Source organism: Sphingomonas sp. GW821-FHT10C01 (assembly GCF_059415525.1).
Genome location: NZ_JBWKNK010000001.1, coordinates 165,593 through 277,069, shown reverse-complemented (window position 1 = coordinate 277,069; position 111,477 = coordinate 165,593). Strand labels below are relative to the sequence as shown.

Annotated in this window: 115 protein-coding genes and 1 tRNA gene (2 of these 116 only partly in view); 53 read left to right on the top strand and 63 right to left on the bottom strand. The window is 66.0% G+C overall.

Annotated features, from left to right (window positions below):
- The 5 genes from AC07M1_RS01455 to AC07M1_RS01435 form a co-directional block, all read right to left on the bottom strand.
- Positions 1-2,771 carry the 5' portion of an amidohydrolase family protein gene (locus AC07M1_RS01455; RefSeq protein WP_495160792.1) on the bottom strand. It extends 427 nt beyond the left edge of the window, so 2,771 of the gene's 3,198 nt are visible here — the first part of the coding sequence; its start codon is at positions 2,769-2,771; its stop codon lies off the left edge, out of view.
- A 79-nt stretch (positions 2,772-2,850) separates the two neighbouring features.
- A complete protein-coding gene (gene metW, locus AC07M1_RS01450; protein WP_495160791.1) occupies positions 2,851-3,441 on the bottom strand; it encodes a methionine biosynthesis protein MetW in 591 nt (196 codons plus the stop codon).
- On the bottom strand, positions 3,438-3,872 hold the full coding sequence (locus AC07M1_RS01445) for a GNAT family N-acetyltransferase (RefSeq protein WP_495160790.1): 435 nt from the start codon (positions 3,870-3,872) through the stop codon (positions 3,438-3,440). Before AC07M1_RS01445 ends, metW begins: the two co-directional genes overlap by 4 nt.
- The gene (gene metX / locus AC07M1_RS01440; RefSeq protein WP_495160789.1) at positions 3,869-4,984 is read right to left on the bottom strand and encodes a homoserine O-acetyltransferase MetX; all 1,116 of its coding nucleotides are present in this window, start codon (positions 4,982-4,984) and stop codon (positions 3,869-3,871) included. Before metX ends, AC07M1_RS01445 begins: the two co-directional genes overlap by 4 nt.
- Positions 4,985-5,016: 32 nt before the next feature.
- On the bottom strand, positions 5,017-6,576 hold the full coding sequence (locus AC07M1_RS01435; RefSeq protein WP_495160788.1) for a flavin monoamine oxidase family protein: 1,560 nt from the start codon (positions 6,574-6,576) through the stop codon (positions 5,017-5,019).
- Between the two features lie 87 nt (positions 6,577-6,663).
- Here AC07M1_RS01435 and hisC point away from each other — a divergent pair, with 87 nt between their 5' ends.
- Together hisC and AC07M1_RS01425 are read left to right on the top strand one after the other, a co-directional pair.
- Positions 6,664-7,794 carry a histidinol-phosphate transaminase gene (hisC, locus tag AC07M1_RS01430; protein WP_495160787.1) on the top strand — a complete coding sequence of 377 codons (1,131 nt, stop codon included), beginning with the start codon at positions 6,664-6,666 and terminating at the stop codon, positions 7,792-7,794.
- Positions 7,791-8,540 (top strand): prephenate dehydrogenase/arogenate dehydrogenase family protein, encoded by a 750-nt coding sequence (locus tag AC07M1_RS01425; RefSeq protein WP_495160786.1) that lies wholly within the window; start codon positions 7,791-7,793, stop codon positions 8,538-8,540. Before hisC ends, AC07M1_RS01425 begins: the two co-directional genes overlap by 4 nt.
- A gap of 21 nt (positions 8,541-8,561) precedes the next feature.
- On the opposite strand, the gene AC07M1_RS01420 is transcribed toward AC07M1_RS01425, so the two are convergent.
- Genes AC07M1_RS01420 through ftsE form a run of 5 tightly spaced genes read right to left on the bottom strand, consistent with a single transcriptional unit; the run spans position 8,562 to position 11,899 of the window.
- Positions 8,562-9,047: an anthrone oxygenase family protein gene (locus AC07M1_RS01420; RefSeq protein WP_495160785.1), complete on the bottom strand. Its 486-nt coding sequence runs from the start codon at positions 9,045-9,047 to the stop codon at positions 8,562-8,564.
- 30 nt (positions 9,048-9,077) lie between these two features.
- Entirely contained in the window at positions 9,078-9,764 is a 687-nt protein-coding gene (locus AC07M1_RS01415; protein ID WP_495160784.1) for a lysophospholipid acyltransferase family protein, read from the bottom strand.
- A complete protein-coding gene (locus tag AC07M1_RS01410) occupies positions 9,757-10,299 on the bottom strand; it encodes a YdcF family protein (protein ID WP_495162791.1) in 543 nt (180 codons plus the stop codon). Before AC07M1_RS01410 ends, AC07M1_RS01415 begins: the two co-directional genes overlap by 8 nt.
- Positions 10,300-10,304: 5 nt before the next feature.
- Positions 10,305-11,195 (bottom strand): cell division protein FtsX, encoded by an 891-nt coding sequence (locus tag AC07M1_RS01405; RefSeq protein WP_495160783.1) that lies wholly within the window; start codon positions 11,193-11,195, stop codon positions 10,305-10,307.
- Positions 11,192-11,899 (bottom strand): cell division ATP-binding protein FtsE, encoded by a 708-nt coding sequence (gene ftsE / locus AC07M1_RS01400; RefSeq protein ID WP_495160782.1) that lies wholly within the window; start codon positions 11,897-11,899, stop codon positions 11,192-11,194. The genes AC07M1_RS01405 and ftsE overlap by 4 nt, the downstream gene beginning before the upstream one ends.
- Positions 11,900-12,080: 181 nt before the next feature.
- On the opposite strand from ftsE, the gene AC07M1_RS01395 reads away from it, so the two are divergent.
- Positions 12,081-12,776, top strand: coding sequence for an MJ0042-type zinc finger domain-containing protein (locus AC07M1_RS01395; RefSeq protein ID WP_495160781.1), 696 nt, complete (start codon positions 12,081-12,083; stop codon positions 12,774-12,776).
- Here the strand turns inward: AC07M1_RS01395 and AC07M1_RS01390 are convergent.
- Entirely contained in the window at positions 12,748-14,106 is a 1,359-nt protein-coding gene (locus tag AC07M1_RS01390) for an MATE family efflux transporter (RefSeq protein ID WP_495160780.1), read from the bottom strand. The genes AC07M1_RS01395 and AC07M1_RS01390 overlap by 29 nt on opposite strands.
- Positions 14,107-14,336: 230 nt before the next feature.
- On the opposite strand from AC07M1_RS01390, the gene AC07M1_RS01385 reads away from it, so the two are divergent.
- Both AC07M1_RS01385 and AC07M1_RS01380 read left to right on the top strand, forming a co-directional pair.
- Positions 14,337-14,423: transfer RNA gene (locus AC07M1_RS01385), tRNA-Leu, on the top strand.
- A gap of 158 nt (positions 14,424-14,581) precedes the next feature.
- A complete protein-coding gene (locus tag AC07M1_RS01380; RefSeq protein ID WP_495160779.1) occupies positions 14,582-16,105 on the top strand; it encodes a tryptophan halogenase family protein in 1,524 nt (507 codons plus the stop codon).
- A 52-nt stretch (positions 16,106-16,157) separates the two neighbouring features.
- On the opposite strand, the gene ssb is transcribed toward AC07M1_RS01380, so the two are convergent.
- Positions 16,158-16,736 carry a single-stranded DNA-binding protein gene (ssb, locus tag AC07M1_RS01375; protein ID WP_495160778.1) on the bottom strand — a complete coding sequence of 193 codons (579 nt, stop codon included), beginning with the start codon at positions 16,734-16,736 and terminating at the stop codon, positions 16,158-16,160.
- Between the two features lie 39 nt (positions 16,737-16,775).
- Here ssb and AC07M1_RS01370 point away from each other — a divergent pair, with 39 nt between their 5' ends.
- A complete protein-coding gene (locus AC07M1_RS01370; RefSeq protein ID WP_495160777.1) occupies positions 16,776-16,949 on the top strand; it encodes a DUF4169 family protein in 174 nt (57 codons plus the stop codon).
- A 143-nt stretch (positions 16,950-17,092) separates the two neighbouring features.
- On the opposite strand, the gene feoB is transcribed toward AC07M1_RS01370, so the two are convergent.
- Together feoB and AC07M1_RS01360 are read right to left on the bottom strand one after the other, a co-directional pair.
- Positions 17,093-18,937, bottom strand: coding sequence for a ferrous iron transporter B (gene feoB, locus AC07M1_RS01365; RefSeq protein ID WP_495160776.1), 1,845 nt, complete (start codon positions 18,935-18,937; stop codon positions 17,093-17,095).
- On the bottom strand, positions 18,934-19,176 hold the full coding sequence (locus AC07M1_RS01360; RefSeq protein ID WP_495160775.1) for a FeoA family protein: 243 nt from the start codon (positions 19,174-19,176) through the stop codon (positions 18,934-18,936). The genes feoB and AC07M1_RS01360 overlap by 4 nt, the downstream gene beginning before the upstream one ends.
- Positions 19,177-19,288: 112 nt before the next feature.
- Between AC07M1_RS01360 and AC07M1_RS01355 the strand changes: the two genes are divergently transcribed.
- Positions 19,289-20,866 carry a lysine--tRNA ligase gene (locus AC07M1_RS01355; RefSeq protein WP_495160774.1) on the top strand — a complete coding sequence of 526 codons (1,578 nt, stop codon included), beginning with the start codon at positions 19,289-19,291 and terminating at the stop codon, positions 20,864-20,866.
- Positions 20,867-20,869: 3 nt separating this feature from the next.
- Here AC07M1_RS01355 and AC07M1_RS01350 read toward each other — a convergent pair whose 3' ends face one another.
- A complete protein-coding gene (locus tag AC07M1_RS01350; protein WP_495160773.1) occupies positions 20,870-22,345 on the bottom strand; it encodes a DUF389 domain-containing protein in 1,476 nt (491 codons plus the stop codon).
- Between the two features lie 73 nt (positions 22,346-22,418).
- Between AC07M1_RS01350 and nhaA the strand changes: the two genes are divergently transcribed.
- From nhaA to AC07M1_RS01335, 3 genes are all read left to right on the top strand, one after another.
- Positions 22,419-23,675 carry a Na+/H+ antiporter NhaA gene (gene nhaA, locus AC07M1_RS01345; RefSeq protein WP_495160772.1) on the top strand — a complete coding sequence of 419 codons (1,257 nt, stop codon included), beginning with the start codon at positions 22,419-22,421 and terminating at the stop codon, positions 23,673-23,675.
- An 8-nt stretch (positions 23,676-23,683) separates the two neighbouring features.
- On the top strand, positions 23,684-24,940 hold the full coding sequence (locus AC07M1_RS01340; protein ID WP_495160771.1) for a sigma factor: 1,257 nt from the start codon (positions 23,684-23,686) through the stop codon (positions 24,938-24,940).
- Positions 24,941-25,163: 223 nt separating this feature from the next.
- Positions 25,164-25,562 carry a DUF2147 domain-containing protein gene (locus tag AC07M1_RS01335; protein WP_495160770.1) on the top strand — a complete coding sequence of 133 codons (399 nt, stop codon included), beginning with the start codon at positions 25,164-25,166 and terminating at the stop codon, positions 25,560-25,562.
- Positions 25,563-25,592: 30 nt separating this feature from the next.
- Here AC07M1_RS01335 and AC07M1_RS01330 read toward each other — a convergent pair whose 3' ends face one another.
- Together AC07M1_RS01330 and AC07M1_RS01325 are read right to left on the bottom strand one after the other, a co-directional pair.
- Positions 25,593-26,522 carry an electron transfer flavoprotein subunit alpha/FixB family protein gene (locus tag AC07M1_RS01330; protein WP_495160769.1) on the bottom strand — a complete coding sequence of 310 codons (930 nt, stop codon included), beginning with the start codon at positions 26,520-26,522 and terminating at the stop codon, positions 25,593-25,595.
- Positions 26,519-27,268: an electron transfer flavoprotein subunit beta/FixA family protein gene (locus AC07M1_RS01325; RefSeq protein WP_495160768.1), complete on the bottom strand. Its 750-nt coding sequence runs from the start codon at positions 27,266-27,268 to the stop codon at positions 26,519-26,521. The genes AC07M1_RS01330 and AC07M1_RS01325 overlap by 4 nt, the downstream gene beginning before the upstream one ends.
- Before the next feature lie 351 nt (positions 27,269-27,619).
- Here AC07M1_RS01325 and AC07M1_RS01320 point away from each other — a divergent pair, with 351 nt between their 5' ends.
- Entirely contained in the window at positions 27,620-28,117 is a 498-nt protein-coding gene (locus AC07M1_RS01320) for a hypothetical protein (RefSeq protein WP_495160767.1), read from the top strand.
- Positions 28,118-28,539: 422 nt separating this feature from the next.
- Here AC07M1_RS01320 and sucC read toward each other — a convergent pair whose 3' ends face one another.
- Positions 28,540-29,739: an ADP-forming succinate--CoA ligase subunit beta gene (gene sucC / locus AC07M1_RS01315; protein WP_495160766.1), complete on the bottom strand. Its 1,200-nt coding sequence runs from the start codon at positions 29,737-29,739 to the stop codon at positions 28,540-28,542.
- A gap of 153 nt (positions 29,740-29,892) precedes the next feature.
- Entirely contained in the window at positions 29,893-30,198 is a 306-nt protein-coding gene (locus tag AC07M1_RS01310; protein WP_495160765.1) for a hypothetical protein, read from the bottom strand.
- A gap of 23 nt (positions 30,199-30,221) precedes the next feature.
- On the opposite strand from AC07M1_RS01310, the gene AC07M1_RS01305 reads away from it, so the two are divergent.
- Both AC07M1_RS01305 and AC07M1_RS01300 read left to right on the top strand, forming a co-directional pair.
- Complete coding sequence (locus AC07M1_RS01305) at positions 30,222-30,725, top strand: sterol desaturase family protein (RefSeq protein WP_495160764.1); 504 nt, start codon at positions 30,222-30,224, stop codon at positions 30,723-30,725.
- Entirely contained in the window at positions 30,722-31,468 is a 747-nt protein-coding gene (locus AC07M1_RS01300) for a sulfite exporter TauE/SafE family protein (protein WP_495162790.1), read from the top strand. The genes AC07M1_RS01305 and AC07M1_RS01300 overlap by 4 nt, the downstream gene beginning before the upstream one ends.
- 193 nt (positions 31,469-31,661) lie before the next feature.
- Here the strand turns inward: AC07M1_RS01300 and AC07M1_RS01295 are convergent, their stop codons facing one another.
- Complete coding sequence (locus AC07M1_RS01295; protein ID WP_495160763.1) at positions 31,662-32,597, bottom strand: ribose-phosphate pyrophosphokinase; 936 nt, start codon at positions 32,595-32,597, stop codon at positions 31,662-31,664.
- A 229-nt stretch (positions 32,598-32,826) separates the two neighbouring features.
- Between AC07M1_RS01295 and AC07M1_RS01290 the strand changes: the two genes are divergently transcribed.
- From AC07M1_RS01290 to AC07M1_RS01270, 5 genes are read left to right on the top strand one after another with little or no spacing between them, the layout of a single operon-like run.
- A complete protein-coding gene (locus tag AC07M1_RS01290; protein ID WP_495160762.1) occupies positions 32,827-34,116 on the top strand; it encodes a 3-methyl-2-oxobutanoate dehydrogenase (2-methylpropanoyl-transferring) subunit alpha in 1,290 nt (429 codons plus the stop codon).
- Positions 34,117-34,169: 53 nt separating this feature from the next.
- Positions 34,170-35,174 carry an alpha-ketoacid dehydrogenase subunit beta gene (locus AC07M1_RS01285; protein ID WP_495162789.1) on the top strand — a complete coding sequence of 335 codons (1,005 nt, stop codon included), beginning with the start codon at positions 34,170-34,172 and terminating at the stop codon, positions 35,172-35,174.
- 5 nt (positions 35,175-35,179) lie between these two features.
- Positions 35,180-36,445 carry a dihydrolipoamide acetyltransferase family protein gene (locus AC07M1_RS01280; protein ID WP_495160761.1) on the top strand — a complete coding sequence of 422 codons (1,266 nt, stop codon included), beginning with the start codon at positions 35,180-35,182 and terminating at the stop codon, positions 36,443-36,445.
- A complete protein-coding gene (locus AC07M1_RS01275) occupies positions 36,445-37,029 on the top strand; it encodes an MAPEG family protein (protein WP_495160760.1) in 585 nt (194 codons plus the stop codon). The genes AC07M1_RS01280 and AC07M1_RS01275 overlap by 1 nt, the downstream gene beginning before the upstream one ends.
- 31 nt (positions 37,030-37,060) lie before the next feature.
- Positions 37,061-37,924, top strand: coding sequence for an alpha/beta fold hydrolase (locus tag AC07M1_RS01270; protein WP_495160759.1), 864 nt, complete (start codon positions 37,061-37,063; stop codon positions 37,922-37,924).
- On the opposite strand, the gene AC07M1_RS01265 is transcribed toward AC07M1_RS01270, so the two are convergent.
- Both AC07M1_RS01265 and AC07M1_RS01260 read right to left on the bottom strand, forming a co-directional pair.
- Complete coding sequence (locus AC07M1_RS01265; protein WP_495160758.1) at positions 37,921-38,862, bottom strand: hypothetical protein; 942 nt, start codon at positions 38,860-38,862, stop codon at positions 37,921-37,923. The two genes, AC07M1_RS01270 and AC07M1_RS01265, sit on opposite strands and share 4 nt — an antisense overlap.
- 56 nt (positions 38,863-38,918) lie before the next feature.
- Positions 38,919-39,812, bottom strand: a complete 894-nt coding sequence (locus AC07M1_RS01260; RefSeq protein WP_495160757.1) for a prephenate dehydratase — start codon at positions 39,810-39,812, stop codon at positions 38,919-38,921.
- A 113-nt stretch (positions 39,813-39,925) separates the two neighbouring features.
- On the opposite strand from AC07M1_RS01260, the gene AC07M1_RS01255 reads away from it, so the two are divergent.
- A complete protein-coding gene (locus AC07M1_RS01255) occupies positions 39,926-40,582 on the top strand; it encodes a c-type cytochrome (RefSeq protein ID WP_495160756.1) in 657 nt (218 codons plus the stop codon).
- Positions 40,583-40,624: 42 nt separating this feature from the next.
- On the opposite strand, the gene AC07M1_RS01250 is transcribed toward AC07M1_RS01255, so the two are convergent.
- The 3 genes from AC07M1_RS01250 to AC07M1_RS01240 are packed head-to-tail and all read right to left on the bottom strand — an operon-like array spanning position 40,625 to position 43,193.
- On the bottom strand, positions 40,625-41,494 hold the full coding sequence (locus AC07M1_RS01250) for an LOG family protein (protein ID WP_495160755.1): 870 nt from the start codon (positions 41,492-41,494) through the stop codon (positions 40,625-40,627).
- Between the two features lie 22 nt (positions 41,495-41,516).
- Positions 41,517-42,200 (bottom strand): extensin family protein, encoded by a 684-nt coding sequence (locus AC07M1_RS01245; protein WP_495160754.1) that lies wholly within the window; start codon positions 42,198-42,200, stop codon positions 41,517-41,519.
- A 15-nt stretch (positions 42,201-42,215) separates the two neighbouring features.
- A complete protein-coding gene (locus AC07M1_RS01240) occupies positions 42,216-43,193 on the bottom strand; it encodes a sterol desaturase family protein (protein ID WP_495160753.1) in 978 nt (325 codons plus the stop codon).
- Positions 43,194-43,352: 159 nt separating this feature from the next.
- On the opposite strand from AC07M1_RS01240, the gene AC07M1_RS01235 reads away from it, so the two are divergent.
- From AC07M1_RS01235 to AC07M1_RS01225, 3 genes are all read left to right on the top strand, one after another.
- On the top strand, positions 43,353-44,510 hold the full coding sequence (locus tag AC07M1_RS01235) for a phosphoserine transaminase (RefSeq protein WP_495160752.1): 1,158 nt from the start codon (positions 43,353-43,355) through the stop codon (positions 44,508-44,510).
- 128 nt (positions 44,511-44,638) lie between these two features.
- The gene (gene serA / locus AC07M1_RS01230; RefSeq protein WP_495160751.1) at positions 44,639-46,216 is read left to right on the top strand and encodes a phosphoglycerate dehydrogenase; all 1,578 of its coding nucleotides are present in this window, start codon (positions 44,639-44,641) and stop codon (positions 46,214-46,216) included.
- 107 nt (positions 46,217-46,323) lie between these two features.
- Entirely contained in the window at positions 46,324-47,430 is a 1,107-nt protein-coding gene (locus tag AC07M1_RS01225) for an ATP phosphoribosyltransferase regulatory subunit (protein ID WP_495160750.1), read from the top strand.
- On the opposite strand, the gene AC07M1_RS01220 is transcribed toward AC07M1_RS01225, so the two are convergent.
- On the bottom strand, positions 47,427-47,714 hold the full coding sequence (locus AC07M1_RS01220) for a GNAT family N-acetyltransferase (protein ID WP_495160749.1): 288 nt from the start codon (positions 47,712-47,714) through the stop codon (positions 47,427-47,429). The two genes, AC07M1_RS01225 and AC07M1_RS01220, sit on opposite strands and share 4 nt — an antisense overlap.
- Positions 47,715-47,794: 80 nt before the next feature.
- Between AC07M1_RS01220 and recQ the strand changes: the two genes are divergently transcribed.
- Genes recQ through AC07M1_RS01195 form a run of 5 tightly spaced genes read left to right on the top strand, consistent with a single transcriptional unit; the run spans position 47,795 to position 52,936 of the window.
- Positions 47,795-49,564: a DNA helicase RecQ gene (gene recQ / locus AC07M1_RS01215; RefSeq protein WP_495160748.1), complete on the top strand. Its 1,770-nt coding sequence runs from the start codon at positions 47,795-47,797 to the stop codon at positions 49,562-49,564.
- A gap of 11 nt (positions 49,565-49,575) precedes the next feature.
- Positions 49,576-50,010, top strand: coding sequence for a protein tyrosine phosphatase family protein (locus AC07M1_RS01210; protein WP_495160747.1), 435 nt, complete (start codon positions 49,576-49,578; stop codon positions 50,008-50,010).
- Complete coding sequence (locus AC07M1_RS01205) at positions 50,007-50,405, top strand: hypothetical protein (protein ID WP_495160746.1); 399 nt, start codon at positions 50,007-50,009, stop codon at positions 50,403-50,405. Before AC07M1_RS01210 ends, AC07M1_RS01205 begins: the two co-directional genes overlap by 4 nt.
- Positions 50,406-50,462: 57 nt before the next feature.
- On the top strand, positions 50,463-51,425 hold the full coding sequence (locus AC07M1_RS01200; RefSeq protein ID WP_495160745.1) for a sterol desaturase family protein: 963 nt from the start codon (positions 50,463-50,465) through the stop codon (positions 51,423-51,425).
- Positions 51,359-52,936: a GMC family oxidoreductase gene (locus AC07M1_RS01195; RefSeq protein ID WP_495160744.1), complete on the top strand. Its 1,578-nt coding sequence runs from the start codon at positions 51,359-51,361 to the stop codon at positions 52,934-52,936. Before AC07M1_RS01200 ends, AC07M1_RS01195 begins: the two co-directional genes overlap by 67 nt.
- A gap of 86 nt (positions 52,937-53,022) precedes the next feature.
- Here the strand turns inward: AC07M1_RS01195 and AC07M1_RS01190 are convergent, their stop codons facing one another.
- From AC07M1_RS01190 to AC07M1_RS01165, 6 genes are all read right to left on the bottom strand, one after another.
- Positions 53,023-54,351 carry an ammonium transporter gene (locus AC07M1_RS01190; protein ID WP_495160743.1) on the bottom strand — a complete coding sequence of 443 codons (1,329 nt, stop codon included), beginning with the start codon at positions 54,349-54,351 and terminating at the stop codon, positions 53,023-53,025.
- 14 nt (positions 54,352-54,365) lie between these two features.
- Positions 54,366-54,704 carry a P-II family nitrogen regulator gene (locus tag AC07M1_RS01185; protein WP_495160742.1) on the bottom strand — a complete coding sequence of 113 codons (339 nt, stop codon included), beginning with the start codon at positions 54,702-54,704 and terminating at the stop codon, positions 54,366-54,368.
- 144 nt (positions 54,705-54,848) lie between these two features.
- Positions 54,849-55,052, bottom strand: a complete 204-nt coding sequence (locus AC07M1_RS01180; protein ID WP_495160741.1) for a putative signal transducing protein — start codon at positions 55,050-55,052, stop codon at positions 54,849-54,851.
- Positions 55,052-55,888 (bottom strand): arylamine N-acetyltransferase family protein, encoded by an 837-nt coding sequence (locus tag AC07M1_RS01175; protein ID WP_495160740.1) that lies wholly within the window; start codon positions 55,886-55,888, stop codon positions 55,052-55,054. The genes AC07M1_RS01180 and AC07M1_RS01175 overlap by 1 nt, the downstream gene beginning before the upstream one ends.
- The gene (gene tldD / locus AC07M1_RS01170; RefSeq protein WP_495160739.1) at positions 55,885-57,306 is read right to left on the bottom strand and encodes a metalloprotease TldD; all 1,422 of its coding nucleotides are present in this window, start codon (positions 57,304-57,306) and stop codon (positions 55,885-55,887) included. The genes AC07M1_RS01175 and tldD overlap by 4 nt, the downstream gene beginning before the upstream one ends.
- Positions 57,307-57,324: 18 nt before the next feature.
- Positions 57,325-57,555 carry a zinc-finger domain-containing protein gene (locus tag AC07M1_RS01165; protein ID WP_495160738.1) on the bottom strand — a complete coding sequence of 77 codons (231 nt, stop codon included), beginning with the start codon at positions 57,553-57,555 and terminating at the stop codon, positions 57,325-57,327.
- A gap of 80 nt (positions 57,556-57,635) precedes the next feature.
- Here AC07M1_RS01165 and AC07M1_RS01160 point away from each other — a divergent pair, with 80 nt between their 5' ends.
- Positions 57,636-58,559 carry an ABC transporter ATP-binding protein gene (locus AC07M1_RS01160; protein WP_495160737.1) on the top strand — a complete coding sequence of 308 codons (924 nt, stop codon included), beginning with the start codon at positions 57,636-57,638 and terminating at the stop codon, positions 58,557-58,559.
- A 6-nt stretch (positions 58,560-58,565) separates the two neighbouring features.
- On the opposite strand, the gene AC07M1_RS01155 is transcribed toward AC07M1_RS01160, so the two are convergent.
- A complete protein-coding gene (locus tag AC07M1_RS01155) occupies positions 58,566-59,477 on the bottom strand; it encodes a CE1 family esterase (RefSeq protein ID WP_495160736.1) in 912 nt (303 codons plus the stop codon).
- Between the two features lie 105 nt (positions 59,478-59,582).
- On the opposite strand from AC07M1_RS01155, the gene nadB reads away from it, so the two are divergent.
- A complete protein-coding gene (nadB, locus tag AC07M1_RS01150; RefSeq protein ID WP_495160735.1) occupies positions 59,583-61,181 on the top strand; it encodes an L-aspartate oxidase in 1,599 nt (532 codons plus the stop codon).
- Positions 61,182-61,217: 36 nt separating this feature from the next.
- Here nadB and AC07M1_RS01145 read toward each other — a convergent pair whose 3' ends face one another.
- Entirely contained in the window at positions 61,218-61,958 is a 741-nt protein-coding gene (locus AC07M1_RS01145) for a 2OG-Fe(II) oxygenase (RefSeq protein WP_495160734.1), read from the bottom strand.
- 265 nt (positions 61,959-62,223) lie between these two features.
- Here AC07M1_RS01145 and AC07M1_RS01140 point away from each other — a divergent pair, with 265 nt between their 5' ends.
- The 6 genes from AC07M1_RS01140 (at position 62,224) to AC07M1_RS01115 (ending at position 69,874) form a co-directional block, all read left to right on the top strand.
- Entirely contained in the window at positions 62,224-63,285 is a 1,062-nt protein-coding gene (locus tag AC07M1_RS01140) for a serine hydrolase (protein ID WP_495160733.1), read from the top strand.
- 70 nt (positions 63,286-63,355) lie between these two features.
- Positions 63,356-64,057 (top strand): 2OG-Fe(II) oxygenase, encoded by a 702-nt coding sequence (locus AC07M1_RS01135; RefSeq protein ID WP_495160732.1) that lies wholly within the window; start codon positions 63,356-63,358, stop codon positions 64,055-64,057.
- 73 nt (positions 64,058-64,130) lie between these two features.
- Positions 64,131-64,748: a hypothetical protein gene (locus AC07M1_RS01130; protein WP_495160731.1), complete on the top strand. Its 618-nt coding sequence runs from the start codon at positions 64,131-64,133 to the stop codon at positions 64,746-64,748.
- A 71-nt stretch (positions 64,749-64,819) separates the two neighbouring features.
- A complete protein-coding gene (locus AC07M1_RS01125; RefSeq protein ID WP_495160730.1) occupies positions 64,820-65,434 on the top strand; it encodes a hypothetical protein in 615 nt (204 codons plus the stop codon).
- 53 nt (positions 65,435-65,487) lie between these two features.
- Complete coding sequence (gene polA / locus AC07M1_RS01120) at positions 65,488-68,268, top strand: DNA polymerase I (RefSeq protein WP_495160729.1); 2,781 nt, start codon at positions 65,488-65,490, stop codon at positions 68,266-68,268.
- A 97-nt stretch (positions 68,269-68,365) separates the two neighbouring features.
- Complete coding sequence (locus tag AC07M1_RS01115; protein ID WP_495160728.1) at positions 68,366-69,874, top strand: lipopolysaccharide biosynthesis protein; 1,509 nt, start codon at positions 68,366-68,368, stop codon at positions 69,872-69,874.
- 81 nt (positions 69,875-69,955) lie between these two features.
- On the opposite strand, the gene purH is transcribed toward AC07M1_RS01115, so the two are convergent.
- The 5 genes from purH to htpX form a co-directional block, all read right to left on the bottom strand.
- On the bottom strand, positions 69,956-71,527 hold the full coding sequence (purH, locus tag AC07M1_RS01110) for a bifunctional phosphoribosylaminoimidazolecarboxamide formyltransferase/IMP cyclohydrolase (RefSeq protein ID WP_495160727.1): 1,572 nt from the start codon (positions 71,525-71,527) through the stop codon (positions 69,956-69,958).
- A 63-nt stretch (positions 71,528-71,590) separates the two neighbouring features.
- Positions 71,591-73,333 carry a heparinase II/III family protein gene (locus AC07M1_RS01105; protein WP_495162788.1) on the bottom strand — a complete coding sequence of 581 codons (1,743 nt, stop codon included), beginning with the start codon at positions 73,331-73,333 and terminating at the stop codon, positions 71,591-71,593.
- Between the two features lie 2 nt (positions 73,334-73,335).
- Positions 73,336-73,995, bottom strand: coding sequence for a ribulose-phosphate 3-epimerase (rpe, locus tag AC07M1_RS01100; protein WP_495160726.1), 660 nt, complete (start codon positions 73,993-73,995; stop codon positions 73,336-73,338).
- Between the two features lie 17 nt (positions 73,996-74,012).
- Positions 74,013-75,293: an RsmB/NOP family class I SAM-dependent RNA methyltransferase gene (locus tag AC07M1_RS01095; RefSeq protein ID WP_495160725.1), complete on the bottom strand. Its 1,281-nt coding sequence runs from the start codon at positions 75,291-75,293 to the stop codon at positions 74,013-74,015.
- A gap of 66 nt (positions 75,294-75,359) precedes the next feature.
- Positions 75,360-76,325 (bottom strand): zinc metalloprotease HtpX, encoded by a 966-nt coding sequence (gene htpX, locus AC07M1_RS01090; RefSeq protein ID WP_495160724.1) that lies wholly within the window; start codon positions 76,323-76,325, stop codon positions 75,360-75,362.
- 67 nt (positions 76,326-76,392) lie between these two features.
- On the opposite strand from htpX, the gene AC07M1_RS01085 reads away from it, so the two are divergent.
- Positions 76,393-76,554, top strand: a complete 162-nt coding sequence (locus AC07M1_RS01085; protein WP_495162787.1) for a DUF1674 domain-containing protein — start codon at positions 76,393-76,395, stop codon at positions 76,552-76,554.
- A gap of 13 nt (positions 76,555-76,567) precedes the next feature.
- Here the strand turns inward: AC07M1_RS01085 and AC07M1_RS01080 are convergent, their stop codons facing one another.
- The 9 genes from AC07M1_RS01080 to AC07M1_RS01040 all read right to left on the bottom strand — a co-directional run bounded on the left by AC07M1_RS01080 (position 76,568) and on the right by AC07M1_RS01040 (position 82,537).
- Entirely contained in the window at positions 76,568-77,368 is an 801-nt protein-coding gene (locus tag AC07M1_RS01080) for a hypothetical protein (protein WP_495160723.1), read from the bottom strand.
- A gap of 72 nt (positions 77,369-77,440) precedes the next feature.
- Positions 77,441-77,971 carry a DUF1697 domain-containing protein gene (locus AC07M1_RS01075; protein ID WP_495160722.1) on the bottom strand — a complete coding sequence of 177 codons (531 nt, stop codon included), beginning with the start codon at positions 77,969-77,971 and terminating at the stop codon, positions 77,441-77,443.
- The gene (locus tag AC07M1_RS01070) at positions 77,968-78,945 is read right to left on the bottom strand and encodes an NAD(P)H-dependent glycerol-3-phosphate dehydrogenase (protein WP_495160721.1); all 978 of its coding nucleotides are present in this window, start codon (positions 78,943-78,945) and stop codon (positions 77,968-77,970) included. Before AC07M1_RS01070 ends, AC07M1_RS01075 begins: the two co-directional genes overlap by 4 nt.
- Entirely contained in the window at positions 78,942-79,967 is a 1,026-nt protein-coding gene (gene tsaD, locus AC07M1_RS01065) for a tRNA (adenosine(37)-N6)-threonylcarbamoyltransferase complex transferase subunit TsaD (RefSeq protein WP_495160720.1), read from the bottom strand. The genes AC07M1_RS01070 and tsaD overlap by 4 nt, the downstream gene beginning before the upstream one ends.
- Before the next feature lie 42 nt (positions 79,968-80,009).
- Positions 80,010-80,438 (bottom strand): GFA family protein, encoded by a 429-nt coding sequence (locus AC07M1_RS01060; protein WP_495160719.1) that lies wholly within the window; start codon positions 80,436-80,438, stop codon positions 80,010-80,012.
- Positions 80,439-80,496: 58 nt separating this feature from the next.
- Entirely contained in the window at positions 80,497-81,042 is a 546-nt protein-coding gene (locus tag AC07M1_RS01055) for an SRPBCC family protein (RefSeq protein ID WP_495160718.1), read from the bottom strand.
- 5 nt (positions 81,043-81,047) lie between these two features.
- Positions 81,048-81,482 carry an SRPBCC family protein gene (locus AC07M1_RS01050; protein WP_495160717.1) on the bottom strand — a complete coding sequence of 145 codons (435 nt, stop codon included), beginning with the start codon at positions 81,480-81,482 and terminating at the stop codon, positions 81,048-81,050.
- Positions 81,483-81,821: an ArsR/SmtB family transcription factor gene (locus tag AC07M1_RS01045; protein ID WP_495160716.1), complete on the bottom strand. Its 339-nt coding sequence runs from the start codon at positions 81,819-81,821 to the stop codon at positions 81,483-81,485.
- 44 nt (positions 81,822-81,865) lie between these two features.
- A complete protein-coding gene (locus tag AC07M1_RS01040; protein ID WP_495160715.1) occupies positions 81,866-82,537 on the bottom strand; it encodes an MBL fold metallo-hydrolase in 672 nt (223 codons plus the stop codon).
- Positions 82,538-82,616: 79 nt separating this feature from the next.
- Here AC07M1_RS01040 and pabB point away from each other — a divergent pair, with 79 nt between their 5' ends.
- From pabB to msrA, 3 genes are all read left to right on the top strand, one after another.
- Entirely contained in the window at positions 82,617-84,380 is a 1,764-nt protein-coding gene (pabB, locus tag AC07M1_RS01035; RefSeq protein ID WP_495160714.1) for an aminodeoxychorismate synthase component I, read from the top strand.
- A 33-nt stretch (positions 84,381-84,413) separates the two neighbouring features.
- Positions 84,414-85,613 (top strand): pyridoxal phosphate-dependent aminotransferase, encoded by a 1,200-nt coding sequence (locus AC07M1_RS01030; protein WP_495160713.1) that lies wholly within the window; start codon positions 84,414-84,416, stop codon positions 85,611-85,613.
- A gap of 268 nt (positions 85,614-85,881) precedes the next feature.
- Positions 85,882-86,556, top strand: coding sequence for a peptide-methionine (S)-S-oxide reductase MsrA (msrA, locus tag AC07M1_RS01025; protein ID WP_495160712.1), 675 nt, complete (start codon positions 85,882-85,884; stop codon positions 86,554-86,556).
- Here the strand turns inward: msrA and AC07M1_RS01020 are convergent.
- Both AC07M1_RS01020 and mgtE read right to left on the bottom strand, forming a co-directional pair.
- Complete coding sequence (locus AC07M1_RS01020) at positions 86,553-86,951, bottom strand: DUF1489 family protein (protein ID WP_495160711.1); 399 nt, start codon at positions 86,949-86,951, stop codon at positions 86,553-86,555. The genes msrA and AC07M1_RS01020 overlap by 4 nt on opposite strands.
- A 44-nt stretch (positions 86,952-86,995) precedes the next feature.
- The gene (mgtE, locus tag AC07M1_RS01015) at positions 86,996-88,393 is read right to left on the bottom strand and encodes a magnesium transporter (RefSeq protein ID WP_495160710.1); all 1,398 of its coding nucleotides are present in this window, start codon (positions 88,391-88,393) and stop codon (positions 86,996-86,998) included.
- A 180-nt stretch (positions 88,394-88,573) separates the two neighbouring features.
- Between mgtE and AC07M1_RS01010 the strand changes: the two genes are divergently transcribed.
- The 5 genes from AC07M1_RS01010 to AC07M1_RS00990 all read left to right on the top strand — a co-directional run bounded on the left by AC07M1_RS01010 (position 88,574) and on the right by AC07M1_RS00990 (position 92,306).
- Positions 88,574-89,032, top strand: coding sequence for a peptidylprolyl isomerase (locus AC07M1_RS01010; protein WP_495160709.1), 459 nt, complete (start codon positions 88,574-88,576; stop codon positions 89,030-89,032).
- A gap of 101 nt (positions 89,033-89,133) precedes the next feature.
- Entirely contained in the window at positions 89,134-89,751 is a 618-nt protein-coding gene (locus tag AC07M1_RS01005) for a LolA family protein (RefSeq protein WP_495160708.1), read from the top strand.
- A gap of 271 nt (positions 89,752-90,022) precedes the next feature.
- Positions 90,023-90,808 (top strand): exodeoxyribonuclease III, encoded by a 786-nt coding sequence (locus AC07M1_RS01000; protein WP_495160707.1) that lies wholly within the window; start codon positions 90,023-90,025, stop codon positions 90,806-90,808.
- A gap of 2 nt (positions 90,809-90,810) precedes the next feature.
- Positions 90,811-91,875 carry a GTP cyclohydrolase II gene (gene ribA, locus AC07M1_RS00995; protein WP_495160706.1) on the top strand — a complete coding sequence of 355 codons (1,065 nt, stop codon included), beginning with the start codon at positions 90,811-90,813 and terminating at the stop codon, positions 91,873-91,875.
- A complete protein-coding gene (locus AC07M1_RS00990) occupies positions 91,875-92,306 on the top strand; it encodes a hypothetical protein (RefSeq protein ID WP_495160705.1) in 432 nt (143 codons plus the stop codon). Before ribA ends, AC07M1_RS00990 begins: the two co-directional genes overlap by 1 nt.
- On the opposite strand, the gene AC07M1_RS00985 is transcribed toward AC07M1_RS00990, so the two are convergent.
- Positions 92,303-92,977, bottom strand: a complete 675-nt coding sequence (locus AC07M1_RS00985) for an HAD family hydrolase (RefSeq protein ID WP_495160704.1) — start codon at positions 92,975-92,977, stop codon at positions 92,303-92,305. The two genes, AC07M1_RS00990 and AC07M1_RS00985, sit on opposite strands and share 4 nt — an antisense overlap.
- Complete coding sequence (locus AC07M1_RS00980; RefSeq protein ID WP_495160703.1) at positions 92,974-93,642, bottom strand: YggS family pyridoxal phosphate-dependent enzyme; 669 nt, start codon at positions 93,640-93,642, stop codon at positions 92,974-92,976. Before AC07M1_RS00980 ends, AC07M1_RS00985 begins: the two co-directional genes overlap by 4 nt.
- Before the next feature lie 22 nt (positions 93,643-93,664).
- Between AC07M1_RS00980 and AC07M1_RS00975 the strand changes: the two genes are divergently transcribed.
- On the top strand, positions 93,665-94,219 hold the full coding sequence (locus tag AC07M1_RS00975) for a thiamine phosphate synthase (RefSeq protein WP_495160702.1): 555 nt from the start codon (positions 93,665-93,667) through the stop codon (positions 94,217-94,219).
- Here AC07M1_RS00975 and AC07M1_RS00970 read toward each other — a convergent pair.
- Positions 94,192-94,914: a hypothetical protein gene (locus AC07M1_RS00970; RefSeq protein WP_495160701.1), complete on the bottom strand. Its 723-nt coding sequence runs from the start codon at positions 94,912-94,914 to the stop codon at positions 94,192-94,194. The two genes, AC07M1_RS00975 and AC07M1_RS00970, sit on opposite strands and share 28 nt — an antisense overlap.
- 196 nt (positions 94,915-95,110) lie before the next feature.
- Here AC07M1_RS00970 and AC07M1_RS00965 point away from each other — a divergent pair, with 196 nt between their 5' ends.
- The 5 genes from AC07M1_RS00965 (at position 95,111) to AC07M1_RS00945 (ending at position 100,172) form a co-directional block, all read left to right on the top strand.
- A complete protein-coding gene (locus tag AC07M1_RS00965) occupies positions 95,111-95,560 on the top strand; it encodes a DUF3576 domain-containing protein (RefSeq protein ID WP_495160700.1) in 450 nt (149 codons plus the stop codon).
- 43 nt (positions 95,561-95,603) lie between these two features.
- A complete protein-coding gene (gene leuS / locus AC07M1_RS00960) occupies positions 95,604-98,108 on the top strand; it encodes a leucine--tRNA ligase (protein ID WP_495160699.1) in 2,505 nt (834 codons plus the stop codon).
- Positions 98,105-98,608 (top strand): LPS assembly lipoprotein LptE, encoded by a 504-nt coding sequence (gene lptE, locus AC07M1_RS00955; protein ID WP_495160698.1) that lies wholly within the window; start codon positions 98,105-98,107, stop codon positions 98,606-98,608. Before leuS ends, lptE begins: the two co-directional genes overlap by 4 nt.
- Entirely contained in the window at positions 98,605-99,627 is a 1,023-nt protein-coding gene (gene holA / locus AC07M1_RS00950; protein WP_495160697.1) for a DNA polymerase III subunit delta, read from the top strand. Before lptE ends, holA begins: the two co-directional genes overlap by 4 nt.
- Before the next feature lie 152 nt (positions 99,628-99,779).
- Positions 99,780-100,172, top strand: coding sequence for a DUF3224 domain-containing protein (locus tag AC07M1_RS00945; RefSeq protein WP_495160696.1), 393 nt, complete (start codon positions 99,780-99,782; stop codon positions 100,170-100,172).
- A 45-nt stretch (positions 100,173-100,217) separates the two neighbouring features.
- On the opposite strand, the gene AC07M1_RS00940 is transcribed toward AC07M1_RS00945, so the two are convergent.
- The 6 genes from AC07M1_RS00940 to AC07M1_RS00915 are packed head-to-tail and all read right to left on the bottom strand — an operon-like array spanning position 100,218 to position 105,948.
- Positions 100,218-101,144 (bottom strand): ParB/RepB/Spo0J family partition protein, encoded by a 927-nt coding sequence (locus AC07M1_RS00940; protein ID WP_495160695.1) that lies wholly within the window; start codon positions 101,142-101,144, stop codon positions 100,218-100,220.
- The gene (locus AC07M1_RS00935; protein WP_495160694.1) at positions 101,141-101,920 is read right to left on the bottom strand and encodes a ParA family protein; all 780 of its coding nucleotides are present in this window, start codon (positions 101,918-101,920) and stop codon (positions 101,141-101,143) included. The genes AC07M1_RS00940 and AC07M1_RS00935 overlap by 4 nt, the downstream gene beginning before the upstream one ends.
- Complete coding sequence (gene rsmG, locus AC07M1_RS00930) at positions 101,917-102,525, bottom strand: 16S rRNA (guanine(527)-N(7))-methyltransferase RsmG (protein WP_495160693.1); 609 nt, start codon at positions 102,523-102,525, stop codon at positions 101,917-101,919. Before rsmG ends, AC07M1_RS00935 begins: the two co-directional genes overlap by 4 nt.
- A complete protein-coding gene (gene mnmG, locus AC07M1_RS00925) occupies positions 102,522-104,357 on the bottom strand; it encodes a tRNA uridine-5-carboxymethylaminomethyl(34) synthesis enzyme MnmG (RefSeq protein WP_495160692.1) in 1,836 nt (611 codons plus the stop codon). Before mnmG ends, rsmG begins: the two co-directional genes overlap by 4 nt.
- 56 nt (positions 104,358-104,413) lie before the next feature.
- On the bottom strand, positions 104,414-105,703 hold the full coding sequence (gene mnmE / locus AC07M1_RS00920; RefSeq protein ID WP_495160691.1) for a tRNA uridine-5-carboxymethylaminomethyl(34) synthesis GTPase MnmE: 1,290 nt from the start codon (positions 105,701-105,703) through the stop codon (positions 104,414-104,416).
- Entirely contained in the window at positions 105,700-105,948 is a 249-nt protein-coding gene (locus AC07M1_RS00915) for a DUF6489 family protein (protein ID WP_495160690.1), read from the bottom strand. The genes mnmE and AC07M1_RS00915 overlap by 4 nt, the downstream gene beginning before the upstream one ends.
- 14 nt (positions 105,949-105,962) lie before the next feature.
- Between AC07M1_RS00915 and AC07M1_RS00910 the strand changes: the two genes are divergently transcribed.
- A complete protein-coding gene (locus AC07M1_RS00910) occupies positions 105,963-106,463 on the top strand; it encodes a methylated-DNA--[protein]-cysteine S-methyltransferase (protein WP_495160689.1) in 501 nt (166 codons plus the stop codon).
- Between the two features lie 12 nt (positions 106,464-106,475).
- Entirely contained in the window at positions 106,476-107,168 is a 693-nt protein-coding gene (locus AC07M1_RS00905) for a dienelactone hydrolase family protein (RefSeq protein WP_495160688.1), read from the top strand.
- Between the two features lie 57 nt (positions 107,169-107,225).
- Here the strand turns inward: AC07M1_RS00905 and AC07M1_RS00900 are convergent, their stop codons facing one another.
- From AC07M1_RS00900 to hemE, 4 genes are all read right to left on the bottom strand, one after another.
- Positions 107,226-107,903, bottom strand: coding sequence for a YjbE family putative metal transport protein (locus AC07M1_RS00900; protein WP_495160687.1), 678 nt, complete (start codon positions 107,901-107,903; stop codon positions 107,226-107,228).
- A gap of 24 nt (positions 107,904-107,927) precedes the next feature.
- A complete protein-coding gene (rho, locus tag AC07M1_RS00895; RefSeq protein ID WP_495160686.1) occupies positions 107,928-109,184 on the bottom strand; it encodes a transcription termination factor Rho in 1,257 nt (418 codons plus the stop codon).
- Between the two features lie 148 nt (positions 109,185-109,332).
- Positions 109,333-109,788 carry a CopD family protein gene (locus AC07M1_RS00890; protein ID WP_495160685.1) on the bottom strand — a complete coding sequence of 152 codons (456 nt, stop codon included), beginning with the start codon at positions 109,786-109,788 and terminating at the stop codon, positions 109,333-109,335.
- The gene (gene hemE / locus AC07M1_RS00885) at positions 109,785-110,840 is read right to left on the bottom strand and encodes a uroporphyrinogen decarboxylase (protein ID WP_495160684.1); all 1,056 of its coding nucleotides are present in this window, start codon (positions 110,838-110,840) and stop codon (positions 109,785-109,787) included. Before hemE ends, AC07M1_RS00890 begins: the two co-directional genes overlap by 4 nt.
- Before the next feature lie 294 nt (positions 110,841-111,134).
- Between hemE and AC07M1_RS00880 the strand changes: the two genes are divergently transcribed.
- Positions 111,135-111,477 carry the 5' end (the start) of a pyruvate, water dikinase regulatory protein gene (locus AC07M1_RS00880; RefSeq protein WP_495162786.1) on the top strand. Its footprint extends 488 nt past the window's final position, so only the first 343 of its 831 coding nucleotides appear in the window; its start codon is at positions 111,135-111,137; its stop codon lies off the right edge, out of view.

The following is a 111,477-nucleotide window of genomic DNA, read 5'->3' as shown; positions in this document are numbered from 1 at the left end:
AGTCGCGCGGGCGGGGTGTGGACCAGCAGCGGATTCTTCCACACATCGGTCGCCTGACGCCAATAGGGATCGCCGGCGAGACCGCCATAGCTGACCACCAGGGTTGGCGTATAGTTGGTGTCCGACTGGCCGAACATCTGCAGCACATCCTTGTAGAAGATGTCCGCGGGAATGTTGTGCTCCAGCGTCGAATTGCCGTCGGCGATCAGGTTCATGTCCATGCCGAACAGCGAACCGCCCTCGGCCACGACCTGCATATTCTCGGCACGCGCCGCCGCGACGACCATCTGGCGCTGCTCACGGCGCGGCTGGTTGTAGTTCTTCACCGAATGGCCGCCCTGCGCCTTCAGACGGCGGACATGGGCCAGCGCGTCCTCATAGCTGTCGATCTGCGCATAGACATCGGCATTCTTGGCGCCATAGACGATCTCGCCGGTCGAGAAGATGCGTGGGCCCAGGATACGGCCCGCGCGCTGCATCTGCTGCGCGGCGAAGACCAGGCTCGCCTGGCTCGACGGATCGTGAATCGTCGTGGTGCCGAGCGCGAGGTTCTGGATCAACGACCAGTTCTGCTGCGGCACCAGATCGTCGGTGCCATAGGGGCCGTGCGCGTGCGCATCGACCAGACCCGGGATGATCGTCTTGCCGGTGACATCGATCGTCTTGGTGCCCGCCGGGAGCTGAATCGCGGCAGTAGGCGCGACCTGGACGATGCGGTCGCCCTCGATCACGATCGTCGCATTGTCGATGATCCCGCCGTCAGCGCCCGCCATGGTGACGACCCGTGCGCCAGTGAGCGCGACGCGGCCCGAAGGCTTCGCCGCCCTGACCTCCATCGCGAGCGAGGTGGTGCGCGGGGTTACGTTCGGCTTGGTGCCCGGCGCGGTGGCGAAGAAGCTGGCGCGATCGGCGGTGTAGAGCGTCGGCCCCATGCTCCAGTGAAGGCGCGATCCATCACCCGACCATTGGATGTAATCGGCACCATCGGTGCTGACGCGCACGACGGGGAGCGCATCGGCCTTGGGGCCGACCGAGACTTCCTGGCCGCCCGGCATCAGCGGCATCGCGAACACCTGATAATTCTGGCGGAAAGCGATGCTCTTGCCGTCGGGGGCGACGATATAGTCGTTGGCGAGCTCGCCGCTGGCATGGACGCGCTTGCCCTCGCCATTGAGGTCGGTCGAGACCAGCTCAAGCTTGTTTTCGCCCGGGCTGGTCATGAAGATGCGGTCACTCGACGCGCCGAACTGCGGCCGCGACATGCCGCGCGCGACCAGCTCGGGCGCGCCGCCCACCGCCGCGACGCGATAGACACCGGGATCGTTCGACCAGCCGGGTGCGGTGAGATTACCGCCGGCCGCCTTCTCGAACACGATCGTCCGGCCGTCCGGCGAGAAGTGCGGGCGCGAATAGAGGCCGGGCTGGGTCGTCACGTCCTTCGCCGCGCCGCCACCGGCCGCAACGGTGCGGATACGGCCAAGCTTCGCATCGCTCCATTCGACGAACACGATCGAACGGCCGTCGCGCGACCAGCTGGGATAGAGTTCGACACCGGCATCGTCGGCAAGGCTGGTCAGCCGTTTCGGCGCACCGCCGGAGACCGGGCGAGTCCAGAGCTTGCCCATGCTTTCGAACACGACATTGCCGCCATCCGGCGAGACCGATGCGAAGCGGGTCATCTTCGTCGCGAAGCTGGCGGGCGCGACTTCGATCTGCGGGTGCGAGGCGGTGGCGACGGTACGGCTATCGGCGACCCGGAACGGGATCACCGCGGCATTGGTGCCATCTGCGTCGACGCGTCGAATCTTCCCATGTGCCCAGAAGACGATCGACTTGCTGTCGGGCGTCCAGTCCATGTTGGGATAGACGCCGGTGACAGCCCAGGTTTCCTGAACGTCCTGGTCGAGCGCATCATAGATCTTGCGCTCCTCCCCCGAGGCCAGGTCGCGGACATAGAGCTTCGACTTGGTCGCCTCGCGCCGGACAAAGGCGATCTTCTTGCCATCAGGCGAGGGCGTCGGGCGCACCGAACCGCCAAGGCCGGAAATGGCGGTGGTCGTCTCACCGCTCTCCAGATCATAGCGCTCGATGTTGAACAGGTTGGTGTTCGAATCCTGCGCATATTCGAAGATCGGGCCGGGGGTGATGTTGCGCGTGAAGAACACCGATTTGCCATCCGCGGCATAGACTGGCTCGCCCAGTTCCTTCTGCACCCGCTCATTGGCACGCTTGACCAGCTTGACGCCGCTGCCGCCCGAGACGTGGTAGAGCCACACTTCGCCCGTGCCGAGCGAGCGGCCGGTGGTGAAGTGCTTCTTGGCAACGATATACTGGCCGTCGGGCGACCAGCTTGGCTGATTCAGAAGGCGGAAATCCTCCTTGGTCAGCTGGCGCTTGTCGCTGCCGTCGGCGTTCATGATCCAGATATTGTCGCCGCCGCCGCGATCGGAGGTGAAGGCGATGCGGCGGCCATCGGGCGAGAAGCGCGGATGCACTTCCCAGGCAAGCCCCTCGGCAATCCGCGTCGGCGTGCCGCCCGCGATCGGCATGGTGTAGATGTCACCGAGCAGGGTGAAGGCGATCGTCTTGCCATCGGGCGAGACGTCGACGTCGATCCAGGTTCCCTCGTCCGTGTCGATCGCGGCCTGCTTGAGCGTCGCGCCCTGCGGCGCATTAACGTCCCATTTGGGCTTCTCCGCCGGCTTGTCCTGCGCCTGGGCCTGACCGAGGACGAAGAGCGCGGCGAGGACGCCGGCGACCGAATGACGCATCCGAAAACTCCCTGAAACCTGTTCTGGGCGGGAGTGGTAACGGGCGAAACCGCCCGCGTCATCTGCGCTTGGTCGAAAACTAGCGGCGCAGGAGAAACACCGCATGCTCGGCGCGGAAATTGGCGGCGGCGGCGCTGGTGCGCTTGTCGCCCGAGAGGAACCAGGCCTGCTCAACCGTAATTCCGCGTTCGCGAACATAGGCGCGGAAATCGTCGACGGTGACGTGGTGGATGTTGGGCGTCTCGTACCAGGCGACCGGCAGCAGCCGCGTCACCGGCATCCGTCCGCCCCACAGCAGCGACACGCGCACGCGCCAGTGTGCGAAATTGGGGAAGGATACGAAGGCACGCTCGCCGATACGCAGTAGATGATCGAGCACGTGATGTGGGTGCATCGTCGTCTGCAGCGTCTGGCTGAGGATCGCATAGTCGAAGCTGGCGTCGGGATAATCCGCGAGATCGCGGTCGGCATCGCCCTGAATCACCGAAAGCCCGCGCGACACCGCGGTCGCGACGTTGACCGGATCGATCTCAAGCCCGCGCGCGTCGCACTGGCGATCATCGCGCAACGCCGCCATCAACGCACCGTCGCCGCATCCGACATCGAGCACCCGGCTGTCGGGCGCGACATTGGCGGCGATAATCGCCAGATCGGGGCGAAGCGCGGTCACGCCGCACCCCGCCGGTACACATCGGGATCGTGGCGCTGCATGAAGAGCTCCGGCTGGGCGATCGGCTGCCATCCAAGCGCGGCGTACACGCCATGCGCATCGCTGGTCGCGAGCATCCAGCGGCGGAGGTTTTGGAGGTCGGGATGATCGTGAAGCGCAGTGACAAGCGCCTTGGCCAGCCCCTTGCCGCCATGCTCGGGCAGCACGAAGACGTCGGCGAGATAGGCGAAGGTCGCCCGGTCCGTCACGACGCGCGCGAAACCGACCTGCGCGCCGTCGCGATAGGCGCCGACACAAAGCGAATTGGCGATCGCCCGCGCCAGCGTTTCGCGCGGCATCTCGCGTGCCCAATAGCTCTGAGCGATGAAGCCGTGGATCACGTCGAGCTGGAGCCGCGCCGGATCGAGGCTGATGTCATAGCCCGGCGTCATCGCCCGGCCCTCAGGAAGCCGTCGACGACGCGATTCAATTCCGGCGCCTCGAGCAGGAACGCGTCGTGGCCGAACGGCGAGGACAGCTCGACGAAGCTGACCGGCGCGCCGGCGGCGTTGAGGGCATGGACGATCGCGCGCGAATCGCGCGTCGGATAGAGCCAGTCGGTATCGAAGCTGACCAGGCAGAAGCGCGCCTTGGTCTCACGAAAGGCATTGGCGAGCAGGCCGCCATGCTCCTCCGCCAGATCGAAATAGTCCATCGCGCGGGTGATGTAGAGATAGGCGTTGGCGTCGAACCGGTCGACGAACGACAGCCCCTGATGGCGCAGATAGCTTTCGATCTGGAAGTCGGCGTCGAAGCCGAACGACTTCGCCTCTCGCGCCTGAAGCCGCCGCCCGAACTTTTCGGTGAGGCCTGCCTCGGACAGATAGGTGATGTGCGCCGCCATCCGCGCGACGGCGAGGCCCGCCGCGGGCGGTTCGCCGTCATAATAGGCGCCGCCATTCCAACGCGGATCGGCCATCACCGCCTGACGACCGACCTCATGGAAGGCGATATTCTGCGCCGAGTGGCGCGCGGTCGACGCGATCACCACGGCCGCATCGACACGATCGGGGAAGGTGGCGGGCCAGCTCAACGCCTGCATCCCGCCCATCGATCCGCCGACCACGGCCTTCAACCGACCGACCCCGAGATGGTCGAGCAGCATCGCCTGCGCGCGGACCATGTCGCGGATGGTAATGACCGGGAAATCCATGCCCCAGGGCTTGCCCGTCGCGGGGTTGACCGTGGCGGGTCCCGAGCTGCCCATGCAGCTGCCCAGCACATTGGCGCAGACGATGAAGTGGCGATCGGGATCGACCGGCTTGCCCGGCCCGACCATGCGCGTCCACCAGCCGGGCTTGCCCGTGACCGGATGCGGCGAGGCGACATGCTGGTCGCCGGTCAGCGCATGGCAGAGCAGAATCGCATTGCCGCCATCGGGCGCGAGCGTGCCATAGGTCTCATACGCGATCTCGACAGGCGACAGCAGCACGCCACCGTCGAGCCGGAGCGGCCCGGGCAGGGTGATGTGGCGCGAAAGGCCGAAACGCTGGTCGTCGGACATGCGCGTCTGACTAGGGACGCGGACGCTTCCGTTCAAGCGGTCCGACGACGTCCGCGTGCGGCAATCACCGCCTGCGCCGCAAGCCGACCGGTCTGTGCGCCGCCATTCATGAAGCCGACCCAGGCGTCCGAGACATGCTCACCCGCGAAGATGATCCGTCCCGCGACCGCGCGCTGTCGTTCGGCGGGTAGGTCGGACTCGACCCAGAAGAGCGGGCCGAAGCGGGTCAGCTGGCCCGGCGCGCTGTTGGTATAGGCACCGAGCGTCAGGGCCTCGCGGCACCAGTTGGTACGGCGGACCACGCCGCCCGCCACCGCCCGCACAATGCCGGGGATGGCCGGCTCGGTCCGCTGCGCGAAGGCGGCGGCAAGCGCTTCAGGTGCGGCAGCGGCGTTCGCGACCTGATCGCCGCCAAGGAACCAGTTCCACACCGGCTTGCCACCCTCAATCCCCTGAAGCGTCCCGTCCCAGCCGAGCGCATAGGGCGAGGCGGTGTCCCACAGCTCGCCGCCGGTGCCGAGCACATCGGCCCAGGGGGTTTCCGCGGCGGTGACCTGCACCTTCTCGTTCCGGCCAAGATCCGCCTCTGCCACGAACGCGCGCCAGCGCGTCGGAAGCGGCACGGCGAAGTCGATCTGGCGTAGGATCGGAGCGGGCACCGCGACGATCACGGTATCGGCCATGGCATGGCTGCCGTCGACGAACTCGAGCCGGATGCCGCTGCCGGTCTCCCGGATCGCCTGCAAGCGCCGCCCGGTTTCGATCCGGTCGCGATGCGCGTCGGTGATCGCGCCGGCGAGTCGGCCCGATCCGCCGGCGATGACATAGCGCTCGTCGCTGCCCGCCAGGATCTCGACATGCTCACCCTTGACCGTGGGCAGGTTGAAGATGAGCTGGAGCGCCGACGCGTCGTCCGGTTCCGACCCATATTCGGTGCGGATGCTCGATTCGATCAGCGCGCGGACGCGGGGGTCGCGGATCAGCGCGGCATGACGATCGAGATACTGCGCAACCGAAAGCCGGTCGATGGCGGCGGCGGCCGCCGGACTGGCATCCACCGCCTCCGAATCACGCGCGATCCGCGCGGCGAGCGGGGCGAGACGCCGGGCAAGCTCGGCCTGCGACGCGACCGCACCGTCCGCGAGGATCACCGACCGGTGTGGGCCGGATTTGCGGTCGACCAGCGACACCGCGAACTCCTTCGCCAGCGCGTGCATGTCGGCATGGTCGGTGTTGACGAGTTGCCCGCCCGCCTCGAACAATTGCCCGTCCGCGGTGCGCTGGGTGTACATGCGCCCGCCGAGACGATTGCGCGCCTCGTACAGCCGCGCATCGATGCCCGCCTTCGTCAGATGATGCAGCGCCGAAAGCCCCGCGATTCCGCCGCCGATAATCGCCACCCGGCCCGATGCCGGAAGCGCCAGCGCAGGCGCGGGAAGCCCCACCGCCACGCCGCTCGCCGCCATGCCCTGAAGCAGCGCGCGGCGGCCGATTCCGCCATGGCCGGCGCGCGGTGCGGCCTTGCCCCGCGCCGCCAGATCCCGCCGCCGTGCCAGCTGCAATGCCCGCCACAGCGTATCGCTTCCCCGCATCCGTCTTCCCCCGTTCGAAGCGGGGCTTAGCACAGAGCAATTTCGCAAACCTTGCCATTCTTACTCGCATCGGCCATCGCGCGCGCCATGAACGCAACCGTCAGCAAGCCGCAGCCCAAGCCCTGGATCATGGACATCGCCCCCTATGTACCGGGCAAGTCCAAGACCGACGACGGCCGCAAGGCGATCAAGCTCTCGTCCAACGAGAACCCGCTGGGGACTTCGCAGAAGGCGCGCGCCGCGTTCGCGACAGCCGCGAGCAGCCTGGAGCGCTATCCGGACGCCAGCGCGGTCGAGCTGCGCGAGGCGCTGGCGGAGCTGCACGGACTCGAGGCCGAGCGGATCATCTATGGCAACGGGTCGGACGAGGTGCTTCACCTCGCCGCCGGCGCGTTCGCCGGGCCGGGCGACGAGATCATCTACGTCAATTACGGCTTCACCGTCTATCCGATCGCGACCAAGCGGGTCGGCGCGACCCCGGTGGTCGCGGCCGACGCCGACTACGCCACCGATGTCGACGCGATTCTCGCCAGCGTGACCGACAAGACGCGGATCGTGTTCGTCGCCAATCCCAACAACCCGACCGGCACCTATGCCAGCCGCGAGGAGATCGCGCGGCTGCACGCGGGCCTGCGGCCCGACATCCTGCTGGTGCTCGACCACGCTTATGCCGAGTATATCGAGGGCGAGATCGACGATGGCGGGATGGAGCTGGCGAAGACCCAGCCCAATGTGCTGGTCACGCGCACCTTCTCCAAACTCTATGGCCTGGCCGCGGAACGGATCGGCTGGGGCTATGGCTCTGCCGAGGTGATCGAGGCGATGCATCGCATCCGCCTGCCCTTCAGCATCACCATCGCGGGCACCGCGGCGGCGATCGCGGCGCTGCACGACGATGAATTCGTCGAGCGCACGCGCAGCCACAATGCCCAGTGGCGCCGCTGGTTCGCCGACGAAATCGCCAAGCTCGGCAATGCCGGTCTTCGCGCCGTGCCGAGCCAGGCGAATTTCGTGCTGGTGCTGTTCGAAGGCGCGCTGACCGCCGAGGCGGCGTACAAGGGACTGATGGACGAAGGCTATATCGTCCGCTGGCTACCTGGACAGGGTCTGCCCCACGGCCTGCGCATCACCATCGGCACCGAGGACGAGACGCGCGCGGTCGCGGCGATCCTGAACAGACTGGTGGCGGAGACGCAGCAGCCCGCAACCGCGGGATGAAGCGGTTCGGCATCATCGGCTTCGGCCGGTTCGGACAGCTCGCCGCAAAGCATCTGCGCGACCATTTCGCGGTTGTCGTCACCGACACCGCGGAGATCGGCGAAGCTGCGACAGCCATCGGCGTCGAGACCGGAAGCCTTGCCGACGCCGCAAGTTGCGACGTGGTGATGTTGGCGGTGCCGGTACAGGCGATGGCGGCGACGATCGCCGCGATCGCGCCGCTGGTGCGACCGGGCGCGCTCGTCCTTGACGTTGCATCGGTCAAGATGCTGCCCGCGCGCTGGATGCTTGAGGCATTGCCCGAGAGCGTCGACATCGTCGCGACCCACCCGCTGTTCGGCCCGCAGAGCGCGCGGAACGGGCTGGAGGGACAGCCGCTGGTCGTCTGTTCGGTGCGTGGCGAGCGGCATCACAAGGTCGCGGAGTTCGGACGCAGCCTGGGCCTTGCCGTCTCGATCACCACCGCCGAGGAACATGACCGCGAGATGGCCTATGTCCAGGCGCTGACGCACCTGATCGGGCGCGCGCTGGTCAATATCCGCATCCCGGACGAGGAACTGAAGACCAACAGCTACCAGCATCTGCTGGAGCTGTGCGGACTGATCCGCGACGACAGCAAGGAGCTGTTCTTCGCGATCCAGAACCTCAATCCCTATGCCGAGGAAATCACCCGCCAGTTCATCGCGGAGGCCAACGGCCTGCTGGCGGAGAGCCTGAAGGCGGGGAATCGCAGCGCGGCGGATTGAGCTGGCCGCGGTGCCGGTCCGCTAACGCGACTGGCTCCAGCCAAGCACCAGCACGACCGCTCCCACGAGCGACGCGGCAGTGCGGACATGGTTCCAGAATACCCAGTCACGCAGATAGCGCGCCCAGAGCGCGGCGCCATCCGCACTTCCGGCATCCACTGCCGCGAGCGCGTTGTTGAGCGGGACGTTGCACACCATCGTCACCGCGAAACAGCCCAGGACATAGAGCGCCGCTCCGGCAAGCACATGCACCGCGCCCGGCTGTCCGAAGTTGAGTCCGGCGACCACCGCCAATCCGAGCAGCAGCAGCGCGGTGCCGATGAAGATCCCGATGAAGAATGGATTGATGATGACGATGTTGATCGTCTGCATCGCGCGAATGCCCTCTGGCGCAGGAACGCGGCCGAGCGCCTGCATGATGAAGGTCGAGAAGCCGTAGAAGATTCCGCCGATGATGAAGGCCCCGATGGCGCCGATCAGGACGGGAAGCTTGAGCAAACCGGTCATCATCCTTCTCCCTAGAATACCAGTCCCATTTCAGGGCTCGAGCGCGTTGATTCCCCGATGCACCTGCGCCTCGACCTCCGCCCGCTCCAATCCAGGTGCGATCGGCTCGCCGAAGCGGAATGTCACCGTGCCGGGCCGCTTGGGGCCCCGCCGTGGCCAGAAGCGCCCGCTGTCGAGCGCGACCGGCACCACCGGAAGACCGAGTGCACGATAGAGTCCCGCAAAGCCGGAGCGGATGGGCGGCGTTTCGCCCGGCGCGACACGCGTTCCTTCAGGGAAGATCAGTACCGATCGGCCTTCGCCCAGCGCCGCCTTCGCTTCACGCATCATCTGGCGCAGCGCCCTGGCATTGGCGGCGCGGTCGACAACGATCACGCCGTAGCGGCGAGCGGCCCAGCCCCAGACGGGGATCTGCGCCAGTTCGCGCTTCATCACGATGGCGGGCGCCCCGAGCATCGCCGCAACCGCCATCGTCTCGAACATCGCCTGATGCTTGACGGGATATAGCGCCGGTCCGACAGCTGGCTGCCCCTCGACCGCGACGCGGATGCCCAGGATGTACCGCGCCGACCAGACGCCAAGTCGCGCCCAGCTCATGCAAACGGCGCGCAGGATGCGCTTGCCGAACAACGCCGCGATTGGTGTCGCCAGCACGATCGGCACCGACAGGCCGTAGAAGACGATCGCGAAGGCGATGTTGCGCAGCCGGTCAACCATTGCCGATTCCGAACAGCAGCGCGATCCGGCGGACCAGATATTTGTGGTACTCACGCAGCAGCATCGCGAAACGGGCATTGGTACGGACGCCGTCGCCGACGATCTCCACCTCGCCGCCCAGCGCGTTGCCGAGCTCGAGCTTCGCGCGCGGCACATGCCAGTCGGCGGTGACCAAGCGCACCGACTTGTAGCCGTGCTTGCGCACCCAGCCGGCGGTCTCATCGGCGTTGGAACGGGTATCGACCGCCTCATGCCCCAGATCGATGCAGCAGCGGAACAGCGAGGCGGGCGCACGGTGCGCGACCGCGAGCTCGATCGGGCGGACCGTGGGATCGGTGCCGGTGATCAGCATCCGCTTGGCCGAGCCGGCCTGGAGCAAAGCGATGCCGCGCGGAATACGACCGGCGCCGCCCGTGGGCACGACGACCGCATCGGTCTTGATACCGGGATCGAGCGGCTTGCCGAGCGAGAGCATGAACAACGCGAAGCCCAGCGCCCAGGCGAGTGCGAGCAACGCGATCAGCCGCCAGACGATGCGCATCACAACGTCTTCCCCAAGGTGCCAAGCACCGCGACACGCGCGGCGAACAACGCCATCACCGCGAAGGCGACGGGAAGGAGCAGCAGCAACAGCCAGTCGAGCGGCGCCAGCGCGATCCCGCCGAGCAGCTCCGATCCCAGACCCGCCGCCTGTTGGCCGAGCAGCCAGACCATGCCGAGCGCGACGACGGTGCCGAGCAGGCCGCCGAGCAACGTATCGAGCGCGATGCGCCGCTGGAACAGACGCGCGACCTGCATGTCGGTCGAGCCCAATATGTGAAGGACCGCGATCGTGTCACGATGCGAATCGAGGCCGCCACGCGCGGTGAGCAGCACGACGATCGTGGTCGCCGTGGCCATCAGGACGACGAGCGCGACCGCGAACCAGGTGATCGTGTCGAGGAAGGCGCTGACCGGTGAGAGCCATTGCGCGTGCCGGTCGATCTGCGCCGCCGGGACCACGGCGCGGGCGGCGGCGCGGACGCGGTCGATCGCCGGCGCATCGCCCGAGGCGAGGTCGACATCGATCATCGCGGGCATGGGCAGATCGGCATCGAGCCCCGCCTCGCCCAGCCAGGGCTCGAGCAATTCGGCGAGCCGTACACGATCGACCTCGGCGACGCGCGTGACGCCGGGCAGCGCGCGGACACGCTGGATGACCGCCTTCACATTGGCGTCGCGCCGTGCCGCATCACCCTCGGCCAGCTGGATGGTGAGACGCCCTGCGAGCTGGCGATCGAGCGTGCCGCTCGCACCGGCCATGCCAAGCCCCAACGCCGCGGCGAGCACGGTCAGGAACAGCATGATCGCCATCACCCACAGCATCCCGCGGGTACGCCGACTCTCGTCGAGCAGGCGCCGTTCGGGCTTGTCGCGCAGCAACGGGTTCATGCCGGTGCCAATCCAGGCGGGTAGCGCAGCGAGCCGGTAGGGTCGTTGAGCCGCCCCTTCTCGATCCGCATCATCCGCGCATCGGGAATCCGGCTGATCAGCTGGAAGTCGTGCGTCGCGACAACCACGGTGGTGCCGAGCCGGTTCAACGAATCAAACAGGTGAAGCAGCCGTTCGGCCATGTCGGGATCGACGTTGCCCGTCGGTTCGTCGGCGATCAGGATCTCGGGCCGGGTGATGACGGCACGAGCGATCGCGATGCGTTGCTGCTCGCCGCCCGACAGCGTCGGGGGCTTGGCGGAGTCACGGTCCTTGAGACCGACCCATGCAATCATCTCACGCACCGGCCCGTCGACATCGGCCTCTGGAATTCCGGCGACGCGCAACGGCAGCGCGACATTATCATAGGCGGAAAGGTGCGGGAGCAGACGAAAGTCCTGGAACACCACGCCGATCCGGCGACGGAAACCCGGAAGGCGCTTTCGCGGCAAGGCGCCCGCATCCTCGCCAAACAACCGAACGATGCCGCGCGTCGGCCGCTGAGCAAGGTAGAGCAGTTTGAGCAGCGAGGTCTTGCCCGCTCCCGATGCGCCGGTGACGAAATAGAAGGAGCCGGCGCTGAGCGTGAAGCTGATGTCGCTCAGCGTCTCCGCCCCGGTCCCGTAGCGCAGGCCGACATTCTCGAACTGGACGATATTGGCCATGCCGGCGCCCGGCCGCTCCTGAAATAAAGACTGCCCCGAAGACGCCAGCCATCGCACAGGCGCGAAGCTGGCTCAAGCGGCGGCACTCACTCCGCCTTGCCCCTTGCCAAGCCGAGTCGGGAGGTGTTTAGATTCGGGATTGGCGATCTCCGCGCCCAGTATCCAAACAAGACGTGCCGCGATGATCCTGGAATGCCCCGAGTGCCGTACCCGCTATCTGGTTCCCGACAGTGCGATCGGGATCGAAGGGCGTACCGTGCGCTGTGCGAGCTGCCGGCATAGCTGGCATCAGCTTCCCGCGAACGCCCCGGTGGAGAAACCGGCGCCCGACCTCATTCGCGCGGATGCCTATTCGGCGCCGCCTCCCCCGCCTCCGACACCCGCGAGGGTCGCCGAAGCGGACCGCGATTTCGACCCCTTCGCCCATCAGCCGCCGTTCAAGCCGCGCAAGAATCCCGAACGGCGCTGGACCGCGGCCGCGCTGATCATCGGGCTTTCGCTGTCGGCGGGTGCCGGGGCGATCCTGTGGCTCGGCGCGCCGGGCATCGCCGCGCAGATCGGATTGCCGGTCGGCGAGGCGAAGACAGCGCTGGTCTTCGCCAACCAGCAGGTCGATCGCAAACCTCGGCTCAACGGCGGCGAGCTGTTCGTCGTGAGCGGGCAGGTCATCAACCCGACCAAGGAACGCCAGCGCGTGCCCAACATTCTGGCCGAGCTGCGCGATGCCAACAATGCAGTCGTCTACAACTGGACGATCACGCCTGAGCCGCGCGCGCTGCCGCCGGGCGGGAGCCTGGAGTTCAACAGCGGCAAGCTCGACGTGCCGGCGACCGGCAAGTCGATCCAGCTCAGCTTTTCGGGCGAAGGCGCCGAGTAATCCACCAAAGACGGCCGCCATTGAGCAGGGCCGCCGCGACCATGCCCGACGCCGACGCCGCGACCAGGCCTTTCGCCCCCCAACCGGCATGGACCGTCCATAGCCCGATACCACCGGTGAGCAGGAAGAAGGCCACAATGCCGTTGAGCCCGGCCACAACCTGGTCGCCGAGCGATCGCAGCGCATAGACGAACACCACTTGAACCCCGTCGAACAGGATGAACGGCCCCCAGAGCGGCAGCATCGCCACCGCTGCGGCGGCGACCGCGGCGCTTGCGGGGAAGCTGCCCGCAATCAGCATCGGCGCGAAGACCAGGGGCAGCGCGAGCAACCCCAGGACGATCGCCGCCAACCCCGCCGCGATAGCGGTGCGCGGCCCGGCCTGCGCAGGATCGCCCTCGCCCACCGCATTGCCCGCACGTACCCCCGCCGCCGAGCCGAGGCCGAGTGCGAAGGCGAAAGTGACGTTATGGACCGAGAAGACGATCTGGAACGCGTGAGTCACCGTCTCGCCCAGCTGCGTCGAAAGCGCGATCAGGATCGAGAAGCCCGCCAGTTCGAGTCCCGAGGCGATCGCCGGGACGAAGCCGAAGCCCAGTAGCGCCCACACACCACGCCACATCGCCGGCGTACCGAAATCGCGCCAGTCGCGCACCCCGCGCTCATGGGCGCGCGGCAACGTCAGCGCCGCAACGATCATCGCCACCGCACCGATCAGGATCGCGATCACCGTCGCCATCGCGGCGCCGGTCGCGCCCATCGCCGGCAACCCGAACTGGCCGGTCGCGAGTACCCAGGCGAGCACGCCGTTGATCGGCAGGATCGCCACATCGACGACCATCACCCGCTTGGGCCGGCTGACGCCTTCAAGGAAGAAGGTCGCGGCGACGAGCAGCAGCTGGAAGGGGTAGCCGAACGCCATGATTCGCACGACACGCGCCGCGTCGGGGGCGATCGCCGGATCGACCCCGACGCCCAGCAACATCGGCAACGCGAAGACGAACAAGATGCTGCCGCTGACCAGGCCCAGCAGAAATCCCAGCACCAGCCCCTGGCGCAGCACCGCGCCGGTCGCGGGCAGATCCTTCGCGCCATCGGCACGCGAGGAAAAGACCAGCACGCCCGTAAGCCAGCCCAGCGCGACGACGATGCCGATAAAGGTGATAGTCCGGCTGGCGCCGAGCGCCGCTACTTCATGTGTGCTCACAAGGCCAACCACGACAACGTCGGTGACGTGCATGATCGTCCAGGTGAGCGCCGTCATCACCACCGGCCAGGCCAGCGCGAGGATGCGGCGCGTTTCGGCGCGGATGTCTTCAGGTAAGCGCATGGACCGGCGGGCTTAGCGCTTGTTCCGCTTTCGCGGAAGCGGTTCCGGCCCGCTCCCCGCCGACCACCCCTAGCATATCCTGACTGGGTGGCCGGGCGGGAGAGCGAGCCGGAACCGCCAACCATCGCAATGCGACAGCAAAGCAGAAAGGGAGGTTGCAAGGCCCGAAACGCTTTGCTAGGGGCCGCTGCCTTACCAGCCACCGGGTTCATCCGGTGGGGCAAATCAGTGCGGTCGTGGCGGAATTGGTAGACGCGCAACGTTGAGGTCGTTGTGGGCGAAAGCCCGTGGAAGTTCGAGTCTTCTCGACCGCACCATTTTTGAAAAGCGTTTGAAGATACGGGCCGGGGGCAACCCCCGCCCGTCGCGCTGGCGGGTGGCGTGTAACCGTTTACCGCCCGCCAGTGCCCCTCTATACCAACCCCGCTATACAAGGCATCCGGACACCGGAGCCGGTGGATGAGGGGATCATTGGATGGAGCATGCAAACCCGCCGATTCGCCGGATCGTGATCGTCGGCGGCGGCACCGCCGGCTGGATGACCGCGGCACTGCTCTCCAAGCTCCTGTTTCGCGGCTATGAGATCACCCTGGTCGAATCGGACGAGATCGGGATCATCGGCGTCGGCGAGGCGACCATCCCCGGCATCAAGGATTACAATCACCTCGCCGGGATCGACCTGACCGAGATGATCCGCGCCACGCAGGCGACGTTCAAGCTGGGGATCGAGTTCGTGAACTGGCGCGAACCCGGATTCCGCTACATCCATGGTTTCGGCAAAATCGGCACCGATCTGATGTGGCTCCACCCGCACCAGCTGTGGCTCAAGCTCATGGCGCTGGGGCAGGCCAAGCATTTCGACCTCTATTCGCTCAACACGCTGGCCGCGCGGCAGAATAAATTCTGCTTCCCCGATCCGCGCAATCCGGGATCGCCGATGGGGCATCTCGACTATGCCTATCATTTCGATGCCTCGCTCTATGCCCGCTTCCTGCGCGGCCGGTCGGAGGCGCAGGGGGTGACCCGGGTCGAGGGCCGGATCGTCGAGGTGAAACAGCGGAGCGAGGACGGCTTCGTCGAGAGCGTCGTGCTGGCCGATGGGCGAGCGGTTTCAGGCGATTTGTTCGTCGATTGCTCGGGAATGCGCTCGCTGCTGCTCGGGCAGACGCTCGGCGTGGGTTATGAGGACTGGAATCACTGGCTGCCCTGCGACCGGGCACTGGCGGTGCCGTGCGAGAGCGTGTCGCCGCTGACGCCCTATACCCGCTCCACCGCGCACGGATCGGGCTGGCAATGGCGGATCCCGCTTCAGCATCGGATCGGCAATGGCCATGTCTATTCGAGTGCGCATATCTCCGACGAAGACGCGGCGGACACGCTGCTCGCCAATCTCGACGGCAAGGCGCTGGCCGATCCGCGGCCGGTGCGGTTCGCACCGGGCAAACGGCGCAAGGCGTGGGAGAAGAATGTCGTCGCGATCGGGCTGGCCAGCGGGTTTCTGGAACCGCTCGAGTCGACCAGCATCCATCTGATCCAGACCGGCATCCTCAAGCTGGTGGCGCTGTTCCCGGGTCAGGGGTTCAACGCCGCCGACATCGCCGAGTATAACCGCCAGCACAATTTCGAGTTCGACGATGTGCGCGACTTCATCATCGCGCACTACAAGGTCACCAACCGCGAAGACACGCCGTTCTGGGCGCATGTCCGGGACATGAAGGTGCCCGACAGCCTGCAGGAGCGGCTTGAGCTGTTCCGCGCCTCGGCCCGCTTCTTCGTCCATGGCAAGGCCGAGCTGTTCCGCGAGGAAAGCTGGGTCCAAGTGCTGCTCGGCCAGGGGATGGAGATGACCTACGACCCGGTCGTCGACATGATCCCCGAAGAGGATGTCATCGGCTTCATGCGCGACGTCGAGGAGGTCAACGCCGAGGTCGCGGCGGCGATGCCGAGCCATGAGGCCTTTATCGACCGCCACTGCAAGGCACCGCCGATCGCGGCGTAGTTGAGGCGCCGCCCCTCCCCGAGGTGGGGGAGCGGGCTGGCGCCACAAACCCTCAGAACGGTACGTCGTCGTCGAGATCGTCGGGGAAGCCGCCGCCTGCGGGCGTGCCGCCGCCGCTGCTGCCACCACGGCTGCCACCGCCATAGCCGCCGCCCGACGAACCACCGCCGAAACCGCCGCCGCCGCCGCGGCTGCTCGACTGGCCGGCAAATTCGGCATCGCCGCCGCCCCAGTCGTCGCGCGATCCGCCGCCCGAACCACCACCGCCCTGGCCGCCACCGGGACCGTCGAGCATCACCAGCTTGGCATCGAAGCCCTGCAGCACGATTTCCGTCGAGTAGCGGTCGGCGCCCGACTGGTCCTGCCATTTGCGGGTCTGGAGCTGGCCTTCGAGATAGACCTTCGAGCCCTTGCGCAGATAGCGTTCGGCAACATTGGCGAGGCCTTCGGAGAAGAGCTTCACCGTATGCCATTCGGTGCGCTCTTTCTTCTCGCCCGAATTGCGATCCTTCCAGCTCTCCGACGTGGCGATGCGCAATTCGACCACCTTGCCGCCGTTCGAGAAGGACCGGCTTTCGGGATCGCGCCCGAGATTGCCGACCAGGATCACCTTGTTGACGCTGCCAGCCATTTCAACTCCGCCTTGAATTCGATAAAAGTTGCCGCAGGAATGGCCGAGATCATCAACCTGAACAAGGCCCGGAAGGCCAAAGCCAAGGCAACGAGTGCCGCAAAGGCTGTGGAGAACCGCGCCCGGTTCGGCCGCACAAGGGCGGAGAAGGCGCGCGACGACGCCGAACGCACCCGGATCGAACGCGCCGTGGACGAGTCGAAGCGCGACTGACCCCTTCGCAAAGTGAAGACATTTCGCGTCATTTTTTCACTTTGGCGCCTTCCCGCGAAGCGCGCCGAAGCAGTCGTTTCAAAGAGCGACGCGCAGGATGACAGCTGCCGCCCGTGTAGGAAAATGCTTTCTGCCGCCCGTCGCTACAGCCCGAGCGCCACCGCCGTCCAGTAGGTGATGCCCGCCGCGATATAGGCCAGGGCAAACAGATAGACGATCATCACCGTCGGCCACTTCCAGCCATTGGTCTCTCGCCGCGCCACCGCGATCGTCGACAGGCATTGCGGCGCGAACACGAACCACGCGAGGAAGGCGAGCGCCGTCGGCAGCGGCCAGCGCGCCGCGAGCTGCGTGCCGAGCGCTTCGCCCTCCGCATCCGCTTCGGCATCGATCGAATAGACCGTCTGCAGCGCCGACACCGCGACTTCACGCGCCGCCATCGCCGGGATCACCGCCAGGCTCATCTCATGGTTGAAGCCGATCGGCCTGAGCACGACCTCAAGCCCCGAGGCGATGCGGCCCGCGACCGAATATTCGCTCTGCTTCACGCCTTCGGGCGCGACCGGATAGGAAGCGAGCAGCCACAAGGCGACGGTGACGCCCATGATGATCGTGCCCGCGCGGCGCAGGAACAGCCAGGCCCGCTGCCACAGGCCGATCCACAGATCGCGGAGCCCGGGAAGCTGATAGCGCGGCAGCTCCATCATGAAGCCGCTGCTCTTGCCCTTGGTCGCGGTACGGCGCAGCACGAAGGCGGCGGCGATCGCGCCGACGATGCCGAACACATAGAGGCCGAACAGCACCAACCCCTGCAGCCCGATCCCCCAGCCGAGACTGGTCGCCGGGATGAACGCGCCGATGATGACCGCATAGACCGGAAGCCGCGCCGAACAGGTCATCAGCGGCGCGATCAGGATCGTGGTCAGCCGCTCCTTGGGATCGTCGATCGAGCGCGCGGACATGATGCCCGGAATCGCGCAGGCGAAGGAAGACAGCAGCGGGATGAACGCCCGCCCTGACAGGCCGACCCCGGACATCAGCCGATCCATCAGCAGCGCCGCGCGGACCATATAGCCCGACGCCTCGAGGATCAGGATGAAGAGGAACAGGATCACGATCTGGGGCAGGAACACCACCACCGATCCGACGCCGTTGATGATCCCTTCGATCAGCAGGTCGCGCAGGAAGCTTTCGGGCAGGCTCGCCGCCGCGGCTTCGCCCAGCCAGCCCTGGAAGCCCTCGATCCAGCCGATCGGCGTTTCGGACCAGGCGAACACGGCCTGGAACATGACGATCATGATCGTGAGGAAGATCACCGGTCCGGCAACGGGATGCAGCACCACACTGTCAACGGCACGGGTGAAGGCACGGCCGCGCGGCTGATCGGTGATCGCGGCCTTCGCGATGCGGCGCGCCTCACGCTGGTAATGGGTGATATCCGCGTCAGGGGTCGCGGGCGCTTCGGGCCGGGATCCGATCAGGACGCCCGCAAGCGCGGCGCGCAGTTCGTCGAGGCCACGCTTGCGCACCGCGACGGTGCTGACCACCGGCACGCCGAGCTCGGCGGCGAGCGCATCGGTATCGATGGTGAGGCCGTCGCGCGTCGCCATGTCGATCATGTTGAGCGCGACCACCATCGGCCGACCGAGCTGGCGCAGCTGGAGCACGAAGCGCAGGTGATTTTCGATGTTCGAGGCGTCGGCGACCACGATCAGCGCGTCGGGCAGCCGCTCGCCATCCTGTTTGCCGAGCACGACGTCGCGGGTCACCGCCTCGTCCGGGCTGGACGGATCGAGGCTGTAGGTACCGGGAAGATCGACCAGCTCGACCGGGCGCCCATCATCGAGCGCCATGCGGCCGGCGTGACGTTCGACGGTGACGCCGGGATAATTGCCGACCTTTTGCCGCGCGCCGGTGAGCGCGTTGAACAGAGCGGTCTTGCCGGCATTGGGGTTGCCGACCAAAGCGACGAGCGGGGACTGGTTCATTTCGAGGCCACCTGAATCGCCTCGGTAACGTGCTTGCGCAATGCCACCGTCATCCGCCCGATCCGCACCGCCGCGGGTCCGCCCAGCCAGCCATTGGGTTTGACCAGCTCGACCTCGACGCCCTCGTCCAACCCGAATTCGCGCAGACGACGCGCCTCCGACGGATCCAGCGAATTCCAGTCTATCGACGCAACCGTCGCGGGTACATTGCGCGCCGCGCGCGCCAGGGGAAGACTCATAATGCGAGCGATTATCAACAAGATCGGGTAAAGGCCAGCCTCTTCCGCACCTCCACCCGTTTTCCGGGCGCTCAGCCTTGCAAAACATGGCCGTATCGCGCACCGGCTTGCCATGACCGACTCCGCATTTCGTGACGCCGCCCTCACCTCCAAGGCCTGGCCCTATGAGGAGGCGCGCAAGCTGCTGAAACGCTATCCGGACGGCAAGCCAGACGGACAGCCGGTGCTGTTCGAGACCGGGTACGGCCCGTCGGGCCTGCCGCATATCGGTACGTTCAACGAAGTGCTGCGCACGACGATGGTCCGCCGTGCGTTCGAGACGCTGTCGGATACGCCCACCCGCCTGATCGCGTTCAGCGACGATATGGACGGGTTGCGCAAGGTGCCGGAAAATGTCCCGAACAAGGAGATGCTGGCGCAGTATCTGGGCAAGCCGCTGACCAAGGTGCCCGACCCGTTCGAGAAATATGAGAGCTTCGCGCATCACAACAATGCGATGCTGCGCGAGTTTCTCGACCGCTTCGGCTTCGACTACGAGTTCGTGTCCTCGACCGACTATTATTCGGACGGCACGTTCGACGACGCGCTCCGCCTCGTCCTGCGATCCTATCAGGGCATCATGGATGTGATGTTGCCGACGCTGCGCGCGGAGCGCCAGGCAACCTATTCACCCGTGCTGCCGATCAGCCCGAAGAGCGGCATCGTGCTGCAGGTGCCGGTCGAGGTACTCGACCCCGAGACCGGCATGATCGCCTTCATGGATGAGGGCGAGCGGATCGAGCAGACGATCCTGGGCGGCAAGGCCAAGCTGCAGTGGAAGGTCGATTGGGCGATGCGCTGGGTCGCATTGGGCGTCGATTACGAGATGGCGGGCAAGGACCTGATCGATTCGGTGATCCAGTCGAGCAAGATCGCGCGCGTCATGGGCGGCCGCCCGCCCGAGGGCTTCAACTATGAGATGTTCCTCGACGAGAAGGGCGAGAAGATCTCGAAGTCCAAGGGCAATGGCCTCAGCCTCGAGCAGTGGCTGACCTATGGCCCGGACGAGAGTCTCGCCTTCTACATCTATCGCGAGCCGAAAAAGGCCAAGGCGCTGCACATGGGCGTGATCCCGCGCGCGGTGGACGATTACTGGCAGTTCCGCGGCAATTATCCGGGCCAGCCGGTCGAGCAGAAGCTCGGCAATCCGGTCCACCATGTCCACAACGGCGACGTGCCGGACGAGACGCTGCCAGTGACGTTCGGCCTGCTGTTGAACCTGGTCGGGGTAATGGGTGAGGCGAGCAAGGAGCAGGTCTGGGGCTATCTCGCCAACTACGTTCCCGATGCGACGCCCGAGAAGCACCCGGCGCTCGACGCGCTGATCGGCTATGCGCTGGCCTATGGCCGCGACTTCATCGCGCCGACGCTCAATCGTCGCGCACCCACGGGGGTCGAGGTGGCGGCGCTGCAGCGGCTCGATACCGATCTCGCCGCACTGCCCGCAGATGCGAGCGCCGAGGATATCCAGAACATCGTCTACGAAATCGGCAAGACCGGCGACTTCGCCGAACTGCGCGACTGGTTCAAGGCGCTGTACGAGACGCTGCTGGGCAGCTCACAAGGGCCGCGCATGGGCAGCTTCATTGCGCTCTATGGCATCGCGAACAGCCGCAAGCTGATCGCCGACGCGCTCGCGAAAGCGGGCTGAGCCTTACTCGACAGTCGGCGCGAGCCAGCGCAGCCGGGCGGCATTGCCCGATCCGCCGCCGGCGACAATGCTGGCGCGGATTCCGGCGGCGGTCAGCGCCTCGACCACCGCCGCCGCGCCCGGGCCGGACACGCCGATCGGCAGGTTGAGCCGCTGCGCGCCCCAGATCGCGGTCGCGAGGCCGTCAGGGTCAGGCTTGCCGTCGCGCAGGGCGATGTCGGGCAACGCCGCTGCCGGCGGGGTCAGCGCCACCGTCCATTCGGGCGCATCAGCGGCGACGCGCGCCTCGAGCGTGCGATAGACGCCGATTCCGGCGCCGGGTAGCGCGGCAGCGGTCACCACCGCGCGCTTGGCGTCCTGATCAACCAGCACCGCGTCGGGCACGACGCCCGCGACCAGCGCGAGCTGCTCGGCGGTGCGCGTCGCCGCGCGATCGGCGGCGGTCGCGCGCGCGGTTTGCGTCGCGGCGACCAGCGCCGCCTCCGCCTGTGCGCCGGTGCCGACGCGCACCTGTTCGAGCGTCACCTCGACCTCACGGCCGAACAGACGTTGCAGCGTGGTCGCGGCGGTGTGCTCGGCATCGGGGCGCATCTGCCGCGTCAGCACCGTTGCGCTTACGCGCAGCGGCTCGTGCGCATAGTCGAGCTCGAGTTGGGCGAGGCGCGTGCCGGTCTCGAACTGGCCGACGATCACTTCGCGCGCCTGACGCGAGGCGGTCGCCTCCCACGCGATCTGACGCAGCGCCAGCCCGAGCGGGATCGCGAAGGCGACCAAGGCGGCGATCACCAGCACGGTCTGGAGCATCGTCTGCTTGGGCGACAGCGCGGAGCCGAAGCCGTAGAGGCGCGCGATCACCGCCGCTGACACCGCGATGGTGATGAGGTTGGTGAGGAACAGCAACAGCGCACCGCCGAACACCGTGCCATTCCAGGTGGCGAGGCCGAAGCCGACCACCGCGAGCGGTGGCATCAGCGCGGTGGCGATGGCGACGCCCACCACCGTGCCCTCACGCCCGCGGATCATGGCATAGGCGCCGGCGAGCGCCGAGAAGAGCGCGACGAGCAGGTCGAACAGATTGGGCCGGGTGCGCGCGGCGATTTCCGACGTCACATTCTGAAGCGGAGAGAGCAGCACGAGCAGCGCTGTGAAGCCCACCGCGATCACCGTGCCGAGCGCCAGCGCCATGCCCGAGCGGCGAATCTCGTCCCCGTCGAAGGTAGCGAGGCCAAAGCCCAGGCCGATGATCGGCCCCATCAGCGGCGAGATCAGCATCGCGCCGATCACCACCGCGGGCGATGAGAGCAGCAGGCCGAGCACGGCGATCCCGGCCGACATCAGCACCATGAAGACGTAGCGGCCATTCCACGCCGCTTCGCCGCGAACCTTCTCCAGCACCCCGGCATGATCGACCGAAGCGACGACGGTTCCGCGCCACCAGAGCGACAACGGGTTGCGGCGGGGGCGAGCGGTTGTAGCCATGTGCGAAGGTTAGGGACTTTGCCCCCGGGGTTCCAGCCGTTAGGCAGGGGCCTTCACCAGAACGGGGAGCAATATGGCGAACACGACGAGGCGCACAGCTCCTTCGGCGCTCCGCGCTTTCATGAAGAGCGAAGCGGCGGGCGGCATCCTGCTGATCGCGGCGGCGGCACTGGCGATGCTGGTCGCCAATCTACCGAGTCTGTCGGCGGAGTATTTCCACCTGCTCCATTGGGAGACCGGCCCGGTCATCAGCCCCAAATACGGGCCGATGACGGTGCATCTGTGGATCAACGACGCGCTGATGGCGGTGTTCTTCCTGCTGGTCGGCCTCGAGATCAAGCGCGAGTTCGTCGATGGCCAGCTCGCCAGCTGGGATGACCGGCGGCTGCCCGTCGTCGCGGCGGCGGCGGGGATGGTCGTGCCAGCCCTTGTCTATCTCGGCATTACCGGCGGTGGGCCGCTCGCGCCCGGCTGGGCGATCCCGGCTGCGACCGACATCGCCTTCGCGATCGGCGTGCTGGCTCTGCTGGGCAAGCGCGCGCCCGCGTCGCTCAAACTGTTCCTCACCACTGTCGCGATCGTCGACGATATGGGCGCGGTCGCGATCATCGCGCTCGCCTATACCAAGAGCCTTGGCTCGCTCGCGCTGGCGGCCGGGGCGCTGATACTGGTGGTGATGCACATCCTGAACCGCAGCGGCGTAACGAGACTGTGGCCCTATCTGCTGCTGGGCGCCCTGCTCTGGTACTTCGTCTTCCTGTCCGGCGTGCATGCCACCGTCGCGGGCGTGCTGACCGCGATGATGATCCCGGTAAAGGCCTCGCCCGGCGCCCCCGATGCGGCGGATTCGCCGCTCCACATCCTGGAGCATGCGCTGGCACCGTGGGTCGCCTTCGTCATCGTGCCCTTGTTCGGCTTTGCCAATGCCGGGGTGAGCCTGGCGGGCATGTCGCCGGCGATCCTGCTGGCGCCGCTACCGCTGGGCATCGCGGCGGGGCTGTTTATCGGCAAGCAGGCCGGCATCTTCGGCAGCGTGTGGATCGCCGCCAAGACCGGGTTCGCCACCCCGCCGAGCCGCGCGACCTGGACGCAGATTTATGGCGTCGCGATGCTGTGCGGGATCGGCTTCACGATGAGTCTGTTCATCGGCGGCCTCGCCTTTCCGGACAGCCCCGAGCTGATCGACGAAGTGAAGATCGGCGTGCTCGCCGGATCGATCCTGTCAGCGGTCGTCGGCTTCCTTGTCCTGCGTTTCGCGCGCCCGTGGAGGGATGACCGAGCGGGTGACGCGGATATCGCGCGCGACGAAGCGGAGCTGGGTGCAGCGTGAAGCGGAGCGTGGCTGACCAACCCGATCCCGCCGCGCTGCTGGCGCAAGTCGCGCGCGGCGAACGCACGGCGATGGCGGCGCTGTACGACGCGACCGCGCCCATCGTGCATGGGATCGTCACGGCGATCGCCCGCGATTCCACCGTCGCGGCGCAGCTGACCGAAAGCGTCTATCTGCGCGTCTGGGATCGCGCACCGCGTTTCGATGCCGCCGCCGGTGAGGCGCGCGCCTGGATCGCCGCGATCGCGCGCACCAGCGCGATCGAGTGGCGCCGCCGCGTGCCTGGGCCCTCGGCCTTCGCCGATGCCGAGCTTCTGCTTTCGGACGAGACGCTGTTGACCGGCGAGGCGCCGATCGCGTGGGACACCGCAGCAACCCTGCTCCACTATCGCCTCCGCGACCTGCCGCTCGACGAACAGGCGGCGATCCGCGCGGCGATGCTGACCGGCGCCACCCATGCCGAGATCGCACAGGCCGCGCTCGCCAACCCTGCAACGATCGAACGACGTATTGCCGGCGGGCTTGCTGCGCTGGCACCCGAGGCGGATATCGCGGCCTCTGACGAGTCGACGCTGGCGCGCGCGCTGGCACTGGGCACGGTCGAGGGAAGCGCACGCGCCACCGCACTGCGCAAGCAGCTTGCCGATCCGCTCTTCGCCGCGGAGGTCGAGGGCTGGCAGTTGCACCTCGCCCCGATGCTCGAGGCCTTGCCCGAGATCGACCCACCGACCGAGCTATGGGCGCGGATCGACGCACTGATCGAGCTGCGCGAAGCCGATGCGCCCCGCCGCGCGCGCCGCCGTTCGGTGCGCTGGCCGCTCGCGCGCACGACCGCGATCGGGCTGGGCGCGGCGCTTGCCGGCGGGCTGGCGGCGATGGCCATCTTCGTCTTCGCCCTTGGCGGCCTCGAGCCGCGACCGCCGGGCGCATCGCCGGTATTGGTCGCGCAGATGGAGGGACCCGATCGCCGCCCTGACCTGGCCATTCGCTACGACCCGGTGGGGTCGGCGATCCGCGTCCGCGCACGGCGGTTCGACCCCGCGCAAGGCGTCGCCGACCTGTGGCTGCTCGCGCCGGACGCGACCCCCTATTTCCTGGGCAGGATCACCGGCGATGGTGTCGATCGCTTCCCGCTGCCGCGGACGATCCAGCAGCTGATCACCGACGGCGCGACGGTGATAGTGACGACGGTCCCACATGGCCACGAGCGACGCTCCGAGCCGACAGGGAAGGTCATCGCGTCGGGACGCTTCGTGCTGGTGTAAAAAAGTTCGCGCGGGGCGGAACCAATCGCCGCAGGTGGGCGTTGTTTCCCCGCTTGATCGATGAGAGAAAGCATGTTGACGATCCGGACCCATGCGGAATGGATCGTCCAGGGAGGCCCGCCGCGAAAGCGACGGGCCTTACTCTTTTCCGGATCCGGCGATTTGCCCGTATCCCCGCGGTACCGTAAGATCGCCGCGATCGAGATTGCGGAGTAGCGGCGTCATGCGTTTGATCGGGACCGTCATCGCCCTCGCCCTCATCGCCGGTCCCGCCTATGCGCGCGACCAGTCGTTCGGGGTGTGGCGCAACCCATCCAACAGCGTTCATGTCCGCGCCCAGCCGTGCGGCAACCGCATGTGCGGCGTCGTGATCTGGGCGAACGACAAGGCCAAGGCGGACGCCGCGCGCGGCGGTACCGCGAAGCTCGTCGGATCGACGCTGTTTCGCGATTTCGTGCAGGAAAAGCCGGGCGTGTGGCGCGGACGGGTATTCGTCCCCGACATCAACAAGACGTTTTCAGGGACGGTCAGCGTGCTCGATCCCAACCGGATCGAAGGCAAGGGCTGCCTGCTGGGGCGCGTCGGCTGCAAATCGCAGATCTGGACGCGGGTCCAGAAGTAAAGGGGCGGCGAGCCGCCGCCCCTTCGATATTCAGAGCTTCTCGGTCAGTTCCGGAACGATCTTGAACAGATCGCCGACCAGGCCGAGGTCCGCGACCTGGAAGATCGGAGCATCTTCGTCCTTGTTGATGGCGATGATGGTCTTCGAATCCTTCATGCCCGCAAGGTGCTGGATCGCGCCCGAAATGCCGATCGCGACATAGACTTCCGGCGCGACGATCTTGCCCGTCTGACCGACCTGATAGTCGTTGGGAGCATAGCCCGCATCGACCGCCGCACGGCTCGCGCCGACCGCGGCGCCGAGCTTGTCGGCGAGCGGATCGATCAGGCCGTGGAACTGCTCCGACGAGCCGAGCGCTCGGCCACCCGAGACGATCACCTTGGCGCTGGTCAGCTCCGGACGCTCCGACTTGGCGATTTCAGCGCCGACGAAGCTGGAGAGGCCCGAATCGCCCTTGCCAGAAACCGCTTCGACCGAGGCGCTGCCGCCTTCCGCCGCAGCCTTTTCGAACGCGGTGCCGCGCACGGTCAGGACCTTCTTGCCGTCCGACGACTTGACCGTGGCGATCGCGTTGCCGGCGTAGATCGGGCGGGTGAAGGTGTCGGCGCTTTCGACCGACAGCACTTCGCTGATCTGCATGACGTCGAGCAGCGCGGCGACGCGCGGCGCGATGTTCTTGCCGGTGGTGGTGGCGGGCGCGACGAAGGCATCGTAGCCGGCCATCAGCTCCGCGACGAGCGGCGCGACATTCTCCGCCAGCGCATGACCGTAAGCCGCATCATCGGCGAGAAGCACCTTGGACACGCCGGCGATCTTCGCCGCCGCGTCAGCCGCGCCCTGTGCGCCCTGCCCCGCGACCAGCGCGACGACATCACCCAGCTTGGCCCCCGCCGTGACGGCGGCAAGCGTCGCGTCCTTAACGCTGTTGTTGTCGTGTTCGACCCAGACCAGCACGCTCATTTCGCAACTCCCAGCGCCTTGAGCTTGCCGACAAGCTCATCCACATCCGCAACCTTGACGCCGGCCTGGCGCTTGGCCGGCTCGGTGACGCTGACGACGGTGAGGCGCGGGGCCACATCGACGCCATAGTCGGCGGGAGTCTTCTGATCGAGCGGCTTGCTCTTCGCCTTCATGATGTTGGGCAGCGAGGCATAGCGCGGCTCGTTCAGGCGAAGATCGGTGGTGACGATCGCCGGGAGCTTGAGCTTCACCGTCTCGAGACCGCCATCGACTTCGCGGGTCACGTCGACCTGCTCGCCGGCAATTTCAACCTTGTTCGCGAAGGTGCCCTGGCCCCAGCCGAGCAGCGCGCCCAGCATCTGGCCGGTCTGGTTATTGTCGTCGTCGATCGCCTGCTTGCCCAGGATGATGAGGCCCGGCGCTTCCGCCTCGGCGACCTTCGCCAGCAGCTTGGCGACGCCCAGCGGCTCAACCTTGTCCTCGGCAACGATCAGGATCGCGCGGTCGGCGCCCATCGCCAGCGCGGTGCGCAACGTTTCCTGCGCCTTCTGTTCGCCGATCGAGACCACGACGATCTCGGTCGCCGCGCCCTTTTCCTTGAGACGGATCGCCTCTTCGACGGCGATTTCGTCGAACGGGTTCATGCTCATCTTGACGTTAGCGAGGTCGACCCCCGTCCCGTCGGCCTTCACCCGCGGCTTCACGTTATAGTCAAGCACTCGCTTGACCGGCACCAAGACTTTCATCGCATTCCTTCCCAACGCATCAGGACCAAATTCCACAGAGATGAACTGGCTCGCTCATCCCAAGTTCCCCGGCTTCTAGCGCCCGTGGGTCCTTGAGAGCGACGACAAAAACTTGACCGCCGCGGCCTTGCCCTTCTCCCTGGCAACCCTCGGCGGCCGCTATCACATTTTCGCGGCCCGCTTGGCCAGCATTTTCCGCGCGAGCGCCGCACGTGAATAGCATTTTACCGTATTGGGTCTGGCCGCGCCCTTAAGGAAGATATTCGTTTTTAACAAGCGTGGTATGGAACCGAGCGATTGCGACGGGGGCAGTTCACACACCATTCATTGCCGAGGCGCAACGAAGGGGCAGTGATTGAGGAGAGGCACATGAGACTCCACCACATCGCGTTCCTGCTGCCCGCCATGCTGATCCCGTCCCTCGCAACGGCATCCGGCAACCAGGCAAGCACCACAGAAGCGGCCCAAGATGCGAGCCAGGCCAAAACCACCCCAGCCAAGCCGAAGAGGCCGGGCGGGGCAGCCTCCCCGAGCTATGCGGCGTGCGCGCCCGGCAATCCGATCGGCGGCATCATCGTCAAGGGCGCCAAGGAGCAAACGGATGATGCGACCGATAGCTGCGCCGTTGCAGCTCAGCCGGAAGCCGCGGCGCGGGAAGGCGGGCGAACCCATACCGGGGGCCGCCGCAACGAGGCTGCTGACGCAGCGCTTGCCCCTGGTCAGCCGATCAAGGGCGTGATCGTCAAAGGCGGCGGTCCGAACAAGCCCGCAAGCTTGTCGATCGCGCCGACCACGATCAAGGCCGTCGCGCCGGCAGCGGCTCAGCTGAAGAAGGAGAGCGAGGAGTAACCGCAGCTTCAGTTCACTCGGCATTCATTGCCGATCCGCAACGACAGGGCCGGAATTGAGGACGAACCTATGAGACGCCGCCGCTTTGCATTCCTGCTTCGCGCCATGGCGATGGTGCCTCCGTCCCTCACAACAATGTGCGGACATCAAGAGCGCAAGGCCGAACCAGTGCAGGCCGCGCCACCCGTTGAGCAAGGAGCCAAGGCGGCGCGCTCGGCCGGGCGGCCGATCGGCGGGATCGTGGCCAAGCATAGTCGAAATCCACGGCCCAGAGGCGGAATCGAAGCAGGGGTATCGGGGCGGGGCAGCGCTGCATCCAGGCTCCAATCCGACGCTAGATAGGCCGAGCCCGACACTTCCCAAGCAAAAAGGGGCGCGCCAGCCGGCACGCCCCCTTTAGGTATACTGAAGCAAAAGCGGCCTCAGGCGGCCTGCTTGACCTCTGCCACGATCTTGCGGGCAGCATCGCCCAGATCATTCGCCGGGACGATCGCCAGGCCGGAATTGGCGAGGATGGCCTTACCTTCCTCGACATTGGTGCCTTCGAGGCGGACGACCAGCGGAACCGAGAGGTTCACTTCCTTCGCCGCGGCGACGATGCCCTCGGCGATGATGTCGCACTTCATGATCCCGCCAAAGATGTTGACGAGGATGCCCTTCACCGCGGGATCGGCGAGGATGATCTTGAACGCCGCGGTCACCTTCTCACGGCTCGCGCCGCCGCCGACGTCGAGGAAGTTGGCGGGGAACATGCCGTTGAGCTTGATGATGTCCATTGTGGCCATCGCCAGGCCGGCGCCGTTGACCATGCAACCGATGTCGCCGTCCAGCTTGATATAGGCCAGGTCGTACTTCGACGCTTCGAGCTCGGCCGGATCCTCTTCGGTCACGTCGCGCAACTCGACCAGGTCCTTGTGGCGGAACAGTGCGTTGCCGTCGAACCCGACCTTGGCGTCGAGGACGAGGAGGTTGCCCTGCTCAGTCAGCGCCAGCGGGTTGACCTCGATCTGTTCGGCGTCGGTGGCGACGAACGCGTCGTAAAGCGACTTGGCGACCTTGGCCGCCTGCTTCGAGAGATCGCCGGTCAGGCCCAGTGCCGCGGCGACGGCGCGGCCATGATGCGGCTGGAAGCCGGTCGCGGGATCGACCGAGAAGTTGTGGATCTTCTCAGGGGTCGAATGCGCGACTTCCTCGATGTCCATGCCGCCCTCGGTCGAGACGACGAACGCGACGCGGCTGGTGGCGCGATCGACGAGGAGCGCGAGATAGAATTCCTTGGCGATGTCGGCGCCATCGGTGACGTACAGGCGATTGACCTGCTTGCCAGCGTCGCCCGTCTGGATCGTGACCAGCGTGTTGCCGAGCATGTCGGTGGCGTGCGCGCGGACCTCATCAAGCGAGAAGGCGAGGCGGACGCCGCCCTTCGCATCGGGGCCGAGTTCCTTGAACTTGCCCTTGCCGCGACCGCCGGCATGGATCTGCGACTTGACGACGAAGAGCGGCCCGGGGAGCTTCTTGGCGGCCTCGACGGCTTCCTCGACGGTGAAGGCGGCGTGGCCGGCAGCGATCGGCGCGCCGAACTTGGCCAGCAGTTCCTTGGCCTGATATTCGTGAATGTTCATGGGGCAGATCCCTTGCGTTGCAGCAAAATTGGACCGCCTTAAGCACAGCGGTCCGCGGGAATCAAATACCCTTTCTATGCGATTGCGATGCAATTGCAATAATACGGCGGCCGATATTGCCGGGGCCTCAAATCACCCCGTGTTCGTAGTCCGTTAGCTTCGTCCGAAACCGGTCGCGCAAAGCGCCGCCGAGCTGCTGGCGACCGCGACAATCTCCGGATCGCCGAGCGAGCGGATGCGACGCAGGAATTTGTCCACCGACTCGGCATCGCGCGCCTTGGGCAAGTCAGCGATCCGCATCAACTGCGCCAAGCTTAGCCGGTCGACCATGCGTTCGGCCATGCACGCGGCGAGCGGGCGCGACAGGCCGGCATTGGTGAGGCCAGTGCGCAACCGGTCTTCCGGTACCGCACAGGCGGAAAGGGAAAGGGCAATCAGGAGAAGAGGTGCGCTTCGCATGGCAGAGCGCTATATCGCCCGCCATGAACGCCGCAATCGGCATCCCGCTGTTCCTGGCCACCATCGCGCTGATGGAGGGGTTCGCCTATGCCGCGCACCGCTGGGTAATGCACGGGCCGGGCTGGTTCCTGCACAAGAGCCACCACGAACCGCGCACCGGTATGTTTGAACTCAACGACCTTTATGCTGTGATCTTCGCGATTCCATCGATCCTGCTGTTGTACGGCGGGGTGCAATTGGGCTGGTGGCCCGGCTTCACCTGGATCGGTGCCGGCATCGCGGCCTATGGTGCGATCTATTTCGGCTTTCATGACGTCATCGTCCACCGCCGGATAGGACATCGTTATGTCCCCCGTTCCGCTTACATGAAGCGGATCGTACAGGCGCACCGGCTGCACCATGCGGTCGAGACCAAGGACGGTACGGTCAGCTTCGGTTTTCTGTGGGCGCCGACGCCGGAGAGGCTGAAGGTCGAACTGAACGCGCGCGGCAATGTGGGCGTCCGCGCGCCGGCTTCGCGACCCTGATCGCCGATCCGCTCTTCTATGCGCTGGCGATTCCCGCCGTAACGCTGCTCGGCCTCTCCAAGGGCGGATTCGCTGGCGCGGGCGCGCTGTCGCTGCCAATGATCGCCTTCGCCACCGATCCGATTCAGGCCGCCGCGACCCTGCTCCCACTGCTGATCGCTCAGGACGTGGTCGGCGTCTGGGCGTTCCGGCGCAGCATCGACCTGTTCGTGCTGGGCTGGACGCTGGCGGGCGCGGTGATCGGGATCGCGCTCGGTTACTGGTACGCCGCCAGCGTGTCGGCGGACGCGGTGCTGGCGATGGTCGGCGGCATCTCGATCGCGTTCGGCGGCTATCGGCTGTGGCGCGACCGGTTGGGGGCGGCAGCGCCGTCCGATTCGCCGGGCTGGGTGGGATCGCTGTTCGGGATCGCGTCGGGCTTCACCAGCCAAATCGCGCATGCGGGGCAACCACCCTGGCAGCTCTGGGTGCTGCCGCGCCGCCTGCCCCGCGACATGCTGGTGGGTACCACCGCCGTCTATTTCGCACTGGTCAACTGGATCAAGGTGCCCGCCTATCTCGCGCTCGGTCAGTTCACGCGGGAGAATCTGCTGACCTCGGCCGTGCTGCTCCCGGTGGCCGTAGCATCGACCTTTGCCGGGGTGTGGCTGGTGCGGCGGGTTTCGCCCGATCGATTCTACACCGCCATCTATTGGCTGATGATCGCGGTCGGCGCGGTGCTGGTGTGGAAGGCATTGGTCTGACGCCAGCAAAAAAAGGCCGCGCCTTCTGGAGAAAGGCACGGCCGAGAAAGTCAGGAGAGAGATTTCCGGACCGGGCCTCGGGAGGGACACCTCGGGGAAGGCACCTGAGACCCGCGCTTAATATCCACCAATTCAATGGGATTTAAAGCCAAGTTTCGATTGACCCCGACAAAGCAGGGCTAGTCGACGGCGATCAGTCGAACAGGCTGGAGACTGAGCTTTCGTCCGCGATCCGACGGATCGCTTCGGCGATCAGCGGGGCGATGGTCAGGTGGCGCGTGCTCTTCGCCTGCCCGACGACCGCGTGATTGCCGATCGTGTCGGTGATGACGAGCTCCTTGAGTTCGGAGCCATCGACGCGTGCGACCGCGCCGCCCGACAGCACGCCATGCGTACAATAGGCGACCACGTCCTCGGCCCCCGCAGCCTTGAGCGCGGCGGCGGCGTTGCACAAAGTCCCCGCCGAATCGACGATGTCGTCAATCAGGATGCAGAAGCGGCCCGCAACGTCGCCGATGATGTTCATCACCTCCGATTCGCCGGCCTTCTCACGCCGCTTGTCGACGATCGCGAGCGGAGCATTCTCGAGCCGCTTGGCCAGCGCGCGCGCGCGCACCACGCCGCCGACGTCGGGCGAGACGACCATCAGATTCTTGTCCGAGAAGCGCGCCTTGATATCCTCGCTCATCACCGGTGCGGCGAAGAGGTTGTCGGTCGGGATGTCGAAAAAGCCCTGGATCTGCCCGGCGTGAAGGTCGACCGAGAGCACGCGGTTGGCGCCGGCGGTGGTGATGAGGTTGGCGACCAGCTTGGCCGAGATCGGCGTGCGCGGACCGGGTTTGCGGTCCTGCCGGGCATAGCCGAAATAGGGGAGCACCGCGGTGATGCGCTTGGCCGATGCGCGGCGCAGCGCATCGATCATGATCAGCAACTCCATCAGATTGTCGTTCGCCGGATAGCTGGTCGACTGGAGCACGAACACGTCCTCGCCACGGACATTCTCGAGGATTTCGACGAAGATCTCCTCGTCCGCGAAACGCCGGACATTCGCCTTGGTCAGCGGAATCTCGAGATAGGAGGCGATCGCCTGGGCGAGCGGCAGGTTCGAATTGCCGGCCATCAGTTTCATGTGCGTCTCGCTCCCCAGCGAAGTTTGTCCTTAAACCTCCCCCTTAGGAGGGGATTGCCATCGGGGAAAGGGCGGATTCGCCTATCCGTTCACCGCACGGTACAATGAAATTCACGACAGTGTTGCTGTCCCATCTCGACTCAGGCATTGAAAGAATATAACCGGGCCTTGAAATCATATTCCGCGCACCAGATGGTGACCGGGAGGCCCTACTAACGCTGGAGAGAGCATGACCGTGGACGCCAAGCGCGCCAATCTGCCGCCGCTCAGCCTGCATGTGCCCGAGCCGAAGTTCCGGCCGGGCGATGCGGTCGATTTCACCGAGGTCAATGTGCCGCCCGCCGGCGCGCAGCCCCGGCCCGACACCGCAGCGGCCCCGTCCACCTTCCATGACCTCGCTTACACGCTGGTCCGCGTCCTCGACGAGGATGGCCAGGCGGTCGGCCCGTGGAACCCCAAGCTCGATCCCGATACGCTGCGCAAGATGCTGCGCGACATGGCGCTGGTCCGTGCGTTCGACGAACGCATGTTCCGCGCGCAGCGTCAGGGCAAGACCAGCTTCTACATGAAGTGCACCGGCGAGGAGGCGGTGGCGATCGCCGCCGCGCATGCGCTGGCGAGTGACGACATGTGCTTCCCCAGCTACCGCCAGCAGGGCCTGCTGATCGCGCGCGGCTACAGCCTGGTCCAGATGATGAACCAGATCTACTCGAACAAGGGCGACGATCTGGCGGGCAAGCAGCTGCCGATCATGTACTCGTCGAAGGAGAAGGGCTTCTTCTCGATCTCGGGCAACCTCACCACCCAGTACCCGCAGGCGGTGGGCTGGGCGATGGCGAGCGCGGCCAAGGGCGACACCCGGATCGCCGCGACCTGGTGCGGCGAGGGCTCGACCGCGGAGGGCGACTTCCACTCGGCGCTGACCTTTGCCACCGTCTACAAGGCGCCGGTCATCCTCAACGTCGTCAACAATCAGTGGGCGATTTCGAGCTTTTCGGGCTTTGCCGGCGCCGAGGCGACGACCTTCGCGGCGCGCGCGCTGGGCTATGGCATCGCCGGCCTGCGCGTCGACGGCAACGACGCGCTGGCGGTCTATGCCGCGACTTTGTGGGCGGCCGAACGCGCACGGACCAACCAGGGCCCGACGCTGATCGAGCATTTCACCTATCGCACCGAAGGCCACTCCACCTCCGACGATCCCACCCAGTATCGCAGCGCCGGCGAACCGACCGCCTGGCCGCTGGGCGACCCGGTCGCGCGCCTCAAGGCGCATCTGATCGCGATCGGCGAATGGGATGAGGAACGCCATGTCGAGCAGGATCGGGAACTCGCCGAACTGGTGAAGGCGGCGCAGAAGGAAGCCGAGAAGAACGGCATCCTTGGCCATGGCCTGCACCAGCCGCTCGATTCGCTGTTCGACGGCGTGTTCGAAGAGATGCCCTGGCACCTTCAGGAACAGCGGCAAATGATGATCGACGAGGAAGAGGCCTCGGGCCGTCCGTGGGCGCGCAAGCAATGAGCGAGGCAATCGTGAGCGAAACCGCCACCGGCGAAGCGGGTGCCGGCACCCGCATGAACATGATCCAGGCGATCAACTCCGCGCTCGACGTGATGATGGCGCGCGATCCCGACGTCATCGTGATGGGCGAGGATGTCGGCTATTTCGGCGGCGTGTTCCGCGCCACCGCGGGGCTGCAGGCGAAGCATGGCAAGACGCGGGTGTTCGACACGCCGATCACCGAATGCGGCATTGTCGGCGTCGCCATCGGCATGGGTGCGTACGGCCTGCGCCCGGTGCCGGAGATCCAGTTCGCCGATTACATCTATCCGGCGCTCGACCAGCTCGTCTCCGAGGCGGCGCGCTTGCGCTACCGTTCGGCCGGCCAGTTCACCGCGCCGCTGACGATCCGCTCACCCTATGGCGGCGGCATCTTCGGTGGGCAGACCCACTCGCAATCGCCCGAGGGCATCTTCACCCATGTCTCGGGGGTGAAGACGGTGATCCCGTCGACCCCGTACGATGCCAAGGGCTTGCTGATCGCGTCGATCGAGGACAATGACCCGGTCATCTTCTTCGAGCCCAAGCGCATCTACAACGGCCCGTTCAACGGCCATTGGGATCGCCCGGCGGAGAATTGGTCGAAGCATCCCGGCGGCGAGGTGCCCGAGGGCTATTACCGCGTCGAGCTGGGCAAGGCCGCGATCGTCCGTCCGGGCGAAGCGCTCACCGTGCTCGCCTATGGCACGATGGTGCATGTCGTGAAGGCGACGGTCGAGGAGATGGGCATCGACGCCGAGATCATCGACCTGCGCACCCTCGTCCCGCTCGACATCGAGACGATCGAGGAATCGGTGAAAAAGACCGGCCGCTGCATGGTCGTCCACGAAGCGACCCGCACCAGCGGCTTCGGCGCCGAACTGGCCAGCCTGGTTCAGGAACGCTGCTTCTACCATCTCGAAGCCCCGGTCGAACGCGTCACCGGCTTCGACACCCCGTATCCGCACTCGCTCGAATGGGCGTATTTCCCCGGGCCGGTCCGCATCGGACAAGCGCTCAAGAAGATCCTGAAGGACTGATCGCGATGGCTCGTTTCACCTTCCGCCTCCCCGACATCGGCGAAGGCATCGCCGAGGCCGAAATCGTCGCCTGGCACGTCAAAATCGGCGACCGTGTCGAGGAGGACCAGCAGGTCGCCGACATGATGACCGACAAGGCGACGGTCGAGATGGAATCGCCCGTCTCCGGCATCGTCGTCGAACTGGCCGGCGAAGTCGGCGACCAGGTCGCGATCGGCGCCGCGCTGATCGTGGTCGAGACCGATGGCGATGTCGCCGAGACGCCCGAAGCGGCGCCGGCAGCGGTCGAGGCACCGGCCGCGCCGCCCGCAGTCGAAGCGCCTGCGGCACCTGCGGCGCCGGTCGCCCCTCCCGCGCCTCCGCCCGCGCCCGAACCGGTCGCATCGGCTCCCGCAGCCGCGCCGCATCGCGACATCCTCGCCTCGCCCGCCGTCCGTCAGCGCGCCAAGGACCTCGGCGTCGACCTCAGCCAGGTGAAGGCGGCCGAGGGCGACCGCATCCGCCACGCCGACCTTGACGCCTTCCTGCGCTATGGCTCGGCCCAGGGCTATCACGCCCCGCACGCCAGTCGCGCGCGCGAGGATGTGCCGGTCAAGGTCATCGGCATGCGCCGCAAGATCGCGGAGAACATGGCCGCGTCGAAGCGCGCCATCCCGCACTTCACCTATGTCGACGAGATCAACGTCACCGCGCTGGAAGAGATGCGCGCGGACCTCAACGCCAATCGCGGCGCGCGGCCCAAGCTCACCATGCTGCCATTCGTGATCGCCGCGATCTGCCGCACCCTGCCCGACTTCCCGATGCTCAACGCGCGCTATGACGACGAGGCGGGCGTGGTGACGCGCCACGGCCGTGTGCACATGGGCATGGCGACGCAGACCGATGCGGGCCTGATGGTCCCGGTGATCCGCGACGCGCAGGACCTGAACGTCTGGCAGATCGCGGCCGAGATCACCCGCCTCGCCGAGGCCGCGCGTACCGGCAAGGCTAAGGTGGAGGAGCTCAGCGGCTCGACCATCACCATCACCTCGCTCGGCCCGCTCGGCGGCATCGCGACCACCCCGGTGATCAACAAACCCGAGGTCGCGATCATCGGTCCCAACAAGATCGTCGAGCGCCCGATCTTCGTCGGCGACGACATCGTCCGCGCCAAGCTGATGAACCTGTCGATCAGCTGCGATCACCGCGTCGTCGATGGCTGGGATGCGGCAAGCTATGTGCAGGCGCTGCGCAAGCTGCTCGAAACCCCCGTGCTGTTGTTCGCCGACTAATGTCCGCGCAATCGCGACTCGCGGTAGCCGTGGGGCTATCGGTTCCAGTCGCGATTGCGCTGTGGCTGGCGCTGACGCATTGGCTGCCACCGATCGCCATCGACCCGATGCACTTCGTTCTGGGGTGTATCGGCGGGGCGGCTTTGCTGGGTTTGCTGCCGGGGATCGAGGCGGTCGCGCATGAACGGCTGTTCTCGCGCGCGATCGATCCGCTTGCCGGAGTCGATTCGCGGCGGCTTATCGTCAACCAGCGCTATGTCTCGAACACGCTTGAGCAATTCTGGGTGTTCGCGCCCGGGTTGGCACTGCTCGGCGTCTATGCCGGTGATCTGCGCGTTATCGCCGCGACCACGATCACCTGGGTACTGGGGCGTTGGGCCTTCTGGATCGGCTATCATCGCGATCCGGTGCTGCGCGGGATCGGCGCCTCGTCGCTGGCACAGAGCCTGGTCGTGCTCGCCTGGGGCATTGGCTGTTTCGGGCACGAACTGGCGGGCTGGGCGGGCACCCTTGCCCTGCTCGGTCCCTTGGTCGCGATCGAGATCTATCTGTTCGCCATGCTGCGCAGACCGCCTGCCGACTGAACCCTGGCGGCGCTGGCGCGTTCGAACCGCCATGCCCCCGGTTCATCATCGGCGGATCGACGTGGACGGCGTCGATATCTTCTACCGCGAGGCCGGCCCCGCCGATGCGCCAGTGCTGCTGCTCCCGCACGGCTATCCCGCCTCGTCCTTCGTCTATCGCAACCTGATGCCCGCGCTCGCCGACCGTTGGCGCACCCTCGCCCCGGATCTCCCCGGCTGGGGCCACAGCGCCACCCCGGCGGACTTCGCGCATGATTTCGACGGCTATGCCGCCTTTATCACCCGCTTCACCGAGACGCTGGGCGTCAATCATTGCGCGATCTGGCTGCACGATTTCGGCTCACAGATCGGCTTGCGCTTCGCCATCGCGAATCCGGAACGGATCGCCGCGGTCATCATCCAGAACGGCGATATCTACGAGGACACGCTCGGCCCGAACTATGATCCGCTCAAACGATATTGGGACGACCCCACGCCGGAGCGGAAAGCCGCTCTCGCGGATGCCATCACCCTTGAAGGTTATCGCCATGAGTTCATCGGCGGTACCAAGGGCGAGGTCGCGGCGCTCATTCCACCCGAGCTGTGGACGCTTCACTGGGCACTAACCGATCCGCAGCGGCGTAGCCTCTATCGCGACGTGATCGCTGGGCTGCGCGAAAATCGGGACTGGTTTCCCCGGTATCAGGCATATCTTCGCAATCATCAGCCGCCCGCACTGATCCTGTGGGGTCCGCGCGACGGGTTCATGCCCGAAGCTGCGGGTCGCGCCTATCTGCGCGACCTGCCCGACGTCGAGCTGCACCTGTTCGAGGATGGCGGGCATTGGCTGCTCGAAACCCATTTCGAACAGGCGGTCCCGCTGATCCGCGCCTTCCTCTCGCGGGCACTCTGCTAGCGCATCAGCACTTCGCGTACTTTCTCACGCCCGGCGATGCGCCGGTCCTTCGCCTTGCGCTGGAGCGATTCGGTCTCGCCGGCCGCTTCCAGAAGGCGCTTGGTGGTCGCGGAGAATTGAGCGCGATCCCCCGGGCTGGCGAAACCGAAATAGCCCGATGCATTGTGCCAGGTGCGGCGCGCGAGCAGTTCGCACCGTGCCCGGCTCGCTCGGATGATCTCGATCCGCGCGGCCAGAATCGCGTCCGCGTCTTCAGCAACAACGATTTCACGCGCGCCCGGCTTGGCTTCGGCGGGCAAATCCGACCGATCGACCGCGGTGACAAGCTGCGCGGTCCGCTCCCGCGCGCGCTTATCCTGGTCGCGTGCCACCGGCTCCAGGCTTGAGATCGACGCGCAGTCCGACAGGATTCGCGGCTGTTGCTGGAGCAGATAGGGACTGCTCAGGATGCCGAGATTGAACTTGCCCATCGCATCGGTGTAGGCGCGCGCATCCTTCTCGGCTTCGCGGATCGAAACCAGGAACGCGGCCGAGGCCACCCCGCGGTCCGACGCGGCACCCGGCACGCTCGGCTTGCCGTCGACGGCAATGTCCACCTCGGCAAAGGTTCGCGCGTCCTCGGACGAACGCGCTGTATGAATCCGCCCCGCGCCCAAACCCGCAAGCGCACCAGTCAGCGGCAGTACGATCAGCGCGCCGCCCACCACCAGCCATTGCCGCGTGCGGATTCCCGCCAGCAGGACCAGCAGCCACAACGCCAAGCCGATCCCCGCGCCCGCCAGCACCATCGTCCAGAAATCGAGGCGCGGCAGCACGTTCGGCGCGAACGCGGCGGCAAGAATGAGCGCAAGACAGCTGAGCAACGCGATCAGTAGCGGCCATCCGAGCAGCATGCTCCGGCGCGTCGCTTCATCCTCGAATTCGATCTCGTCGCTCATGCGTCCCCCACATGCCCCACAACGGCGTAGCAGGCCGAACGAGCGTCGGCGAGACGCTATTCGGGACGCGCGCGCGCCTGAGGATAGGTACCGAGCACCCGCACCGACTTGGTATGGAAGCGAAGCTCGTCGAGCGCGCGATCCACCGCCGGGTCGCCGGGACGGCCGACGATGTCGCAATAGAATTCGGTCGCCGCGAAGCTGCCGCCGCGCTGGTAGCTTTCCAGCTTGGTCATGTTGACTCCGTTGGTCGCGAAGCCGCCCAGCGCCTTGTAGAGCGCGGCGGGCACGTTCTTCACCTCGAACACGAAGGTCGTCATGAACATGCCATGCTCGCGCAGCGGCGGCGCCGAACGCGCCAGCACGACGAAACGCGTCATGTTGTGGTCGGCGTCGGCGACGTCATTCTCGAAGATGGTCAGGCCATAGAGCGGCGCGGCGCCCGGCGGCGCGAGGGCAGCGACGGCGGGATCGTTCTCCTCGGCAACGACCGCCGCGGCACCTGCGGTGTCGGGATAGGAAAGCGGCGCGATCCCCTGTGTCTTCAGCCAGTGGCGACACTGGCCCAGCGCCTGCGGGTGGCTCATCGCCTGGCGCACGCCCGAACGCTCACCCACGCCCATCAGCGCGTAGCGAATCGACAGGAAATGCTCACCGATGATGCTGAGGCCCGACTCAGGGAGCAGGAAGTGAATGTCGGCAACGCGACCGTGCAGCGAATTCTCGATCGGAATCATCGCGCAATCGACCTTGCCCTCGCGCACCGCGTCGATCGCATCCTCGAAGCTGAAGCAGGGAAGCGGAAGGCCGGTGGGGAAGGCTTCGAGCGCCGCCATATGTGAGTTCGCACCGGGGGCGCCCTGAAACGCGACGGCGCGCCTGGGCTCGGCAAGCGCGGCTTGCGTCATGCGTTCGACGATCGGGCGTGCGGGCGCGGCGAAATTTTCCATTGGCCGGCGCGATTAGCGGGGTGGAAGATGGCGAGCAAGCCCGGGTTGCGATGCGCCAAAGCCCACTCTAAAGGAACCGCCAAAGTTTCAACTTCGGGGCATACGGGCGCGCAATGGACAATCGCATGAACACGATCGCAGGCTGGGTCCTGTTCGGCTGTGCCTCGGCGCTCGGCCTGTCGATCGCCAGCGGCATGATCTACCATAGCGGGGCGCCCGAAAAAGAAGGCTATCCGGTCGAGAGCGCCGAGGGTAGCGAAGGCGGTGCCGAGAAGGTCGTCGAGCCGATCGCCAACCGCCTTGCCAAGGCCGATGTCGCCAAGGGCCAGGCCTCGTTCGCCAAGTGCGCGGCGTGCCACACCATCACCAATGGCGGACCCAATGGCGTCGGCCCGAACCTGTGGGCGGCGATGGGCAAGGCCCATGGCCATGTCGCGGGCTTCGCCTATTCCGAAGCGCTCAAGGCCGTTCCGGGCAACTGGGACTTCGAGTCGATGGACCATTGGCTGGCCAGCCCGCGCAAATATGCGGCCGGCACCAAGATGACCTTTGCGGGCCTGTCGGATCCGCAGGAGCGTGCCAACGTCATCGCGTACATGAACGCTCAGGGTTCGAACCTGCCACTCCCGGCCGCCGAAGCGGCGCCGGCCGCAGGTGAAGCCGCAGGCAATGCAGCAGCCCCTGCGGATAACGCGGCGGCCCCTGCGGGGAATGCGGTAGAGCCGGCGAACGCCACGGCTCCGGCAGCGGACGCACCCAAGGCCCATTAACGCCTTTGCGCGGCGGGACGCCCCGCCGCGCCGACGGGGGCCCTAGCCCCCGTTCTTGTCCTCGTAGAATTTCTGGACGATTTCCCAGCCCTCTTCAGCGGTTTCGCAGAAGTGGAAGAGGTTGAGGTCGCGCGGGGAAATCACGCCTTCCTCGCACAGCGCCTCGAAGTCGACGACACGGTTCCAGAAGTCCTTGCCATAGAACAGCACCGGAATCGGCGCGATCTTGCCGGTCTGGATCAGTGTCAGCAGCTCGAACGATTCGTCGAACGTGCCGAATCCACCCGGAAACACCGCGACCGCGCGCGCGTGCAGCAGGAAGTGCATCTTGCGCAGCGCGAAATAGTGGAACTGGAACGACAGCGACGGCGTCACATATTCGTTCGGTGCCTGCTCGTGCGGCAACACGATGTTGAGACCGATCGATTCGCAGCCCTTTTCGGTCGCGCCGCGATTCGCCGCTTCCATGATCGACGGTCCCCCGCCCGAGCAGACCACGAAGTGACGCTCGCCGTCGGTGTCGAGCGGATAGCAGCTCGCCAAGCCCGCCAGTTCGCGCGCGACATCATAGTATTTCGATTTCTCGATCAACCGCTCGGCGATCCGACGCGACTGATCGTCGGTCGCCAAATCGAGCAGCGCCTGCGCCTTGGACGGTTCTGGGATTCGCGCCGAGCCATAGATGACGAAGGTCGAGGCAATGCGCGCCTCGTCGAGCAGCAGCTGGGGCTTCAGCAGCTCGAGCTGGAAACGCACCGGCCGCAGGTCCTCGCGCAGCAGGAAGTCCATGTCCTGGAAGGCGAGGCGATAGGCGGGATGCTCGGTCTGCGGGGTGGAGATGCCGGTCGCGGCGGTCTCTGCATCCTGGCGTGCGCGTGGAAAGACGCGCGAAGGCACTTTGGTGTCTGTCATCCGAGACGCTTAAATCAAATCCTCAACGGCAGAAAGGCCCCCGCCCCATGTCGAAATGAAGGTGATCGTGGTGCGCGGCATTATAGTCGGGGCTCAGCACCGTCGCGAACCGCCGGCAGGCCGAGCGGTGGAGCGCCTGCAGGAATTCTCGCTCGTCCGCTTCGCCCCGCCACCCCTGCTTGACCGTGATCCGTCGCCCATCGCGCAGGACGAACGCCGAGACGTCGACGGCATTGGCCAGGCCGTGCTCGGAGATGCGTCCCGCCGAAACCGGACCACCGCCGATGATCCCCCGGCACGAATAGCTTCCCATCGTCTCGACCCGTACCAGCTCGCCATCCAGGATCTCGCGCGCCGCGGGCACTACAGCATTGCGGATCCATGCGATGAAGTTGCGCGCGAGCGGGCAGCGCATTCCCTTCAGGTTCGTGACCGGGAGCCCGATGTCGATCAGTTCGACGGCCCCTATCACCTGGCAGCCGCCGCCATAGTCGCGGTCGGGCAAGGGGCTGAACCGAACCCCTTCGCGCGACAGATCCGCGAAACATTGCTGCGTCTCGCGGCTGGTCGGCAGGTTCAAGGTCACCGGACCGCGCGGATCGGGACGCACCGGCGGACGGCGCGGAGCCTCATCGCGCCCGCCGAAGACGCATCCGGCGAGCAACAGGGACGCCAGAACCGGAACCGCAACACGCACCACCCGCATGCGCGTCTTCTAGCATCAAGTGATGGGCTGGAGAATCCCGCCTGGCCGTGGCGTTGGCAGAAAGGGCGCGAACAGTGCCGCACGCACGCCATGCGGATCGGTCTCGCCGTCGTCGACGCCAAAGCGCAACCGCTCGCGCTTCGCTTCGGGCATGTGGAACGTGCCGAACAGCCGGTCGAACAGCGCGAGGCTGGATCCCAGGTTGCGATCGAAATGCGCCGGATCCGCCGAATGGTGGATCTGGTGATGCGCTGGCCCGAGCAGCACGCGGCCCCAACGCGGGCCGAACCCGACCCAGAGATGCGAGTGCTGGAGGTGCGTGATGAAGATCGCGGCGAGCATGATCAGCAGGTTGGTTCCACCCAGCGACCATGGGCTCACCCCCATGCCCAACAGCTGTTCCAGTGCCGCGCTCACCAGCCCCAGCACCAGCGCCTGGATGTTGAAGAACAGGATCGTCTCGACCGGATGGACGCGCGAGTTGGTGAGCAGCGACAGGCTTTCGGCCTGATGGTGGACCTTGTGGAAGCGCCACAACAGCGGGACGCGGTGCATCAGCCAGTGATCGAACCAATAGGCGAATTCATAGGCGAGGAAGAGCGCGAACGTGGCGATCGTTGCACACAGCCAGACCTGCAGGACACGCGGTCCCGGTGCGCCGATCAGCCCGGTTGCAAGTCCGCGCACCTGGTCGGCCGAGAACACCGCCCAGCCGATCAGCAGGCCAGAGAAGAGAATTCCCAGAACGAAATAGGCCAGGTCCAACCGCCCAGAGGCGCTGCTAAACAGCCGGCGCGGGAACAGCACCCGGACGAGCACCTTGAGCCTGGTAGGCCGCTTGCGCCGAAACGGGATCGCCAACACCATGAACAACGCCAGCGAGCCGATCAGCGCGCCAAGCGAATAGGTCGAGCCCGGCAACAGGAAGGTGCCGCCAAGCTGGTTGACGCAGCTTGCCACCCCATAGCCGATCGCGTCGAAGACCCGGTCCATGGCCGAGCCTTAGGCAATGGGGTTTTGCATAACGGTTAATCACCGACGCGCCGGATCGAATCGGCAGCTCTTCGCTTGACTTCGCGCCCGCCGCCGTTAGGGCCGCCGACGGGCCACGCGGTCCCAACGCCGCGCGTGCTCTCTGCAAGGAGAGACTATATGACTGAGACTATCGTTACCGGCGCCACAGTTGCGCCTGCCAAGCCCGCCATCAAGCCGGCTCGCCCCCATTTCTCTTCCGGCCCCTGCGCCAAGCCCCCGGGCTGGTCCGCCGACAAGCTCAACACCGAAGTCCTTGGCCGCTCGCACCGCTCGAAGCTCGGCAAGACGCGTCTCCAATACGCGATCGACCTGATGCGCGAGATGCTGAAGCTGCCCGACACGCATCGCATCGGCATCGTCCCCGGTTCGGATACCGGCGCGTTCGAGATGGCGATGTGGACAATGCTCGGCGCGCGCGGCGTGACGACGCTTGCCTGGGAGAGCTTCGGTGAAGGTTGGGTCACCGATGCCGTCAAGCAGCTCAAGCTCGATCCCACGGTGATCCGCGGCGATTACGGCCAGCTTCCCGACCTCAGCCAGGTCAATTTCGCCGACGACGTGCTGTTCACCTGGAACGGTACCACCAGCGGCGTGCGCGTACCCGACGGCGACTGGATCCCGGCGGATCGCGAGGGCCTGACCTTCGCCGATTCGACCAGCGCGGTGTTCGCCTACGACCTGCCGTGGGACAAGATCGATGTCGCGACCTTCTCGTGGCAGAAGGTGCTGGGTGGCGAAGGCGGCCACGGCGTGCTGATCCTCGGCCCGCGCGCCGTTGAGCGGCTCGAGCAGTACACGCCGGCCTGGCCGCTGCCCAAAGTGTTCCGTCTGATGGCGAAGGGCAAGCTCGCCGAGGGCGTGTTCAAGGGCGAGACGATCAACACGCCGAGCATGCTCGCGGTCGAGGACGCGATCTTCGCGCTCGAATGGGCGAAGACTCTGGGCGGTCTCGAGGGCCTGATCGCGCGTTCGGATGCGAATGCCGCCGCGCTCGACACGATCGTTGCCGAGCGCGACTGGCTCGGCCATCTCGCCGCCGACGAGGCCACGCGCTCGAAGACCAGCGTGTGCCTGACCGTCGAAGGCGCCGACGAAGCGTTCATCAAGACCTTCGCCGGACTCCTCGAAAAGGCCGACGCCGCGTACGACGTCGCCGGTTATCGGGATGCCCCCGCGGGGCTGCGCATCTGGTGCGGCGCCACGGTCGACACCGCCGATATCGAGGCGCTCGGCCCCTGGCTCGACTGGGCCTATGCCTCGGCCAAGGCCGCCTAACTCCAATCGACCGTCATTCCCGCGAAGGCGGGAATCCATTCACGCAGGTTGTCGAAGGAGCCGCCACGTCAGCGGCAATGGATCCCCGCCTTCGCGGGGATGACGACCTAGGAAGCAGGACTAGAGAAATGCCCAAGGTACTCATCAGCGACAAAATGGACCCCAAGGCCGCCCAGATCTTTCGCGAGCGCGGCGTCGAGGTCGACGAGATCACCGGCAAGACCCCGGAAGAACTGAAGGCGATCATCGGCCAGTATGACGGCCTCGCCATCCGCAGCTCGACCAAGGCGACCCGGGAAATCCTCGATGCCGCGACCAACCTCAAGGTCATCGGCCGCGCCGGCATCGGCGTCGACAATGTCGATATCCCCGCCGCCAGCGCCAAGGGCGTGGTGGTGATGAACACCCCGTTCGGCAATTCGATCACCACCGCCGAGCATGCCATCGCGCTGATGTTCGCGCTCGCGCGCCAGCTGCCCGAGGCCAACACCCAGACCCAGGCCGGCCTGTGGCCCAAGAACGGCTTCATGGGCGTCGAGGTCACCGGCAAGACGCTCGGCCTGATCGGCGCGGGCAATATCGGATCGATCGTCGCCGATCGCGCGCACGGCCTGCGCATGAAGGTCGTCGCCTACGACCCGTTCCTCAGCCCCGAGCGCGCGGTCGAGATGGGCGTCGAGAAGGTCGAGCTCGAGCAATTGCTCGCCCGCGCCGACTTCATCACGCTGCACACCCCGCTGACCGACCAGACGCGCAACATCCTGTCGGCCGAGAATCTCGCCAAGACCAAGAAGGGCGTGCGCATCATCAATTGCGCGCGCGGCGGGCTGATCGACGAAGCGGCGCTCAAGGATCTGCTCGATTCGGGCCATGTCGCGGGCGCCGCGCTCGACGTGTTCGTGACCGAGCCGGCCAAGGAACACGCGCTGTTCAACACGCCGAACTTCGTCGCCACGCCGCACCTCGGCGCATCGACCAGCGAGGCGCAGGTCAATGTCGCGATCCAGGTCGCCGAGCAGATGGCCGATTATCTGGTCAACGGCGGCGTCACCAACGCGCTCAACATGCCGAGCCTGACCGCCGAGGAAGCACCGCGCGTGAAGCCGTACATGGAGCTTGCCGAGAAGCTCGGCAGCCTCGTCGGCCAGCTCGCGCACGGCAACCTCGCGCGCGTGTCGATCCATAGCGAGGGCGCCGCGGCCGAAGTGAACCAGAAGCCGATCGTCAGCGCGGTGCTGGCGGGCTTCCTGCGCGTCCATTCGGACACGGTGAACATGGTCAACGCCCCCTTCCTCGCCAAGGAACGCGGCATCGAGGTGCGCGAAATCAAGACCGAGAAGGAAGGCGACTACCACACGCTGATCCGCGTCTCGGTCAAGACCGATGCGGGCGAGCGTTCGGTCGCGGGCACGTTGTTCAGCAACCGCACCCCGCGCCTGGTCGAGCTGTTCGGCATCAAGGTCGAAGCCGATCTCGACGGGCACATGCTCTATGTCGTCAACGAGGACGCGCCCGGCTTCATCGGCCGGATCGGTACCACGCTGGGCGATGCCGGGGTTAACATCGGTACCTTCCATCTCGGCCGCCGCGAGGCGGGCGGCGAGGCGGTGCTGCTGCTCTCGGTTGACGATGCCGTGACGCCAGAACTCATCGCCCAGGTCCGCGCGCTTCCGGGCGTCAAGACCGCGATGGCGCTGAAGTTCTGACCCGACGCCGTTCGCGTTGAGCCTGTCGAAACACTGTTCTGCCTTCACGCGTTGAAAGAAGAACAGGGCTTCGACAGGCTCGGCCCGAACGGGTAAGGCGGCCGGTGATGAGCGGAACCACCACCACAGGCCTTCTTCCCGAGGGCTTTCACGATCGCCTGCCCCCGCACGCCGATACGGCGGCGGCGATGGAGCGGCGCGTGCTCGATGTCGCGCGGCTCTACGGCTATGAGCGCGTCGATCCGCCGCTCGCCGAGTTCGAGGAATCGCTCGGCGCGCGCCTCAAGGCGGCGTCCGCCAAGGATGCGGTGCGCTTCACCGACCCCGCCTCGCGCCGCACGCTTGCGATCCGCCCCGACATCACCGCGCAGATCGGCCGCATCGCCGCGACGCGCATGGCGCACCATCCGCGCCCCGTTCGCCTTTCTTATGCCGGCACCGTGCTCAAGCTGCGCGCGAGCGAGCTGCGCCCCGAGCGTGCGATGCGCCAGATCGGCTGCGAGCTGATTGGACGCGACAGCGTGGCGGCGGCGCGCGAGATCGTCACGGTTGCAGTCGAGGCGCTCGAAGCTGCGGGCGTCACCGGCCTCGCGCTCGATTTCACCCTGCCCGATCTGGTCGAACAGCTTGCTCCCGATATGGCCCCGGCACAGCTGGCGGCGCTGCGTGACCGGCTCGACGCCAAGGACGCGGCCGGTGTCGCGGCGATCGATCCCGATTTCCTGCCGCTGATCGAGGCCGCCGGTCCGTTCGACGCGGCGCTCGCGCGACTGCGTGCACACGACAAGGGCGGCGCGCTCACCTCGCGGCTCGACGGCCTTGCGGCGGTGGCCGATGCGGTGACTGGCAAGGTCGCGCTCACGCTCGATCCAACCGAACGGCACGGCTTCGAGTATCAGAGCTGGATCGGATTTTCGCTGTTCGCACGCGGTGTGCGCGGCGAGATCGGGCGCGGCGGCAGCTATTCGGTGATCGGCGCGCAGGGTGACGAACCTGCTGTCGGCGTATCGCTATTCGTCGACCCGATCCTCGACGCGGGCCTCACCAATGGCGCACGGCGGCGGCTGTTCCTGCCGGTGGGCACCGATCTCGCGCTCGCGGCGAAACTGCGCGCCGACGGGTGGGTCGCGGTCGCCGCGCTCGACGCCGGCGACAACGCGACGGCACAGCTCTGCACGCATACGCTGGTCGATGGAGCGCCGGTCGCGGTTTAGTCCAGCGGCTTCGCGAGCAGATCCGTCCATTCGGAATGCTTGCGGATATAGGCCGCGACGAACGGGCATTGCGCGATCAGCTTCATGCCCCGCGACCGGACATCGCTCAGCGCGAACAGGATCAGCCGGCTGGCGATGCCGCGGCCCTCGAGCGCGGGCGGGACCACCGTGTGGGTGAAGGTGATGACGTCACCGTCGGTCCTGTAGGCGGCGAAGGCGATGTGGCCGTCGACCGCCAGTTCGTAACGGCTGCGGTCGCGATTATCGGTGACGTCAGGATCCACGGAGACCTCCTCGAGAGCTTGCACACGGAAACCTACACGATGGCGCGCATTTCCGGGAAGCACCCGCTATACGGCCTGCGATGAATCCTCGCGACGTCCTTCGGTCCACCTTCGGCTTCCCTGATTTCCGTGGCGTCCAGCACGATGTGGTCGATCGCGTGCTGGCGGGGCAACGCACGCTCGCGGTGATGCCGACCGGCGCGGGCAAGTCGCTGACCTATCAGCTGCCCGCCAAGATGCTCGACGGCACCTGCCTGGTCGTCTCGCCGCTGATCGCGCTGATGCACGATCAGTTGCGCGCCGCCGAGGCAGTGGGCATCCGCGCGGCGACGCTGACCAGCGCCGACGACAATCGCGATGAAACGATCGCGCGGTTTCGCGCCGGCGATCTCGACCTGCTCTACGTCGCGCCCGAACGCGCATCGAACGAGGGGTTCCGCAACCTGCTGCGCAGCGCGAAGCTATCAATGTTCGCGATCGACGAGGCGCATTGCGTCAGCGAGTGGGGCCATGACTTCAGACCCGACTATCGTCTACTCCGTCCGCTACTCGATGCCTTTCCCCAGCTGCCACGCCTTGCACTGACGGCGACCGCCGACGCGCATACCCGCGCCGATATCCTCGAGCAGCTCGGGATTCCGTCTGACGGGCTGATCATCGCTGGGTTCGACCGGCCCAATATCCGCTACGCGATCACCAGCACCGCATCGAAGGGTTCGGCGATCGCGTCATTGGTCAAGCGCACGCCGGGCGCCGGGATCGTCTACGCCACATCGCGCGACCGGACCGAGAAGCTGGCGGCGGCCCTCGCCAACACCGGCCGCCCGACGCGCTTCTATCATGCCGGGATGCCGCCCGATCAGCGGCGACGCGCGCAGGCCGAGTTCGTCCGCTCCGAAGACATGGTGATGGTCGCGACCATCGCGTTCGGGATGGGGATCGACAAGCCTGACGTCCGCTTCGTCGCGCATGCCGGGCTGCCCAAGTCTATCGAGGGCTATTATCAGGAAAGCGGCCGTGCGGGGCGTGACGGCGATCCGGCGATCGCACATCTCTTCTGGGCACCGGGCGATTTCACGCGCGCGCGTGACTGGCTGACCGAGCTTCCCCAGAACCGCCAGGGTGCGGAACGCGCGCGGCTCGATGCGCTTGCCGGACTGGTCGAGACCGCAGGATGCCGCCGCGCGATCCTGCTGCGCTATTTCGGAGAGACGCCCGAAGAGCGATGCGGCAATTGCGACAACTGCCTCAACGCGCCGGGCGTACGCGACGCGACCGAAACCGCGCGAAAACTGCTCAGCGCGGTCTATCGCACCGGCCAGCGCTTCGGCGTCGGGCATCTCGAAAAGGTGCTGAGCGGCACCAATGACGAGCGGATCGAGAAATGGGGGCATGACCGGCTCTCGGTCTTCGGCATCGCAGATCCGGAGGACATGGCACTGGTCAAGCCGGTCGCCCGCGCGCTGCAGGCCCGCGGCGTGCTGGTCGCGAACGAACATGGCGGGCTGGCACTGGCCGGCGATGCCCGCGCGATCCTGCGCGGCGAGGCCAAGGTCGAGGTTGTGCTGGCCGCCGAGCCCGAACGCGGTCGCAAACGCCGCGGCGATGCGACGGCGTCGCTTGCGCCCGAAGATGCGGGTCTTTTCGAAGCCCTGCGCGCCAAGCGCCGCGAGCTCGCCGAAACCGCCAGCGTCCCGCCCTATGTCATCTTCCACGATTCGGTGCTGCGCGAAATGGCCGCCCGCCGGCCGCAAGACCGCGCGACCCTCGCCACCTTCTCTGGCATCGGCGAGCGCAAGCTGGATGCCTATGGCGACGCCTTCCTGCAGGTGATACGCGAGCAGGCCTGAGGAGATAGTTCATGGCCAGCATCCGCCGTATCAACGACCAGATCTCGGTCGCCCCGCAGATCGATCCAGCCGATGTCGTCGAGGCCGCACGCGCCGGCTTCACCACCATCGTCAACAATCGCCCCGACGAAGAGGAAGCCGGTCAGCCCGAGGGTGACGCGATCCGTACCGTCGCCGAGACGCTGGGGCTCGCCTATCATGCCATCCCGATCACCCATGCCGGCTTTTCGGGTCCGCAGGTCGAGGCGATGCGTGCCGCGCTGGCCGATTCCGAAGGTCCCGTGCTCGCCTTTTGCCGCTCGGGCACACGCTCGACCAATCTCTGGGCGCTGGCCGAGGCAAGCCGTGGCGAAGACCCGACTGGACTGGTCGAAGCCGCTGCAGGCGCGGGCTATGACATCAACGGCATCCGCCCGATGCTCGATCAGCTTTCCGGCAAGGCATGAACTGGTGGCTCACCGCCGCGTCACTTGCGGCGGTGCTAGCGCTTGCCGGAATCGCGTGGCTGCTCAAGCTGGGCGGCACGCAGCGGCTTGAGACCGGCGAGGATGCGATCGGTCTGGCTGAAGCCATGTGCAGCGGGTTCGAGGGCAAGGCGGGTGTCGTCTCCACAAACGGAGCGCTCGCCGCCGCGGCGGGCGGACCCGGCGATCTCGTACTGCTCCAGCCGATGGGCGCGCGTCATCGCGCAGACCGTCTTGCAGGCGCCCGGGTTGCGATGTTGGACGACGGTCTGGAAGGCACCGTGATCACACTCCGGCTATCGCCGCAGCAGATGTTCAGGATCACCGTCGCCGACAAGGTCGCGGCACATAGCTTCTCGCAGATTCTGGGCGACTGATCGGCCCATTGCGCTTCATCGCCCAACGCGCTTATTTACAAGTGTGTAAGGAGAGTGATGCCCGACCTGCCCGATCCCGTCGATCTGGCCATTCCCGCCTTCGTCGCGCTGGTGCTGGCGGAGATGCTGGTCGCGCGCGCCAGGGACCGGAGTCGCTACTGCCCGCGTGACACACTGACGTCACTCATGCTTGGTTTCGGCAGCACCATCGCCAGCGTGCTGGCGGGTGGCATGGTGTTCGCGCTTGCAGTCTGGATTCACCAGTTCCGGCTCTTCGACATCTCCTATGCCTGGTACTGGTTTGCCCTCGCCTTCGTGCTCGACGATCTGGCTTACTATGTGTTCCACCGATCGGCGCATCGCGTGCGGTGGTTCTGGGCGAGCCATGTCATCCATCATTCGAGCCAGCACTATAATCTCACGACCGCGCTGCGACAGACCTGGACGGGCTTCTTCAGTTTGGGCTTCATCTTCCGGATTCCGCTGTTCCTGATCGGGTTTCCGCCCGCAATGGTCTTCTTCTGCGCGGGCCTTAACCTGGTCTACCAGTTCTGGATCCACACCGAGGTGATCGGGCGGATGCCGCGCTGGTTCGAAGCGGTGATGAACACGCCGTCGCACCATCGCGTCCATCACGCGACCAACGCGCGCTATCTCGACAAGAATTACGCAGGCGTCTTCATCATCTGGGACAGGATGTTCGGGACGTTCGAACCCGAGCGCGACGACGATCGGCCGCGCTATGGCATCGTCCACAATTTGCCCGATTTCAGCATCCTGCGAGCCGCGTTCCACGAATGGTTGGGCATCGCGAAGGACGTGCGGGCGGCACCGGGACTGCGCGCGCGCATCGGCTATATGTTCGGCCCGCCGGGCTGGAGCCACGATGGCAGCCGCGATACATCCGAAACCATCAAGGCGCGCTGGCTGGCGCGCGAGCAGGCGGGGGAAGCATGGAAGAAGCCGACATCGTCGTCATCGGCGCCGGATCCGGGGGCAGCGCCGCCGCGGGCCGCCTGAGCGAAGACGGCAAGTACAGCGTCGCCGTGCTCGAGGCGGGCGGGCGCAACACCGGTTTCCGCACGCTGATGCCCGGCGCGATCGCGATGCAGACGCCCGCGACCAACTGGGCGTATGAGACGGTTCCGCAACCCGGCCTCAACGGCCGCCGCGGATACCAGCCCCGCGGCAAGGGGTTGGGTGGGTCGAGCGCGATCAACGCGATGCTCTACATTCGCGGCAACCCGTGGGACTATGACAATTGGGAAGCGCTGGGCGCCACCGGCTGGAGTTGGGCCGATGTCCTGCCGGTGTTCAAGCGCAGCGAGACCAACCAGCACGGCGCCAACCAATGGCATGGCGGCGAGGGGCCGCTGCAGGTGAGCGACCAGAACTTCGTCCACCCCGGGAGCGAGGCGTTTGTCGACGCCGCGGCATCGCTGCAGATCCCGCGCAACCCCGACTTCAACGGCGTCCGGCAGGAAGGCGCCGGCATCTATCAGGTGACGCAGAAGGACGGCGAACGCTGGACCGCTGCGCGCGGATATCTGACCCCACGCCCCAATCTCGAAATCCTGTGCGACACCATCGTCGAGCGTGTGCTGTTCGAGGACGGCCGCGCCTGGGGCGTCGCCTATTCGCGCGGCGGCCAGTCGAAGATGATCCGCGCGCGCCGCACCGTGGTCCTTGGCGGCGGCGTGTTCGGCACCGCGCAACTGCTGATGCTGTCGGGTATCGGGCCGGGCGCGCATCTGCAGGAACACGGCCTGACCGTGCGCGTCGATCGCGCCGAAGTGGGCGGAAACCTTCAGGACCATCTCGATTATGTCGCTGCGTTCGAGACCACAGGCAGCCTGTTCCTCGGCCGATCGCTGATCGGATCGCTCAAGGGGCTCGGCGCGATGGCACGCTGGTTCCGCAGCCGCAGCGGACCCATGACGTCGCCCTTTGCGGAAGCCGGCGCCTTCTTGCGCACCGAACCGGGGCTGCCCGCGCCCGATATCCAGCTCCACTTCCTGGTCGCGATCGTCGAGGATCATGGGCGAGCCAAGGTCAAGGCGCATGGTTATAGCTGCCACGCCTGCGTGCTGCGGCCCGAAAGTCGCGGGACGGTGCGCCTCGCCTCAGCCGATCCATGCGCGGCCCCTCTGATCGATCCGGGCTTCCTCACCGACCGGCGCGACGTCGATCTGCTGATCAAGGGCGTGCGCGAGATGTATCGCATCCTAGATGCGGAGCCGCTGACCGCGTTCGGCGGCCGCGACCGCTATCCGATCGACCGCAATGACGACGAGGCGCTCGAACGGCTGATCCGCGCCCGCGCCGATACCATATATCACCCCGTTGGGACCGCGCGGATGGGATCGGACGATGCCGCGGTCTGCGATCCGAAGCTGCGAGTTCGCGGGGTTGAAGGGCTGTATGTCGCCGATGCCTCGGTCATGCCGCGCCTGATCAGCGGCAACACCAATGCGCCGAGCATTATGATCGGCGAACGCTGCGCGGACTTCATCCGCGCCGACCTGCGTTAAAAAAGGGCCGGTGGTCTTGCCACCGGCCCAGTCGTCCGCAGGAGGAACAACGCGAGGGACCGCGCCGAGGCACGGCCCCGAACTCATCAATAATTATAGGCGCGCTCGCCATGCTCGCCGAGGTCGAGCCCCTCGCGCTCCACCTCTTCGGTGACACGCAAGCCAGTCACGAACTTGGCGATGGTGAAGGCGATCGCTGAACCGGCACCGGCCCAGACGATGGCGACGAGCACCGATTTGATCTGGATCCAAAGCTGGGCACCCAGCGCATAGTCAGCCGCTCCCGGGCCGCCGAGCGCCGGCAGCATGGTGACGGCGGTGCCGATCGAACCGATGATGCCGCCGAGCGCATGAATGCCGAACGCGTCAAGCGATTCGTCGATCTTGAGCTTCGGCTTGATCGATACGACGAACCAGGCGCAGACGACCGCCGCGATCGCGCCGAGCAGGATCGCGCCGAACGGGCCCGAATTGCCCGCCGCCGGAGTGACCGCGACGAGACCGGCGATCGCACCCGAACAGGCGCCGAGCAGTGAGGCCTTATGACCAAGCAGACGCTCGGTCAGCATCCAGAACAGCACGCCCGCCGCCGTTGCGGTAAAGGTGTTGATGAGCGCGAGGCCCGCCGAACCATTGGCTTCTAGCGCCGACCCGGCGTTGAAGCCGAACCAGCCCACCCACAGCAGACCGGTGCCGACCAGCGTCATGGTCAGCGAATGCGGGGCCATGATCTCCTTCTTGTAGCCCAGGCGTGGGCCGAGGATGATCGCGCCGACCAGTGCCGAGACGCCCGCGTTGATGTGCACCACGGTGCCGCCCGCGAAATCGAGCGCCCCCCAACCGAAGATCAGGCCAGTCGCCGCGTCGCTGCCGCCCAGATACCAGACCATATGCGCGATCGGGTAGTAGACGATGGTCAGCCAGACGATCGCGAAAACCATCAGCGCGCTGAACTTCATCCGCTCGACCAGGCCGCCGATCACCAGCGCCACGGTGATCGCCGAGAAGGTCATCTGGAAGGCGATGAACACGAATTCGGGGATCACCACGCCGTCGGTGAAGGTCGCGACGGTCGAGTCCGCCTTGACCCCGGCAAGGAAGAACTTGCCCGAGGAGATGAACTGGTTGGCGTCACCGCCGAAAGCAAAGGCATAGCCGTAGATGACCCACAGCAGCATCGCGAGCGCCGCGACCGCCAGCACCTGGGTCAGCACCGACGCCATGTTCTTGGTGCGGACGAGGCCGCCATAGAAGAGCGCGAGACCCGGTACGATCATCGCCATGACCAGTACGGTCGAGATCATCATCCAGGCGGTGTCGCCCTTGTTGGGAACGGCCGCCACCGCATCCTGCGCCCAGGCGGGCACCGCCGCGAACAGCGCGAGACCGACGGCAAGCTTGAAAGCATTCTTCATCGATACCCCCTTCATCAGAGCGCGGTCTGGTCGGTTTCGCCGGTGCGGATGCGCACCGCCTGGCCGACGTCGAGAACGAAGATCTTGCCGTCGCCGATCGCGCCGGTGTTGGCCGCGGCCTGGACCGCCTCGACAACGCGGCCGGCGAGGTCGCTCGCGCAGACCACCTCGATCTTGAGCTTGGGCACCATGTTGGTGCTGTATTCCGCGCCGCGGTAAATCTCGGTCTGGCCCTTCTGGCGGCCGAACCCCTTCACCTCGGTCACGGTCATGCCGGCGATGCCCAGTTCCGTGAGCGCTTCGCGGACGTCATCCAGCTTGAACGGCTTGATGATGGCGATGACGAGTTTCATTCCGCCCCCTTTCGCAATTGACCGCAAGAGCCATCAGCAAAGGGCGTGCCAGAGTCGGAATCGTGAGTAATACGGCGGAGTCCGCAGATGGACGCAGCTACCCGAAGGTAAAAAATTGTGCAGTAGCGAACGATTGCCTAATTTTTAGGCGTCTCGTAGCACTGCCCGCGCAATAAGCAGATCATCCTCGTCGACCATCACCCGAACCGGTATCAGCGCGGCGATGCTCCCCTCGACGATGCTCGATCCGGCATCGAAGGCGATTGCGGGGATGCCATTGGCCTCAAGCAGGCCGATGACGATATGCGCCTCGGGTGGCGGAAAGCGGCCGAGTTCGGCCAACGCCATCAGTTCGCAGCCGCCATTGTCGGCAGATCGTCGCGCAGTCGCGCCAGCAGCGCCGGACGGTCCGGGATGCGCAGGCCAAACTCATTTTCGATGATCGCCGCGATGTCCTCGGGATCTATGAGTCTGCACCGCTCGGTTACGCCGTGAAGTCTATGGGTCGCGAACGCGTTCCCGCGCAGGCTGATGCGCCGTCCGGGCAACGAGCGGGCGAGCGTCAGGCCATGCCGGAAATGCGAGTCGGGATGGGTCGAGGTGTACCAGTTGGCCACCACGTAATCGATATCCCGCTGGGGCGAGAGGTCGAAGCGATAGGTGGTACGCCACTCCGCGCCGATGCGGATCTGCGCGCGCCATTCCTCGCCAACGCGGACCAAGCGGAAGGGTTCGTGCGGGGTCGGTTGCTCGATATCGGTGACCAGATCGAGCACCCTGGTCGGCACCGCGCTGCCGAAACCGCAATCGATCAGCACCACGCCTTCGGGAAGATCGACGCCCAGCACCATATGCGTGCGCGCGGTGATCGTTTCGGGATCCATGTTCCACACCACCCGGCCCGAAAGCGGGGTGACCGCGAAGCCGAGCGCTTCGAGCACCAGCCGCAGCAGCCCGTTCTGCTCGAAGCAATAGCCCCCGCGCTGCCCGTGGATCAGTTTGGCGACGAGCGCGTCGGGTGCAAGCTCGACCGGGCGGTCTAGATAGGGGTCGAGATTCTCGAACGGAATCGCGGCGGGATGATGCGCGGCGATGGCGTTCAGCGTCGTGCGGTCCACAGCGACCGGCCCCGCCCAGCCGATCCGCGCGAAATAGGCGTCGAGATCGGCCGCGCGCAGCGTCACGCGGCGGTGCCGCCCACCGTCAGCCCTTCCACCAGCAAGGTGGGCTGACCGACACCCGCTGGCACGCTCTGCCCGCCCTTGCCGCACATGCCGACCCCTTCGTCGAGCGCGAAGTCGTTGCCGATCCCGGTCACCTTGGTGAGACAGGTCGGGCCGTCGCCGATCAGCGTCGCGCCCTTGATCGGGGCGCCAAGCTTGCCGTCCTCGATCAAATACGCCTCGGTGCAGGAGAAGACGAACTTGCCGGAGACGATGTCGACCTGGCCGCCGCCGAACGACTTGGCGAAGATGCCCTTCTTGACGCGGCTGAGCAGCTCGCCGGGATCATCATTTCCGGCGCGCATGAAGGTGTTGGTCATGCGCGGCATCGGCGAATGCTGGAAGCTTTCGCGGCGGCCGTTGCCGGTCGGTTCGACCCCCATCAGCCGCGCGTTGAGGCGATCCTGCATATAGCCTTTGAGGATGCCGTCCTCGATCAGCACCGTCTCGCGAGTCGGCGTGCCCTCATCATCGATCGACAGCGACCCGCGGCGGTCATGGATCGATCCGTCATCGACCACGGTGACGCCCGGCGCCGCGACGCGCTCGCCAATCCGGCCGGAAAAGGCCGATGTGCCCTTGCGGTTGAAGTCACCCTCCAGCCCATGACCGACCGCCTCGTGCAACAGCACGCCGGGCCAGCCGGGACCGAGCAGCACGGTCATCTCGCCAGCTGGCGCATCGACCGCCTCCAGATTGACCAGCGCCTGCGCCAGCGCCTCGTCGATCGCTCTGTTCCAGGTCGCGGGCTCGAACAACCGGTCATAGAGCGCGCGACCGCCGGTGCCGAAGCTGCCGGTCTCGCGCCGGCCGTTGGCCTCGACCACAATCGAGACGTTGAGGCGGACCAGCGGGCGGACATCGGTGGCGATGAAGCCGTCCGGCCGGACGATCTCGACCACGCTCCACGATCCGAGCAAGCTGGCCGAGACCTGCACCACGCGCGGATCGCGAGCGCGCGCGGCCGCATCGATCATCTGGCAGAGGTTCACCTTGTCCGCGAACGGGACGAGGTCGAGCGGATCGGCATCGGTATAGAGATGCCGGTTGGTGCGCGCGGGCGCCGCAGCCTTCGGCCCGGTCGTCGGATCGATCAGCGCCATCGTCTCGCCCGCCCGGCGAATCGCGGCTTCGCTGATCTCGTTGGCGTGCGCGAAGGCAGTGGTCTCGCCGCTCACCGCCCGCAGGCCGAAGCCCGAATCGGTGTTGTACGAGGCGGTCTTGAGCCGTCCGTCGTCGAACCCGAACGCCTCGGACTTGCGATATTGGAGATAGAGCTCGCCATCCTCGGCGCGGCCGAGGATCGAGGCGGTCAGGCGCTGGGCGGCGTCGGCATCGAAGCCGTCGCGATAGAGGAAGCCACGGGGATCGTTGTACATCCCCGGTATATAGGCGGCTTAGAGGCTCGCGCCAGCGGGGTGGTCGGGAAGTTCCGACTGGTCCGCGCCGTCAGCGGGGCCGCCCGCCAGCACGAAGCGGCGGTCGCAATAGCCGCAATCGACATAGCCATGCTCGTCGATCTCGAGGAATACGCGCGGATGGCCGAGCGCGGCGGCGATACCGGCCTGCGCGCCGTCGCAGGCGACGCGGCGATGAGTGACGCGGGTGACTTCGGGAGGCGCGATCATGGGGTGCGGTTAGCAAAGCGGTGGAGACGCCGCAATCGTTTCGCTTGCCAAGGCCGCCGGCCGGTTCCAGATCAGCGCGCATGAGCGACGCGGCGATCGAAATCGAAGGCCTTTCGAAGGTTTATCAGGGCGGCAAGCAGGCGCTGGACAATGTCAGCTTCACGGTACCGCGTGGGCAGATCTTCGGGCTGCTGGGGCCGAATGGCGCGGGCAAGTCGACGCTGATCAACATCCTTGCCGGCCTGGTCAACAAGACCGGCGGGCGCGCCGCGATCTGGGGGTTCGACATCGACCAGCATCCGCGCAACGCCAAGCGCGCGATCGGCATCGTCAATCAGGAAATCCTGTTCGACCCCTTCTTCACACCGATCGAGACGCTAGAGATCCAGGCGGGCCTCTACGGCGTGCCCAAGGCGCAGCGCCGGTCGATGGAGCTGCTGCGCGCGGTGCATCTGGAGGACAAGGCCAACGCCTATTCGCGCACGCTTTCGGGCGGGATGAAGCGGAGGTTGATGGTCGCCAAAGCGATGGTCCATTCGCCGCCCGTACTGGTGCTCGACGAGCCGACCGCCGGCGTCGATATCGAGCTGCGCCAGCAGCTCTGGGCCTATGTCCGCACGCTCAACGAGCGCGGCGTGACCGTGGTGCTGACCACGCACTATCTGGAGGAAGCCGAGGAGCTTTGCGACCGGATCGCGATCATCAACCACGGCAAGCTCATCGCCAACGAGCCGACGCGCGAGCTGGTCGGCAAGACCCAGGAAAAAGCGGTCGAGGTGACGGTGGACCGCGACATCGCGACCGTGCCCGACAGCCGCTGTTTCCAGAAGATCGAGGTCAAGGGCGAGCGCACGTTGGTCATCACCTATGCCAAGGATCAGGCGAACGCCGGCGAGGTGCTGGGCGCCGTCCAGGCCGCCGGGTTCGGGATCGTCGACGTCAGCACGCGTGAGGCGGACCTTGAGGACGTGTTCCTGAGCCTGACCCGCGCCGCCAACGCCTGAGTCGGATCAGCGCCGCCGGTAACGCGTCAGGAACGCCCACATTGCCTCGTTGTCGGCGGTCCAGACATGGCCCGCGCCGCGCGTGACGTGGCCCGCCACCTCGGCATGCGACCGACAAGCGGTGTAGAGCTGCTCGTAGCGATCGGCGGCGAGGTCGCGGCGCAGCGGCCCGGCACGACAGCCGCCAAGCTCCGCCCAGCGCGCCAGCGCGGCATCCATCGAATATTGCCAATAGCCCGCGCCGCCGCCCTGAATAGGATTGGTGCCGTCCTTGTCCCCAGCGAACGCGATCACCGGCACCGGCCGCGGGGGACGACAGGTCACCGGATCGGGACGCATGGGATCGCTCGCGAGCGGGTTGCCGGCGCGCAGGCCGACGACCGGCGAGATCGCCGCAATCTTGTCCGATGCGACGCAGCCCAGCCATGACGTCAACCGCCCGCCGCCCGACCAGCCCGAAGCATAGACACGGCTGGAATCGGCACAGCCCTGCGCCACCAGCCAGTCGATCGCGGTGCGGATGAAGGCGACATCGTCGGCATCGTCCGGCCCCGGCACCTTGCCGGTCACAGTCGGAACGCCCGGAATATTCCACACGAATCCCTTCTCGACCGGGATACCGCCATCGGGCGCAGCGAGCAGGAAGCCGTGACGGTCGCTGGTCGCTTCCAGCCCCGATTGCTTGAGGATCACCGCTCCGTCGCCGCCGCTGCCGTGCAGCACGAACAGCAGCGGCAGGCGCGTGCTGGGACGATAGTCGGCGGGCATATGGATCAGCATCGCGCGGCCGGTGTCGCCCACCGACAAGCGCTTGGTGATGCCCGGATCGACCAGCGTGCAGCGCGGCGCCGCGTTCGCTGCAGGAATCAGGCCGGCGAACGCCAACAACAAGACGGTAAGGATCAACAGGTTGCGCATGGCATCGCTTCTAACCCGGCGACAAAAGCTTGGCGACCGGAGCGTTTGATTTCGTGGCGGTTTGGCGCATAGCGAAAAGCCCCGCGCCGCGATGAGGAATGACGATTGGCAAGTGAGACCCGGCAATCCGACGTGCTGATCATCGGCTCGGGCGCGGCGGGGCTGACCGCCGCGATCAACCTGGCGGACCGGTTCAAGGTCACGGTGCTGGCCAAGGGGGCGCTCAACGAAGGATCGACCGCTTGGGCACAGGGCGGGATCGCCGCCGTGCTGGAGCCGGGCGACACGTTCGAGGCGCATATCGAGGACACGATGATCGCGGGCGCGGGCCTGAACGATCGCGCGACCGTCGAGTTCGTGGTCGAGAACGCCCCGGCAGCGATCGACCGGCTGGCCAAGCTTGGCGTGCCGTTCAATGTCGATGGTGACGGCGATGGCTGGCACCTGACGCGCGAGGGCGGGCACAGCGCGCGCCGCATCGTCCATGTCGACGACGCCACCGGCTGGGCGGTGCAGGAGGCGCTGATCCGCGCGGCCGAAGCGCACCCCAATATCACCATGGTTCCCGACATGGTCGCGGTCGACCTGGCCACCAGCCGGCATGAGCAACGCTATTCGGGCGCGGGCAATGTCTGGGGCGTCTATGCCGTCAACCGCGCCACCGGCCATGTCGAGCTGTTCACCGCCAACGCCACCATCCTGGCGACCGGCGGGGCGGGGCGCACCTATCTGTTTTCGACCGCGCCGAAGGGCGCGACCGGCGACGGCATCGCGATGGCGTGGCGCGCGGGGTGCCGCATCTCCAACATGGAGATGATGCAGTTCCACCCGACCTGCCTCTACAATCTCGAGGTCAAGAACTTCCTGATCACCGAGGCGGTGCGCGGCGAGGGCGGGCGGCTGATCAACCCGCAGACCGGCAAGCGCTTCATGACCTATTATGACGCCGAACGGATGGAACTGGCGCCGCGCGACGTGGTCGCCCGCGCGATCGACGCCGAGATCAAGCGCTATGGCCTGGACTATGTCCATCTCGACATCAGCCATATGCCGGCCGAGTTCGTGAAGGGGCATTTCCCCAACATCTACGAAAAGCTGATCGGTCTGGGCATCGACATGACCACGGGGCCGATCCCGGTGGTGCCCGCCCAGCATTATACCTGTGGCGGGATCGTCATCGACCTTGACGGACGGACCGACCTGCCCGGCCTCTATGCGGCGGGTGAGTGCAGCGAGAGCGGGCTGCACGGCGCCAATCGGCTCGCCAGCAACTCTTTGCTCGAATGTTTCGTGTTCGGCGAGGCGGCGGCGAAACATATCGCCGCCCATTGGGACCAACTGCCCCCGCCTCCGGCGATCCGGCCATGGGACGAAAGCCGCGTCACCGATTCCGACGAGGAAGTCGTCATCAAGCAGAACTGGACCGAAATCCGCCGGTTCATGTGGAATTATGTCGGCATCGTCCGCACCACCAAGCGGCTCGAGCGCGCTGCGCACCGCATCAAGATGCTGAACGACGAGGTCGCCGACTATTACGGCCATTTCCGCGTGACGCCCGACCTGATCGAGCTGCGCAATCTGCTTCAGGCGGCCGAGCTGATCGTGCGATCGGCGCTTCACCGGCATGAAAGCCGCGGGCTTCACTATACGCTCGACTATCCGCAGACCGCGGCCAGGGCGGTCGATACGGTGCTGGTTCCCTAGAGTCGGTTCAGTGGCGGAGCGAGCCGGTGCCGAAGCCTAGGCGGCGCGGAACCAGCCGGTGATCGCGAACCGGCCCTTTGCGGGAGCGAAGCCAGGTACGTAGGACACATTATGGTCCGCCGGCACCGCGAACATGTTGAGCGAGTTGAAGCGCGGCCGGTAACCCGCGACGATGTCGCCATCGGCATCGTAGAAGTTGAGATAGCCGCCCCAATCGGGTCGCCAGTCGATCGGGCAGAGGTTGAGCACATAGGCGACCAGCCGGTTCTCGCCCGCGACCACATCCTGATGCAGCGAGAGGAACTGGCCGCGCGAATAGAGCGTCGCCTGTGAATCAGCCCAGGCGATGGCGTTGTTCCCGGTCACTTGACGCCCGAAATCGAGGAAATCAGGATCGTTCAGATCCTGCACCACCTGATCGTGCCCGGGGCTCTTCGATGTGCCGAGCATCGCATGGTCGTGCATCAGATATTGAGCATAGAGAAATGCGAAGCCGGGACCGGCCATCACGCCGTTGACGCGTTCGAGCATCGCATTGATGTTTTCCGGCCGCAGCCCCGCAACCTGCTCGGCGGGCAATTTGTGCGGCCCCATCTCCGCCGCCTGCCACGACAGGCCCCAGGGAGTCTGCTGCTGGAGCAACTGAGCAAGCCGCTGCGCGGAATCGGGGGTCAGGAAATCGCGGACCTGCACTCGGCCGTCCGCGGCGAAACGTCGGGCGAGCGCGGCGCGATCAAGCGCCGGATTGATCACCAGCGAGGGAGCCGTATCGCTCAAAACAATCACCTGAAGCCTGTTCGAGGCGTCTCTATAGCCACAGCCCGGCAAGGGTGTCACGCGGGTCGAAGCCGCGAAAATCCGCCATCCGTTTCGCTTCGGTTGGCCGGTTGTTCACCATTCACCGCTAATATCAAGGAACTGGTCGCAGAACGGGAACGCGCGACTTGAGCCGGAGCCCCGCGCGGCACCATGCTCATTCCGGGCAAGGGGCGTTGGTAGCGTGTTGGCAGTACAAAAACTCACGGTTCTACAACGGGCGTTGATGCTGGGTGGCCTTGGCCCCGCCCTGCTCGTCGGCGCCGCGGTGCATTCGCAGGACCCGCCACAGAACCTAGTTCCGCCCAGCTATCGGGTCACGATCGGCGTGCCGCCGGCACCGCGACCCTTCGCCGTCTCGCCCGCTCCGGCCCCGCTTCAATCCGACATTCACGCCCTGATCCGCAATTTCGGCGGGGTCGCCGGCGTGGCGGTGCGCAGCATGGACGCGGGCTGGCAGATCGACGCCAATGCCACACGGCGCATGCCGCAGCAGAGCGTGAGCAAGCTGTGGGTCGCAATGACCGTGCTCGACGCGCGCGATCGCGGCCGCCTTACGCTCGACGATCCGGTCACGCTGACGCGCGAGAATCTCACCGTCTTCCATCAGCCGATCGCGGCGCTGGTGGTGAAGAACGGGGTCTATCAGACCACGGTGCGCGAATTGCTCCTGCGCGCGATGCAGCAGAGCGACAACACCGCGAACGACCGGCTGCTGGGCCTGGTCGGCGGCCCCGAGGCCGTTCGCGCCATGATCCGCGACAAGGGGCTGGGCGATATTCGCTTCGGTCCAGGCGAGCGGCTGCTACAGGCCCGGACCGCAGGACTTCCGTGGAAGGCCGAATATTCGATGGGCCGATCATTCCAGCAGGCGCGCGCCGCGCTGGCGCCCAATGTGCGTCGCGCCGCGTTCGAAGCCTATGTCGCCGACCCGATCGATGGCGCCGCGCCCGCCGCGATCGCGCTGGCGCTCGCGCGGCTCAAGGCGGGGGAGATCCTCTCGCCCTCTTCGACCCGCTGGCTGATGACAGTGATGGAAGCATCGCGCACGGGCAAGTTCCGGCTGCGCGGCGCGGTGCCGCCGGGCTGGACCTTCGGACACAAGACCGGAACCGGACAGGATCTGGCCGGACGCACCGCGGGCTATAACGATGTCGGCATACTGACCGCGCCTGACGGCAAGGCCTATACGATCGCGGTGATGATCGGCGACACGCCGCGCCCGATCAAGGAACGGCAGGAGCTGATGCAGGGCGTGGTCGCCGCAGTGGTCGCCAGCCACCGCTGATCTCGGACAGCGAGTTCGAGCGCAAGCACCGGGAAGCGAACGAACGGGACCAGGCGCTAGTCGCCCCGGCATGACGCACACCCCCACACGCCACGACTGGTCCGCCATCGAAACCACGCTCGACCGGGAGGGCTGGGCCGTGCTGCCCGGACTACTCTCCCCGCAGAGCTGCGCCGATCTTGCCGGTAGCTATGATGTCGATGGCCAGTTCCGCAGCACCGTGACGATGGCGCGTCATGGGTTCGGCCGGGGCGAGTATCGCTATCTCGCCTATCCGCTGCCGCCGCTAGTTTCGGCGCTGCGCACCGCGCTCTATCCACATCTGGCGGAGATCGCGAACCGCTGGCACGCGCGAATGGGCATGGATCGCCGTTTTCCGGACGCGCATGCCGCCTTCCTCGCCGAGTGCCATGCCGGTGGACAGACCCGGCCGACCCCGTTGCTGCTGCGCTATGGCCCCGGCGACTATAATTGCCTGCATCAGGACCTGTATGGCGAACATGTGTTTCCGCTCCAGGTGGCGGTGCTGCTGTCGGCCCCTGGCGCCGATTTCGAGGGTGGCGAGCTGGTTCTGACCGAACAGCGCCCCCGCATGCAGTCGCGCGCGGCGGTCGTCCCGCTTTCGCAGGGCGATGCGGTGGTGTTCGCGGTCAACCAGCGGCCGATGCGCGGCAGCCGTGGCGACTATCGCGTGACCATGCGGCACGGCGTCAGTGCGATCCGGCGCGGTCGGCGCCATACGCTGGGCATCATCTTCCACGACGCGCTTTGAATCGGGTCCGTTACGATCTGGACTGTCCCCCGTTCGAGCGTATCATGCACGATAGGCGAACGGGGGAAGCACGATGGATATCAAGCTGAACTTCATCAACAACTCGAACGACATCAACAATTCAAAGATCGTCATCTTCCAGAAGAATGTGGCGGAAGACATGGCCGACATCGCCGTCGCCTGGAAGGTCATCCAGAATTGCGGCCCGGGCGAGAATCACCCTTTCGTCTTTCCGGTCACCGCGCACGCGTCGTCGGGCGACAGCTGGGGCAACTACACCCCGCAACTCGAAGCGTCCCCGGGCCAGCTTCTGACCGCAGCGCAGACCGGTTCGGGCGATACGCTGAGCTATTCCGGTCCATCGACTGCGGCGAGCGAGGTTCAGATCCGCAACGCGCTGCCACAGGGGTCGATCGACGCGAACATCTACAAGTCGGGACGGTTGCTCGCGACCAGGACATCGCTGGCGCCGGAGCAGACGGCGGCATTCCAGTTCAAGCCGACGATCTGGGTCGGCTCCATCTCGCAAATCGAGGAAGGCGAGGTGATGAACGCGGCGATCCTGTCCAACATCAATACCGAACTCTCGCTGCTCGGTATCGCCAGCGCGGACATCGTGATGACCGGCGGCGGCGCAGGTGCGGATGCGCAGCCCTTCGCCTTCACCCTGCAGAATGTCGTTTTCGCCTGAAGCCCGCGCCATCTCGGCAGCGTATCGATCGCATGTTAGGGTCGGGTCTTGAACATGATCAGAGGGCGGCGATGGATATCAGGCTGAATTTCATCAATCGATCCGGCGACACCAACAATAGCCAGATCCTGATCTTCGGCAAGAATCCGCAAGCCTCGCTCGATGAGATCGCGCAAGCTTGGATGGCAATCCCGGCATTTATGCGGGGCACGACCTATTCGGTTCTTTATCCTGCCGACACGGACATCACCGTCCAAGACAGCTACGGCAATTTCACTCCGATGCAGCCGGCGGCACCCGGCCAGCATTTCAGCCTCGTGGAAGGCGAAGAGAGTAATATCGTCGGGCCGCCGATCGCTGGACATCCCGATCAGATCACCTTGTCCAACGACCTGAGGCAGGGCGCGGTCAATGTCTGCCTCTACAAGGGCAAGCATCCATATCTGAGCGAACGCAACGTCCTGCCCGAGCAGACTGCCGCCTTCCGGCTCAGACCGACGATCTGGGTCGGGGTCGCCTCCCAGTCCGATCCGGATTCGGGAAGCAACTCGGCGATCCTTTCAAGCGTCGCAACCGAGTTTTCGCTGCTCGGTCTTACCAGCGCCGACATCGTGATGACCGGCGGCGGCATCGGCGCCAACGCCGAACCGCTTGTCTTCACGCTGGAGAATATCGCCACGGCCTGATCGGAAACCGCTAAGGGCTTTGTTCCGCCCGGCGGCTCGGCTATCGCTCGGCCATGCCCCATCTCTATCTGGTCGACGGCTCCGGCTATATCTTCCGCGCCTATCACCGGCTGCCGCCGCTGACGAACAAGCATGGCGAACCCGTGGGCGCCGTCTATGGCTATACGACGATGCTGTGGAAGCTCGCCGATGAGCTCAACAAGGCCGACGGCCCCACCCACATGGCGGTGATCCTCGACAAGAGCGAGCACACCTTCCGCAACGAGATGTACGACCAGTACAAGGCACATCGCCCGCCCGCTCCCGAGGATCTGGTCCCCCAGTTCCCGATGATCCGCGACGCGACACGCGCCTTCAGCCTGCCCTGTATCGAGGAAGCAGGCTGGGAAGCCGATGACCTGATCGCGAGCTATACCAAGGCCGCGGTGGCGCGGGGCTGGCAGGTGACCATCGTCAGTTCCGACAAGGATCTGATGCAGCTGATGACCGTCCCGTCGGTCGACATGCTCGACACGATGAACAACCGCCGCCTGGGCCCCAAGGATACCGAGGAGAAGTTCGGCGTCCTCCCCGACAAGCTTGGCGAGGTGCTGGCGCTGATGGGCGACAGCGTCGACAATGTCCCCGGGGTCAAGGGCATCGGCCCCAAGACCGCGGCCAAGCTGATCCAAGAATTCGGCACCGTCGAGGACGTGCTGGCTGCGGCGCCGTCGATGAAGCCGTCGAAGATGCGCGACAACCTCATCGAATATGCCGATATGGCTCGCCTGAGCCGAAAGCTGGTCGAACTCGCCAGCGACGTCCCGCTACCCGATCCGCTGGAAGAGCTGGAGCTGAAGGGCATCCCCGACGCGCCGTTGCGCGCATTTCTGGAGCATCACGGGTTCAAGACGCTGCTCTCGCGGCTTGGCGGCACCGGTGCGGGCGGCGGTACCCAAAGCGCCAGCGCATCGACCGAAAGCCCGCAGCCGACGCCGCTCCCCGACGAACCGCCCTTCGATCTCGACGGCTATGAAACCGTGGTGGACGAAGCTGCGCTCGACCGCTGGATCGAGGCGGCAACCTACCAGGGCTGGGTCGCGGTCGATACCGAGACCACCGGCGTCGACGCCACCCGCGCCGAGCTGGTCGGCGTCAGCCTCGCGCTCGAACCCAATCGCGCCTGCTACATCCCGATCGGCCATGGCGGCACAGACATGTTCGCCGAAAAGCCGATCCAGCTCGACCGCGACCTCGTGATCGCCAAGCTGAAGCCGCTGCTCGAGGATCCGGCGGTGCTCAAGATCGGGCACAACATCAAATACGATCTGATCATCCTGTCGCGCGTCGGCATCGACGTCGCACCCTATGACGACACGATCGTGATGAGCTTCGACCTCGACGCGGGCCTGCACGGCCACGGCATGGACGAACTGGCGACGACGCACCTCTCCCACACATGCATCGCCTACAAGGACGTAGTCGGGACCGGAAAGAAGCAGCTCGGCTTCCAGGAAGTCGATCTCAAGACCGCGACCCGCTACGCGGCCGAGGATGCCGACGTCACTTTGCGGCTGTGGCGGCGCCTGAAGCCTCGCCTACCGTTCGAAGGCGTAACCCGTGTCTACGAGATGGTCGATCGCCCGCTCGCCCGCGTGATCGCCGACATGGAGCTGGCCGGGGTCAAGGTCGATGCCGGGGTGCTGGCCAAGCTTTCCGACGACTTCTCCCGCCAGATCGCCGCGCTGGAAGAGGAAATCCACGGCATCGCCGGGTTCAAGTTCACCATCGGCAGCCCCAAGCAGCTTGGTGACGTCTTGTTCGACAAGATGGGGATCAAGGGCGGGCGAAAGGGCAAGTCGGGCGTCTATTCGACCGACGTCAACGAACTGGAGCGGATCGCCGCGGACAAGGATTCGCCGGGGCGGGAGATGGTCCTGAAGGTGCTCGACTGGCGCCAGCTGACCAAACTCAAATCGACCTATACCGACGCGCTGCAGGCGCAGATCAATCCGGCCACGGGCCGCGTCCACACCAGCTATTCGCTGACCGGCGCGCAGACCGGGCGCCTGTCGTCGACCGACCCCAATTTGCAGAACATCCCGGTGCGCACCGAGAACGGGCGACAAATCCGCGACGCCTTCGTCGCCGAACCGGGCAACGTCATCCTTTCCGCCGACTATTCGCAGATCGAGCTGCGGCTTGCCGCGCACATCGCCGACGTGCCCCAGCTGCGCGAGGCGTTCGAGCGTGGCGACGACATCCACAACATGACCGCGACCGAACTGTTCGGCGAGGTCAACCGCGACACACGTGGCCGCGCCAAGACGATCAACTTCGCGATCCTCTATGGCATCAGCCGCTGGGGCCTGGCTGGACGGCTCGACGTCACGCCGGACGAGGCGCAGTCGATGATCGACCGCTATTTCGAGCGCTTTCCCGGCATCAGCCACTACATCGCCGACACGCTCAATGACGCCAAGGCACACGGCTACACCGAGACGCTGTTCGGGCGGAAGACGCACTTTCCGCGGCTCAAGTCCGCTACCCAGCCCGAACGCGCGGGCAGCGAGCGCGCCGCGATCAATGCGCCGATCCAGGGCACCAGCGCCGACATCATCAAGCGCGCGATGGCGCGGATGGGACCCGCGCTGCGGGAAGCCGGATTGCATGACGTCAGGATGCTGATGCAGGTCCATGACGAACTGGTCTTCGAACTGCCCGCGGGCGATGTCGAGGCGGCGACACCGGTCATCCGCGCGGTGATGGCGAACGCGGCGGAACCCGCGGTCAAGCTCAGCGTGCCCTTGGGCGTCGAAATCGGCACCGGCCCGAGCTGGGGCGCGGCACATTGACGATGGCAATCCCGTTGGTTTCGAGCGAAACCGGTAACGACATGGGGACCGAGGAAACTTCGCGACGCCGTACGCGGCGAATGGGCGGGCTTGGCGCATGACCGCCAATGCCGCTTCCTCCGCACCTTCGGACGATATCGCCGCGCTCGCCAAGGGCGGGCGTACCAACATCTTCGGCTTCGTGCTGCGCCTCGCCGCGCGCCTTCCCTTCTTGTTCATCGCCGGACGCCTCTACGGTCCGGAAATCGTCGGGCGATTCGCGCTCGCGGTCGTCGTGGTCGAACTCGCGGCGCTGCTCGCGACACTCGGCCTCAAGCGCGGCCTTGCCCAGGCGCTCGCCTCGACCGATCGACCGCATAGCCATGTCGTATGGGACGGGATGGTCGTCGCGTTGGTCGTTTCGATGATCACCAGCGCGGTGCTCTTCACCTTCCCGCAGATCATGTACGCCAACAGCCAGGTGACGGGACTTGAGGGACTGTTGCCCGTCATCGTCTTCGCGATCGCCTGGTCCGACGTCAGCCTCGCCGCGCTCGCCTATCGCGGCAACGTGAAGGCGGCGGTGACCGCGCGCGCGATCGTCGAGCCGTGGACGATCAGCCTGGCGGCATGGGCACTCTATTATGCCTCACCGCGCGACGGCCTGATCATCGCCTATGTCCTGTCGATGGCGGCGGCGCTGATCGCCAGCCTAATCCCGTTCATCCGCAGCTATGGCCTGCCGCATGGCTGGTCGCCGCACGTCACACCGCTGCTCCAGCTTGCCCGGCGCAACGTACCGTTGGCGGGCGCGGATGCGATCGAGTGGGGTACGCGCAATATCGACCGCTTCATCCTGGGCCTGCTGTTCCCGCCGGCGATCGTCGGCATCTATTACATGGCGCAGCAGGTCTCCTCGATCCCGCAAAAGCTCAAAACCAGCTTCGATCCGGTGCTGGGCCCCGGCATCGCCCGCAACCTAGCCGCCGGAAACCGCACCGCGATCGCCAGCCAGGTCAAGCAGGTCGCCTTCTGGATCATGACGCTGCAAGCGGCCCTGCTGCTGATGGGCGGCATCCCGGCCGAGGGCGTGATGGGTGTGGTCGGCCCGCAATTCGTCGTCGGCGCGGGCGCGTTGTGCTTCCTGCTCGCCGCCGAGGTGCTGGCGGCGCCCGGTGCGATATCGGAAGCCGGCCTGGTCTATATGGCCCGACACCGCAATCTGGTGGTGTCGATGCTGCTGCTCGCCTTCCAGGCCGCGCTAAGCTTTGCCTTGGTGTTCCTCATGCGCGACTGGGGCTGGGATATAAACTATCAAGCCGCCGGTCCTGCCGTCGCACTGGCGGTGACGCTGGCGCTCGGCTCGACGATCAAATGCTGGATGCTGGCACGACTGACCAAGGCGTCGGTGTTCAGCCTGCGCCCGGGCTTCGTCGCCGCGCTTGCCGCCGGAGGGCTCGTCGGCTGGGGCTTCACCTCGCTGCCCCACCATCTGGAATGGGTCGAGCTGTCGATCGGCATCCCGGCGATCTTCTTGGCCTATTTCGCGGTCATCGCGAAATGGGCGTTCGGCGAGGAGGATCGCAAACTGTTCAAGAAACTGCCCAAACAGGGCGCGGCGAACTAGATCGACTCTGTCCGATACAGCACGGGCGCGCTCCCCAGGTGGGGAGCGCGCCCGCGTCATTTCAGCGAAGCCGAAACCGTCTCAATGCCGGAAGTGGCGCATTCCGGTGAATACCATCGCCAGGCCAGCTTCGTCGGCTGCCGCGATGACTTCCTCGTCGCGGATCGATCCGCCGGGCTGGATCACCGCCGTCGCGCCCGCCTCGACCGCGGCGAGCAGGCCGTCGGCGAAGGGAAAGAAGGCGTCCGAGGCGACCGCCGAGCCGATCGTGCGCGGCGTCATCCAGCCCGCCTTGTCCGCGGCGTCCTTGGCCTTCCACGCCGCGATGCGCGCGGATTCGAGGCGGTTCATCTGCCCCGCGCCAACGCCCGCGGTGCTGCCGCCCTTGGCATAGACGATCGCGTTCGACTTGACGTGCTTGGCGACGGTCCAAGCGAACAGGCAGTCGGCCAGCTCCTGGCTGGTCGGCTCGCGCTTGGTCACGACCTTGAGATCGGCCCGCGTGATGGTGCCGTTGTCGCGCGACTGGACCAGTGCGCCGCCCGCGATCGTCTTGAGCATCAGCCCAGGCCGGGCCGAATCGGGCAGCGCGTCGCAGATCAACAGGCGCAGGTTCTTCTTGGCGGCGAAGATCGCCTTCGCCTCGTCGCTCGCGCCCGGCGCGACGACGACTTCGGTAAAGATCTCGGTGATCGCCTTGGCCGTCTCCGCATCGAGCGGACGGTTGAGCGCGATGATCCCGCCGAACGCCGATACCGAGTCGCAGGCGAGCGCCGCCTTGTAGGCGTCGACCAGCGTATCGGCGGTGGCGACGCCGCACGGATTGGCGTGCTTGACGATCACCACGGTCGGCGGACCGTCGCGGAATTCGCTGACCAGCTCGAGCGCGGCGTCGGCGTCGTTGTAGTTGTTGTAGGAGAGTTCCTTGCCCTGAAGCTGCTGCGCCTGGGCGATTCCCGATGCGGCAGGACCAGCGGGCAGATAGAGCGCAGCGGACTGGTGCGGGTTCTCGCCATAGCGCAGCTCTTCGCCGCGCTTGAACACCAACGGCAGCGTCGCGGGGAAGCGCTCGCCTTGGTCGGCGAAGGCGAACCAGCTCGCGATGGCCGCGTCATATTGCGCGGTCAGGGCATAGGCCTTGGCGGCGAAACGGCGGCGGTCCTCTAGGCTCGTCTCGCCGGTGGCGACCAGGTCATAGTCGGCGGGATCGGTGACGATCGCGACATAGGCGTGGTTCTTGGCGGCCGAGCGCACCATCGACGGGCCGCCGATATCGATATTCTCGATGATCTCGTCACGGTCGGCGCCCTTCGCCACGGTCTGGGCGAAGGGGTAGAGGTTGACCACCACCAGATCGATCATGCCGATCGCATGCTCGCTGGCCGAGGCCATATGCCCGGTATCCTCGCGCACCGCGAGCAGGCCGCCATGGACCACCGGGTGCAGCGTCTTGACACGGCCGTCCATCATTTCAGGGAAGCCGGTGAGGTCGGAGATGTCGCGGACATCGAGTCCCGCGTCGCGCAGCGCCTTGGCGGTGCCACCGGTCGAGACCAGCTCGACGCCCTTGGCGGCGAGTGACTGTCCGAGTTCGACGATGCCGGTCTTGTCGGAGACCGAGAGAAGGGCGCGGCGGATGGGGATGCTGGTCATGGGCGGGGCCTTTAGGCAACCCGCCGCACCCTGCAAACCCCTAACGCGCAGTAGCCGGGGCGACTATCTCGCCCTGTGGAAGAGCCAGGAGACGCTGGTGCCGCCAGCGGGCGACTCACCGGTCAGCACAAGCTGCTGGGTTTCCCGGGGAATCCCGCGGCCGTCGACCCAAACGCTTTCCTCGATACCGAGCGTGGCGCCATTGGCGCGGAACTGCCACGCCGCGCCCGACGGGGTGCGCAGCAGCGCGCCAGCGCCGTCCGCGGTCGGCGAGACCTGGACGCCCGGGTGGAGATGGAATCGGATCGCGAAGGGGATCGGCACCGCCTTGCGGCGGCGGCCGGCGGGGGTCAGGCTGTCCTCGCCCCGGACGTCGCGTCCGTCGGCACCCAGCGCGATGCGGCGGCGATGGGTGACGCCGTGGCGCCGGACATAGCCATCGTGGCTCGCCTCGATCCGGCTCGCGGTGTCGGTCTCCTGCCGGCTCAGCTCCATCTCGCCCACGCCGCGGCCAAGCGTGCCGTCAGGATGGATCGCGGTGGAATTACTGTTGTCCACCACCAGGGTCGAATGCGCTGCGGTGGTCCGCAACCCCTCCGCCAGTGCAGCAGGCAAGCGCAAATCGGCACCGCGCGCGCCACCGCAACTTACGACGATGCGGTCGGTACCGTCGGAGAATTCAAAGGCGAGTGTCGAGGCGCAACCGCCCTCCATCACCCGCGCTACTGGTGGTGGCGCGGCATCGATGATCACCACGGTGCGCTGCTGCGCGAGCCGCTGGTATCCCCAGTCAAGCGCCTGGCGAAGCGGGCGGACGCGTGCGCCGGTGGCGGCGACGATCTCGTCCAGCGCTTCGCCGGTGACTGCGATGCCGCCCTGCCAGCTCGAAAGCCCGCGGTCGCCATGGCAGACGCCCAGCAGCGCCGAAACCATCCGCGACAGCGCCTGGTTCTGCACTTCGGGCGGATCGAGGCGCCGTACGGCATAGGTCTCGCGCAGCAGGGTCAGCAACATAATCGCGTCGAGCAGCGCTGCGGGGGAACGCCCGACGATTCCGCCATCCTCGCTCACTGATCCGGCCAGTGCGCGGGCAAGCCCCGCCTCGCCAAAGGCGCGGCGTGGATCACCACCGGGAATCATCAGTCCTGCCGCAAGCACCCCGCACCAAGCCGCGATGCGCGGTGCGCCGGGCAGGACGCGATCGGCGTTCCGGTCGAGATGCCGGGCACCACGCGCGAGCGTGTGCAGAACTTTCGACCGATAGACGAGATCGGTGCTGGAGAGGATCAGCGGCGCATGCGCGGTCCAGAACAGGATGCGCCGCCCCCACAGGTCCGCGCGCCAGGCGGGGTCGGTGACCTTTTCAGCATGGACGTCGAGCCACTTGCGCATCAGCGCCTCGGCTACCGGTGCCGCCCCCGCACGCGTGGTGACGGTCGACAGGTCGCGCAGCCAGGCGAAGCTGTGGAAATAGTCGCCGAACGGCTTCGACCATTCGGCCTTGGCCGCGTCGAGCGTGGCGACGGCGTGGTTCTCGCCGCGGAACGACAGCTTACCGTCGAGCAGCGCATTGCCGCGCGCCGGATCGCCCAGAAAGGGATCGTCGGCCACGGCGATCAGCTTGAGCGGATAGCGCCCCTTCAACCGCAGCCCATAAAGCGGGGTGCGCCAGGTGAGGCGGTGGAAATGATCGGACAGCCGGTCGGCGAGCGAAACGCCACGGTCGCCGCCGATCCGGATCAGCCGCCGACCCTGCTCGATCCCGTCGGCGTCAGGTGCCTCGGTGGCGGGATCGTCGATGGGCATCTTCACCCCGCGCGCAATGCCCGGATATTGTCGGCATAGGCTGATGGACCGCCCTTGAACGCCGCGGTGCCCGCGACCAGCGCGTCGGCACCGGCAGCGATCACGCGCGCCGCATTGCCCTGATCCACTCCGCCATCGACCTCCAGATCGATCTGGCGACCGCTGGCGTCGATCTTGGCGCGCAGCGTCGAAATCTTGGCGAGTTGGTTCTCGATGAACTTCTGCCCACCGAAACCAGGGTTGACGCTCATCACCAGGATCAGGTCGACCATGTCCATGACGTGATCGACGACATCGACCGGGGTCGCGGGATTGAGCACGACACCGGCGCGCTTGCCCAGCGCCTTGATCGTCTGAAGCGTGCGGTGGAGATGCGGCCCGCTTTCGGGATGAACCGACAGGCAGTCGGCACCCGCATCGGCAAATGCCTGGAGCATCGGATCGACCGGTTCGATCATCAAATGGACGTCGAACGGCTTGGCGCTGTGCGGGCGAAGCGCCTTGATGACGGCCGGGCCGATCGTGATGTTGGGCACGAAATGCCCGTCCATCACGTCGATATGGATCCAGTCGGCGCCCGCTTCATCGATTGCGTGCACCTCCTCTCCCAATTTGGCGAAGTCGGCGGAAAGGATCGAAGGCGCGATACGGACGGCGGTCATGTCAGCCCTTTAACACCTCAAGAGTCGCCCGCAACACGCATGAGGCGCACCATGAAAAAGCCGTCAAGGCCACCTTGTTCCACAAGCATGCCCGGAAGTGTGCGCAACCAACCGCGTTGGTGCGCGACCAGCCCTTCGGGTAGTTCGTCGGGAAGCACCGGATCGATCGCGAATTCGGGATGTTCGACCAGGAAGCGCTCGATCTGCTGCTCGCCCTCCTCGGGCTCGAGCGAGCAGGTAGCGTACACCATCAGCCCGCCCGGTCGCACCCAGCGCGCCGCGCGCGGAAGCAGTTGCGCCTGCAACTCCGCCATCTCCGCGATCACGCGCGGGCGGACGCGGTGGAGCACGTCGGGATGACGGCGAAAAATGCCGGTGGCGCTGCACGGCGCGTCGAGCAGCACGGCGTCGGCCTGAAACCCCGGCTCCCAGTCCATGAGATCCGCAGTGACCATTTTCGCCGATAAGCCGGTACGATCGAGATTTTCCGAAAGTCGCGCCAGACGACTTTCGGAAATATCGACAGCGGTGACGTCCCAACCCGAAGACGCCAGCTGAAGCGTCTTGCCGCCCGGTGCCGCGCACAGGTCGAGCGCTGTGCCGGTTCCGCCACCCAGAAGGCGTGCGGGAAGCGATGCGGCGAGATCCTGCACCCACCAGCTGCCCTCGGCGTAGCCGGGCAGTTCGGGGACAGGCGTGTCGCTGGCGATGCGCAGATGGTTCGAAACCAGGCTTTCGCCGTGCAGCTCCGCAACGTCTGCCCGCAGCGTCAGATCAAGCGGCGGCGGCGCGGTGATAGCGACGCCGGCGGCATCGGCGACGCGCTCGCCCCAATTGCCTGCGATCCGGGCATAGGCCTCGCCGGGCAGCGAGGGGTGGTCGGGCAGCGCCGCGCCGTTACGGTCGAGCGTACCGAACACGCCATGGACCAGCTTGCGCGGGCCGCCATCGACCAAGGGCAGCGCGGTTGAGATCGCGGCGTGCGGCGGCGTGCCGAGACGCAGCGCCTGAGCCAGCGCGATGCGCAGGATGAAGCGCGCCTTGGCGTCATCGGGCAGGCGGTTGCGGGTCGCGCTGTCGATCAGGGCGTCGAGATCAGGCAGCCAGCGCAGCACTTCGGCAGCGATGGCATGAGCGAGGCCGCGATCGGACGGAGGCAGGCCTCTGGTCGATGCCTCGAGTGCCTGTTCGATGGCGAGGCCGCGGCGCAGCACCGCGTCAAGCAGGCGGAGTGCGGCACGGCGCGCGGGGACGCCGGGGGGATCGGAAGGAGGGCGGGAGTTGAATTGTCGGGACATCAGCCGGCCCTACGCCGTTTCCGGCGCCGGATCACCCTCAAAGGAACAGACTGATCGCTCAGTCGATCATCCGCGCCGGTTGGGATCGAGCGCGCTAGAGCGGCGTGGCGCCGGCTTGATTCCCAGCGCCGACGGGCGAGCGGTTGACGAAGTTGACAGAAACGGCGGGTTTTCACCGAAGCTGTCAAGCGACGCGCCTTGGCCCATTTCCCGCGCGATTTCCTCCAGCGCGGCGATGCGGTTGCCGGTGTCGGGGTGGGTCGAGAACAGGCTGTCGCCGCCAAGGCCGGGGACGATGTAGAGCTGGGCTGCAGCCGGCACCCGCTGCGCGACCGGATTGGGCACCGCCGCAGCGCCACGCGCAAGCTTGGCTAGCGCCGAGGCAAGCGCGCGCGGGTTGCCGGAGATTTCGGCACCGCCCCGGTCCGCGCCATACTCGCGCGTTCGGCTGATCGCCATCTGGACGATCATCGCGGCGAAGGGCGCGACGATCACCGCGAGGATGGTCGCCAGCATCGCGCCGCGATTGTCCCCACCACCGCGAAAGAACATGCCGAAATTGGCGAGCATCGAGATCGCGCCGGCGATCGTCGCCACCATCGTCATGATCAGCGTGTCGCGGTTGCGGACATGCGCGAGTTCATGCGCCATCACGCCCGCAATCTCGTCATGATCGAGCATATCGAGCAGCCCAGTGGTCGCCGCGACCGCCGCGTTCTGCGGATTGCGGCCGGTAGCAAAGGCGTTGGGGTGCGGCGAGTCGATGATATAGACCTTGGGCATCGGCAGCGCCGCGCGTTGCGCCAGACCCGCGACCAGCCCGTAGAATTCGGGGGCGCTGGCTGCGTCGACCTGTTTCGCACCGTGCATCGACAGCACGATCTTGTCGGCGTTCCAGTAAGTGAACAGGTTCATTCCCACCGCGACCAGCAGCGCGATCATCATGCCGCCGCGCCCGCCAAGGGTGAAACCCAATGCCATGAACAGCGCCGTGAGCGCCGCCAGCAGCATCGTCGTCTTGAAACCGTTCACTTGGATTCGATCCTTTCAGCGCCCAATGTGGGAAACCGAAGCCATCGCCGCAATCAGGACCCACGCCATGGGCAAGCGCCCCGACCATGTGAAACCGCCCGCCTATCTCTCCAAGAGCCCGCCAGTGCCCAAGCCGGCGGACGGGAAGAAGGCCAAAACAGACCCGCTCGGCGACGATCCCACCCGCTATGGCGACTGGGAGCGCAAGGGCATTGCCGTCGACTTCTAGCGCGGAGCTTACATCATCCCGCAGCCGGATTCGTCCGGCTCGCGGCGAAGATATCGCGGTCGACCAGGTTCATATCGTCCTCCGCATCCTGTTCGAAGATCGCTTCGAACCGCTGTCTGCCGAGCTGTCCGGCGATCTCGACCAGATGATCGCGAAGCCGCGCGTCGATTTCCTCGGCAGTGATATCCGGCCGTTCCCCCATCGCGTCGAGTTCGGCGTCGAAATCGCGACGTCGCGCCAATAGATCACCGAACAGGTCATTGCGTTCCGTCAGAACGAGCTGCGCACGGGCGGTAAAATCGTCGCCGTCGTCGAACATCGCCGTCACGCCGCTGCCTTCCAGGCACCCCTGAAGCTTCGTGGCCCAAGCCGAATCGCGCCGGCCATATTGCCGGTAGAAATAGACGCTCTTGAAGTAGCCGCGTGATCCTCGGACGCTGATCGGCGACACTTCCGCCGTCGCGGTGGCGTGCAGAACCTGGTTCGATACCTGATGGCACACACCGTGGATGCCATAGAGCGATACCGTGCCGCGCGCCGCAGCGACCTTAACCGAATCGGCGTTGTCCTGAACGACGCATGTGGCCAAGGGAAGCCGTCCATCTCGCGAAGCGATCAGACCATCGGCATGTCCCGGCGCCCCGCCGCGCGGATGGAACGTGCCCCAGCACATCCACAGATGCTCGCGCGCCGCCGCGACGTCTTCAAGCGATCCGGGTTGCGTCAGACGGTTGTCATAGGTCGTCACCCAAGTGTGGTCGGCCCATCTTCCGATTAGATTCGCGGGTTTCGCCCATGCGTACAGCGTCGCCATCCCAGCCCCCTCTCTTGCCCCGGCAGCATACGGCATCGGGAGCGACAACGAGTCAACGCGCTGAACGCGGCGCTAGAGCGCGTCGCGGATCTTGAGGACGGTGTTCCAGTTGCGCGCGGTGTTGACCGGATCGAGCTTCGCCTTGGTCATCGCCGGGTGGAGGGTCGAGCGGCCCTGGCCGTCGGGGAAATCGATATAGAGCTCACGGCCGATGACGTGCATGCGCTCGGGACCGTCATGGCTGTCCTCAACCCGCGCCACCGCCGCCGCATCGACCGGCTTGCGGTGGAAGGTGACGACCACGAAGCTCGGGCGCTCGCCAGTGGCTTCGGGAAAGGGGTCAGCGGCGGCGACCGCCGTCATTTCCTCCGGCGAGCGCACGAAAATCTCCGACTTGAGACCCGTCGCCGCGAACAGCGCGTCGTGAAGCGTCGCTTCGAGCGCGGCGGCGTCCGTCACGTCGGCGGTGAAGACGACATTGCCCGAGGCGAGCAGAGTCTTGACGTCAGTGAAACCCAGCCCTTCGACCACCGCCTTCAGCTCGGCGGACTTGAGCTGGCGCTTGCCGAGATTGATCCCGCGCAGCATCGCCGCCCACCTCATGCATGCTCCTCCCGCAGCGGACGACTGAGCAATGCGTCGACGACCCGGCCAACGGGTGTGCCTTCAAGCAGCGCGCACACCGCTTCGGTCACGGGCATGTCGACGCCGGCGGCCTTGGCGGCTTCGCGCAGCACCGGTGCGGTCGCCGCGCCCTCCGCCACGGTGCGGCGATCAGCGAGCAGCTCGGCCGCACTCTTGCCCTGACCAAGGCCAAGACCGAGCGAGAAGTTGCGCGAGTTGGTCGAGGAGCAGGTGAGGACCAGGTCGCCAAGGCCCGACAGACCCGCCAGTGTCTCGGGACGCCCGCCGCGCGCCACGCCGAAGCGAGTCATCTCCGCGAAACCGCGCGCGATCAGCGCGGCACGAGCGTTGAGGCCGAGTCCAGCCCCCTCGACCACGCCGCAGGCGATAGCGAGGACATTCTTGACCGCGCCGCCGATCTCCGCGCCGGCGACATCGGACGAGCCATAGGTGCGGAAAGTCGGACCCGCGAGCCGCTCAGCCAGCCGCTCGCGCAATCCATCATTCTCGCAGGCGAGTGTGACGGCGGTGGGCAATCCCTTCGCCACTTCATGCGCGAAGGTCGGCCCGGACAGGACGGCGACCGGCGCATCGGGATGCAGTTCGCGCGCGACCTCAGCCACCAGCTTCTGCGTGCCGACCTCAATCCCCTTGGCGCACAGCACCAGCGGGCGACCGGCGACCGGCGCCTCCGTCAGGACCGAGCGGAGAAACTGCGCGGGGACGACGACCAGCAAAGCCTCGGCTTCCGCCAGATCAGAGAGGTCGCCGGTGGCGCGGATCGATGGCGAAAGGGGAATGCCTGGGAGGAACAGCGCGTTCTCGTGCCGCGAATTGACCGACGCCGTGACGTCATTCTCACGCGCCCAGAGCGTGATGGGCTCACCGCCGCGCGCCGCGACCTGCGCCAGCGCGGTACCCCAGGCGCCACCGCCGATGACCGCCAATCTCATGCCTTTACCCCCGCTCCCCGAACCTTCTCCGCATCCGGATCGAGCGGCCAGCGCGGGCGCGCAGGCAGATCGAGCGGATCGGTGAGGCCAAGCGCGAACCGCTCGACCCCGGCCCAGGCGATCATGGCCGCATTGTCGGTGCAGAGCCAGAGCGGCGGCGCGATGAAGGGCAGATCGTGCTCGACCGCCAGCGTCGTGAGTGCCGAGCGAACAGCGGCGTTGGCGGCGACACCGCCCGCCACGACCAATGCCGTCGCCTGAGGCGCCTTGGTCAGGGCGATGCGGGTACGATCGACCAGGCAATCGACCACCGCCTGCTGGAATGAGGCGGCGAGATCGGCAGGGGCGAACTTGCCGACCTTGCGCGCGACATCGCTCTTGAGGCCGGCGAAGGAGAAATGCGGCTCCCCCGAGCCGACCAACGGGCGGGGAAGAGGGACGGAACGGGGGTCGCCCTCCAGCGCGGCGCGCTCGACCGCGGGACCGCCGGGGAAACCCAGGCCCAGCAGCTTGGCGGTCTTGTCGAACGCCTCGCCCGCGGCGTCGTCGATCGTGGTGGCGAGTCGGCGGTAGCGACCCACGCCTTCGACCAGCAGCAACTGGCAATGCCCGCCCGAGACGAGCAGCAGCAGATAGGGGAAGGCGAGATCGGGCTCGGCGAGGCGTGGCGACAGCGCGTGTCCCTCGAGGTGATTGACCGCCACCAACGGCTTGTTCGCAGCGTGCGCCAGCGCCTTGCCGGTGACCAACCCCACCATGACGCCACCGATCAGGCCCGGGCCGGCGGTCGCGGCGATCGCATCGACGTCGGCGAGGGAGACGTTCGCCTCGTCGAGCGCCGCCTCGATCAGCGGACCCAGCGCCTCGACATGCGCGCGCGCCGCGATTTCGGGCACGACGCCGCCGAACGGGCGATGCGCCTCGTCCTGCCGGGCGAGGCGGTGGGACAGGATCGTGCGGTCGCCACGCACCAGCGCGGCGGCGGTTTCGTCACAACTCGATTCGAGGCCGAGGATCAGCATCGCGCCGATCTAGGGAGTTGGAGGCCAATTGTCGAAGGGGCCTCAGGCGTCGCCGACCCCGGCCTCGGCCATCACCTGCGCGCCGGTCAGGCGCTCACGCTCCCCGGCGAAGTCGTAATAGCCCGGCTTCTCATCGACGAAGATCTCATCCGCCAGGTCGAAACCGTCGAGCCGGTCGAACAGGCCAGCCTGGAAGGAATAGCCCGATTTCGGCCTGAAATAGTAGAAGAGGTGGGTGCCACAGGTGCGGCAGAAGCCACGCTCCGCAAAGTCCGACGAGGCATATCGCTCGATCTGATCGGCGCCTTCGATCTCGGGATCGGACACCAGTCTCAGCGACAGCGAAGGACCGCCGCCCCAGCGCCGGCACATGTCGCAGTGACAGACGCCAATATGCGGCTCGGGCGGTGCGATCCGCACCCGAACCGCGCCGCACAGGCACTTGCCTTCAAGCTTCGTTCCAGCCGTCATCGCGCTCCTCTCCGCCCTGTTCCCAACGGCATAGCGCGCCGGGAACAGGGCGGAAAGCTCAGCTGGCGCTAGCGAGCGCCGCCGCGACCCGCGCCTCCGAATCCGCATGCTGCACCCAGAAATCGCGCACCGGATCGCCGTCCAGCAGCCCCACCAGCACCGCGAGGTGCGAATGCCAGCCGCCGCCGAAATCGGCCATCGGAGCCGGGCCGGTGATCTCACTATGCGTCAGGGTGAGGCGGGTGCGGCCACCGCCGGCGTCGGCCAGCTCGAAGCGTGCGACACCCTCCTTGCCCTCATCCCAGCTGATCGCGAAGACGTGCGGCGGGTCAAACTCGAGCACCTTCTCACGCCCGACCGCGCCCTTCCATTTGGCATATTCGGGCGGATAGGGGGCGTGATCGGCGGACAGCTCGTCATGATTGAACACCAGCTCGACCGTATCGCCGACGCCCGTCGCGTCGGTACCGCCCGAGAACCATTGGCGGCGCAGATCCGCTTGCGTGAGGTAACGCCATACCGTTGCCGGATCGACGTCGAGGACGCGCACCATCCGGAAGGTATCAGGGGCGAGGATTTCCATATCGGCGAGGGTAGCGGTCATCGAGGTCACTCCATGATGCGGGCGAGGCTATCGAGGATCATCGTCCAGCCGCCGCGGGTCTGGTCCTCATAGGCGGCCCATTGCGGGTCCATTTCGTGGGTGAGCGTGAGCGTGCAGCCCGTCGCGGTCGGCACGATGTCGATGCTCACCCGCGTCCATTCACCTTCTTCCGCCGGATCGGCGGCGAACAGGAAGACGAGCCGGGCGGGGCGATCAATCACCTCGAACTTCAGGCGGTGGACCGCATCGCCCTGTTCGCGCCGCTCGACAATGCGCGCGGTGCCGCCGACGCGCGCGTCGATCTCCACCGCCCGCATCTCGCCATCCGGCGTCGCGAACAGGAAGCGGCGCGCCTGCGCGGGATCAAGCCAGGCGTCGAACACCCGCTCGGGCGATGCCGCGAAGTCGCGGCGGATCGTGAGGATGACGGACTTGCCCATTCAGACACCTTCTTCGCTGGTGGGCGCAGCCGAGCGGAGCAGCGCTTCGAGATTGTCGAGGCGGGTGTTCCAGAAGCCGCTCCATTGCTCGAGCCATTGGTTCGCCTCGGCGAGCGGCTCGGGGCGGAGCGCACAGATCTGGGCACGACCCGCCTTGCGGCGCGTGACGAGGCCAGCGCGCTCAAGCACCTGGACGTGCTTTGAAGCGCCGGCGAAGCTCATCGCGTAGGGCTGGGCCAGCTCACCGATGCTCTTTTCGCCGAGCGCGAGACTGGCAAGCATCCCACGGCGCGTGGGATCGGCGAGCGCGTGGAAGGTCATGTCGAGTCGTTCAACCATATGGTTGAATTACGACTCGACCTGATAATTGTCAACCGATCGGTTTAGCTTCTAGCAAGCACCGAGTCGGCGACGAAGGGGTTGGTGCGGCGTTCCTGCGCGAAATTGCTCGGCTGGCCGTGACCGGGAACGAACACGGTATCGCCACCCAGCGGCCACAGCTTGCCGGTGATCGCGTCGAGCAGATCCTGATGATTGCCCATCGGGAAGTCGGTGCGCCCGATCGATCCCTGGAAGATCACGTCGCCGACGATGGCGAGCTTGCTGGGCGCATGGTGGAACACGACATGGCCCGGCGTGTGGCCAGGGCAGTGATAAACGTCGAGTGTCAGATTGCCGACCGTCACCGTGTCGCCGTCGACCAGCCAGCGATCCGGCTCGAACGGCTTGCCGTCGATGCCGTATTTGCGACCGTCATCGTCGAGCCGGCTGATCCAGAAGCGGTCGGCCTCGTGCGGGCCCTCGATCGGCACGCCCAGTTCCTTCGCCAGCATCCCGGCTTGGCCGCAATGGTCGATATGGCCATGGGTGATCAGCAATTTCTCGATCGTGACGCCATGCTGTTGCGCCGCCGCCTTGAGCCGGTGCAGGTCGCCGCCAGGATCGGTGAAGGCACCGCGCATCGTTTCGGTACACCAGATCAGGGTGCTGTTCTGCTGGAGCGGCGTGACCGGTACGATCGCGGCGCGAAGGGGAGGGGTGGAAGCCGTGTTCATCGCCCGTGGAGATAGGCGGAGCGAAGGAGGGCGGCAACAGAGGGTTGCGGCGCGGCGCGCGGGATTGCAATGCGGGCCGATGCTTGGACCAGCCCCTTTCGTGCTGCTCGACGATGCCCGGCCCGGCGGCGCCGATGCACGACTGTACCGCGATCCAGTGCGGATCGTGACGGCCGAGAGCCCGGAAGGGGTTCATGCGGCGCTCGCAACGCTCGACGCCGCTCGCGCCGAGGGGCTGCACGCGGCGGGCTACCTTGCCTATGAAGCCGGACATGCGCTCGAGCCAAAGCTTGGGATACCCGCGACCGCAGGCCCCTTACTGTGGTTCGGATTGTTCGAGCGTTTCGAGACCGTCGCCACGAATGACGTTACCGTATTGCTGCCGGACCCGGAGAGCGCATGGATCGGACGGCCTCGCCCCGGCATTCCCCGCGCCGCCTATGACGCGGCCTTTACCCGCGTGCATGACTGGATCGAGGCGGGGGACATCTATCAGGCGAACCTCAGCTTCCGCGCGTCGGTGCGCGTGCTGGGCGATCCGCTGGCCGCCTATGCTGCGATCCGCACGCGCGCCGCGGCGGGCTATGGCGGGATCGTCTGGACGGGCCGCGACTGGCTGCTGTCCTTCTCCCCCGAATTGTTCTTCGCGCTGCGCGACGGCGAACTGATCGCTCGGCCAATGAAGGGGACGACCCCGCGGGGCGCGACGCCCGAAGCGGACGAAGCTGCGCGCGCAACGCTGGCGATCGACCCCAAGCAACGCGCCGAAAACCTCATGATCGTCGATCTGATGCGCAACGACCTGACCCGCATCGCCGCGCCGGGCAGCGTCCGCGTGCCCGAGCTGTTCAAGGTCGAGACCTATCCGACACTGCACACGATGGTCTCGACCATATCGGCGCGGCTCGCGGACGGGACCGGCATCGGGGACGTGCTCGCCGCGACCTTCCCCTGCGGTTCGATCACCGGCGCCCCCAAGATCCGGGCGATGGAGGTGATCGGCGCGGTCGAGCCCGATGCGCGGGGGCCATATACCGGATCGATCGGCCGCATCGACCCGAACGGAGACGCCGCGTTCAACGTCGCGATCCGCACGCTGTACTTGCCTCACGCCGGCGAAACCGCGACCATCGGCCTCGGATCCGGTGTGGTCGCGGACTCGCGCGCGGGGGAAGAATGGGACGAGTGCCTGGCCAAGGGCGCGTTCCTGACAAGGGGGCAGCAAGGTTTGGACCTGATCGAGACGATGGCGTTCGACCCTGCGGAGGGGATCCCGCTGCTCGAACGGCACCTCGCACGGATGAAGGCAAGCGCGGAGGCGCTGGGCTTCGCGTTCGACCGGCATGCCACCCGCAACGAACTGCAGGCCGCGACTTTCCGGCTGCGCGGCCCGGCCCGGGTTCGGCTGCTGCTGTCGCAAGCCGGCAATGTCGCGATCGGCACCGCGCCGATGCCCGCCGTGTTGGAAGGACCGGTGACGGTTGCCATTATCCCGAGGCAAGTCGCGCCGCGCGACTTCAGGCTGGCCCACAAGACCAGCGACCGCAGCGTTTATCCCCGCAGCGAAGGCGCGTTCGAGACGCTCTATACCGATGACGACGGCTATCTGACCGAGGGCAGCTTCACCTCGGTCTTCGTTGAGCGCGACGGTGTCCTGCTGACCCCGCCGCTTTCACGCGGCGCGCTTCCCGGCGTGCTGCGTGCCGAGCTGATCGAAAGCGGCCGCGCAATCGAGGTGGAGCTGACGCCGGACGATCTTGCCGGAGGCTTCTTCATCGGTAACGCCCTGCGCGGACTGGTTGCGGCGGTTACGGTTGCGGAGGAGGCACCGGCGGACCTATAGGGCGCGCGTTCCCCTCCAGACAGGCGACCGCCCATGCAGACTTCCGCCGCGCTCAATCGTATCCAGCCCTCCGCCACGCTCGCGATGACGAGCCGCGTGTTCGAGCTGAAACGGCAGGGCATCGACGTGATTGGCCTGGGCGCGGGCGAGCCCGATTTCGACACCCCGGACTTCGTCAAGGAAGCCGCGATCGAGGCGATCCGCAAGGGGATCACCAAATACACCAATGTCGACGGGACCCCGGAGCTGAAGGCCGCGATCGTCGGCAAGTTCGCGCGCGACAACGGCCTGACCTATGCCGAGAACCAGATCAGCGTGAACTCGGGCGGCAAGCACACGCTGTTCAACGCGTTCTGCGCGACGATCGATGCGGGTGACGAGGTCGTCATCCCGGCACCCTATTGGGTGAGCTATCCCGACGTGGTCGAGTTCGCCGGCGGCAAGCCGGTGTTCATCGCTGCGGGTGCCGACGCCAACTACAAGATCAAGCCGGAGCAGCTCGAGGCGGCGATCACCGCCAGGACCAAATGGGTCGTACTCAACTCACCGTCCAACCCGACCGGCGCCGCCTACACCGCCGCCGAGCTGCGCGCGCTGGGCGAAGTGCTCGAACGGCACCCGCATGTGCTGATCTATGCCGACGATATGTACGAGCACATCCTGTACGACGGCTTCGAGTTCGCGACGATCGCTCAGGTTTGCCCGTCACTCTACGATCGCACGCTGACCGCGAACGGCATGTCCAAGGCCTATGCCATGACCGGCTGGCGCATCGGTTTCGGTGCCGGTCCGCAATGGCTGATCAAGGCGATGGGCAAGCTGCAATCCCAGTCGACCAGCAACCCGTGCAGCGTGTCGCAGGCAGCGTCGGTGGCGGCACTCAACGGCGACCAGTCTTTCCTCAAGGACCGCGCTGGCGCCTTCCAGAAGCGCCGCGACCTGGTCGTGTCGATGCTGAACCAGATCAACGGCATGAACTGCCCGCGTCCCGAAGGCGCCTTCTATGTCTATCCTGAGTTCAGCCAGCTGATCGGCAAGACCACGCCCAAGGGCCTGGTCATCGACACCGACGAGACGATGGTCGGCTATCTGCTCGACGATGCCAAGGTCGCTGCGGTGCATGGCGGGGCGTTCGGCTTCTCGCCCGCGCTGCGGATCAGCTACGCGACCAGTGAGGACGTGCTGACCGAGGCGTGCGGCCGCATCCAGGAAGCCTGCGCCGCGCTGCGTTGAATTATTTGGCCGGAGCTGAAACCTTTTCGGCTTCCTGAACGAATGGATGAACGTGCCGGCCAGCGCACGTTCATCGCGGCCAAGTAGAACTCCTCTTGGAATTACGGGCGGCGTCCCCATCTCCGCCACAACCCAAGACAAGGGGCAATGTGATGCTTACGGTTTTGAAGTCGCAGTTCCTGCGGCGCTTTCTGGCCGGTTTCTCGCTCGGCGCGATCGGAATGGTCGCGCTCAATATCGAGCGTGTGACCGTGGCCCCCTTCTTCTGATGCGCATCGCCGCCCTCGCAATTGCAGGGCTGGCGAGCCTGGGCTTCATGTCCGCCGCGGGCCTCGTCCCGCCGATTGCTTCCGCCAGGGCCGAGAAGGCGGTGGCGATTCCCCCCTCCACCACCGATGTCGCTCCCGAAGCGGGCAGCCAGATCGCCGTACTCGCTGGCGGCTGCTTCTGGGGTGTCGAGGCCGTGTTCGAGCAAGTGAAAGGCGTCCGCGCCGTCACCAGCGGCTATGCCGGCGGCACCAAGGCGACCGCGACCTATCGTCAGGTCGCCACCGAGCGCACTGGCCATGCCGAAGCGGTGCGCATCGTCTACGATCCGAACAAGGTGAGCTACGCGACGCTGCTGCGCATCTACTTCTCGGTCGCGCATGACCCCACCCAGCTCAACCGGCAGGGCCCCGATGTCGGCCCCAGCTATCGCTCGGCGATCTTCCCGCAGAATCCAGGGCAAGCGCGGGTCGCACAGGCCTATATCGACCAGCTCGGCAAGGCGGGCGTCTATGGCAGGCCGATCGTGACGAAGATCGAAACCGGCGAATTCTTCCAGGCCGAGTCCGAGCATCAGGATTTCGCCCGACGCAATCCGACCAACGGCTACATCCTGCGCTGGGACAAGCCGAAGATCGCCGCCCTTCGCACGACCTTCCCCAGCCTCACGCGCTAGACCAGCCCCAACTCCGCAAGCTTCCCGGCGAGTTCGGGCGGGAGTGACGCCATGTCGCCCGTGCCGAGATCGGCGGGGGCATCCTTTTCGTCGAGATAGCGCCATCCCTGATGCGCGCGCTTGGGCTGCGGCGCGACCAGCACCAGCGCGGGGTCGAGCAGGATTGCGGTACGCCCGCTCTCTGCCTCGGCAAAGCCCAAGATTGGCGAACGCGCGACCAATTGATGCTTGAAGATCCAGAACAGCGATCCGCTGCCCGCAATCTCCTCATGCCGTTTGGGCAGGTAACGGGTCGTCAGCGTGACTGGACCGAGCCGACCGCGATCCGCCAAGCGCTCGCGCAGATGTTCGACGCCGGTGGTCCCGAAGGCGACCTTGGTGAGATGAAGCGGCATTGCCGCGATCTGGGCGCAAAGTGCCGCGGGTTCAACCCGGCAGACTATCCGGTGAGGCCGCTCGCACTGGCAAGGCCGAGAAAGACGAGGAAGCCCATCGAATCGGTGGTCATCGTCACGAACACCGACGAGGCGACTGCCGGATCGGCACGGAATCGCGCGAGGGTGAGCGGCACCAGCACGCCCGCGCCGCCCGCGATGACGATATTGGCGAGCATCGCCGTCGCGATCACCCCGCCGAGCAGCGCGTTCTGGAAGACGAGGCCAACGCCTGTGCCAAGCACCGCCGCGATCGTGACGCCGTTGAGCAGCGCCACCTTAATCTCGCGCCGGATCGCGCGGAGGGTATTGGACTGGGTGAGCTGGTTGGTCGCGAGCGCGCGCACCGTCACCGCCATCGTCTGCGTTCCGGCATTGCCGCCGACGCCCGCGACGATCGGCATCAGCGCGGCGAGCGTCACCATCTTGGCGATCGTGCCTTCGAACATGCCTATGATCGTCGCCGCCACCATCGCGGTGCCGAGATTGGCGATCAGCCAGCGCACACGCACCTTGTATGAATCGATCACGGGCTCGTTGATGTCGCCCTCACCCGCGCCCGACAGCAGCAGCGCGTCCTCGCCCGCTTCCTCGGAAATGATATGGACCACGTCGTCCACGGTGATCATGCCGACCAGCCGACCGCTGTCGTCGATCACTGCGGCCGAGATCAGCGCGTATTTCTGGAAGATCAGCGCGACCTCTTCCTGATCCATCCCCACCGGGATCAGCGTCTGCTCGCGTTTCATGACGTCACCCATCGCCACCGAGCGTGGGGTGCGCAGGATCCATGACAACGCGCAGGTGCCGACCGGCTTGTGCCCGGGATCGACGACGAAGATTTCCCAGAAATCGGTCGCCAGCTCTTCTTCGCCGCGCAGATAGTCGAGCACGTCGCCGACGCTCCAATGCTCGGGCACCGCGATAAGCTCGCGCTGCATCAGGCGGCCGGCGGATTCCTCGGGATAGGAAAGCGCTTCCTCGATCGCGGCGCGATCGTCGGGGTCGAGGGCGCGCAGCACCGCGCGCTGATCCTCTTCCTCCATGTCCTCGATAATCGCGACGGCGTCGTCGGTATCGAGTTCGGCGGCAATGTCCGCGACTTCATGCGGGTCGAGTGACTCGATCAGCTCGTCGCGGACCCAGTCGTTCATCTCGGCGAGCACGTCGCCGTCGATCAGCCCCGCGATCGCGGCGGCAAGCGACTGGCGCTGCTCGGCCGGAGTCAGCTCGACCAGATCGGCGATATCAGCGGGATGGAGCGGCTCGACCTTCTCGCGAACCGCCTCGACCTCGCCCGCTTCGACCAGGTCGAGCACGGTGCGCACGAAATCGCGGCTGAGATGCTCATGCGAGTCGCGGGTCGCGGAATCGGGCGCGGTGGTCTCGGTCTCGTCGGTCATCGAGCCTTCCCCTGCTTCGCGCCTGCGCCCCCTCTAACGCGCCCGAATCGCGCTGCCAATCCGCGCGATTTCCGATTCCAGGAACACGCCTTTGCACATTGCGGTCCCAACCCGGTTTGCAACCGGGCGCACACATGCCTAGTTGACGGGCGACACGCATTTTCTGGAGTTGTGTTTCAAATGGCCGATCTTCCCACCCGCCTCGTGATGACGCTCGACACCGGTGAGGTGCACATCAAGCTGCGCCCCGACCTCGCGCCCAAGCATGTCGAGCGGATCGCCAAGCTGGCCGACAGCGGTTTCTATGACGGCGTGGTGTTCCACCGCGTGATCGACGGGTTCATGGCGCAGGGCGGCGATCCCACCGGCACCGGCATGAGCGGTTCGAAGGAGCCCAACCTTCCCGCCGAGTTCAGCCGCGAGCCGCATGTCCGCGGCGTGTGCTCGATGGCGCGCACCAACGATCCCAACAGCGCCAACTCGCAGTTCTTCATCTGCCTCGACGACGCGACCTTCCTCGACGGCCAGTATACGGTCTGGGGCGAAGTCACCGAAGGCATGGAAAATGTCGACGCGCTGCCCAAGGGCGAGCCGCCGCGTACCCCGGGCAAGATCGTCACGGCGCGCAGCGAAGCCTGAAGCCTCTTGTTTGCGGTGCCGGGCGAAAGCGGTCGGCACCGCCCTATTCAGAAGCCGTTCAACACGGAACCGGCAGGGGCATCGGCATGTTTGGCACATCCATGAACATCCGACCCATGGCGGTTCTGGCCGCCATTGCCCTTCCCCTTGCCGTGCCTGCCGCTGCCCAGCAGCAGGGCACGCTCGCCCAGGTGCAGCAGCATCTGCGTGCAACGCAGACCATGACCGCGACGTTTGCCCAGACCGATCGCGCGGGAAAGACCCTCACTGGTACCCTCACGCTCAAGAAGCCGGGCAAGGTCCGCTTCCAATATGAGAAGGGCGTCCCACTGCTGATCGTCGGCGACGGCAGCTCGCTATGGTTCATCGACTATTCGGTGAAACAGGTGTCGCGCTGGCCGGTCAAGAATTCGCCGCTCGGCGTGCTGCTGAACCCCGATCAGGACATCTCGCGCTACGCCAAGGTCGTGCCGACCGCGAGCCCGGACGTCGTGAGCATCGAGGCCCATGACCCAAAACGGCCCGAATATGGCCGGCTGACGATGGTGTTCGCGCGCAACGCGGCGGCGCCGGGCGGACTGATGCTCCAGGGCTGGGTCGCGCTCGATTCCCAGAACAACCGCACCACCATTCGGCTGACAAACCAGCAGTTCAACGCGCCGGTGAGCGACGGGGCGTTCCGCTGGAACGATCCGCGGAACCGCGGCGGTCGCCGCTGAGCCAATCCGGCGCCAGCCATTCATGTTGGCGACAGCTTCACAGCGCTAACACCCACAGTGCGGACGGGGCTTTCGGGATTTTTCCCCCTGTTGCCCGAGCGACCCTGTCCCGCCTGCGTGACGAACGCCAGGTCGGCCCTCGCTCCATGCCCCCGGAGCGGGGGCCTTTTGGTTTTTGGCTTTGTGTTCGGCTGGTGCTGCCATCTACACCGTAAGGCGCCAACAAGGTCTCTCTGGCGCAGCTCAGCTTCCCTCACTACATCCCGGCCAAATGAAGATCGCGTCCTGGAACATCAACTCCGTCCGCTTCCGCATGGAGATCGTCGAGAAATTCCTCCGCGAGGAGGCACCGGATATCCTGTGTCTTCAGGAAACCAAGGTGATCGACGACGACTTCCCCCACGCGCCGCTGCGCGCGCTGGGCTATGATCACATCATCATCCATGGCCAACGGATGCATCACGGCGTCGCGATCGTCAGCCGCGTGCCGGTTACAGAGGATGACCGTCTCGACTGGCAGGCCAATGGCGAAGCGCGGCATGTCGGCGTACGGCTGCCCAATGGCGTGCGGCTCGAGAATGTCTATGTCCCCGCCGGCGGCGATGTTCCCGACCGCGAGGTGAACCCCAAATTCGGCCAGAAGCTCGATTTCGTCGAGCGGATGACGCGCTGGTCGGAGGGGTTGGGCGACCTTCCCGTGATCGTGACCGGCGACTTCAACATCGCTCCGCTCGAATCCGACGTGTGGAGCCACAAGCAGCTGCTCGATGTGGTCAGCCACACCCCGATCGAGGTCGAGGCGCTGGCACGGCTTCAGGCGGCGAACGACTGGGTCGATCTTGGCCGCCATTTCATTCCCGCGCCCGAGCGCTGCTTCACCTGGTGGAGCTATCGCGCCAAGGACTGGGCGGCATCCGACCGCGGCCGCCGGCTCGACCATATGTGGGCGAGTCGGGACGTGGCGGCAAAGGCGAGCGCGCACCGCGTGTGCGAGCCGTGCCGCGGCTGGCTCAAGCCGTCGGACCATGTCCCGATCGTCACCGAGTTCGACTTTTGAGCATGCCGGCCCCGGACGCGCGCAAGGTCGCACAGGCGATCGACGCCCTGCGCCGGGGATGGCCCATCGCGATTCGCGGCGAATCCGGCACACTCTCGCTGCTGGCGATCGATACTGGCGACGCGGCGCGCCTGACCGAGTTCGACCCGGAGTTCACCGCGCCGGTGCTGATTTCCGCCGGCCGTGCAGCGACGCTCAAGCTCGCCAACCAACGCGATGCCGCCGTTCCCGACGCGCCGGTGCTGGTCCAGCGCGCGCCGTGGCTCGATTTCGACGGTGCGGTCGCGTTGGCCGACCCGCAGCTCGACCTCGCGACGCCGCTCAAGGGACCGTTCCGCGCGATTCCGGTACCTGTAGCCGACGCCGCGGCGGCGGCACTGCGGCTGGCGCGGATCGCCGGGCTGGTTCCCGCCTTCTTCGTCCGTGAGGGCAAAGCCGATAGCGCGATCACACCCGCCGAGATCGACGCCCATGAGGATCCATCGCGCCTGCGCATCGTCACGCGCGCCCGGCTGCCAGTGGCGGGGGCCGAGAATGCCGAGATCGTCGCCTTCCGCACCCCCGAATCGCCCGACGAGCATATCGCGCTGCTGATCGGCCGGCCGACCGGCGCCGTGCCGCTGGTGCGCCTGCACAGCGAATGCCTAACCGGCGACGTTCTGGGCAGCCTCAAATGCGATTGCGGCCCGCAGCTCCATGCGGCGATCCATGCGATCGCCGATAGCGGCTGGGGCGTGCTGCTCTACCTGCGCCAGGAGGGGCGCGGGATCGGTCTGATCAACAAATTGCGCGCCTATGCGCTGCAGGATCAAGGATTCGACACGGTCGATGCCAATACCCGGCTGGGATTCGCCGTCGATACGCGCGATTTCGGCGTGGCCGGGCGGATGCTCAAGCTGCTGGGGCAGGACCGCGTCCGCCTGCTGACCAACAACCCCGAGAAGGTCGCGGGGCTCGAGGCCATGGGGATCGCGGTCACCGAGCGCGTGCCCCATAGCCTGCCGCCCAACCCACATAACGAACGCTACCTCGCCACCAAGCGCGACCGGACGGGGCATCAACTCTAGTGCGTTACTATCTGGGCGCCGAATTCAACGGGTTCGGCGGACCGTTGATCGCCCTCGCACTGGTACCCGAGGACGGCGGCACGCCCTTCTACGCAGCGATCGAATGTCCGAAACCAACCCGTTGGGTGGCGGCGCATGTCCTGCCGGTGCTGAACATCGAACCCGTATCGCGTGAAGAGCTGAGCCGATCGTTCGCCAGCTATCTGGCGGACGATCCCGATCCGGTAGTGATCGCTGATTGGCCCGAGGATATCGCGCATGCCGCAATGGCACTGATCGCACGGCCAGGCTTCCGCCACCCGATCGCGCGCATCGCCTTCGAGCTGTGCGATACGCCCGGCTTTGACACTGCCCGGGCGAGCGCGGTGCCGCACAACGCGCTCGAAGATGCGACGGCGCTGCGCGACTTCATGCTGAAGCAGCGCAGTTAGGCGACCAGCCGCGCGACCTCGCCAAAGTCATGCGCGATATCGTGGACGCCGACCGCACGCAGGCGCTCGTCATGCCCGTCACCACAATGGCTGCCGGCGCACAATCCGATGACATGCGCGCCCGACGCCACCGCACCGGTCGCGCCCACCGGCGAATCCTCCAGGATGACGCAACGCGCGATATCGACGCCGAGGGCCTGGGCCGCATGGAGATAGATATCCGGCGCCGGCTTGCCCCGTGTCACATGCTCGCGGCCGCTGAAGATCTTGTCGCCAAAGGCGTCGCGAACGCCGAGATGGTCGAGATGCCCGGTGATCCAGGTCGTCATACTCGACGAGGCGATTGCGCGAGGGAGCGTTACAGGAAGCGAACGGATGAACGCCACCGCGCCGACCACAGCCTCGATGCCCTCTTCCAGCGCCCGCTGATCCTCGATCGCGCGCGCGTCATAGAAATCTGCGGGCAGCGGCCGGCCGATCCAGCGCTCCACGGCATCGAGGAACTCGCGTCCGGAAAAGCCCATGAAGTTTGCCATCGACTCTTCGGGCGTGGTCGGATGACCGATCCCGGTCAGATACTCGGCGACCTGCTTGTTGCCGGCATATTCGCTCTCCAGCAGCACACCGTCGAAATCGAAGATAATCGCGTCAAAACGGACAGGTAGGCTCATGCACGCACTCCGAACAGGGCGGTGCCGACGCGGACATGCGTGGCGCCAAGGGTGACCGCGGTCTCGAAATCGTCGGACATGCCGATGCTGAGGCCGGTGACGTCATGGTCGCGCGCGAGCTTGGCGAGCAGCGCGAAATAGGGGGCCGCATCGACACCCAGCGGCGGGACGGCCATCAGCCCGGCGACCGGAAGCGCTGCAGCACGCGCCTCGGCCAGCAGCGCTGGCAGGTCAGCGACCCCACAACCGCCCTTCTGCGCCTCGTCGCCGATATTCACCTGGATGAAGCAGGACGGGCGGCGGTCCGCCTTGTCCATCGCGCGGGCGAGCGCGGTGACGAGCGAAGGACGATCGACCGAATGGATCGCGTCGAACAGTGCGACCGCCTCGTCCGCCTTGTTCGATTGCAGCTGGCCGACCAGGTGTAGCTCGATTCCCGGCGTCTCCTCGCGCAGCGCTGGCCATTTTCCGGCCGCCTCCTGCACGCGATTTTCCCCGAACACGCGCTGGCCCGCTTCGATCAGCGGCCGGATCGCGTCTGCGTCATGGGTCTTGGAGATGGCGATGAGCGTGACATCCGCGGGATCGCGGCGCGCGATCTTCGCGGCGCGGGCGATTCGGTCACGGATGGCGGAAAGGCGCGTTGCAGCGGTGTCGGATGCCATGCGCGCGGCTATAGGAGGGGCAATGCGCCACCGCCACCCCTCGCATGCCAAGGAATTGCCTCGGCGCTGGCTGATGACCGACCCGCGGCGGGGCGATGCGCTGTGGAATGCGCTTGCAGCGCTGCCTGAAGGATCAGGGGTAATCTTCCGGCATTACGAGCTGCCGTTCGCCGAACGCCGGGCGCTGTTCGCGCGAATCGCCCGCATCGCGCGACGAAGGGGGCTTATGCTGGTCGTTGCGGGTGATGATTATTTTGGCCACGGGCCACGCCATGGCCGTCATCGCGGCGCTTTGACCGCTCCGGTCCATAATCGGTGCGAGGCGATTGCGGCGATCCGCAATGGGGCGAAGCTGTTGTTCGTCTCGCCTGTCCACCCGACTCGCTCGCACCCCGGCGCACGATCGCTTGGACCTATCCGACTCGGGCTGCTGATTCGCGGCCTAGGTGTACCGGTGGTCGCGCTCGGCGGGATGGACGAACGCCGCTGGCGCGCGCTCAGGCCGCTAGGCGTTCATGGCTGGGCGGGAATCGACGCCTGGGCGCGGGATCAGAAGCGGATCGCGGTACCGACATAGACCGCCTGGCTGTCGCGGCGATTGTCGGTCAGCTGCGGCAGGCGATTCTCTTCGGACTTGTACCGCACACCCGCGGTCAGATCGAAATTGCGGCTCAACGAATAGGAACCGCCGACGTCGATCGAATAGCTGGGGTCGGCCGCGATCAGGCGCGGCGCGCCGTCGAGCGGACGCTCTGCCCCGGCCTTGATCCGACCGGAAGCGCGCTTGCCGGTGTAGCTGACGCCCAGATCGATCGCCTCGCGGCTGCCCGGCTGACCAGCCAGGTCGAGCTTGGAGAGGTCACCCGAAACAGCGAAGCGCTTCCAGCCCACCGAAACGCCAAGATTGTAGGCGATCGGCTGGAGGGTGACCGTAGCAGGCGCCGCGGCGCCGCGATCCGCCACCGCAGCGGCCGGACGGGCGGTACGTGCCCGCACCGCAACGGTAACGCTGCGGCTGATCGAGCGCGGCGAATCAGCCGGCGTAAAGCGGAAGCCGCCACCGCCAAGACCACTGCGCGCAAGAACGGCCGCGAGCTTGGGATCCGCAGCCGCAGGGGTGAACGCGCCCATGCTGGCGATCGAAGTCGCCCGCTTGGGCGTCGTGATTCGCTGTTGCGACGCGGTCTGGGCAAGGAGCGAAGGCGCGACGACAAGACCGGCTACGCTCAGCGCGCCGATCCCGATGCCAGTCATGAGTCGCCGAACGCTCATTTCTTCCCCTAACGTGACTCAGCGCCTACCATGATTCCGCCGCAATGTTCCACCGCTGGAATCGCTTTTCCCTGCAGGTGTTGCACAAGACGCACAGAGGGCGTGCTGGAAGGCGCACGGCGGCTTGAGCTTGCGGCGGGCGCATGACGATCTATAGATGCTCGCCACCCTTAGAGTTTCCCATAGGAAGATGCCGATGAACCGCCTGTTGCGCACCGCGATCCTGGGCAGCGTTGCCCTGAGCCTTACGGCTCCGCTCGCCGCGTGCGGCGGTGGCAAGGACCGTCCCCGCGCGGATCTCGCCGCGTCGAAGATCACGACGATCGGCGTAAACGCCTATCTGTGGCGCGCGGCGCTCGACACCGTGTCGTTCGCGCCGATCATGCAGACGGATTCGAATGGCGGCGTGATCGTCACCGACTGGTATGTGAATCCGAACCTCCAGAGCGAGCGGACCAAGCTTACGGTCGCGATCCTCGACCAGGATCTGCGCGCCGATGCGCTTCGCGTGAGCGCCCAGCGTCAGGTCAACCGCAACGGCCAGTGGGTCGATGCACCGGTCGAGGCCGCCACCGTGCAGAAGCTCGAGGATATCATCCTGACCCGCGCCCGCGACCTGCGCCGCGCGGCGATCGTCGAGAATTGAGAGCGGGCGGGACACCCCGCCGCTCCGGAATGAAGGAAGAAATGTGTCGCGGTTCAACGCGCTGAAGGCTGATTCTGCGTGGCAGAAGCTGTGGGAAGAACGCGGCACCTTCGCCGCCGACGATAACTCGCCCAAGCCCAAATCCTACGTCCTCGAGATGTTCCCCTATCCCTCGGGGCGCATCCACATGGGCCATGTCCGCAACTACACGATGGGCGATGTGCTGACCCGCTATCGGCGGATGCGCGGCATGGAAGTACTTCACCCGATGGGCTGGGACGCCTTCGGCATGCCGGCCGAGAATGCGGCGATGGAGAAGAAGGTCCATCCCGGCGGCTGGACGCGCGACAATATCGCGACGATGCGCGCGCAGCTGAAGCGCCTCGGCCTCGCGATCGACTGGACGCGTGAACTGGCGACGTGCGAACCCGATTATTACGGGCACGAGCAGGCGCTGTTCATCGACCTGCTTGAGAACGGGCTGGTCTATCGCAAGGAATCGACGGTCAACTGGGACCCGGTCGACATGACCGTGCTCGCCAACGAGCAGGTGATCGACGGTCGCGGCTGGCGATCGGGTGCGCTGGTCGAGAAGAAGAAACTCAACCAGTGGTTCCTCAAGATCACCGATTTCGCCGACGAGCTGCTCGACGGCTTGGGCACGCTCGACAAATGGCCCGACAAGGTCCGGCTGATGCAGGAAAACTGGATCGGCAAGTCGGAAGGCCTTCAGTTCCGGTTCAAGCTCTCTGACGGGGGTGAGGTCGAGGTCTTCACGACGCGGCCCGACACGATCTTCGGGTCGAGCTTCGTAGCGATCGCCGCCGACCATCCAATCGCGCGCAAGCTCGCGCAGACCAACCCCGAGGCCGAAGCCTTCATCGCGCAGTGCAAGCTGGGCGGCACCACGGCGGCCGAGCTGGAGACGCAGGAGAAGCTGGGCTTCGACACCGGCATCCGCGCGGCCCATCCCTTTGATCCCGCATGGGAATTGCCGGTCTATATCGCGAACTTCGTGCTGATGGACTATGGGACCGGCGCCGTCTTCGGCGTGCCGGCGCATGACCAGCGCGACTTCGAATTCGCGACCAAGTACGCGCTCCCGATCATGCGTGTCGTTTCCGAAGGCGACAAGACCGCCCCCGAATTTACCGAGGTCGAAGCCTATACCGGTCCCGGCACGCTGGTGAACTCGCACTTCCTCGATGGCATGGACGTGCCCGATGCCAAGCGCGAGGTGATCACCCGCGCCGAAGCCGGCGGCTGGGGCAATGGCACCACCGTATGGCGCCTGCGCGACTGGGGCGTCAGCCGCCAGCGCTATTGGGGCACGCCGATCCCGATCGTCCATTGCGAAGTCTGCGGCGTGGTGCCAGTGCCCAAGAAGCAGCTTCCGGTGGTGCTGCCCGAGGACGTCAGCTTCGACATTCCCGGCAACCCGCTCGACCGGCATCCGACCTGGCGGCATGTCGATTGCCCGCGCTGCGGCAATCCGGCGCGGCGCGAGACCGACACGCTCGACACCTTTGTCGACTCGTCATGGTATTTCATCCGCTTCGCTAGCCAGCCGGGCGACAAGCCGTTTGACCGCAAGGTCGCCGAGCAGTGGCTGCCGGTGAACCAGTATATCGGTGGGGTCGAGCATGCGATCCTGCACCTGCTCTATGCTCGCTTCTGGACGCGCGCGCTCAAGCGCATCGGCATGCTCGACATCGCCGAGCCGTTCGAGGGGTTGTTCACCCAGGGCATGGTGACGCACGAGACCTACAAGTCCGCTGACGGCCGCTGGCTGTCGCCGGGCGAAGTCGTGCGCAAGGACGAGGTCTGGATCGAGGAATCGAGCGGCAATCCGGCGACGGTCGGTCGCATCGAGAAGATGTCCAAGTCCAAGAAGAACACCGTCGATCCCGAACCGATCGTCGATCAGTATGGCGCGGACGCGGTGCGCTGGTTCGTGCTGTCGGACTCGCCCCCCGAGCGCGACCTGGAATGGACCGAGAACGGCATCGAAGGTGCCTGGCGCTTCGTCCAGCGCCTGTGGCGCCTGTTCGACGGCCTCGATGCATGGGAAGGCGAGGACAAGGCGCTCGACCGCGTCCTTCATCAGACCATCGCCGGCGTGGCGTCGGACATTGAAGGACTGCAGTTCAACAAGGCGGTCGCCAAGCTCTACGCGCTGGTCAATGCGATCGAGAAGGCGCAGCCGAGCGCGTCGCGCGCCACAGCGGTCCGCACCATCATCCTGCTCGCCGCGCCGATGACGCCGCATCTGGCCGAAGAAGCCTGGGCCGTGATGGGCAATGATGGCCTGATCGCCGACGCCGAATGGCCTCAGGTCGACCCAGGCTTGCTGGTCGAGGACGAGGTCACGATCGCGATCCAGGTAAACGGCAAGCTGCGCGACACGGTGAAAGCCGCGAAGGGCGAAGCGAAGGACGTGCTGGAGGCGATGGCCTTGGCAAACCCGAATGTGCAGCGCATTCTGGACGGCGCAGCTCCCAGGAAGGTGATCGTCGTGCCCGACCGTCTGGTGAACATCGTCGCATGAAGATCGCGCCCGCCCTGTTCGTGCTGTCGGCGCTCGCGCTCAGCGGCTGTGGCGGGCTGCGGCCGCTCTATGGCGGCGGTGTCGGCGGTCCGGTGCAAACGATGCTTTCCGGCGTCGAAGTCGCACCGATCCAGGGTGAGAATGGCTGGCTGGTCGCCAACGCCGTGCGCGACCGAATCGAAGCAACCCGCAGCGGCACGCCGGTCTATCGCCTCGACATCAAGCTCGACGACCGCATCGAGGGCCTGGGCGTGCGCCGCGACGATGTCGTGACGCGCGAACGCCGGACCCTGCGCGCGCGCTATCAGCTCGTGGAACTCTCCACCGGACAGGTGGTGCTCGACGCCACCGCAGGCTCCGACGCGGGCATCGATGTCGCCAGTTCGGAATATGCGACGATCGCGGCAGAGAAGAGCGCGCTTGAGCGGCTGTCAGGCATCGTCGCCGACCAGATTGTCGCACGTCTCGCCCGCTACGCACGCTCCGCAGAAAGCAAGTGAAGGCCAGCGAAGCGCAAATCCGCACCCGGCTGGACAAGCCCGGGGCGGATATCCGCCTGTTCCTGCTTTATGGCCCTGACGAGGCCGGTGCCAACGACCTCGCCGGCCGGCTGGGCCGGGCGATGGGCGCCGAGGCCGAACGCATCGATATCGAGGGCGGCTCACTCAAGGGCGATCCGGGACGGCTGGCGGGCGAAGCGGCCTCGCTCTCGCTGTTCGGCGGCGCCCGCTTTATCCGCATTGCCGGAATCGACGATGACGGAACCGAGGCGGTCAGGCTGCTTCTTGATGCCGAGGTAGCCGGAAACCCCGTCGTCGCAGTCGGTGGCGGCCTCAAGGGCACCGGACGGCTGCTTAAACTCGTCCTCGCCGCACCGAACGCGATGGCGCACGCCTGCTACATGCCCGATGCGCGCAACGCCGCGCAGTTGGCGGCAGGAATCGCGCGCGAGAATGGCCTCAGGCTCGTCAACGGCACCGCCGAACGGCTCGCGGCACTCTCAGGCGGCGACCGCGCCGTGCTGGCACGCGAGATCGAGAAACTCTCCATCTACCTCGACGCCGCACCCGATCGCCCGCGCGAGGCGGGAATGGAAGCACTGGAGGCGATCGGCGCGGATCTGGGCGATGCCGAAATGCAGAGCGCTATCGAGGCGGTGGTCGAGGGCCGCGCGGCCGAGATCGGCGTCGAGCTCGCCCGACTGGAGCAAGCCGGCGTGTCCGCGATCCCGCTGCTGCGCCAACTTGTCCGCCGACTGATGAGCCTGGCCGAGATGCGTGCCGATATCGACCGCGGCGCCTCAGCCGACGAAGTGGTCAAGAAGCACCGCGTCTTCTTCAAGGAAGAGATGAGCACCAAGATCGCGCTGCGCCGCTGGACCAGTCCGATGCTCGCCCGCGCCGTCGAACGCGTCCGCGAGGCGGAGCGCGGCATCACGCGCGCCGGCGGCAATGCGGGTCAGGTCGTCGCCGATGAGGCGCTGGTGACGCTGGCAAGGGCGGCAGCGCGAAGTCGGTGATCAGCTGCGGCTGAATACGCTGCTGCAGGCTGCGATCACCGGACGCAGCAACCATCAAGGCGGCCGGCGCCTGCTCGCCAATTGACTCCTCCTCCCCTCGTTCTTTATTTGTTCCACCGGAAGCCGAAGGCTGCCGAGGTGGAGAAATAAAGATGCGTCGTGCCGCAGGAACGTTTCAGATCAAGATGATCCCGGTCGGATCGCAGCCCGATGCGAAGCCAGACGCTCCCGGCCGCATGCTCATCGAGAAACTCTATGTCGGCGGCCTTCAAGGATCGGGTGAAGGCGAAATGCTCGCGATGATGGTTGAGCAGTCCGGAGCTTATGTGGCGATGGAGCGAATTCGCGGAGATCTCGATGGTCGCGGCGGCGCCTTTACCGTGATCCACCGCGGAATCATGGATGCCGGTGCCCACGAGCTTTCGATCACGATCGTGCCTGGATCCGGAACCAGCGCGCTGCGGGGAATTTCAGGTGTTTACCACGTTAGGATCGAGGACGGCGTGCATCATTACGCGCTTGAATACCGCCTGCCGGACGATTGATCCGGGTTATGGAGTGGGCTTACTCCATCTAATAAACTGAAAATACTATATTTTTTCGCCTGTCAGCCGTTGACAGATCATGTCGAGCTGATCGAGCGTCGAATAGGCCAGCGTCATCGCCCCGCCCTTGTCACCGTAACTGATCTTCACATTGAGGCCGAGTACATCGCCAAGCTGACGCTCAAGCGCGGCGATATCAGCATTGGCGCCAAGATCGGACAAACCCGCATTGGTCCCCTTCCCCGCCGTGCGCGGCTTGGCTTCACGCGCCAGCTTCTCGGTCTCGCGCACCGACAGGTCGCGCTCGACGACGATCCGGGCGAGCTTCTCGGGATCGGGTGCGCCGATCAGCGCGCGAGCATGACCCATGGTCAACATGCCCTCGACCACCCGCTCACGCACGCTCGTGGGCAGATCGAGCAGGCGCAGCAGGTTGGCGATATGGCTGCGCGACTTGTGGACGATCTTCGCTAGCACTTCCTGCGTATGGCCGAACTGCCCGATCAGCTTGGCATAGGCCTCGGCCTCCTCGATCGCGTTCAACTCCTCGCGCTGGATATTCTCGATGATCGCGATTTCGAGCGTCTCGGCCTCGTCCAGGTCACGGACGATCACCGGAACCTCGTGCAGCCGCGCCTTCTGCGCCGCACGCCAGCGGCGCTCGCCGGCGACGATCTGATATTCCTTGCCGTGCGGACGAACGACGATCGGCTGGATCAGTCCACGCGCCGCGATCGACTTGGCCAACTCCTCTAGCGCGTCCTCGTCGAAATGACGGCGCGGCTGCTCGGGATGTGGCGCGAGCGAACTGACGGGCAACATCCGCACGCCCGGAGAATGCTCGGAACCCGGACGAACCGGCTCTTCCCGCTCGGCATCGCCGAGCAATGCGCTGAGCCCGCGGCCGAGATGCGGGCGCGGCGCCTTGCGCAGCGAGGTGACGGAAGCGGATGGTGTGGTTTCGTCGGTCATGCGGCTTTCCTCAGCCTGGGCAGGCGGTCGATCACCTCGCGCGCAAGCGCGATATACGCTTCGGAACCGGCGCAGCGATAATCGTAGATCAGCGCCGGCATGCCGTGGCTCGGCGCTTCGGAAAGGCGGACGTTGCGCGGGATCACCGTGTCGAACACCACGCCACCCAGCACCGCCCGCACGTCATCGGCGACCTGGTCGGTCAAACGGTTGCGTCGGTCGTACATCGTCAGCACAACGCCCAGGATCGACAGGCCCGGATTGAAGCGACTGCGGATGCGCTCGACCGTGCTGAGCAACTGGCTCAACCCCTCGAGCGCGAAGAACTCGCACTGGAGCGGCACCAGCAGCGCATCGGACGCCACCATCGCATTGATCGTTAGCAGGCCCAGCGAAGGCGGACAATCGATCAGGATCACATCCCAGCGTTGCTCGCTGCGATCGATGGCATTGTCGAGGCGATGGGTACGCGCGTCGAACTCGATCAGCTCGATCTCGGCCCCCGACAGGTCCACCGTCGCGGGAACGATATCGAGTCCCGGCACTTTGGTCGCAACGACAACCTCTTCCAGGGTCACGTCACCAACGAGCAGATCATAGGTTGAACGCTCGCGATCGGCTCGACTGATGCCAAGCCCCGTCGAACAATTGCCCTGCGGATCGAGGTCGAGAAGCAGCACGCGTTGTCCGGTCGCGGCAAGCGCGGTGCCGACGTTGATCGCGCTCGTGGTCTTGCCTACCCCACCCTTCTGGTTTGCGATGGCGATGCAAATCATCTCGGGCGGACCCCCTTGGCGACGACGATGAGTGAATCGGGAGCCGTGATGCTCGGTTCCACGTGGAACGAACCATGCCATTTGCGGCGCGCCTCTTCCACCTCCGATTGCGCATTTCGGCCCTTTGGCAGCACCCAGACTGTGGAAGATGTGGATCGATGCTTGGCGATACGAAACAGGTCAGTGAGCTGCGCGACCGCTCGGGCCGAAATGACCGCCGCCGACCCTTGGGTCCGTTCAATCTTTGCGGTGTGGACGGTGACGTCCGCCAGATCCAGCTCAGCTGCCACGCCCGACAGAAAGTCGGTGCGAAGCTTGCGCGGTTCGACCAGCTCGACCGGTGCATCGCGAAGCAGCGCGACAACTAGCCCCGGTAACCCCGCGCCGCTGCCGATATCGAGCCACACCCCTGTGTCTGGAGCGTGAGCGAGCAGCTGTGCCGAATCGACGATATGCCGCGCCCAAATCTGATCGAGCGTCGAAGGCGCGATCAGATTCTGCTTCTCCGCCTCCTCGCGGAGCAGATCGACGAACGCGGCGAGTCGTGTTTCACGTGAAACACCATGACGCTCACGAATCCAGCCCCTGGCTTCATCCTCGGTCATGCGGCACGCCGGACATGGAGCATGATCGCTGTCAACGCCGCTGGGGTGATTCCCCGTACCCGCGCAGCGTCCCCGACCGTCGCTGGCCGGGCGAGCGACAAGCGCTCGACCATCTCGTTCGAAAGTCCCGGGATCGCGGCATAGTCGAGCGCCGCGGCGATCGGCGTGGCATCGGATCGCGCCATCGCTTCCTGCTCCGCCGCCTGCCGCTCCAGATAGGGCGCATAGCGCGCATCCTCGATCAGCTCGGCGAGCAGGTCCGGATCGGCGTCGCCGTCATCCAGGCCAAGATGGGCGATGCTGACCCCGGGGAAGCGCAGCCATTCGAACGCGCTGCGCCGCGCGCCATCCTGAGACACCGATGCTCCCGCCTGTTCTAGTTGACGGGCGGTCAGCAGCGCAGTGAAGCGCGAATCCAGCGCTGCACGGTCGTCACGACGGCGGCGCTGATGTGCGCGCCGAACTTCACCAATACAGCCCATCGCTTCTCCGATCGCACTCAACCGGGTCTCGGCATTGTCAGCGCGCAGGCGCAGGCGATACTCGGCACGGGCGGTGAGCATGCGATAGGGTTCGGTCACGCCCTGAAGCGTCAAGTCATCGATCATCACGCCGATATAGCTGAGTTCACGTGGAAGGATCATTGGCGCTCGTTCCAGCGCCAGCGCCGCGGCATTGATTCCGGCGACCAGCCCCTGCGCCGCCGCCTCCTCATAGCCCGTGGTGCCGTTGATCTGACCCGCACAGAATAGCCCAGGCACGTCGCGGCATTCCAGCGACGCCCCGAGCGCGCGCGGATCGACATGGTCATACTCCACCGCATAGCCCGGCGTGACGATGGTCGCGCGTGCAAGGCCCGGGATCGAGGCGATCATCACTGCCTGCACATCGGTCGGCAGCGACGTCGATAGGCCATTGGGATAGACCAGGTTGGTCTCCAGCCCCTCCGGCTCGAGGAAGATCTGATGCCCGTCGCGGTCGCCGAAGCGGAAGATCTTGTCCTCGATCGACGGGCAATAGCGCGGACCGCCGGCCTCGATCGCGCCGCTGAAGAGCGGTGAACGATCAAGCCCACTGCGGATGATGTCGTGCGTTTCCTGCGTAGTCCGCGTGATCGCGCAGGTGAGCTGGGGCAAGCGTTGCGTGCTGGTAAGCGGTGACATCCGCCACGGCTCGATGTCGGAGGGCTGCTCTTCAAGCGCGCCCCAGTCGATCATGCGGCCATCCAGACGCGGCGGCGTCCCCGTCTTCAGACGCGTGATCGGTAGCGCGAGCTCGCGCAACTGGACGCCCAATGCGGTCGCGGCCCGCTCGCCGACACGACCTCCGGTCTCGCGCTCCTCGCCACGGAAGATGCGTCCGCCCAGAAAGGTACCGCTGGCAATGACCACCGCCGCGCAGCGCAGCGTCTCGCCATTGCCGAGCCGCACGCCGGTCACCCGCCCCTGCTCGACCAGCAAGCTCACCGCTTCGCCTTCAACGATGTCGAGCCCAGACTGCTCGGCCAGCATCATCTGGATCGCCGCAGCATAGCGCTTGCGGTCAGCCTGGACACGCGGTCCCTGTACCGCCGGCCCCTTGGATCGATTGAGCAACCGATAATGGATCGCAGCCTGGTCCGCAGCGCGTCCGATCAACCCGTCCAGGGCATCGACCTCACGGACCAGATGGCCCTTGCCCAACCCACCAATGGCAGGGTTGCACGACATTGCGCCCAGCGTCGTCGGGTCGAAGGTGACGAGCACCGCCCGCGCACCGCAGCGCGCAGCCGCCGCAGCCGCCTCGGTCCCGGCGTGTCCGCCACCGATCACGATCACATCCCATGTCCGCATGGCGCTCGAAATAGCGCCGACGGGCGCTCCGGTCAAAAGCGTTCCACGTGGAACATCTACTTGCCGATGCAGAAGCGTCCGAACAGCGTATCGAGCATCGCCTCGACATCGGCGGCACCGGTGACCCGATCAAATGCCCGCAGCGCGTGGCGCAGGTCTTCAGCGATCAGCAACGGGTCGCTCCCTCGCCCTGCGCTATGTAACGCTGCGGCGGCAAGTTGCGCGAGATCGCGCTGACGGCGGTTGAGCGGGATCGCGTCGCCCGCCGGCAGCATCGATCGCGCGGCATCGGCGATCCGATCCCAAAGGCGCGCAACCCCCTCGCCGGTGCGCGCGGATACGCTCAGCCGGCCCTCTTCGATAGACCCACGCGCAGCTTGATCGGCGCGTGGATGGATCAGGATGTGCGGCGCCGCCACCGCGGGCGGCGCCCCATCATCCAACCACAAAATCAGGTCGGCCTGGTCGAGCGCTTCCTGCGCCCGTGCGATACCGATCTCCTCGACCATGTCCGATGGCGCGTCGTGCAACCCAGCAGTGTCGGTCAACAGATAGGCGACGCCGTCGCGCATCACCGGCGCCTCGATCCGGTCTCGCGTTGTCCCGGCGAGCGGCGAGACGATCGCCGCTTCCCGCTCGGCCAGCGCATTGAGCAAGGTCGACTTGCCCGCATTGGGCGGTCCCGCCAGCACGACACGGATTCCGTCGCGCAGCCGCTCGATCCCCGGTTCCTCCAGCACGGCCTCGATCTCGCCCGCCAGGTCGCGCGCGCCCTCGCCCACCTGTTCCAGCATCCCGGCCTCCGCCGCGACATCGTCCTCATCGCCATGATCGAGCAGCGCCTCGACCGCAGCGGAGAGTTGCAGCGTCCGCGCTGCCCAGCCTTCGATCCGCCGGCGAACGCCGCCTTCGGCCGCGCGCATCGCCGCGCGCCGCTGCGCCTCGGTCTCGGCCGCGAGCAGGTCACCCAGCCCTTCAGCCTCGGTCAGATCGATCCGGCCATTGGCCAGCGCCCGCCGGGTGAACTCGCCCGGCTCGGCGGCGCGCAGGCCGGTCATCGCCCCAAGCGCGCCCTCGACCGCCCGCACCACCGCACGCCCGCCATGAAGATGCAGCTCCGCCAGATCCTCCCCCGTCGCGGTCGCCGGTCCCGGAAAGATCAGCACGAGCGCGCGATCGAGATGCGTCGTATCCGTGCGCAATGTTCGCAACGATGCGCGCCGTACCGGCGGTAAAGCTCCCACCAGCGATTCCACCGCCGCGAACGCGCCGGGTCCGGAGATGCGGATCACGCCGATCGCGGCGGGTACCTGCCCGCTCGACAGCGCAAAGATCGTGTCGGTCACTCGCCGCGCTTGCCGCCTTCGAACTTGCTCATGTCGAACATGCCGCGCCAGAAATTCATCCCGGCCTCGCCCATCGGCGTCCAGCTCTTCATCATCGTCTCGATCATCTCGGGGTTCACCATTCCCTTATCCATCGAATCGAGCAGCATCTTGATGTAATGATCATGGACCGGCGTGAAATCGGGAAGACCCATCGTGCGCCGGGCTTCCTCGGGCGTGCAATCGATCTCGACATTGATCTTCATAGACTCTTCTCCGCTTGAGCCGGACGCTCGCCCTGCCCTACGCTGTGCCCATGTATGCGCGCGACCATGCCCTGATCGCAACGCCCATCGGCCGGATCCGCATCGAAGGCGACGACGAAACGCTGACCCGCATCGATCTGGGCGTGGAAGGCAGCCTGCGACACGGTGAAGCCGCAGCCATCCGAAACGCCGCAGATCAGATCGAATCCTATTTCGCAGGCGATCTCAGGAACTTCGATCTCCCGTTGCCGCAGATCGCTTCTTCGCGCGGTCGCGTGCTCCGCGCGGGCCTGATCGCGCTACGCTATGGTGAAATCGCCAGCTATGGCGAGCTCGCACGCCAGCTCGATTCCGGTCCACGGGCAATCGGCCAATTGTGCGCGCGCAATCCGTTCCCGATTGTCGTTCCCTGCCATCGCGTTCTGGGCGCGGGCGGAGCATTGGGATCCTATTCGTCGGGCGAGGGTCCGACAACCAAGCAATGGCTGCTCGATCATGAGCAGCGCCACCTCTGACAGGAGACCAAAATGGCGACCACAACGATCCATAGCCTCGACGGCCACGGCAGCTTTGTCGCCTATCGCGCCGATCCTGAAGGATCACAGCGCGGTGCCATCATCGTCATCCAGGAGGTCTTCGGCGTGAACGAGGGCATTCGCCGCAAGTGTGATCATTGGGCATCGAAAGGCTATGTCGCCTTCGCGCCCGACCTGTTCTGGCGGCTCGATCCCGGCATTCAGCTCGATCCCGACGTGCCTGATGAGTTCCGGCGCGGGCTCGATCTGTTCGGCAAGTTCGATCAGGACAAGGGGATCGAGGATATCGAAGCGACGATCCGCGCCGCCCGCGCTGCCACGGGCACCAAGGTCGGCGTCACCGGCTACTGCCTGGGCGGCCGCCTCGCCTATATGACCGCAGCGCGCACCGACTCCGACGCCAGCGTCGGCTATTATGCGGTCGGGGTTGACGGGCTACTCGGAGAGAAGCACGCCATCGCCCGGCCGCTGCTGCTCCACATCGCCGGCAATGACGGCTTTGTCCCACCCGAGGTGCAGGCGAAGATGCATGAGGGGCTGGACGATCATCCCCGCGTGACACTGTACGACTATCCCGGTGAGGATCACGGCTTCGCGACCGAGATGGGCAATCGCCGCTCGGACGCTGCCGCCCAGCTCGCCGACAGCCGGACCGAGGCCTTCTTCGCCGAGCATATCGGCTGATACGAAAAGGGCGGCGCCCACGTTGGACGCCGCCCGTTTTTGTTCCAGATCAGCAGCTTACTGGAAGAGCTGCAGGATCCCGATATTCTTGTCGATCACCCCGTTATAGATCATCGACCCAGCGACATAGATGATCACCAACAGTCCGATCCAAGCGATCCAGCGGTAACGCTCGATGTACTTGGCGATGATGTTCGCCGCGACGCCCATCAGCGCGACCGCAATTACCAGGCCAACCATCAGGATGCCTGGATGCGCGCGCGCCGCGCCTGCGACGGCCAGGACATTGTCGAGGCTCATCGACACATCGGCCACTGCGACCGCCCAGGCAGCACCGGCAAAGCTCTTCGCGGGCTTAAGACCCGAATGCTCGTCGCCCTCGATCTCAGGCGATCCGGGGTTGTGGCCACCAACGACGATCTCGCGATACATCTTCCAGGCGACCCACAGCAGCAGCACACCGCCCGCGAAGACCAGGCCGATCACCGCCATCAGCTGCGTTACCACCAGCGCGAAACCGATGCGCAGCACCAGTGCGGCGATGATGCCGATCAGGATCACCTTCTTGCGCTGATCCGCGGGCAGGCCCGCCGCCAGCGCACCGATGACAATGGCGTTGTCGCCCGCCAGCACGATATCGATCAGGATCACCTGACCAAACGCGAACCACGCGCTGGCATCGCCAGCGAACAGTCCCGCGAAGTCGTGGACGATATGCCCCCAGAGTTCAGACATGCCCTGTTAAACCCCCAAACCCGCTTACTGGTTCATCGAATCGAAGAAGTCCTCGTTGGTCTTCGAGTCCTTCATCTTGTCGAGCAGGAATTCCATCGCATCGATGGTGCCCATCTGCATGAGGATGCGGCGCAGCACCCACATCTTGCTGAGCTTGCCCTTATCGACCAGCAGCTCTTCCTTGCGGGTGCCCGACTTACCGACGTCGAGCGCCGGGAAGACGCGCTTGTCGGCGACCTTGCGGTCGAGCACGATTTCCGAGTTGCCGGTGCCCTTGAACTCTTCGAAGATGACTTCGTCCATGCGGCTGCCGGTATCGATCAGCGCGGTGGCGATGATCGAGAGCGAACCGCCCTCCTCGATGTTACGCGCGGCACCGAAGAAGCGCTTCGGACGCTGGAGCGCGTTGGCGTCGACACCACCGGTCAGCACCTTGCCCGACGACGGGACCACGGTGTTGTAGGCGCGGCCAAGGCGGGTGATCGAGTCGAGCAGGATCACGACATCCTTCTTGTGCTCGACCAGGCGCTTGGCCTTCTCGATCACCATCTCGGCGACCGCGACGTGGCGAGTGGCCGGCTCGTCGAACGTGGAACTGACCACCTCGCCCTTCACCGAACGCTGCATGTCGGTGACTTCCTCGGGCCGCTCGTCGATGAGCAGGACCAGCAGGAACACCTCGGGATGGTTGTCGGTGATCGCCTTGGCGATGTTCTGGAGCATCACCGTCTTACCGACGCGGGGCGGCGCGACGATCAGCGTACGCTGGCCCTTGCCCTGCGGTGAGACGATGTCGATCACGCGCGCCGACTTGTCCTTTACGGTCGGGTCGGCGGGATCGAGCGTCAGCTTCTGCTCCGGATAGAGCGGCGTCAGATTGTCGAAATTGACGCGGTGACGCACCGCATCGGGATCGTCGAAATTGACGCTGACCAGCTTGGTCAGAGCAAAATAGCGCTCGCCGTCCTTGGGCGCGCGGATCTCGCCTTCAACCGTATCGCCGGTGCGCAGGCCGAACTTGCGAACCTGGTTGGGCGAAACATAGATGTCGTCAGGGCCGGCGAGATAGTTCGCCTGCGGGCTGCGCAGGAAGCCGAAGCCGTCCTGGAGTACTTCGATCGTGCCCTCGCCCATGATCTGCTCGCCATTCTCGGCCTGAGCCTTGAGGATCGCGAACATCAGATCCTGTTTGCGGAGCGTCGAGGCGCTTTCGACGCCGAGCTCCTCGGCCATCGTCACCAGCTCGGCGGGGGGAGTTTTCTTGAGGTCTTTGAGATGCATTTTGGGGGAGTCCGTGTGGCGATCGCTGGGAAGGTTTCCGGGCGTTGAGACGCTGCGATGGCTTGAGGAAAAAGGAAGGATGCCGCGGCCACCGGGAGGGTGGCACGACAGTTGGGCGTTAGGTTCGGGCTTGATTCAAGTCAAGCCGTCAGAAGGGACGCACCACGGCCAGTACAACGATCAGCGCGACGAAGATCGCCGGGATCTCGTTGATCATCCGCAATTGGCGGGACGTGAGGCTTCCTTGTCCGGCGGTAAGTCGCTTCGAATAGCTGACCGCCCAGCCATGATAGCCCGACAGCAGCACGACGAGCAGCAGTTTGGCGTGGAGCCAGCCAAGTCCCGCGCCGCCCTCGAACAGGCCAAGATTGGCGCCAAGCGCGATACCGAGGATCCACACCAATGCCATCGCCGGCGTCAGGATCACGCGGCGCAGCTTTGCCTCGCGATCCGCCCAGGCCTTGGCCTGAACCGCATCACCGAGCGCTTCCTGATGATGGACGAGGTAGCGCGGAAGGATGAACAGTCCCGCCATCCAGAAGATGACGAAGATGATGTGCGCCGCTTTGACCCAAAGATAGGCGGCGCCCAGAAATCCGCTCACTTGGCCGTCCCCCGAACGATATCGATCAGCTGCTCGACATGGGCGATCGGCGTATCCGGCTGGATGCCGTGCCCGAGATTGAAGATATGGGGACGATCCGACAGCGCATCAAGCACGCGCCGCGCCGCGGTTTCCAGCTCCGTGCCGCCGGCAATCAGCGCGAGCGGATCGAGATTGCCCTGCACGGGCAGCCCAGTGGGTAATTCGCGATGTGCCCAGGCGGGATCGACCGTCTCGTCCAGCCCGATCGCATCCACCCCGGTCTCGCGCGCATAGGCGGCGAGCTTGCCACCCGCGCCCTTGGGAAAACCGATGATCTTCACCTGCGGACACCGCGTGCGCAGCCCCGCGACGATCGCAGCGTTGGGTGCGATCACCCAGCGCTCGAACTGCGAGGGTGAGAGCGAGCCGGCCCAGCTGTCGAACAGCTGCACGGCTTCGACGCCCGCCTCGACCTGCTTCGCCAGATAGTCGATCGACATGGCGACAATCGCATCAATGATCGTCCCGAATGCGCCTGGATCGCCATAGGCCATGCGCCGTGTTTCGCTCTGGTCGCGACTGCCCTGGCCGGCGACCATATAGGTTGCGTTGGTCCAGGGGCTCCCTGCAAAGCCCAGGAAGGCGGTTTCAGCGGGAAGTGAGGCCGTAACCCGGCGAACGGTCCCGTACACCGGATTCAACCGCTCAGGGGCCGCTGTGAGGCTTTCCAGCGCATGATCGACCAGCCGGGGTGCCAGCCGCGGTCCTTCGCCCGCCTCGAACCACAGATCCTGCCCCAGCGCGTGCGGCACGACGAGGATGTCGGAAAACAGGATCGCGCCGTCAAAGCCGAAGCGTCGGATCGGCTGAAGCGTGACTTCGGCCGCGGCTTCGCTGTCGTTGACCAGCTCCAGGAAGCCACCCTTTTCCGCACGCAGCGCGCGATACTCGGGAAGGTATCGGCCTGCCTGACGCATGAGCCACATCGGCGGAGCATCGACGCGTTCGCCGGAAAGCACTTTGAGGAGGGGCTTGGAGGGTTTGGGGTTCGAATTCACAGGACCGCTCATTCCATCTTCTAAAAGAAGAAAAGATTCAAAGAAGGATGTTGTTGTTTGTTGGTGCGTGGATGCCGGGGCTTAGGCGTTTGTGCCGATTCTGCCAACAGATTGACGCTGGAATCGCCCGCGATTCGCTGCAGAGTCGCGGCTCTTGTCCACATCATCCACAGGCTGTGTGTGCATCCGGGGACATGTGGAACGCGTTGTGGATGAATTGGCCGGATCGTGGACCGATCGGGCCGCTTGGCGTGCCCTCGCGGTTGCGCTAGCGATTTTCCCCATGTTTTCCACAGATCTGCCCAGCTGATGCGTCTGCATCTTCATTTGCTCTCCGATTCCACCGGCGAGACGCTGGAGAATATCGCCAAGGCGGCGCTGGCCCAGTTCGACGATGTCGAGGTGCTGCGCCATTTCTGGCCGATGGTGCGCAGCGAGACGCATCTCGAACGCATCCTAGGCGAAATCGCTCAGAATCCCGGCCTGGTGATCTTCACGCTGGTGAATCCCGAGATCCGCCGCACGCTCGAGGCGCGGTGCCGGGCGATCGGCTTGCCCGCAGTAGCGCCGCTCGATCCGGTCAATCACGCACTCTCCAGTATGCTGGGGCAGGAGATGAAGGCCCGGCCCGGGCGGCAGCACACGCTCG

Bases quoted from the DNA above. Each gene is read 5' to 3' on its own strand.
- AC07M1_RS01310 (WP_495160765.1), bottom strand. From the start codon at position 30,198: ATGCGAAGCGCACCTCTTCTCCTGATTGCCCTTTCCCTTTCCGCCTGT.
- ftsE (WP_495160782.1), bottom strand. From the start codon at position 11,899: ATGGCCAATATCGTCCAGTTCGAGAATGTCGGCCTGCGCTACGGGACC.
- metX (WP_495160789.1), bottom strand. From the start codon at position 4,984: ATGTCCGACGACCAGCGTTTCGGCCTTTCGCGCCACATCACCCTGCCC.
- AC07M1_RS01030 (WP_495160713.1), top strand. From the start codon at position 84,414: ATGCAGACTTCCGCCGCGCTCAATCGTATCCAGCCCTCCGCCACGCTC.
- AC07M1_RS01325 (WP_495160768.1), bottom strand. From the start codon at position 27,268: ATGAAAGTCTTGGTGCCGGTCAAGCGAGTGCTTGACTATAACGTGAAG.
- AC07M1_RS01255 (WP_495160756.1), top strand. From the start codon at position 39,926: ATGGACAATCGCATGAACACGATCGCAGGCTGGGTCCTGTTCGGCTGT.
- AC07M1_RS01115 (WP_495160728.1), top strand. From the start codon at position 68,366: ATGACCGCCAATGCCGCTTCCTCCGCACCTTCGGACGATATCGCCGCG.
- AC07M1_RS01140 (WP_495160733.1), top strand. From the start codon at position 62,224: ATGCTGGGTGGCCTTGGCCCCGCCCTGCTCGTCGGCGCCGCGGTGCAT.
- AC07M1_RS00905 (WP_495160688.1), top strand. From the start codon at position 106,476: ATGGCGACCACAACGATCCATAGCCTCGACGGCCACGGCAGCTTTGTC.
- AC07M1_RS01370 (WP_495160777.1), top strand. From the start codon at position 16,776: ATGGCCGAGATCATCAACCTGAACAAGGCCCGGAAGGCCAAAGCCAAG.
- polA (WP_495160729.1), top strand. From the start codon at position 65,488: ATGCCCCATCTCTATCTGGTCGACGGCTCCGGCTATATCTTCCGCGCC.
- AC07M1_RS01390 (WP_495160780.1), bottom strand. From the start codon at position 14,106: ATGCGCTTACCTGAAGACATCCGCGCCGAAACGCGCCGCATCCTCGCG.
- mgtE (WP_495160710.1), bottom strand. From the start codon at position 88,393: ATGACCGACGAGACCGAGACCACCGCGCCCGATTCCGCGACCCGCGAC.
- AC07M1_RS01305 (WP_495160764.1), top strand. From the start codon at position 30,222: ATGAACGCCGCAATCGGCATCCCGCTGTTCCTGGCCACCATCGCGCTG.
- AC07M1_RS01360 (WP_495160775.1), bottom strand. From the start codon at position 19,176: ATGAGTCTTCCCCTGGCGCGCGCGGCGCGCAATGTACCCGCGACGGTT.
- AC07M1_RS01290 (WP_495160762.1), top strand. From the start codon at position 32,827: ATGACCGTGGACGCCAAGCGCGCCAATCTGCCGCCGCTCAGCCTGCAT.
- AC07M1_RS01070 (WP_495160721.1), bottom strand. From the start codon at position 78,945: ATGAGATTGGCGGTCATCGGCGGTGGCGCCTGGGGTACCGCGCTGGCG.
- AC07M1_RS01060 (WP_495160719.1), bottom strand. From the start codon at position 80,438: ATGACGGCTGGAACGAAGCTTGAAGGCAAGTGCCTGTGCGGCGCGGTT.
- tldD (WP_495160739.1), bottom strand. From the start codon at position 57,306: ATGTACAACGATCCCCGTGGCTTCCTCTATCGCGACGGCTTCGATGCC.
- AC07M1_RS01010 (WP_495160709.1), top strand. From the start codon at position 88,574: ATGGCCGATCTTCCCACCCGCCTCGTGATGACGCTCGACACCGGTGAG.
- AC07M1_RS01335 (WP_495160770.1), top strand. From the start codon at position 25,164: ATGCGTTTGATCGGGACCGTCATCGCCCTCGCCCTCATCGCCGGTCCC.
- AC07M1_RS01295 (WP_495160763.1), bottom strand. From the start codon at position 32,597: ATGAAACTGATGGCCGGCAATTCGAACCTGCCGCTCGCCCAGGCGATC.
- tsaD (WP_495160720.1), bottom strand. From the start codon at position 79,967: ATGCTGATCCTCGGCCTCGAATCGAGTTGTGACGAAACCGCCGCCGCG.
- AC07M1_RS01050 (WP_495160717.1), bottom strand. From the start codon at position 81,482: ATGGGCAAGTCCGTCATCCTCACGATCCGCCGCGACTTCGCGGCATCG.
- ssb (WP_495160778.1), bottom strand. From the start codon at position 16,736: ATGGCTGGCAGCGTCAACAAGGTGATCCTGGTCGGCAATCTCGGGCGC.
- AC07M1_RS01195 (WP_495160744.1), top strand. From the start codon at position 51,359: ATGGAAGAAGCCGACATCGTCGTCATCGGCGCCGGATCCGGGGGCAGC.
- AC07M1_RS00945 (WP_495160696.1), top strand. From the start codon at position 99,780: ATGCGTCGTGCCGCAGGAACGTTTCAGATCAAGATGATCCCGGTCGGA.
- AC07M1_RS01210 (WP_495160747.1), top strand. From the start codon at position 49,576: ATGGCCAGCATCCGCCGTATCAACGACCAGATCTCGGTCGCCCCGCAG.
- AC07M1_RS01055 (WP_495160718.1), bottom strand. From the start codon at position 81,042: ATGACCGCTACCCTCGCCGATATGGAAATCCTCGCCCCTGATACCTTC.
- mnmG (WP_495160692.1), bottom strand. From the start codon at position 104,357: ATGCGGACATGGGATGTGATCGTGATCGGTGGCGGACACGCCGGGACC.
- AC07M1_RS01240 (WP_495160753.1), bottom strand. From the start codon at position 43,193: ATGGACCGGGTCTTCGACGCGATCGGCTATGGGGTGGCAAGCTGCGTC.
- AC07M1_RS01075 (WP_495160722.1), bottom strand. From the start codon at position 77,971: ATGAGGTGGGCGGCGATGCTGCGCGGGATCAATCTCGGCAAGCGCCAG.
- AC07M1_RS01160 (WP_495160737.1), top strand. From the start codon at position 57,636: ATGAGCGACGCGGCGATCGAAATCGAAGGCCTTTCGAAGGTTTATCAG.
- AC07M1_RS01445 (WP_495160790.1), bottom strand. From the start codon at position 3,872: ATGACGCCGGGCTATGACATCAGCCTCGATCCGGCGCGGCTCCAGCTC.
- rsmG (WP_495160693.1), bottom strand. From the start codon at position 102,525: ATGACCGAGGATGAAGCCAGGGGCTGGATTCGTGAGCGTCATGGTGTT.
- AC07M1_RS01085 (WP_495162787.1), top strand. From the start codon at position 76,393: ATGGGCAAGCGCCCCGACCATGTGAAACCGCCCGCCTATCTCTCCAAG.
- AC07M1_RS01265 (WP_495160758.1), bottom strand. From the start codon at position 38,862: ATGAGCGACGAGATCGAATTCGAGGATGAAGCGACGCGCCGGAGCATG.
- AC07M1_RS01135 (WP_495160732.1), top strand. From the start codon at position 63,356: ATGACGCACACCCCCACACGCCACGACTGGTCCGCCATCGAAACCACG.
- AC07M1_RS01235 (WP_495160752.1), top strand. From the start codon at position 43,353: ATGACTGAGACTATCGTTACCGGCGCCACAGTTGCGCCTGCCAAGCCC.
- AC07M1_RS00985 (WP_495160704.1), bottom strand. From the start codon at position 92,977: ATGAGCCTACCTGTCCGTTTTGACGCGATTATCTTCGATTTCGACGGT.
- hemE (WP_495160684.1), bottom strand. From the start codon at position 110,840: ATGAGCGGTCCTGTGAATTCGAACCCCAAACCCTCCAAGCCCCTCCTC.
- hisC (WP_495160787.1), top strand. From the start codon at position 6,664: ATGAACGCAACCGTCAGCAAGCCGCAGCCCAAGCCCTGGATCATGGAC.
- AC07M1_RS00900 (WP_495160687.1), bottom strand. From the start codon at position 107,903: ATGTCTGAACTCTGGGGGCATATCGTCCACGACTTCGCGGGACTGTTC.
- AC07M1_RS01105 (WP_495162788.1), bottom strand. From the start codon at position 73,333: ATGCCCATCGACGATCCCGCCACCGAGGCACCTGACGCCGACGGGATC.
- AC07M1_RS01020 (WP_495160711.1), bottom strand. From the start codon at position 86,951: ATGCCGCTTCATCTCACCAAGGTCGCCTTCGGGACCACCGGCGTCGAA.
- AC07M1_RS01415 (WP_495160784.1), bottom strand. From the start codon at position 9,764: ATGGTTGACCGGCTGCGCAACATCGCCTTCGCGATCGTCTTCTACGGC.
- ribA (WP_495160706.1), top strand. From the start codon at position 90,811: ATGCCGGCCCCGGACGCGCGCAAGGTCGCACAGGCGATCGACGCCCTG.
- lptE (WP_495160698.1), top strand. From the start codon at position 98,105: ATGAAGATCGCGCCCGCCCTGTTCGTGCTGTCGGCGCTCGCGCTCAGC.
- AC07M1_RS01155 (WP_495160736.1), bottom strand. From the start codon at position 59,477: ATGCGCAACCTGTTGATCCTTACCGTCTTGTTGTTGGCGTTCGCCGGC.
- AC07M1_RS01395 (WP_495160781.1), top strand. From the start codon at position 12,081: ATGATCCTGGAATGCCCCGAGTGCCGTACCCGCTATCTGGTTCCCGAC.
- AC07M1_RS00940 (WP_495160695.1), bottom strand. From the start codon at position 101,144: ATGACCGACGAAACCACACCATCCGCTTCCGTCACCTCGCTGCGCAAG.
- serA (WP_495160751.1), top strand. From the start codon at position 44,639: ATGCCCAAGGTACTCATCAGCGACAAAATGGACCCCAAGGCCGCCCAG.
- AC07M1_RS01280 (WP_495160761.1), top strand. From the start codon at position 35,180: ATGGCTCGTTTCACCTTCCGCCTCCCCGACATCGGCGAAGGCATCGCC.
- AC07M1_RS01200 (WP_495160745.1), top strand. From the start codon at position 50,463: ATGCCCGACCTGCCCGATCCCGTCGATCTGGCCATTCCCGCCTTCGTC.
- rpe (WP_495160726.1), bottom strand. From the start codon at position 73,995: ATGACCGCCGTCCGTATCGCGCCTTCGATCCTTTCCGCCGACTTCGCC.
- purH (WP_495160727.1), bottom strand. From the start codon at position 71,527: ATGACCAGCATCCCCATCCGCCGCGCCCTTCTCTCGGTCTCCGACAAG.
- AC07M1_RS01405 (WP_495160783.1), bottom strand. From the start codon at position 11,195: ATGAACCCGTTGCTGCGCGACAAGCCCGAACGGCGCCTGCTCGACGAG.
- pabB (WP_495160714.1), top strand. From the start codon at position 82,617: ATGCTTGGACCAGCCCCTTTCGTGCTGCTCGACGATGCCCGGCCCGGC.
- recQ (WP_495160748.1), top strand. From the start codon at position 47,795: ATGAATCCTCGCGACGTCCTTCGGTCCACCTTCGGCTTCCCTGATTTC.
- AC07M1_RS01005 (WP_495160708.1), top strand. From the start codon at position 89,134: ATGAACATCCGACCCATGGCGGTTCTGGCCGCCATTGCCCTTCCCCTT.
- AC07M1_RS00915 (WP_495160690.1), bottom strand. From the start codon at position 105,948: ATGAAGATCAATGTCGAGATCGATTGCACGCCCGAGGAAGCCCGGCGC.
- AC07M1_RS01250 (WP_495160755.1), bottom strand. From the start codon at position 41,494: ATGACAGACACCAAAGTGCCTTCGCGCGTCTTTCCACGCGCACGCCAG.
- AC07M1_RS01285 (WP_495162789.1), top strand. From the start codon at position 34,170: ATGAACATGATCCAGGCGATCAACTCCGCGCTCGACGTGATGATGGCG.
- AC07M1_RS01420 (WP_495160785.1), bottom strand. From the start codon at position 9,047: ATGACCGGTTTGCTCAAGCTTCCCGTCCTGATCGGCGCCATCGGGGCC.
- AC07M1_RS00975 (WP_495160702.1), top strand. From the start codon at position 93,665: ATGCGCCACCGCCACCCCTCGCATGCCAAGGAATTGCCTCGGCGCTGG.
- AC07M1_RS00935 (WP_495160694.1), bottom strand. From the start codon at position 101,920: ATGATTTGCATCGCCATCGCAAACCAGAAGGGTGGGGTAGGCAAGACC.
- AC07M1_RS01185 (WP_495160742.1), bottom strand. From the start codon at position 54,704: ATGAAACTCGTCATCGCCATCATCAAGCCGTTCAAGCTGGATGACGTC.
- AC07M1_RS01225 (WP_495160750.1), top strand. From the start codon at position 46,324: ATGAGCGGAACCACCACCACAGGCCTTCTTCCCGAGGGCTTTCACGAT.
- AC07M1_RS01095 (WP_495160725.1), bottom strand. From the start codon at position 75,293: ATGTCCCGACAATTCAACTCCCGCCCTCCTTCCGATCCCCCCGGCGTC.
- AC07M1_RS00970 (WP_495160701.1), bottom strand. From the start codon at position 94,914: ATGAGCGTTCGGCGACTCATGACTGGCATCGGGATCGGCGCGCTGAGC.
- AC07M1_RS01270 (WP_495160759.1), top strand. From the start codon at position 37,061: ATGCCCCCGGTTCATCATCGGCGGATCGACGTGGACGGCGTCGATATC.
- AC07M1_RS01260 (WP_495160757.1), bottom strand. From the start codon at position 39,812: ATGGAAAATTTCGCCGCGCCCGCACGCCCGATCGTCGAACGCATGACG.
- nhaA (WP_495160772.1), top strand. From the start codon at position 22,419: ATGGCGAACACGACGAGGCGCACAGCTCCTTCGGCGCTCCGCGCTTTC.
- AC07M1_RS01190 (WP_495160743.1), bottom strand. From the start codon at position 54,351: ATGAAGAATGCTTTCAAGCTTGCCGTCGGTCTCGCGCTGTTCGCGGCG.
- AC07M1_RS01165 (WP_495160738.1), bottom strand. From the start codon at position 57,555: ATGATCGCGCCTCCCGAAGTCACCCGCGTCACTCATCGCCGCGTCGCC.
- sucC (WP_495160766.1), bottom strand. From the start codon at position 29,739: ATGAACATTCACGAATATCAGGCCAAGGAACTGCTGGCCAAGTTCGGC.
- AC07M1_RS01245 (WP_495160754.1), bottom strand. From the start codon at position 42,200: ATGCGGGTGGTGCGTGTTGCGGTTCCGGTTCTGGCGTCCCTGTTGCTC.
- AC07M1_RS01000 (WP_495160707.1), top strand. From the start codon at position 90,023: ATGAAGATCGCGTCCTGGAACATCAACTCCGTCCGCTTCCGCATGGAG.
- AC07M1_RS01080 (WP_495160723.1), bottom strand. From the start codon at position 77,368: ATGGCGACGCTGTACGCATGGGCGAAACCCGCGAATCTAATCGGAAGA.
- AC07M1_RS01355 (WP_495160774.1), top strand. From the start codon at position 19,289: ATGACCGACTCCGCATTTCGTGACGCCGCCCTCACCTCCAAGGCCTGG.
- AC07M1_RS01125 (WP_495160730.1), top strand. From the start codon at position 64,820: ATGGATATCAGGCTGAATTTCATCAATCGATCCGGCGACACCAACAAT.
- AC07M1_RS01350 (WP_495160773.1), bottom strand. From the start codon at position 22,345: ATGGCTACAACCGCTCGCCCCCGCCGCAACCCGTTGTCGCTCTGGTGG.
- AC07M1_RS01040 (WP_495160715.1), bottom strand. From the start codon at position 82,537: ATGAACACGGCTTCCACCCCTCCCCTTCGCGCCGCGATCGTACCGGTC.
- AC07M1_RS01180 (WP_495160741.1), bottom strand. From the start codon at position 55,052: ATGGCGTTGGCCGAACTCGGCCGCTTTCCGCCACCCGAGGCGCATATC.
- AC07M1_RS01380 (WP_495160779.1), top strand. From the start codon at position 14,582: ATGGAGCATGCAAACCCGCCGATTCGCCGGATCGTGATCGTCGGCGGC.
- AC07M1_RS01205 (WP_495160746.1), top strand. From the start codon at position 50,007: ATGAACTGGTGGCTCACCGCCGCGTCACTTGCGGCGGTGCTAGCGCTT.
- feoB (WP_495160776.1), bottom strand. From the start codon at position 18,937: ATGAACCAGTCCCCGCTCGTCGCTTTGGTCGGCAACCCCAATGCCGGC.
- AC07M1_RS01045 (WP_495160716.1), bottom strand. From the start codon at position 81,821: ATGGTTGAACGACTCGACATGACCTTCCACGCGCTCGCCGATCCCACG.
- AC07M1_RS01435 (WP_495160788.1), bottom strand. From the start codon at position 6,576: ATGCGGGGAAGCGATACGCTGTGGCGGGCATTGCAGCTGGCACGGCGG.
- AC07M1_RS01275 (WP_495160760.1), top strand. From the start codon at position 36,445: ATGTCCGCGCAATCGCGACTCGCGGTAGCCGTGGGGCTATCGGTTCCA.
- msrA (WP_495160712.1), top strand. From the start codon at position 85,882: ATGCGCATCGCCGCCCTCGCAATTGCAGGGCTGGCGAGCCTGGGCTTC.
- AC07M1_RS01330 (WP_495160769.1), bottom strand. From the start codon at position 26,522: ATGAGCGTGCTGGTCTGGGTCGAACACGACAACAACAGCGTTAAGGAC.
- rho (WP_495160686.1), bottom strand. From the start codon at position 109,184: ATGCATCTCAAAGACCTCAAGAAAACTCCCCCCGCCGAGCTGGTGACG.
- AC07M1_RS01130 (WP_495160731.1), top strand. From the start codon at position 64,131: ATGGATATCAAGCTGAACTTCATCAACAACTCGAACGACATCAACAAT.
- AC07M1_RS01425 (WP_495160786.1), top strand. From the start codon at position 7,791: ATGAAGCGGTTCGGCATCATCGGCTTCGGCCGGTTCGGACAGCTCGCC.
- AC07M1_RS00965 (WP_495160700.1), top strand. From the start codon at position 95,111: ATGAACCGCCTGTTGCGCACCGCGATCCTGGGCAGCGTTGCCCTGAGC.
- AC07M1_RS00980 (WP_495160703.1), bottom strand. From the start codon at position 93,642: ATGGCATCCGACACCGCTGCAACGCGCCTTTCCGCCATCCGTGACCGA.